The following is a 111,581-nucleotide window of genomic DNA, read 5'->3' as shown; positions in this document are numbered from 1 at the left end:
CCTTCACTTACTTTCATTATACGTTATTTAAAATGATATTTCATTTAACTAAAATGTAAATTTAATTAATATTTAATTAATGATACGATTCAGCAAAGTTATTCAAACAGATGTTTATCATTCTCAGGTTAGAAGTTTTATAATAAATAAAAAAACTAAAGGAGTATCATTATGAAAACTTTATTAAACACCCCTTATTCATTTAAAGGCCTGGAACTAAAAAACAGAATCGTTATGCCACCGATGTGTCAATATTCTGTAGAAAAAGAGGATGGAACACCTACTGAATGGCATTACGTACATTATGCATCACGTGCTGTTGGTCAAACAGGGCTTATTATTGTAGAAATGACAAATGTTGAACCAGAAGGTCGTATTACGAAAAACTGTCTCGGTTTATGGGATGATGCACAAATCCCAGCTTATAAACATATCGTAGAAGGTATTCATAATAATGGCGCAAAAGCTGCTATTCAAATTGCTCATGCCGGCCGAAAAGCACGCGATGTTGAAACACCGGTTTCATCATCTACAACGCCAGTTGAAGAACCTACAGATTTCGGTCCAATACGCCATCCTCGTGAACTTTCAAACGAAGAAGTTAAAGCGATGGTCGTTAAATATAAAGAAAGTGTACGTCGCGCAGTTGAAGCTGGGTTTGATGCAATTGAACTTCACGGAGCACACGGTTATTTAATTCATCAATTCCATTCCCCAGGTATCAATAAACGTGACGATGAATACGGCAAGGACCTTTCATTGTTTGGCGTTGAAGTAATTAAAGCTGCAAAATCAGTAATGCCGAAAGATATGCCTTTAATCTTTAGAATTTCTGCACGAGAATATATGGATGGTGGCTATGATATAGAACATGCTTTAGCCATATCAGAAAAATATTTAAATGCTGGTGTCGACATGTTTCATATTTCTACAGGAGGTGAAGCACCTGCTGGCATTGATAAACCAGGTAACTATCCTGGCTATCAAGTACCATTTGCAAAACGCTTCAAAGAAAAGTTTGATGTACCCGTAATTGCTGTAGGTATTTTAGACGCACCCGAAACAGCTGAAATGACACTTCGTAACGATGATGCAGATTTAATTGCAGTCGGTCGCGGAATGCTTAACGATCCATACTGGGCAATCCATGCTGTGAAAGCATTACGCGATGATATTGATGTGCCTATGCAATATGAACGAGGCATCCATTAATGTATCAACATATACTTTTTGATTTAGATGGCACGTTAACTGACCCTTATATGGGCATTACGAATAGCATTATCTATTCTCTGCAAAAATTAAATATTGAAGCCCCGGATAATGCAGCCCTTATTCCGTTTATCGGTCCACCACTGCATGAAAGTTATGAAACTTTCTATCAATTATCAGGCGACATTAATGCCGAAGCAATCAAACTGTACAGAGAATACTTCAGCGATAAAGGAATGTTTGAAAATGAAGTATATCCAGGCATTCCATTACTATTACAAGCATTAAAATCGATGGATAAAAAGTTGTATATCGCAACAAGTAAACCAACGTATTTTGCTGTACCGATTTTAGAACATTTTAATCTTGCACATTACTTCGAGTCTATTACCGGTAGTGAGTTAGATGGCACACGGACTAATAAAGCAGAAGTCATCCAGCATGTCATTGATACACACGGACTCAATAGAGATGAATGCATCATGATCGGTGATCGCAAACATGATATCATCGGTGGACAAAAAAATAATATCGATACAATCGGTGTACTCTATGGTTACGGAGATGCAGATGAGATTAGACAGGCACAACCAACCTATACTATTGCAACCGTCGATTATTTATTAGATGCTATTACAAATGACACTCAATATTTTGACTATATTTGACCTTAATGTTATGATAAATATATCAAATCAATAGGAGTGATGAACATGGATAATAAATATAGTATCTTTTCTCGCGGACAAAATGTATTTGATGTTGCAAACGACATGTTAACGAAATCAGTCAGTCAATTTGCAGATAATGCTTATAATCATAGTTTTAAGTTAGATATTAAAGAAACAAATAATGATTATACTGTTCATGTAGATCTACCAGGTATTAAACAGGAAGATATTCAATTAGACTATCAAAATGACGCATTAAGTATTACAGCGAAACGCCTTGAAGAATCGGTTGTTGAGAACAATGAACACAACTACATTAAACGTGAACGTTCATTCGGTTCAATGCATCGTTCTTTATACTTACCAGATGTTCAGGTGGAAGCAATTAAAGCTACCTATAAAAAAGATGGTACGCTAGATATCGTATTACCAAAGCTACATGTTACGGAAGCACCGAAACAATCTATTAAAATAGACAGTGAAATATAAATTTATAAAATGAGTAGCAGGAAAGTAATCTTTTCCCACTACTCATTTTTTATATTTCGTTTTATATTCTAAATTTTCTGATATAATTGAGATAATTTTATCGAAAGTGGTGATATTATGCTTCAACTTAAGAAACCAAAACGCCTTAATAAAGGAGACACGATTGCGCTTGTTTCATCATCTTCAGGTTTAGCAGGCGAGCCAACGATGAAACATCGTACAACGCTTGGCATTAAACGTATTGAAGAGATGGGCTACAAAGTAAAAGTTATGCCTAACGCGTTAAAAGGTCTCGCATTTAACTATGATCATCCGAAAGCACGTGCTGAAGAGTTAATGGCAGCATTTATTGATCCGGAAGTTAAGGCGATTATCTCTACGCTTGGTGGCGATGATAGCGTACGTTTGCTACCTTATCTGGATATTGAGATTATTAGTCAACATCCTAAAATCTTTATGGGTTACTCCGATTCAACGTTTACACATTTTATTTGTTTAAAAGCTGGATTTTCAAGTTTTTATGGTTTGTCACTACTTACGGATTTTGCAGAGAATAATGCTTTTCCAGAATATTCACGAAATCATTTTAACAAGACGATAACCCAGAATGAAATCATCGGTGACATTCCGACATCAGACTTTGTATACAAACACGGATTACGCTGGGATAAAGAAAATGAATTAATAGACCGTGAACAAATTGATAATACTGGATATGACGTAGTAAATGGAAAAGGACAGGCAAGCGGACCGTTAATTGGCGGTTGTCTGGAGTTAATGATCTCTTTACGTGGCACTGATGTCTATCCGGATGAAACAGATTTTGATGGTGCGATATTATTTTTAGAAACCTCTGAAGTATTGATGCCACAATGGTTGATGGAAGATTTTATGCGTAGTTTAGGTGCGTTAGGTACTTTAGACCGTATTAACGGTATTATATTTGGACGTCCTCAAAACGGTCATTTATATGATGAATATAAAGAAGTCGTTCAGAAGATCATGAAAGAATGGGGACATGAGGATAAACCGGTGTTGTTTAATGCATCATTTGGACATAACGAACCAAAATGTATTGTACCGTATGGACGAAATGCGGTAATTGATGCCGATAATAAAACATTTACTATTACTGAGAGTGCAGTAGAATAAAAATGAGTGGGCGGAAAACAATGTTATTCGCCCACTCATTTATTATTTTGAAATTAAAATGTGCTTGAGTGGGCGAATTATAGCTTATTTCGACCACTCACCCACTAAAAATTAAATCACCCAGTTACCATCTCTAAATACTGGTTCAACTGTCCCATCTTCTTTAATACCATCAATTGATAGATCACTGCCACCCATCATAAAGTCAACATGAATCATTGATTGATTTAACCCCTTATCCATCAATTCTTCTTTGGATAAAGATTTACCATCTTTAATCGCATTAGGGAACGAACGACCTAATGCAACGTGACAAGATGCATTCTCATCATATAACGTATTGTAATAAAGGATGCCAGAGTTAGAAATCGGAGAATCGTCTGGTACTAATGCAATTTCACCTAAACGACGTGCACCTTCATCATTGTTTAGCATATTCTTCAGAACGTCATAACCGACTCCTGCTTCAAAGTCAGTAACCACACCGTCTTTAAACGTTAATTTAAAGTCATCTATAATTGCGCCTTGATAAGCAAGCGGGCGTGTATTACCAATAACACCATTAACGCGACGATAGTCTGGTGAAGTAAATACTTCTTCAGTTGGCATATTAACCTGAATCTCTACGCCGTCAGAATTTATCGCACTCGCTCCTAACCACACATGTCCTTTCGTCAAACCAATTTCAACGTCTGTTGTAGATGATTTATAATGTAATTTATCATATGCTTTTTCATTCAACTGCTGTGCTTTTTTATTTAAGGTTTCATTATGTAATTTCCATGCAGCTACAGGATCATCCTGATCGACACGCACTGCTTTTATCATCGCTTCAAGTAACTTTAACTTTGCATCTTCTCCTTTGAATTCAGGGAATACAAGTTCACCCCATTTATCATTTGGAAATCCTACAATACACCATGAGAAGTCATAACGACCAACTGCTCTTGAGAAATCTTTATTCGCTTCACCTAATGCTTTTGCCTGTGCAGCAATCTTTTTTGGGTCTGCATCTTTCAATAACTCAGGCGTTTGTGAATAGACACGTAAATGTGCTACTTTATTCTGTACAAAATCATTCGTTTCATCAATTCTATATTGCGGAATATGTTCAAACACTTCAATTGGCGCATATTCAAATTTCAATTGAGATGATGGACCATCAGTTAGTTTCTGAATAACTTCTCTTGCACCTTTTTCGTAAGCCGCTTTTGTCACCTCACGCACAAAATCAATAGCATCAATATCAGCGGTTACTACAACCGTTTGATCTGGTTGTACATTTAAACCTACGCTTACAACAGTCTCGGCATATTTTTTTACAATTTCTTTATAGTTCAAATAATTTCCTCCTCAATCTCATTGTTGATACTATTATATCGGAAACCGAAGTAAATGAAAACAAAAAAAGACGAGGCATCAATATCGCCTCTTACTCTGCAAATATTTCTATTCTTTTTACCAAATCATTTCTTAATACAAATTTCATGCCGATATGATGTTCTTTATCCTTATAATGAAATTGTGTCTGCTGTTTCGGTAATAACGACTTTTTATAAGTATCTCCGTATGCATCGATAACATCTTGTTTCGTGCTATCGATAGTAATATCACGACTCGTTTTAACAGCAGGGTTCTTAAATAAAGAAACTGCTGTGATATGATTGTTTTTGTTATCTTTTCTTATGATCAATCCTCTATGTTTAACAGATCGATAAAATGTTCTACCTTCTAACTGAATACGCGAGTCTTTCACGAAATCTTTATGTTTTTCTTCATAATTTTCACCGATTTTAATATCTCCTAAGCGTTCTTCACTTAAATCATTGTCAGGTGTAGTACAATAGTTATATAACCATAATGCGATAATCACACTTAGTATGAGCACGATAATCATTGTTACGAATTTTTTCATACTTCACACACTTTCCTATTTTATCTCTACCAATATACCATAAAATTACAAATGATGAAAATAAAAAAAGATGGGTAGTTAAACTACCCATAGAGAAGACTTACATGTATGAAAAATTATTAGCTAAGGTAAGTGTATCACTTCACATCATGGTAAACATCCGTATATACCGTAATATTTTTGAATATTTGTTCATATAAATGGTGAAAATAATATCTTTTGTTTGATTATTCTGATATTGTTATAATACATTTATATTATTAAAGCTTACAGGAGGCACTTATGACGACTTTAATCGAATATTTTAATCAAGGCTTATCTTTAGAGCAATATATTAACCAAATGGAAGTAAATAAAGCAGAAATGCATAAAATCTATGAAACTTTTGAATTACCTGTAGATGACGCACGTTTACAAACTGTAAAAGACAAACATTTAAAAGCTATCGTCATTACTGAAGATTGGTGTGGTGACGCGATGATGAACTTACCTGTGCTGATGAAAATTGCGGAAGCGACAGATATGCCGTTAAGCATTAGTTTACGTGATTCAAACTTAGATTTAATGGATCAGTATTTAACGAATGGTGGACGTTCTATTCCAAAATTTATCTTCCTGGATGAATCGGGTAATGAATATACAAACTGGGGTCCACGCGCTGAGAAAGTTCAAAATTTTGTTATGGATTTACGTAAAGATTTACCTGCTAAAGATGATAAAGATTTTGAATCTAAACAAAAAGAAGTACACCATCAAATTCATGAAAAATATAAAAATACACCTGAATTCTGGAATGAAGTTTACGCATCAATTATGGAACAGCTGACAAAATAGTCAGCTGTTTTTTATTCAAATAAATTACTTAATCCTTCATCATCACCAAATTGTTTAATCGCACTATATAGCTGAGCTCTATGATGCGTTAAATGCGTCAAAATAACGAGCAACCAGTCTAAATAAGTTTGACGTGTCTGCCAATAGGTCATTTTCATATTAAGCATTTCATCTTCTTCCAGTTGATTATAAAAATCAAGCAGAATATTCATGCTGAGTTCGAGTCTCGCTTCAAATACTTCAATTGATGTTACTTCTTTTTGCCAGTAATGATAATAATCATCCATTTCAGACTTCCCTGCACCTTTGATGATCATTAGATCAGCTTCAGGTATTAATGCAATATGTGTTAGCAATTCAAAGCAAGTTCTACCACCCGGATAGATTTCCTGTTCTAACATAAATATATCTACTTTGTTTGCAAGCATTTTGATACTTTCTACCTGACATTCAATTTGCTTAAATATCGGTTCTATAATACTAATCATTGATATCACCTACTAAATAAAGATGACGTGTCGCTCTACTGGCGATTGTATATAACAGCAACTGGTCATGCTCCAGATCATATTGATTAAATCCGACAATAAATACATGCGAGAATTCAAATCCTTTAGCCATGTAATTCGGCATGATAACTTTTCCTTTAGTGAATGTATATTGATCGTGTGTTAATAAAGTACATCCCTTTAAAGTCTGGGCTATCTTATTAGCATGTTGAACGTCACGTGCGATAATGGCGACACTTTCAGATTGCAATGCTTCTACAGTATTAACAAACGCTTCGTAATCCAGTTCTATTACATCGTCTCCCTGAACACCTAAAGACTCTGTATCATCATTACCTATCAAACCTTTCGTAAATTCAGTAATTTGAACTGTTGAACGATAAGATTTTGTTAAATGAATGACATTGATGTCATCTGGTAATTCAAATGTCACTGCAGGATGTACAATTTGATTACTATCTCCGAGCATCGTCTTTCGTGCATTGGGATATATCGCACAAATTGCTGCTAATTGGACGACTGAATAATCCTGCACCTCATCAATAATGATGTGCTGCATCATACTTTCTCTGTGCAATCCCTTTATCTTAATTGATAAATAAAGCAAAGGCGCTATATCTTCATAATACATTTGTTTGTTTCTAAATTGATTGAGTGTTGCTTCGTATGCGTTCTGATCTATCGACTTTAATATATTGAGATAAATACGTTCAATATTGATAAACTGTATATCTTTAATATATTGTTTCAGCACTTTATATTGTTTTGTCTTTTCACGTTTAGCACGTATCTCAAGTTCTTCGTCTGTACCGATATATCGTGTTACTTTCTTTAATGCTTTCGTTCTGTCTTTTATCGCTTGTTGTAAGTGTTCCTCGTAGATCGGCTGTAATTCTACCTGAATTTTTTTAAGGCGTGCATCAAGCGGAGATTCACCAAATTTATCATAAAATAAATAAGATAGATGCTCTTTCGTTACAAAAGGCGTGCCTTCAATCGTTAATATATTAAATTTAATATTTTTCACTGCAATCGATGCAATCTTTTGATCCATCTTTTGTAACAGTAACTTGCTATTTTTAATTTTAAATAACGCTCGTGCGTAATCATCTGCATGACGCATGCGCTCGATATTTTGAAATAACGATTCGACATGAAAGTGACGACGATTCATTTTATCTTTTAACCTGAAAAAGCTCGTCGCATTAATCGGTGCTTCTCCTAACTCCGGTAATACATCAGATATATAATCACCGAACATCTCATTTGGTGTAATAAACAGCATATGTTCTGCTGTCATTTTATTTCTATGTAAATATAGAAGGTAAGCAATACGCTGCATTGCAATCGAAGTTTTACCAGATCCCGGGGGTCCTAATACTAAAATATCGTGGTTGGAAGTCATACGAATAATTGCATTCTGATCCTGCTGAATCGTTGTAACGATAGACTTCATCTTGTCTTTTGCACTATCAACGAGTAGATGTTGCAAAGCGTCATCACCAATATATATTTCTGAATCGAAGACATCTAACAGGCGCTCATGTTCAATTACAATCTGAATGCGTGACAATACATCTACGACTTGTGTACCGACAGTCGGTACATTATAGCTTACTTCCCCAAGTTGGTTCTCATAATAAGTACTGGCAATTGGTGTTCTCCAGTCATAGATAATGAGATCTCCTGTTGAAGGGTCCTTCAGACTATTTAATCCAATATAAAACTTTTCTGTTTCATGCGCATCATCTTTTAATGTAACAGCACCAAAATAAGGACGGTCTTTCATCTTATTAATCTGCTCGGTAATCTTGTTTCGGTTAACCTGAATTTCTTCCTGTAATTTTAAAGAAGGTAGTACTTGTGAATATTCTATCTGTGCATCATCAGAAATTTCTGTACCAAGCTCTTCAAACGCAAAGCGGCGTTCTTCGATGAGTTCACTCGTAGATTGTGTGAGCTCTCCGGTTAATTTATTCTGTATAATATCAATCAAAGCATGCACTGCTGTTAAATGTTTCGTTTCAATTTGTTTTAAGTTCAATCTATAACCTCCTCATGCATGATACGATTCAAGTGTGATCGTCTCAACCTTCTATGTTTAAGTAGCGCAGCAAATTCTCGCGGTGTCAAATAGGATAATCGTATATGAAAATAATTGATATATTCAACGATCGCAAAGCAAAGTAAAAAAGTACTTACCATTAAATATCGCTCACTTGTCATCAATGCATAGATAAATAGCATACTACAAATCATGATGAGTACAATAGATACACGCTTAAATAATATGAACAAATGCTGCTGTTTAATCGTCATATGCATCTTACCACGCTTCTTTACTACGTCATGCATCAGTTTCCAGAAGTACGCACCAATAGCAAGAATAAAACATAACGTTATGAGCGGAACAGCAATATGGAGGCTACATGCCATTTCCTGATATTCATGATTGAAACAACAGTACATCCAGATAAGAAAGAACATTACACTTGAAAAGCCTTCACCGGTGTATAAACTTTTTAATTCTTTGATCAATGAATTTTGCATTGTTTCTCCTTTTTATGTCATAAATATATGCTTTCAGGGTATAAGTAACTATCAAACTGTGAGGTGAACCGAATGAATAACAATAATAATCAAATTTATACAGAAGTAAAATCTTCAAGAGATGAATTACTCAGCCAAATTAAAAAATTAAGCGCGTCACAATTTAACTATAATTTCGGATCAAAGTTTAAAAGTATCAAATATAATTTACTTCAAATCGCTTATGCATATCATGAAGGCTTAGATCAACACAAAGACCAGATTGGTGATTATGAGCTATTTAAAGAAAAAGGTCATACATTAAATTTCTTTGATGTAGCAAATTATTTCGATAACATTGATTATGCAATCGAACAAAATCCAGTACATCCTAACGATGTGATGCCACTTATCTTCAATGAATATGAGTTACGTGGTAAAATTCGTTTCTTAATGACTTTCTTTGAAGTGCTTGATAACAATCTTGATCAGGAAATTCAAAATTTAAAAGTAACTAGACTTAAATAAAAAAGCTCATGATGAGCTTTTTTATTTTGTATTAATTGATATGACGATGACTTAAGAAGAAAGTTTGTTTTTCTAAAAATGATAATGGTACTAATTTTAACGCTTTGTTTCTTGCTTTAATAAGTGTTTTATTTTCAAGTTGTGCTGATTTACCGATTTGACGTGATCTTAAAATCACCTTTTTCGTGTGATTTACACTTAATTTATCATATGCTTTTAATGCTTCATCAATCGGATACTTTTTGAGTTGGTTCGCTAGACACACTGCATCTTCCATAGCGAGTGATGCGCCTTGTCCCATGTTAGGTGTTGTTGCATGTGCTGCATCCCCTAACAATACGACGCGGCCTTTATAAAATGTCTTCAATGGATTGATATCATAAATATCATGTTGAATAGGGTCTCCGACAGTCTTTTCAAGCGTTTCTAACACAGCATCAGGAAATGCTTTAAAGTATTGCAACAGTTTCTTCTTATTATAATTTCTAAATTCTGTATCTCTTTCTTCGGCATTCATACAGCAGAACCAGTACACCTGATTATCTTTCAGTGGTACGATACCAAACCTACCTGTTTCTCCCCAGTACTCAAGCGCAACTTTATGATCAACAGCTACATCTTTACTCGTTCCTCTAAAACACGTGTAACCTTGATAGATTGCTTCACTATCTTTAAACATCTGTCGTCTAATGTTAGAATGTACGCCATCAGCTGCGACAATTAAATCATACTGATATTTGGCACCATCTTGTAATATTAAAGTTGGATGATTAAAGTCTTTAATATGTACAACATCTTTTATTAAATGGATATCGGCGTCATTATGCTCCAATAAAATAGCATGGAGTTGCTCACGCTGAATCGTTATATTTTCTTCTTCTGATAATGATAATATCAGTGTATTTAATAACTCATCTTTATCTGTTCTAAACTGGCATTCAATTAACGGGTTTCCCGCTGCACGTATATCTTTGTCTATTCCATACTGTTTCAAAGCACGTATAGCATTACCGCCAACACCTAAACCGACACCGAGCTGTTTCAATACATGGCGCTTTTCTAATATGTCTACCTCATGCCCGGCAGACTTTAGAGCAATCGCAGCTGTTAAACCGCCAATACCTGCTCCGATAATACCTATGCGCATGTAACTCACCTCATCTTATAATTTCTTTTTTACAACTGCACGAATTGGACTGGCATCAGCTTCTATCTTTAGTGGCAACCCAATAAAATCATAATACCCTACTCTCACTTTATTTAATTCTAAATTTTCTATAATCAATATTTGATTTTCTAAACATGCTTTGTGTGCATCGAGGGTTTCATTATCTACTGTATCTATACTAGGCATATCCGTGCCAATCACTTCAACACCAAGGTGTCCCAGATAATGTATGGCAGCACTTTCAAAGGTCATGAAGTCTCCCAAAAATACACTTTGATCTTTACTGTATACTGATTTAAACAATACAATTGGCTTATCAATCACAAGGTCCTCTAATAATTTCTGAGTAACAATTTCCTCATCGATTAACTCGATCACCTGCGCTTCACCGATTAAGCGATTAATATCAATCTCATCAATCGTTACGCCTTCATGGTCATAGTGAAAAGGTGCATCTAAATGTGTACCAGTATGTAAGCTCATTTTAATACTGCCTACATTGGCACCAGTTTGACCTTCTAACTGACTATCCATCTGATACACATAAGGCTGATCCCCTGGCCATGTTGCAATACCTTGCTTTAATGTCTGAGAAATATCAATCCACATAAAAACCCCTCACCTTCAACTGTCTGCTTTACTTACATTATAACGTAGGCGCGGCCTTTTTACAGTTTTAAGGTGAGGGATGCTTTATTTAATATCACTAAATAGTTTATTAGAAATAAATTGCTGGAAGATTAACACAATTGCGCCAACCGACCAGTAAAGCGGTAACGCTGCTGGCGAGTGGAAACTGATAAATATAATCATCAATGGACTCATTATCGCCATCGGCCACATCTGTTTGCGGCTTTCTTCAGGCATGTATTGTATAGAAATCCATGACTGGAGAAAATATAGTCCACCTGCAATGAGCATCATCAACAGATCAGGCGTACCAAGGTTAAACCAGAGAAAGCTTTGTGCTGCAATTGATTTACTGTGTATGATCGCAAAGTATAAACCGGTCAATATCGGCATCTGAACGATAATTGGTAAGCAACCCATGTTCATTGGGTTAATATTATGTTCACCGTATATTTTCATAAGTTCCTGCGATAATACGCTCTTTTCTTCCGGGTCTTTTGCTAGTTTCATCTTATCTTGTATCTCTTTTATTTTTGGACCGGCAACTTTCATATTTGCCTGCATCTTCTTTTGTTGTTTAACAGTGCTCAGCATCATCGGCATCATCATAAAGCGTACACATAACGTTACTAGTACGATTCCCATACCGTAACTGCCAGCAAAGAAACCAGCAAAGAAAGTAATTAAATCCGTAAATGGTTGGACGATGCCGTTATGAAACAAACCGTCATCTTGTGCCCCGCAACCACTTAATATCAATGTTAATACGATAAGTACACTAAAAAATCTTTTCAAATATTTCTCCTCCTATATATTAATGTTTGATTAATATATAGGAACGGCCTCTATTTCATCGCTCATCTTAGATAAACACTTAATACGCCATCTCAGTACAGGTGAGAAAATAATAATTGTTTGTTCCAAAACATTCCCAACACATTCAGTTAAAGACCATTTCTGACCCACTTGTAACTGAAGCTTTAAATGTAATAATACGAATAAGAAGGCGGCAATGTATGGTACCAGATACAACAAACGAAATGTAATATATTTGAGCAATAATGCTTCACTCAATAAACTGAGTAACAGTTCCAACATAGCCACCTCCTTCTATTAGTAAACTTATTATAATGATAAGTGACGTTGTAAGCAAATGATAATCAGCTATTCTTTATGTCTTAGTAATCTTAAGCTGTTTAAAGTCACAAGTAATGTAGCACCCATATCAGCAAATATCGCAATCCATAACGTTAACCAGCCTGGGATAACGAGTAATATCGCGATTAATTTAAGTCCTAACGCAAATCCGATATTCTGTTTGATAATATTTAATGTACGCTTGCTGAGGCGAATCACTTTCGGTAAATCACTTAAATCATCTTTCATAAATGTAATATCAGCTGTCTCTATCGCAGTATCAGTTGCTGCACCACCCATTGAAAATCCTACGTCTGCCTGAGCGAGTGCCGGTGCATCATTGACACCATCTCCAACCATTGCAATGTGACTTCCCTTTTGTTGATAGTCTTTAATTAATTTCAACTTATCTTCAGGTAACAACTCTGAATGCACACGTGTGATGGATAACGTATTTCCAATTGCATCGGCTACTGCTTTATTATCACCAGTGAGCATCAGTGTCTCTATTCGTTCTTTGTTCAACATGCGCACGACATCTATTGATTCATCGCGAAGTGTATCCTGAATAAAGAAGACAGCGATTATACGATCTTCTGTACCGAACAATACTTTTGTTGCGCCGCTTCTATTTGTTTCAGCAAGTTTCTGTGCATCAGAATCATTTACATTAAAGAATTTCTGTTGTCCGATACGATATTTTTTATCTTTATAAATACCTTGTACCCCTTTAGCGGTAACGACTTCATAATCTGTTAAGTCGACTGTTTCACAATCCGTTAGACTGTTCACGATTGCTTTGCTTAATGGATGTCCGGCATCTTTTTCAAGGGTGTAGATAACATTTTTTTCGTCTTGCGTTAGTGCTGTGAAATCAACACGTTCTACAACAACAGGCTCTCCTTTAGTTAATGTACCTGTCTTATCAAAAGCTATCGTATCGATATGACCTGCGTTCTCTAAATGAATACCACCTTTTATTAAAATACCACGACGTGCAGCACTACCAATTGCGGTAACGATCGCAACCGGTGTTGAGACAACAAGCGCACACGGACAACCTACAACGAGTACCGATAAACCTTGGTAAAGATAATGTTTGAAGTCGCCACCAAATAATGGTGGGATTACGATTACAAGCAACGCAATTAACATAATGAGTGGTGTATAGTATTTCGCAAACTTATCTACAAATTTCTGTGTCGGTGCTTTCTCACTTTGCGCTTCTTCCACAAGATGAATCATCTTCGCAAGCTTAGTTTCATGGCTGCGTTTAGTAACTCGCACTTCTAACTGTCCAGATTCATTCAGTGTCCCTGAATAAACTTCATCAGCTTTACTTTTGGATACAGGGATACTTTCTCCTGTAATACTTGCCTGATTGACATTGCTCTGACCATTTATTACAACACCATCAATCGGTACTTTCTTACCAGGCAGTATGCGCACGACGTCACCAATGCTTAAATCTTCTACAGCAACTTCTGCATATTCATTACCAATTCGCTTTAATGCCACTTCAGGTGTGAGATCAATCAGACTCTGAATGCTGTCACGCGATTTCTCCATCGCGTATCCTTCAAGCGCTTCACTTATTGCAAATAACAGGACGACCATGGCACCTTCCTGTACTTCACCTATTAACATTGCACCAATAATTGCAACGGTCATTAAGACGTTCATATCAAAGTTTAATTTAAACAGTTGTTTTAAACCTTCAATAAATAATGAATAACCACCGATTGCAATCGCTGCGATAAAGATCACTTTCGTATACAGACTATCTTCACCAACATTATAACTTGTGATTAAACCCGCAAGAAACAGAATCAAAGCGATGGCAAACGGTAAATGCGCTTTATTCTTGTAAAACGGAACTTTCTTTGTGCGCTTTACATTTGCCGGACGTACTTTAATATGATCAAATTTCCCCGCTGCTTCTAACTGTTCGACAGTGACGTCACCTGTAACATTCAATTTCGCCGCCCCGAAATTTAAATCCACTGTATCTACGCCTGGAATCGCTTCAATATTTTTCACAAATTTAGAAGCACAATTTGTACAGCTTAAACCTTCCAGACGATATGTTTCTTCTTTACTCATCAGATTCACCCCCATGCGCTAAAGCTGTACGAATCAGTGTCTTAATATGATCATCCTTCAAACGATAGAATGCATTTTTTCCTTCTTTTCTAAAATCAAGCACTTTCGCCTGATTTAAATATCTGAGATGGTGACTCGTCGTAGCGACACTCGCATCGATTATATTGGCCAGATCACATACACACAATTCATCTTCGAGTAATAAACTAAAGCAAATCTTCAAGCGTTTCTCATCTGCTAAGGCTTTATAAATAACAAGCACTGGATTTAAATCAACTAAATCCTGTTGTGATTTCACACGCTTTACCTTCTCAACATCAAACAAATATAAATCACAAGTATCTTGAGCCATACATAACCCCTCTTCCAAACTTTATTTTATTCATTCAAACATTCATTTGAATAAAGTATACATCAAACCACACATTCAAACAATTATTTGAATGAAATGTTTATAAAATTTTACTAAGGGAATATCAATTAATGAATAAATAATAATTAAAAGGAGGCTTTTAATTTAAATGGATGCAGAAAGTAATTATTTAAACATTGAAATTCAATTAGACAACGGTGAAACAGTAAACCATCAGGAGTTCTTTACTACCGATGAGAAGATCGCATTTAATAACTTCATTAAGAAACTTGATTTAAATGAGACAGGCTTTTTACCGATTAACGATGAATCATCAACTTGCTCAATTAATATCGATAAAATCGTAAAAATTACACCAAAAGACGTTAAAAATATGGGCTAACCATTATAAATACTAAAAGAGAGCGGATAAAATATCCGCTCTCTTTCCTTTTAATAATCACTCTTTAATATTTTTTCAATATACGTCCTAACCAATTTACCATTCTTATTAATGACGACTGCAGCAAGCGCATCATGATTCCCCGCGCCGGCATCAATGTTTAACGTATTGTATTGTTTTAAATATATCGGTTTCCCAATTTCAGTTGGTGTATGTCCAATAACCTGCAACTTCTTCATCTTTTTTAGCTTACCACGGAAACGTAACACACTCCACATACTCTCTGTATGAAACTTTCTAAACCCTAAAAAGTTAACGCCCGCATGAGACACGTATAGCACATCATTCTCGTAAAATAATGGTAGATCACGCATCCAACGTGCATCACCTATATATTTTTCACGTAAGTCATAATCTTCTATCGTATTCCTATAGTTCTCTTTCATGTCTGACTTTGAAGTACCTTTAAAAATATACTGCGCCATTTGATACTCATGGTTGCCCTGAATACAAATCGTATTCGGATAATCCTGCTGAAGCTTGCGTACACAACGTACAACCTCTTTCGAATGTTTACCTTTATTGATATAATCTCCAACAAAGATCAGCTGCTCTTCTTTTGGATTCCAGTGCTTTAGTATCTTCTTCAATGTATTATAACAACCATGTATATCTCCAACTAAAAAATAGTTCATTATTAACATCCTTAACGTTTGAATTTATCTTAGTTGATTATATAAGAGTTTCAAAGAATACTAAAGTTAAGATTGTGTTAAAAAATATCAATATAAACTAATTAACATCAACCGTTAAATCACCCATATCTGTTTCAAGGTCAATGGTGTGTTCTCCTTTACCAACCATACCGCCTTTAGGAATAACATCATTTAATTCAACGTCACCCATATTACTGTCAGTAGTGACATTCACATTGTCCGGTTTTCCTTTATAATAGATTGAAGCATCTCCAACATTGACGTCACCTTTTATATTGGCATCTTTATCAACATTTCTTAACGTTAGTTCACCAACATCGACACTAAACTGAATATCATCAGCAATCATTTCTTCAATGTTTACTTCTCCGACATTCATATCAATTTTTGCAATTTTTGCATCTAATTTATCAATATTAATTTCCCCAACATTTGAATCGATTATAAATTCATTGTATTGTTTTTGAGGTAACTGAAGTATTACTTTCATATTGTTCTGTTCCTGATTGAATCCGAAGTTAAAGTCGACATCGATACCACTTGATTCGCCACCAGAAATAGATAGCGTGTCATCTTTTACTGTATACTTTATTTGACTTTCATTTTTAGCATGCTTGATATCAATATGCGTTTTATTATCATCAGACTGTTTCACATCTAACATCAATGTATTAACATCTATATCAACCTTCTGATATTCATCAGTAAGTACTTCATTATTATTATACTGTCCGTAACTACTGCCAAAACCAAACATCATACTACATACTCCCATCCCTATCATTCCGATAACCATCAAACTTATTGCGACAATTAAAAGTTTCTTCATGACGATTTACCTCCCTGAATGATATTTTTATTAAATTGAATATATTGAACGATGAAACGGTTCACAAACTGCATCACTTTAAATAAAATTATGCCAAATAATAAGCCTAATCCTACACAGAATACCGTCATAAATATTTCAAAGCCATTCACTGCGCTCGCACCATTAAAGATAAAGTCTAGTATTAAAAAGAACGGTGATATGATTAGCATCAGTGCTCCAAATGCAAACGACACCATAATACTAACGTAAATAACGAACGGAATGAGCAATATAAATAAATTTAAAAAGCTTAAACCTACAATCGAAAAGATCATCTGTGCTACATTTGACGTACTCGGATCTGTCTTTGCTTTCGTTACATGATACATCGCTCGCAGTTCTTTACCAACCTGAACCGGATCGCCTAGTTCATTAATGATTTCTGCATCACTTTTACCATCCATCGCACCATCTTCAAAATGTGATTCATATTCAAACATTAAAGATTCAAATTCACCTTGTGGTAAACCATTCAATTCTTTACTTAACGTATTTAAATATTGTTGTCTATTCATATGATTCTCCCCTTCTCTTAATGAGTGCATCTACCGCGTCAACCATACCGTACCATTCTGTTTTCAAATGTTGTAAATGAACCTTTCCTTCATCGGTAATCGTGTAATATTTTCTTGCCGGACCACCTGACGTCTTACCCATATAAGTATCCAGATAACCTTCAGATACTAAACGACGCAACATCGGATAAAGCGTGCCATCAGCGATGGAAAGATGTTGTGAAATACTTTGTGATAAATCATAACCGTATTGATCCTTTACCAATATCTCCTGTAAAACGACGAGCTCAAGTACGCCTTTCTTTAATTGAACATTCATAGTCCGCCTCCTCTCACTACTAGATAATACGATATAGTGATATAAAAAAATAAGTCGTGTTGTTTACCTGATCAGATAATATTAACTATCTCTTTTACAACTATATCGTAACATCCACTAGTGAATAATTCAATATAGTTGGATTGAATTAATATATTTATTTAAATCACTCAAAATTAAAAGATAACTGTCTTTTCAAAATACTAAAATTTGAATTGTATTTTCTGTAACTAACATGTACGCTATTGTTACTTAATCATTCAAAAATAGAGGATGTCAAATGGAGAAAAAAATAAATTAAGTACAAGAAATCCATATTTAGTTATTATCAGTTCATTTTTAGTCTTCCTTACGATCGGTACTTTATTACTTTATATGCCATTCTCTCAGAAACAACCTACATCATTTGTAGATTGTCTGTTTATTGCAACGAGCGCATTCAGTGTTACAGGACTCGCAACAATTGATATTACACAAAACTTTAACACTTTCGGCCATATTATCATTATGATTCTCGTACAGTCCGGTGGTCTCGGGATTATTACGTTAGCGATGATCGTGTTTATCATGCTTGGACGTAAAGTGGGACTTAAAAGTCGCTCACTCGCAACAGAGGCATTGAATCAGCAGAACTTAGGCGGCATACTCAGACTCGTATTGAAGCTATTAATGATCAGTTTAATTTTTGAAAGTATCGGAGCAATACTGCTTGCCCTTGAATGGGTGCCTTTACTTGGGTGGAAGCGCGGACTATTTAACAGTTTCTTCATCGCAGTCAGTGCATTTAATAACGCAGGATTCGCACTTCATAGTGACAATCTTGTACAATTTAAAACGAATCCGGTCATCAACTTTATCATTACAACATTAATCATCATGGATGGATTAGGATTTACAGTCATCCTTGATATATATCAGAAAAAGAAATTTACGCATTTAAGACTTCATACAAAAATTATGATATTCGGGACGGTGATCGTGAATACAATTGCGACACTGACAATTTACTTACTTGAGATGAACAATATGAAAACAATTGGTGGGCACAGTACATTTGATCAGTTTCAAATGTCTTACTTCCAGGCAATTACAACACGAACAGCAGGCTTTAATACGGTTGATATCGGAGCGATGAATACATCGACGATTCTACTTATGATGCTATTCATGTTTATCGGTGGTGGATCGACTTCTACAGCAGGTGGGATAAAGCTAACGACCGCTGTTGTAATATTCTTCGGTACGATAAGCTTTATAAAGCAACGCGAACAAATTAGTTTATTTAAGAAGGCAATAGATACGAAATATTTATTTAAGAGCTTTGCAATCGTTGTGTTAAGTTCAACATTTATCTTCTTAATCACATTAGCGCTTGTAATCGCAGAGCCGGACTTACCGTTTCTTGCTGTGATGTTTGAAGTCATTTCAGCATTCGGTACGGTAGGACTGACGATGGGCATTACAGCAAAGCTATCAGTCGTCGGAAAACTATTAATCATTTTGATGATGATGATCGGTAAGATTGGGGTATTAACGATTGTGCTTACGTTCTCAAAACCACAGAAAGCACTGTACGCTTACCCGAAAGAAGACGTGTTAACAGGTTAATCAAATTAGAAAGTGTCACACTCGTGAGTCTGAGTGTGACACTTTTATTAGTTTTGTCACGACCGGGAACGTGAGTGTGACAAAAATGAAGTACTCATTCGAGTCTGTTAACAAAAACACATTTATTAATTATCTCGTTGAACTCGCAAGTTGCTGGGCGATATTCATCGTAATTACAGGATTGTTCATGACAATTTACCGAAAATATTTAAAGTCTGGCGCATCAACAATCACACGTAAACAATCTGCAAGAGTGCATGCCGTTCTCGTTACTGTATTAAGCATACCACTCATCCTGTTAATATTACTCTTAACTAAGAAAAAATACGCAATATAGGAAACCCGCACGCTGAATATGCGTGCGGATCATTTTATTATTCAATATTTTGTTTAATTTTCTTTAAATCTTCTTCTGAAACTTTAAAAGCTACCTCCCCAGTTTCAAGATCAACCTCTGCCAATACTTCAGCCGTCCGAGGAAACAACCCTCTCGTCAGCTTTAACTTTAGTGGAATCGAGGCATTATTGGTCATCGTCTTAAATACTTTTTTCATTTTAAACTCCCCCTTTGAATATATATTACCAAATTTTTGATTATGGTAATATTAATTTAAAGGAGTGATTATATGAGCAAAGGATATAAATATTTTTTAACATTAGCAATCATACTCGCTATACTAAATATTATATTTATCTTAATTGATTACGAATGGCGTGGAGTTTTTAGCTGGGCATCCTTCAGTTTAATAATATTGTGTGCATTCATACTAATGGTAAGAAAGTTTATGAAAAATGAAGATCATCTTGGCTCATAAATATTAAACATGAGCCAAGATGAACCAATCCCTTCATAAAACAAGCATTCTTTCATTAATATCTTCATAATAAGCCTCGATTCTTAAAATGTTCATTCATGTGTAACTCCGGTAAACAACCATTCAGTAAATCTTGTTTATTAAATAACGAAGGATCAAATACTGAAAACCACAACAACCACAAATTTCGAAACTTCCAGTATAATCTTCATCGTAAGGCTCTTCTTCCAGAAAAGAAAAGCCACATACTAAACATTAACATTAGACAATCCTCTGTAATTACCAATGCTCATATAGGCATAATTTCAAAGTTATTTCACTCCTTTTAAATAATCAAGTACGACTGTACCAACTGCTTGTGCTGAAATGAGTAATGATTTTTCTGAGATGTTGAATTTCGGATGATGATGTGGATATATTTCTCCTTCTTCAGGTGCTGCACCTGTATATATAAATGCACTTGGTCGTTCTTTAGCATAATATGCGAAGTCTTCAGATGGTGGCTGAGGTTCGCACATCTCCACTTCGAAATCGAGTGATGCATCCTTTAAAGTTTGTGCAACATAGTTTGTAAATTCAGGATCATTGTATAATGCCGGATAATCGTCGTTGTATTCCAGTTCACAAGTAACACCGTACATTTCTTCTAATCCTTTACTTAATCGTTTAATCTCACGTTCAATTGTTGCTTTCGTATCATCTGTTAAACCACGTACGTCACCTTCGATTTCAATTGAATCTTTAATGACATTGAACTGACCTTTACCATCAAATGAACCGATTGTTACAACGCCCGTTTCAAATGGGTTTAATCGTCTTGATACGACTGTCTGTAATGCTGTTACAAAGTAACTTCCTGCTACGATTGCATCATTTGCCATATGTGGTGATGAACCGTGACCACCTTTACCGATAACTTTCAGTTTAAAAAATGCACGTCCTGTCTGAACATAACCTGGTTTATAGAACACTTTACCTACCGGCATCGTACTCATAACGTGTACACCAAGTACGTTATCAACCTCGTCTAATACGCCTGCTTCAATCATACCTTTCGCACCACCTGGTGGTACTTCCTCTGCTGGCTGATGGATAACAACGACTTTACCTGTAAACGTCTCTTTCATCTCTGCTAATGTTTCAGCTAACACAAGCATATATGCTGTATGTGCGTCGTGACCACATGCATGCATCACACATTTATTCACCGATGCAAATGGTAAGCCTGTATCTTCTGTAATCGGTAATGCATCAAAATCTGCACGAATTGCTAATGTCTTTCCTGTTTTACCAGAATCAATCGTCACTTTAATGCCGCGTTCACCAATATTCGTTTCTACTTTTACGTCTTTCCCTTTATAGAAATCCGCAATATATTGTGCTGTTTTCTCTTCCTGGAAAGAAAGTTCTGGATGTTGATGTAAGTAACGTCTAATCTCAATCATTTTGTCTTCTTTTGCTTTTAAAGTTTCAATTAATTGTTTATTCATGTTCTTCATCTCCTTATGTATATTATTTATTCCCTTTTATTATATATAAAACAAAAAAGAACAAATTATGAAACCATAGTTTGTTCTTCTTCACGCATACAATTATTCATCTTTCACATATTCAAACAAATCTCCAGGTTGACAGTCCAGCTCCTTACAAATAGCTTCAAGTGTTGAAAACCATATATTTAGATGAAGCTGTCGTTCTGCAAATGATTGAACAAGGCACTTATTTAGTTCCAACACTATTAGCACCCGTTTCAGTGTTAGAGTTCGCTGAAGAATTAGGAATGAGCATGGTTAAATATGGCATGTCTGAAATTGATGCAATTCGAGCATCGACAATTACAGCAGCAGAATGTCTTTGTCTAGATAATGTCGGACAAATTAAATCAGGCTATTTGGCAGATGTTATACTCGTTAAGGAAGATCCGCTTAAAGATATTAGTGTTCTTAAAGATACAGATAATATTAAAATTGTTATCAAGGATGGTGATATCGTAAAATCAATTTAAAATAAGACGCATGATAAAAAATACTTATCATAAATTATTAAAATATAAATAGATTAACAATATACATTTTTTGAAACCCCTTACATACACATTCAGTATTTTGATACAATATAATTGTATACAAAATTCAAAAATTTAAAGGGGGGTTTTTTATGAAAAATTTTATTAACAAAAAAGGCTATTTAACGCATTTCTCCGATTCTATACAACCATCTAAAGAAGTAGTGTCATACAATAAAGTTCAGCTTACCGGGCTTTTTCTTGGACCATTACTCTTTATATTATTCCAGTTTTTCATTCAGCCAGCTGGCATTGAAGGACCGGCACGATTTGTATTAGCTGCAACGCTATGGATTGCTACATGGTGGATTACAGAACCAATACCGATAGCAGTAACTTCATTATTACCACTCGTGTTATTTCCTATAGGTCAAATAATGGATGCAGGAAAAGTAGCAGCCAATTACGGCAATGATATTATCTTCCTATTTATGGGTGGATTTATTTTAGCGATAGCTATGGAGCAATGGAATTTACATACACGTATTGCACTCAATATCATCAATAAAGTCGGTACAACAACATCTAAAATTATACTAGGATTTATGATGGCTACAGGTGTAATGAGTATGTTTGTGTCAAACACCGCTGCCGTTATGATTATGATACCAATTGGACTTGCACTAATTGCCGAAGCGGAAGTGTTAAGTGCGAATCAGGTTAATGAAAATTTGAGAAAATTTGAAAAAACATTAGTCCTGGCTATAGGTTACGCCGGAACAATTGGTGGTATGGGGACATTGATTGGAACACCACCACTCATTCTATTAGCGGGTCAGATGAAAGAATTATTTGGATTTGAAATTGGATTTGGCCAATGGATGCTTGTTGGTGTACCGAGTGTAATTATTTTACTCTTAATTACATGGTTGTACTTACATAATTTTGCCTTTAAATCAGATATGACAGAGTTACCTGGAGGTAAAGAAGTAATAGAACGTGAATTAAATAAATTAGGTAAGACGACAAGAGAAGAAAAGATAATACTTGTTATATTTATACTAGCTGCAACACTTTGGATTGTTCGTGGATTCTTCTTTTCAAATATTCCTGCACTTAAACTGATTCAGGATGGCACAATCGCCATGTTCATTTCAATTCTACTGTTTATGATACCGACGAAACGTAAATCTGGTCGTTTACTTGATTGGTCCGTCGCAAAAGAAATCCCTTGGGGTGTACTCTTACTATTCGGTGGTGGCTTAGCATTAGCAAATGCCATTACGACAAGTAAACTAGATGCATGGTTAAGTGATCAGCTAATATTATTAAAAGGCATGCCAGTGTTATTGATTATTGCAGTAACTGCATTATTCGTATTATTCTTAACAGAAATTACATCAAATACTGCCACTGCAACGATGATTCTACCTATTCTAGCTGCACTTGCATTAGCAATTAATGTTCATCCATTAGCACTGATGATACCAGCAGCAATGGGTGCGAACTGTGCATTCATGTTACCAGTAGGTACGCCACCAAATGCAATTGTCTTTGGTACTGGCAAAATTAGTATTAGAGAAATGGCCACAACAGGATTCTGGCTCAACATAATCGCATGTGTGATTATCGTAATCGCTGTATATCTGATTGTACCTTATGTATTTGGTATAGATATATCACCTTTCCCAGCAGCATTGAAATAATACTACTATCCAGTTGCTTAGCAGCTGGATGTTTTATTTATAAAATTAATACAAAGCATATTTCAAATATTAATAGTTATCATTCAAATTTCAATTGTATTTCCTGTAAATATCATGTACGCTATTCTTACTTAAATCATTCATTAAAAGAGGATGTCACATGGATAAAAAAAATAAAAAAAGTGGGCGAAATCCTTATCTCGTTATCATTAGTGCTTTTTTAGCATTTCTAACTGTTGGAACAATACTACTATACATGCCATTCTCACAGAAACAACCGACATCATTTGTAGATTGCTTGTTTATTGCGACAAGCGCATTTACAGTAACTGGATTAGCAACAATTGATATTACAGCAAACTTTAATGTTATCGGCTATACCATTATCATGATACTTGTACAAGCTGGTGGTCTAGGGATTATTACTTTAGCCATTATCGTCTTTATGATGCTTGGGAGAAAGGTTGGCTTTAAAAGAAGAAGTTTAGCTACAGAAGCGTTGAATCAGCAAAATACCGGAGGAATCCTACGACTTGTACTCATACTTTTCTTCATCAGTTTAATATTTGAAAGTATAGGTGCTTTGTTGCTGTGCCTGGAATGGATTCCTCAATTAGGATTCAAAAGAGGACTGTTCCATAGTATCTTTACTGCAGTAAGCGCCTTTAATAACGCCGGATTTGCGTTGCATAGTGACAATCTCGTACAATACCGTACAAATCCAATCATTAATTTCATTATTACAAGTTTAATCATACTCGGCGGAATAGGATTTACGGTTATCCTTGACTTATATAAGACGAAAAACTTTAAGAAACTAAGAGTCCATACGAAAGTAATGCTTTTAGGGACATTTATCATCAACTTCTGTGCAACACTAATCATCTTTGTATTAGAATACGGAAATAAAGAAACGCTTGCAGGACATTCGACATTTGACCAGCTACAGATGGCTTATTTCCAGGCAATTACGACAAGAACAGCAGGATTTAATACTATAGACATCGGCGCAATGACTACGCCGACCATTCTTATTATGATGCTGCTGATGTTTATCGGGGGAGGTTCTACTTCCACTGCAGGTGGAATAAAGCTGACAACAACTGTTGTAATCCTATTTGGTACGTATAGTTTCATTAAACAAAGAGAACATTTAACACTCTTTAAACGCACCATTGACCCGAGATTTCTATTTAAAAGCCTGGCAGTCGCAGTACTCAGTTCCGGCTTCTGCTTTACCATCGTCTTCTGTCTCGTATTAGCAGAACCAGATTTACCGTTCTTACCGCTGATGTTTGAAGTCATATCAGCATTCGGTACAGTTGGTCTGACGATGGGCATTACCACTAAACTATCTGTCATTGGTAAACTACTCATTATATTAATGATGATGATCGGGAAAGTCGGTGTACTGACAATCGTCCTGACATTCTCTAGACCAAATAAACAACTTTATAGCTATCCAAAAGAAGATATCTTAACAGGATAAAAAATTGTAGCCATTAAAAGGCTACGAATTTTTTTTAATATATAGTTTGTTTCGGATCTTCTCCGTATTTATTTGGACCATGATTACCACGGATGAAGTTGCAAATAAATAAGAATAACCAAGGCAGTGATAAAAGAAGTGTCAACATCAGCATCGGTGCCAACCCACCCTTATCGGTGAAATCAATCGGTAAAATAGGATAAACGTGTGTGAAAATGAAGCTAAGAACTACATCAACCGTCATAATCACAATCGCGATTTTACCGTTAATATTAATATCCTGCAAGCGACGACTAGCCTGAGCCATTGCAGGAATCGTATTAATATATGGGAATAATGTCGTTACGAAAAATCGGTAATGTTCACTCAAATGTGCTTTATTGCTTGAAATTACATCGATAATCATAATTAACAATCCAATTACCAATTCAATGATGATTGTCGCTAATAAATTTAACCAGTATTCTCTACGTCGTGCACGTCCAGAAAATTGAAAACCTTTCGTCCAATAAGCAATGACCGCATCTTTCATCGACATATTATTTTGCATGACTTTCACCTCTTACCTTTACAGCGATATGCATATCTCCATCTTTTAACTGGTTCGCTATTTTCTCAAATTTATCACTCGATTGCTGGAATCTCAACGTATAATTTACATTATCCACTTGCTCTTCTGCTTTAATATCCGCAATACTATCCGTTTCATAAGTAAAACGTTCATACTTACCAGCAGTATATTTGTTGTCTTTCAAACTTACAGGGATAATTGTATATTCTTTAAAGATATCAATCTGATTTCTATAAACATAAAAGTTCATTTGTTTAGTTTGCATCACACCGATCAGTTTTCCGAAATCATCTTTTTTCACGGCATTCACCGCTTCTTTTTCAGTTGCATATGATTTCATCGCGTTTTGCATACCTATTTTACGCTTATCATTATCAAACCAAATACCATCTCTACCAACTGTGATGACACCTTCCTTCGGTGTTAAAGCTATGCTTAGACCATGTTTTCCATCGTCATCCATCATCTGTTTATCGTCATCAGAAACGTCGCCAAACTTCCCAACTTTAAAATCAAATGTCCCTGCCTTACTATTTACTTTCCAGGACTTCTGTTCGAATTTTTTATTGACTTCTATTAATTCTAGTTTGTTATCAGGATATGTTAATTCTGTTTCATTGGCATTTTTAATTTCAATCAATCCTGTATATAGATAGTCAGACTTTCTATAGAAACTTTCAAACATCTGCAGAATATAATAATGATTATTCGGCAATTTATAAATGCGAGAAGATCTGGATGCGACATCCATACCTGCTTCCGTTAAATTGTTTTCCATATCACTAATAGTATCACCATAACTCCCTAAAACACCCATATCACCGTACAGTTTTGTCTCATCAAACTTATTACCTAACACATAATCTTTCGTATCCAGTACAGCACCTAAGGCAAGTATCGCGATTAATATACCCAACAATATCTTTTTCATCATCCATCTCCTATAGGTATTTGTTATTTTTACCATTAATTCATATTAGTACTAAATGTCATAAAAAGTCAATAAATGTTAGTAATCATCTTTTATTCTATTTGAAAAACTGCTACAAAAACTAACATTATAAATCAAAAAAATGAGCGCAAAATACACTCATCTCTTATTATTTCTCTAAAAATGACTTTAATTTTTGTTTATCTTTACTTAAATCTTTAACATCCTTATTAAACTTTTTATTTATTTCATCAATGGTGTAATCATAATCTTTACCATCCGCATTAATTTGCATACGCTCCAGGTTACCCACTAATCCCATCGTTACTGCTGCTAGTTTCTCAAGTTGCTCAGGATCCATATCTTTAACGTTCTCATAGTTCACTTTCAAACCATACGGCTTTTTATCAGATTCAATCTTTATCTTATAATCACCAATATCTTTAGCACCAGCTTCACTTAATATGTTAATCACCTTGCTATTATCCCCGACATATTCCGTTTTGTGCTTCCAAAGACTATCTACATTATCAACTTTCTGCTGACCACAAGCGGATAATAAGAGAATTGTAATTGCAATTAATAATTTATTCACGGGAGGACCTCCTATTTTGATTGCTTTTGTTTAATCTCCTTAATTTCCTGTTTATCAGCTGACGCTTTAATAAATGAACCAATAATTGTTCCTAAAATAGTAAATGACATTCCATTTAATCCGGGAGAATGAATATCGTTCGCATTATAATATAGATGTAGTAATAAGCAACATATCGTGACAAAACCAATCATCATATATTCATATTTTCTTTGAGACACTCTTTTTTCAAGACCAGCTAGTCGGTTCGTATTTAATAGCTGTCTCAATCTTGTTTCTCTCGGGATAGCTAATAGTGTCCCAACCATTATTAAACAAATAAAAGCAACTAAAAACGGCTCTTTATACAGGTCAGAATTGGAAAAGCCCCAAATTAATATTCCGATTAGAATAACATAAAACAGATAATTCACCCAAAGTTTACTTGTCATATGGTTTCTCCTTTGTTTTTAATATTTTATTCAGTGAATTTATTACTGTATATATAGAAATAGAGTAATTTCATCCTCTACTTAAGTTGATCAATATCTTCAAAATCATAATCTTTATAAAGTTGATCGCGATCGGTCACTTTGTTCTTAGAATTTGCAAACCATGGGATGATGATAATGAATAAGATACCTATAGTACTCGTACTATGCATAATCACATTTGAATAGTAACTATAAGCATAAACTAGCGGGATTCCTATAAAACCTATCGCTAAATATACATTAGGAGACTTTCTTAAAAATCTGAATCGCTTAATTTCTGTTGATAAAGTTGTTAAGTAAATAAATAAGAATATAAAAATCATGAAGCTAAATCTTTTAAACTGATCAATCGCTTCCAAGCGTTCTGCTTCTTTCTGAGGTAAATCGTAATAAGGATAACCTATAAATAAATCCTTTAAGATATAAATAAGAAATAACAGAAAAAGCATAAAAGCACATATCGATGGTATAAGCATTAGTCTCTTATATAAATGAAATGGTAATTCACCTTTAAAATTAAATAAGTTCTTCACATAATACCGAAATGTTTTCTTGAAATCTTTATTGTCCATAATGCACCTCAAATACCATATTAATACTATTGTATTACAATTAATGTAAGATGGAAAGTTACACTTTGATTTAGCAAAGATAATGTAAAAAGCCCATACATAGCTCGAACAAGAACGACTTTACATCCCCTTCACTCGCATGTGTAAGTGTTTGAAGCAAAACATTCTGATCAATTTTTATTTTGTTTTTTCTTATTTGTTTTTTGAACTGTACCTTCTAACTCTTCAAATACCATCATACTCGCAGCGATATGCTTACAGTAATTATCGTTAAGGGCATAAGGACAATCACATATCATCGTCATATCATCTGTATCGATATTTTCTATCTCAACTTCATAGTCTTCTGTACCATATACTATTGTATTAATACTTGTCTTATCAATGTATGTTACTTCTACTAAGTCATCCTCACAATACATTTTGCCGCGTTCTAATATTATTGGTTTAAAATAGCTTCTCCAGTTCATTCAATTTCTCCTTTTAATTTATTTGTCTAACAACCAATCAAATGCATTCAGTCAGCAATTAATTCATCTTGAAATAACTTAAATAACGTAGATTTACCAGCCCTTCTGACACCAGACACAACTTTAATCACTTGTTTATCGCGATGTCTTCTTAAAAACTCAATATATTCCGATCGTTGTACAATTTTATCCAAAATTTTCACCTCAACTTTAAACTTTTATATAAATTGCACCCAAGTTTCACTTTAACTCTAAACTTCCGGATAAATCTCAACTTATATTTACAAGTAATTTGTTATATGCTCAACAAATCAGCTTTAGGAAGCAATTCAATGAAAAAGTATTTATCAGAACTGTTAGAAACATTTGTATTAGTATTCTTTGGGACAGGGACTGCTGTTATGGCATCACTTAACCCAGACAACAACATCGGTATATTCGGCATCGCATTTGCATTCGGTTTAACTGTAATCGCAGCAGCATACGCAATCGGCGATATCTCAGGTGGACACTTAAACCCTGCAATCTCATTCGCGATGTTTTTAGATAAAAGATTATCACTTAAAGACTTTGCTATCTATTCGGTATTCCAGACAATCGGTGCATTACTTGCAACAACATTAATTTGGGCGATTCTTAAATCATTCAAAACTGAGATTCCATTCTCTTACGGTGCAAACGCGCCTGGCGATTTAACAATCTGGGGTGCATTCTTAGTTGAAGCAATCCTTACGTTTGTATTCGTATTCGTTGTATTATCAGTAACGAAAACGAAGGTTATCGCACCAAGCTTAGCAGTACTTGTAATTGGATTTACATTAACGATGGTACATCTAATCGGTATTCCGTTAACTGGAACATCAGTAAACCCTGCAAGAAGTATCGCTCCAGCATTATTCACAGGTGGCGAAGCATTATCAACATTATGGATCTTCATCGTAGCTCCATTAGTAGGTGCAGCAGTAGCAGCAGTTACACATAACTATTTAGAATCATAAAAAATAATCCAGTACACGTGAATGTGTGCTGGATTTTTTAATTTGTTTGTATGAATGTTTATGGAGTCGTGACAATTTGGTTGGTTTTGTCATGACCTAGACTCAGCTTGTGACACTATCTACATTAACTTTCTGGTTGCATACTCGTTCATCCTAACGGTTAAACTCTTCATTCTTCTTATAGTACACAACTGTTGAATAGATGAGTACTGCAGCAATTGAGAACATTGCTAAATACTGATTTTCACCTGTAAGTGTTTGATATATCCCGAGCAACATGAGTATCCCTTTTTCTTACTCATAACTCATCTTCCTCAAATATAAATACATTCTCTACTGGTTCATTGAATATTCTTGCGATGCGTACTGCAGTTAAGATGGATGGCATAAAGTCTTCGCGTTCTATTAGAGAAATCGTTTGTCTTGAGACATGCGCAAGTTTGGCAAGCTGGGTTTGGTTGTATCCATCTCTTGCACGTAGCTCTTTTAACCTATTTTTCAATATGCGCAGCTCCTTTCAATTATTTACAGTTTTATTGTAATTTATTATAGTCATTTTGACAAGTATATTAGTCAAAATGACTATAATAAATCCCACATGACATTGTCATGCGGGATTATTTTGATCGTAATTTTTGTATTCATAAAGTGTGTATAATGAAATTGCACCAAGTACGATAGGTACAAAGCTGACATAGCTTAAGAAGATATTACTGTGATTTAATAAATGTACTGACGCTCCATCAATATGCATATAATCTATATATTCATTTGCAAAACCTAATATGTATTGCAGAATTACCATCGTTGAAATTACGATGATATTAATAATAAACATAATAATTGTAGTAAGAAGATAATATTGTTTTGTCATAGCGATTTCCCCTTTTGTTTTTTCTCCATTTCTCTAAACTGTTCTTCCAGCAATCCATCTTTTTCAGCAACAAGTTTCAAAGTCATCGGAAAGAATACAATCACCAATGCAAGTGCAACAATCATAAGGATTGTAAGTAATGGAACTGGTATATTGATCATCGGTGCAAGTAATATAATAATGAGTTCCAAAAACATCATTAATCCGTAAGATTTCGCCAGTCTTTTATTAGATATAAATTGTTTTTGCCCACATTGCGGACACGTTACTTCATTATTCATCGATGGCTTCCAACCGGCTTTCATACGTTCCTTGAAACTGAATTTATAATTACAGTGTACACACTTCATCATGCGGCCTCCTTAATTATATTTATAGATTTTTTATCATAATATAATCAATTTGTTTTTCATCCCCCATATAAAATGCATGTTGATCAACCTTTTCAAACCCCATCTTCTTATAAAATTCAATCGCGTTAATATTCTTCTCCCATACACCTAGCCAAATGCGTTTGCAGGACAATGATGCAGCTTTCGTAAGCGCATGCTGATATAACTGTTTTCCTAGCCCGTGCTTCTGGAATTGTTTTAGAATATAAATTCGTTCTATTTCCATATCGTCATCGTTGTACGCTTCTGTCTGAGAGCCTTTAATATTTAACTTTAAATAACCCGCAAGTTGCTGGCCAAAATATATAAAATAAAAGAACGATTCAGGATTTAAAAGTTCTCGTTCTATTTTTTCGTCTGTAAAAGCTGTTTTTAAATAATTGTCGATGTTCTCTTTTTTATTTTGTGCTCTGAACGTTTCATTGAAAGTCTGATAAGCGATTTCCTGTAAAGCTGACTTGTCATTTATTGTGCACGCTCTAATCATATCCCCACCCCTTTTTGAAAAATATACCATATATTCAGTGAAAATAGTTAACCATAGTATAATAAATAATAGTACTTAAAGTGTTTAAAGAGGAGGGAACGTGTGAGGGTTCAAAGGATAGAAGTGGAGAATAAGCCGTATCCATTATATCTATTCTAAAGCATGAAATAGTTTTACTTCAATTTTATGATTAGTTGTTTATTAACATTCTAATCTTAAAATCAATTACCTGTGTTCAACTTGAAAATTTATGGTAAAATATTTATTACTAAAAGTAAAAAATACTTTACTTTTAGTAATAAATATTTTACCATCATAGTATAAGAGGTGATTGAAGGTGCCATTAAATAACAATAGAAAAATTCAAAATAGAATTGTTGTATTAAGAGCTGAAAGAGGCTTATCACAACGAGAAGTCGCTGATAAATTAGATGTCAGTAGGCAGACCATTATATCCCTAGAAAAAAATAGATACAATCCATCCTTGAAGTTAGCATTCGATATTGCACTTCTATTTGGTGTAGATTTACACGATGTTTTTCAGTATGAAATAGAGGAGGAGAAATAAATATGGATATTTTCCTAGCCATCTTACGTGTTGTATATGTATTAATATTCTTTGTTGCAGTGTTTATTTCTTTAAAATTCGAAATGGGAGAAGAGAATAAAGATGAACGTGGACAAAGTATTTCAAATAAATCTTATGGTCTTGTTTTTCCGTTAATACCTCTTGGATGGTTTTTAATTGAATTATATGATCAGTTCATTAGTCATCTGGACTATGAAACATATAAATTAGCCATTTGGTTTTTAATTACAGGTTTAATGATTCTTCATGCTAGTATCCTAACGGTATTAAAAAGAAGATATTAACACAGATAAATGTGGAAAAGGTGAATCGCCAGCATTCATCCTAAATGATGCAATGTATGCAGAAGATTATAATGGCAATAAAATAGAAATAGTTCTTCTCACAAATGATTTGAACATTTGGCAACAGATTCTACTCAGTCATAATTTAAATTCCTTCGAGCCAAAATTACTTAGTGATGAAGCCTATCGTCAAAAAGTTCAAAAAGAACTTTCCTAATCGTAATTTTTACTGATGTGGTTTAACGTAAAGTTGCTTTCCCACATTGAATTTGATGATTTCAAGGGAATTTACGTTGGTTTAGGATATAAAATGAAAAGGAGTGATTTTAGTAATGAATACAAGTAAAAGTATTGTATTTATCATGATAATGACAGTTATTGGATTGTTGATATTTGATAATATAGGTGTTTCGGTGGCTTTTGGAATAGGAACGGGCAGTATATTTGGTATAGTGTTTTCAGGCAAAGAATCAAAGAAAGAAGGTTGTGGCAAAAACCGATAAATATTTTCACTAACGGGTGCTTTAGTTAAATAGCAATGAATAAAAATCAGCCTGTATCTTATGTTACTATTAAGTAATTTAAGATACAGGTTTTACTATTTTTGAAATAATTACCTTTCACTTCAAATACATGTATTCAAAGTGAAAGTATTGATTTAAATGATTCTTTTGTAATTTACTCTTGATAAGATCCTGAGGTTTGATTATATGATAGTATTGCTTACATAAAACCCTTCTATCTTCCTGTTAATATTTTATGAATACACATCGTTATTAATCCTATTTTACCTTTATCACTATTTAGATCATGAAAAATTTCATAAGTGTTCATCGCAACCTCTTGAAATTTCTCAGTATGCTGCAATGGTACTTTTGTCTCACTTATTTTAAAGACATCTTCTAAGTAAAGGTCATTGGTCAATACTTCTGACTTAATTACATGTTTTTCATCATTAGTATTTATTTCATAAACGAAACTCATCGCTGCATTAAATAACTTCTGTTTAATTACTGCAATTTCCTTATTCTGAACGATTATCTTTACTTTAGGATGTAGGAATCCTTTCACATAAGCTCGCAATATTTCATTTTGTTCTGCATCTATTAATACGTATTCACCTGGCACTAGTCCTTTATTACTAATAAAAGTTGTTATTATAAATGATTTAATTGTATTCAATGATTTACATCTACCTAAAAACTTACCGTCTTCACTATAGATTAATAATTGTTGATTGAAAGACACTTCACTTGTTATTACAAATTTTTTGTATTTTACAATATCATCCGTAACGATTGCTTTATGTTCAATCGTGGAATGCTTGTATTTTTTTATATAGATGATAGCAATAATCAAATATATAATGCTTGATAATCCTATAAATAAGGCATTTAACTTATGATTATAAACATACTCTAATACCGCCCATAATATAAACAGGAAAAATATTATGAACATAATTGTGATAATTTTTTTGAATTGTTGGTGTACCAAATACTCACCTACTTTACTATATCTTAACTTTTATTTCGCTTACATTAATGATACCATGACATTATTGGAATAAAATAGTAAAAAGGAGACGTACCATGAAAAAACTATGTTTAATGATGTTGTGCACTGTAATGCTTGCAGCTTGCGGGAATGCCAAAGAGAATGAAGCGCCTGACGCAACTGATAAAGATGTTAAGAAATATGATCTCGTATATGCTGAAGTATTGAACAATGGTAATGAAAGCAAGATGTCTATGGAAGTAGGATATAAGGATAATAAGAAGTTAAAGTCTGAACGATTTGATACAGAAAATGTTACAGAGCACATTCTTAAAGATGAAAGTGCTAAACCATATATATTAATTAAGAAAAATGATGTTCATATTTTCAGGCAGCCATATATCATCTTTGATAATGAAGGTGAATTTGATGCTAAAGTCGAGAAGAAATCTGTTGTGGAGTAGATCAATATGAAAACTTTAAAAATATGCGGAATATTATTATTGCTACTTATGATACCAGAAACAACTGATGCTGGCGGTACACAAAGTTCGTCAAGTTCGAGCTCATCAAGTACCAGTTCGAGTAGTTCAGCACGATCATCTACTACATCGAGTGCTGCAGTAAACGCATCACGTATCAATACTATGAGTCGAATGAATAATACGTCACGTATGAATTCATCACAAAACTTACAGCGTGCAAAAGCAAATGCGGTAACACTTACACCACCTGTACGCAACAAAATGACACATCCATTGAAGTACCAGACGGCACATAATCAGTTTGTAAACAATCAAATATTTTACGGTGCTATGTACGGACATTCTTCAAACGTGCAAAGACAGCAAGCTTTAATCAGACAACAACTCGGTAACCGTAAAGCATATACGATAAGCGTTAAGCGAAATGGAAGAGAACGATTATATGTCGTGTCGAAAGAAATATACGATCGCATCGAAAGTGGCGATACCGTGCATATTAAAAATGGCGTGGTGACAGTGAAGGAATAGTAATGTAGATTGGGAGTGTAGATGGCGGACTTTTTCATAGTTCGACACCTACAGCTATTATTGACCTCATCCACTTGGCCTAGGTGGCGGACTTTTTCATAGTTCGACACCTACAGCTATTATTGACCTCATCCACTTGACCTAGGTGGCGGACTTTTTCATAGTTCGACACCTTTATTTTATAAAAAGCCATTTCCATCTAAACAATCCAAAAAATATTGAAAATCAGAACTTTGAATATCTTCCGTCATCGCTTCAAAAGGAATGTAGCAAAGTAACAATTCACTTAATTTCTGAGCTTGTCCATAAACTTTAAAATTTGATACCTTTTTTCCATCTTTTGATTCTAATACGATAGATACCCCTCTGCCAGAATTATGTCTTCCGATGAGCGAACGATAAGAAAGTTCAGATTCTTTAGAGTATGTATCTTCTCCTTTATTTTTATATCCAGCATCTATGATTTTATTAAGTGCATGTTTATCGCTAATATGAAATAGTTTATAAATATACTGCGGGTCAACTTCTTCATCATTGCGATAATCATCTTGATGAATTGAACGAACTGGTATTTCATACGCCTTATATTGTTTCAGCAGTGCTTCAATATTGTCTCTATCATTAGATAACCGTCTCATCTTGTTATAACGTTTGAACATTTCTTCATAAGTCATGATGTCCCTCCGAAATATTTTATAAGTACTCTTCAATCAACTTGATCACTGCAGGTGCAATTTTTTCTTTTTCATTAATATCTATATACTTCACATCAGCAATTTCGCTATTCTTCTGAATCTCCCCAATATCATCAGCATAACGATAACAACGTAATTCCACTGTTTTATCTGTATCCGGATATGCTGGACCAATTACGGTATATAAGTACAGCATGTTTTCTTTATCAAGTTGTAAACTCAACTCTTCTCGCAACTCTCTTTCTAATGAAGTACGGTCATCTTCGCCTGTTTCAATTTTCCCTCCTGGTAAATAGTAATGCTCATTCTCTCTTACTTTAACGAGCAGCAACTTCCCGTCTTTCATATGTACTAAATTTGCGCATGTGTAATGCATCTTACTCGCCTCCTATTTTTTTAAAATTATATCATAATTGAAAAGTGGAAATAAAATTGTTTATATCAATAGTTGACATTATCAACTAATTATTTTATTCTTGATTCAGGAGGTTGATCTTATGAATAATCATCAGTTTAGAAAATTAAGTCGTGCGGTTAGCAGAGGATTAGTTGAGATAGAAAAAGACGGCATCAGCTGTTGTGGTTTACCCATCCTTCAGAGTCATATATTGATTGAACTCGGTGAAAACCCTAATCTTTCACTAAATGAAGTAGCTAAAAATCTTTCATCCGAGAAAGCTAGTATCAGTCGTGCAGTTCAGTCTCTTGTTGAAAAGGGACTGGTCGATAGACAAACCGAAACTCACGACAGACGCTCTGTAACATTATCATTAACAACTAATGGTCTCGATAACTTTAACGATATTAATAAAGAGATGAACGATTATGCAGAACAAATTTTATCGCATTTTACACCTGAAGAAACAGATTCATTGTTCTATTACATGAACAAACTTGATGAAACCATTCAACTTGTAAACAATAAACAATGCAATAAGGATGAATGTCAATGAACATAGAATTATTAAAAGACATTTTTGGATCATTCTTATCATTGTCTCTAAATTTACTTATATTATTCTTCATTATTTCGATTATCATCAGTTTCTTTGAACCGTTTATTCCATTTAGTAAGCTGGAGAAAGTTATGACTGATCGCAATATGTTATTGGGCAATTTTGCGGGTGCACTATTAGGATTTATCACCCCATTTTGTTCATGTTCTACGATACCATTGCTTGTGACGATGATTAATAGAAAAATTCCTTTTCAGATCGTTATGACATACTTGTTCTCTTCACCTTTACTTGATCCATGGATACTTGGTCTAATGTATTATATTTATGGTTTTAAAGTGACAGCAATTTACGGGATTGTGACATTTTTATTCTCGATGTTAATTGGATATGTATTGGACAAACTCAAATTTAGTAAATACGTAAAAAACGTAATTGTTGAAGGCGTTGAATTACATGAAGATGCCTCAAGACGTACGAATATTCCACTTAATATCAAAGTCGCATTTATTGACACGTTAAATTTAATGAAATCTGTATTCACATACATCATTGTTGGGGCTTTAATCGGTGCAATTATAAAAGAAGCTGTACCTACTTCACTTCTCACAGCTTTAGGTGACTATAACCAGTGGATTGTAATACCCATTGCGGCAATCATCGGTGTTCCTTTGTATATAAGGCTATCAACGATGCTTCCAATTACTAACGCACTATTAGCAGGAGGGTTTCCTCTATCTCCAATGATGGCATTATTAATTGGTGGTGCCGGTGCAAGTTTACCTGAAGTGATAATGCTAAAGAGCATATTTCATAATAGACTTGTCATTGCATTTGTTGTTTCTGTATTTATTATGGCTACTTTCTCAGGATATTTGTTTTTATTATTAAATTTTAAATAAGCGAGGTGACAGTTTTGAAGATTAAAGATTTATTTAAGAAGAAAGATAGTAAATGCTGTAATATAAAAGTTGTTAATTTAGACGATAAGAAAAATGAAAATCAAAAAGATAAAAAATAAAGCTATCCCCGTTTTTCGGGGATGCTTTATAATAGTCTTTCCATAAATTAATATTTTGATCTACACCATCAATAACACCGTGCTTCATAATAGATTATTGTCATTTATGATATTCCATCAACCTCTCACGGTCAATGATTTCTCTTAGTCGCTTTATACTAGGTTCTATCATTTCTTCATCGATATAAGAATATGAAAATCTTATTTTATCTTTATCTGAATTAGAATAGATTTCTCCTGGGTTAATCAAAATATTTTCATCTAAAGCGAGTTGAAATAGCTTCTTCATATTAATTTTCTTTCTAAACTTAAACCATATATAAAATGACCCTTGTGGTTCATCCCAGTATCCAATGTCAGAAAAGTGCTTATATAGTACTTCACACATTATATTTTTTCGTTTAAGTAGTGCCGTTTTCAAACTATCAATATGCGCTTCATGATATGACTCTAACCATCTAGCAGCTATAAATTGAGAAACAGAACTTGCACCATAATCATTCTGCATTTTCAAATCTGCTAAATGCTCAATTACATTTTCATTCCCGATAATCCATCCTATCCTTAATCCTGGACTGACTGTTTTAGACAGGCTGCCTATATAGATGACATTGTTATTCTTATCTAATTGTTTTAGAGATTTTGGAATGTCATTACCAAACCATAATTCGCTATATATATCATCTTCCACAATCGGAATCCCTTTTTCTTTGCTTTGTTCGAGTAATTTATTTTTCTCAATTACTGTATATGTATTCGATGTCGGGTTATGTAATGTCGGGTTACAGTACAAAATGCTGTTGGTATAATCTTCGTCTTCTTTAAATATTGCATTAATATTATTTTTTATATATTCAATTGGTAAGACAATTAGTTTCGACTGTATAGCATGCCACGTTCTAATCGAGTTAATATATGAAGGTGTTTCAACGAGTATTTTTGATTGTGGCGTCAATAAGCCATCTGATATTAGTTTCAACCCTTGTAATGCTCCAGACGTAACACATATTTCTTCAATATTACATTCAATACCACGTTTGCTCATAAATTCTTTAATTTGATTTCTCAAATGAATATTACCTTTAGGTTCTTCGTAATTTGTTGTTAAATGATTTCGATTATCTTCAGTAATAATATTTTTCAGAATTTCATTCGGGATTAGACGAGGTGATAGTTCTCCTGTACCAAGTCTCTGTATACCTTCAATAAACTCACAACGGTTGATTTCTTGAATATAATATTGATTATTTTTCGATGCGTTATTACCGATGTAACTTTGCCAGCTTATATTATTTTGAATATATGTATTCCATTGATTATCTGCTACATAGATTCCTTTTCTTTCTTTACTTTCTAGAATACCTTTACTCTTTAATATTTCTAGTACATGAATTATTGTTGTTCTATTGACTTCATACTTCTCTGCTAATACCCGTTGAGACGGTAATTTCATACCCGCTTCTAAGATGCCGTCATTGATTGACTTTATAAGATCATCAATAATTTCTTGATATTTCGGCTTTTTCATATTTAATTTCTCCTGGTTGACCTATTATTTTTATCTGGTGGATTTAAACGTATGACTTTTTCTTTATACTATCATAAAGGAGGAGATTCAATTGATACAATCGATTTTACACGGATTCTTACTCGCATTCGGATTAATATTGCCACTCGGGGCACAGAATGTGTTTGTCTTCAATCAAGGTGCAAACCATAAACGCTTTAAAAAAATCATACCTGTCATCGTTACAGCGGGGCTTTGTGATACTTTACTCATCTTACTTGCAGTCTTTGGTGTTTCATTATTATTAAATCAATATCCAACGCTTCAACTCATTATCTATGCTATAGGTTTCATATTCTTACTTTATATGGCATGGTCACTATGGCATGAATCACCAAGTACTAATGCTGATAGTCCACCCATGTCTGCAAAGAAACAAATTAGCTTTGCACTTTCAGTATCTTTATTAAATCCTCATGCCATCATGGATACGATAGGTGTGATTGGTACAAATGCTGCAATGTACGAACATGCTGAAAAAATAGCATTCACTCTAACAACCATCTCTGTTTCATGGATATGGTTTATATCGCTAGGTCTAATAGGAAAGCTTGTCGGAAACATCGATCAAGAAGGAAAATTCATCTTAATACTTAATAAAGTGTCGAGCATCATAATTATTGCTGTAGCAGTTCTGATAGCGAAAAATATTATCGAGATATCTTAATTAAAGATACACGAAATGATTAAGTGAAACTAAAAATAAGATTTACTTGGCTCATGTTTTTATTTTATGAGTCAACTTGATTAACTTTACTCTGATTTTAGGGGCATCTTGGCTCGTGTTTTTTATTTACAAGCCACTTCACATTAACACCTTCATCATCATCCAATACTTCACTCCACCAAAAAACACCATCCATCAATTCAAATGAATCGACGAATGGTGCTATAAAAGTTATTACATCATTCCTGGCATGCCGCCCATTCCCATGTCTGGTGCTGGGTTTTCTTCCGGCATTTCTGCTACTACTGCCTCAGTCGTTAAGAACATTGCTGCTACTGATGCTGCATTTTGTAATGCTGAACGTGTTACTTTAGTAGGGTCAACGATACCTACGTCAATCATGTTTACCCACTCATCCGTTGCCGCATTATATCCTACGCCTGTTTCTGCATGTTTAATTTTTTCTACAATTACAGATCCTTCAAGTCCTGCATTCTCAGCAATTTGACGAATTGGTGCTTCTAATGCTTTTAATACAATTTTAACACCTGTTGCAACATCACCTGTTACTTCAATTGCTGCGACTTTATTGTAGATTGATACAAGTGCTGTACCACCACCTGCAACGATACCTTCTTCAACTGCTGCACGTGTTGAGTTTAATGCATCTTCAATACGTAATTTACGTTCTTTTAATTCTGTTTCAGTTGCAGCACCAACTTTAATCACTGCAACGCCACCTGCTAATTTCGCTAAGCGTTCTTGTAATTTCTCTTTATCAAATTCAGATGTTGTTTCTTCGATTTGTGCTTTTAATTGTCCTACACGTGCGTCGATATTTGATGCATCGCCGCGTCCTTCAACGATTGTTGTATCGTCTTTAGTAACGTGAACTTTCGCTGCATTACCTAACATATCAACTGTTGCATCTTTTAAGTCTAATCCTAAGTCGTCAGTAATTACTTGACCACCTGTAAGGATTGCTAAATCTTCTAACATTGCTTTACGACGGTCACCAAATCCTGGTGCTTTCACAGCAACTGCAGTGAATGTACCACGTAATCTGTTTAATACGATGTTTGTTAATGCATCGCCATCAACGTCTTCAGCTACGATTAAGATTGGACGTGATGTTTGAACGATTTGTTCTAATAATGGTAAGATATCCTGGAATGAAGAAATCTTCTTATCTGTAATTAAGATGTATGGATTTTCTAAATCAGCGATCATCTTATCAGAATCTGTCACCATATAAGGAGAAGCATATCCACGATCGAATTGCATACCTTCTACTACTTCTAATTCTGTTTTGAATCCTTTAGATTCTTCGATTGTGATAACGCCGTCATTACCAACTTTCTCCATCGCTTCAGAGATGAATTGACCGATTTCTTCGTCAGCTGCTGAAATTGCTCCAACTTGTGCAATTTCTTCTTTGCTTGATACTTCTTTTGAAATTGCTGCTAATTCTTCTAACGCAACTGCTACCGCTTTATCAATACCTTGGCGGATTCCTACAGGGTTTGCACCACTTGTAACGTTCTTTAATCCTTCTTGAATCATTGCTTGTGCAAGTACTGTTGCTGTAGTAGTACCGTCACCAGCGATTTCGTTTGTTTTGTTAGCAACTTCAGCGACTAATTTTGCACCCATGTTTTCGTATGGGTCTTCTAATTCAATTTCTTTTGCGATTGTTACACCATCATTTGTAATTAAAGGTGCTACAAACTTTTTATCTAAAACTACGTTACGACCTTTTGGCCCTAAAGTAACTTTAACTGCGTCAGCTAATTTATCTACACCTGCAAGCATTGAGCGTCTTGCATCTTCAGAAAACTTAATTTCTTTAACCATTATCAAATTCCTCCATTGATTTTATATTATAGAATGTATTTATTATAATTTGATTATTCTTCGATAATCGCGATGATATCTTCTTCTTTTAATACGATGTACTTCTCGTCCCCAGCTTTCACTTCAGTACCACCGAATGGTTCATAAACTACACGGTCACCTACAGCTACCTGGATATCAATTTTTTCACCATTCTCAAGGATACGGCCTGTGCCAACTGCAATGACTGTACCTTCGTTTGACTTTTCTTTTGCAGAATCAGTTAAGACGATTCCACTTGCAGTAGTTTGTTCTCTTTCAGTTTTTTCGATTACAACACGATTTCCGTATGGTTTTATCACGATAATTTCCTCCTTGAAAAATAAATTCATATTTTCTAGCACTCTATATGCTTAAGTGCTAACATAATTTTATAATAATCAAAGAAGGTCAAGAATGCAAATATTTTAATTTGATTTTTTATATTATTTTTTATCAATTCGATTGAGTTTTTATTACTACCAATTTATTGTACAATGTATGAAGTATTCAAATTTGAAGGAGAATTAAAATTTACATGAAACGTATATGGATCAACGTGCTTACTGTCTTAATTTACATCGGCTCACAGTTTTTCGTCTTAATTCCTAATATTTATTTTATGAAACAAGGTTTAAGCGAGTCAGATGCATTCTTAAAATCTATACCTTATTATGTAGCTTCTTTTATTGTTGCTTCTATTTTAGTTATATTTATCAACACACGTATTAAAAATAAAACAAAGTTAGAACGTCTTCCAAAGTCTGATACATTGGCTACAATCGGCTGGATTGTCGGTGGATTCTTTATCTCACTGTTTGCTCAGATGATCTTCGGTATGATTAATACCTATATTTTACATCAGCCACTGGAAAGTCAGAATACTAAAAACATTATGGATATCGCTAAAGCTGCACCAGTATTTATTATATTGATTGCTATTGTTGGTCCAATTCTAGAGGAATTCGTCTTTAGAAAAGTCATTTTCGGTGAACTATATGAAGTGATTAAAGGTCCTCGCTGGCTTGCTTTTACCATTGCTTTATTAATTAGCGGATTTATCTTCTCAGCAGCCCACAATGACTTCGACCATACATTAATCTATATGGGGATGTCGTTAGTGTTCAGTAGTTTATATGTTTTAACGAATCGTATCATTGTACCGATTGCCGCGCATATGTCGATGAATGCTTTTGTTGTAATCATGCAGGTCGTGTTTGCAGACAAAGTACAGGAAGCACAGGAACAATTAAAGCAAACGACACAATTGATTACTCCAATTATAAAATCATATTTTAATCTATAAAGAAACACCGAGTGGTCGGATTACGTAATAATTCGACCACTCGGTGTTGTTTTTTATTTCAAAAAGTATGTGAGTGGTCGAAATATCTATTATTTCGACCACTCACTAAAACTATTATTACCACAATTTCTTAACGCCCCATAGACGCTCTTCACAAGCTGTTATAATTGTCTTCAGCGCTTTAATACGTGCTGCACGTTTATTATTCGCAGGTATAATTACCCATGGTGCATCGTCCGTTGATGTTTTATCAATCATATCCTTACTCGCTTCAAGATATAGATCCCACTTCTCACGATTGCGCCAGTCTTCATCGGTAATCTTCCACTGCTTCTCAGGTGTAACCTGACGTTCTTCAAAACGCTTTAACTGTTCATCTTTATCTAATACTAAGAAGAATTTAATAACGATTGATCCTTCAATTGTTAAAGCACGTTCAAATTTATTAATTTCATCATACGCACGTTGCCATTCATCAGTAGATGCAAATCCTTCAACACGCTCTACTAATACACGGCCATACCAGCTTCTATCAAATATTTCGATATGACCAGTTCGTGGTACGTCTGTTGCAAAGCGCCATAAATAATGATAACTCAGCTCCGTTTCAGTCGGTGCACTAATCGCGTTCACTTCATAACCTGTCGGATCAAGACTTTCACGTACGCGTTTAATATTACCGCCTTTACCTGCTGCATCCATACCTTCATATACAAGCATCATCGGTATTTTCTCTTGATATAATGCATATTGTAATTCACGAATTCTGTTCTGTAATTTCGGTAATAGTTCTTTATATTCCGCTTTTGACATATCATCTGAAGTATCGTCAAACATATCTGTTGAGAAGTCTTCAGTGAATGCTCCGTCTACTTTACGATGTTCTGTCTTTTTCTTTTTCTCTTTTAAAGCTTTCTCTAAACGTTTAATAATCGTTTCGTACATTTCATTCGCTGCTTTACCACGTTCTGTATAATCGATATGTGTCCAAGGTGAAATCTCCTCAGTCGCCTTCATTAAATCGATCATACCTTCCTGATAATCTTTCGTCGGAATGCCTGTTTCATATTCCTGTGCTTTCCATCGAGTTAAAGGATTTTTCTTTGTTTGCTGAATATGTTCAAGTCTCTTCTGCTCATTGACTGATAAATAGAATTTAATAATTTCATAGCCATCTTCTTTAAGCATCGATTCAAAGCCCACTATTTCCTGCATTAATAAATCATAGTCTTTAATAATGTCTTTTTTCAGTTCATGGATTTCATAATCTAACTTCTGTGCATACCAGCTTCTGAAGAATAATGTTACGCCACCTTTATTCGGAATATTCTTCCAGTAAGGATATAAGAACGGATAACGTAATAACTCACTGTCTGGGCGTTGCGTCGCATAGAAGTTAGTATACTTTGCATCAAGTGTTAATAATAATTCGTTAGATAATCTTGATTTCCCTGATGCCGGAATACCTTCAAAGACTACCATTACCGGGATTCCCGCTTCATGTGTCTGTCTTACAAGTTCTGCTGTTTTGAGTGCTAAAGCTTCATCTACCTTTGTCATATTCATCCCCCTAATCTCATACATTAATTATACCATCTGAACAATAATAAATATATTCCTTATTCTGTATGTTTAGAGTATTATAAGAATAGTAAGAAAAATTAGATAATACATAGATAAGGAGCATTTTAATGACTACTTTCAATGACTACAAATATGTGAGACCCGATTTAGCAGATGCAAAGAAACAATTTTTGCAGTTATACACTGACTTTGATCAGGCACAATCTGTAGAAGAACAGATTCAAGTGATTGATAAGATTAACGCTTTACGTAACAAGATTGATTCAATGTTTAATCTGGCTTATGTCCGTGCATCAATTAATACTAAAGATGAATTCTACGAAAAAGAACGTGATTTCTTCGATGATAACAACGGTGAAATCGTCTATTTCGAATCACTTTATTACAATGCTTTAAACAGAAGTCAGTTCAAAGAGGAATTGAAGTCTGTTTATGGGGAGCAACTTTTTGATTTAGCTGAACTTTATGTGAAACAGTTCGACGAATCTATTAAAGATCTATTAAATAAAGAAAATAAGATTGCTTCTGAATACTCTAAACTTGTGGCTTCAGCTGAAATTGAATATAAAGGTGAAACGTATACTTTTGCTCAAATGGGTAAATTCCTTGAGTCTAGCGACCGTGAAGAACGTAAGTCTGCGACACTTGCTGTGCAAAATTATCGTGCTGGGTTAATGAACCAATATGATGATATTTATGACCGCTTAGTTAAAGTGCGTCACGAAATCGCAGTGAAACTAGGTTTTGACAACTTCATCGAGCTTGGTTACGTGCGTATGCGTCGTGTAGATTATACACCTGATATGGTACAAAACTATCGCGAGCAAATTAAAACGCATGTTGTGCCACTTGCACAAAAATTATATCAGGCACAAGCTGAACGTATCGGCGTTGAGCGTTTAAAAGTTTATGATGAACCGATTTTATTTACAGATGGTAATGAGTCTCCAAAAGATGATGCTCAGACGATTTTAGAAAATGGTCGTAAGATGTATCGTGAATTAAGTCCTGAAACAGATGAGTTCTATCAGTTTATGATGGAGCGTGAACTCTTTGATGTGGAAGCGAAAAAAGGTAAACAGGCAGGTGGTTATTGTACATTTATCGATGATTACAAATCACCGTTCATTTTCTCTAACTTTAACGGCACAGACCATGATATCACGGTATTAACACATGAAGCTGGACATGCCTTCCAGGTATATCGCTCTCGCGAACTCAGTGTGCCTGATTATTTATGGCCAACACATGAATCATGTGAAATTCATTCAATGAGCATGGAGTTCTTCACTTACAAATGGATGGATTTATTCTTTAATAATGCGGATAAATTTAAATATAAACATATCGGAGATGCGATTCAGTTCCTTCCTTACGGTGTTGCAGTGGACGAGTTCCAGCATATCGTCTATGGCAATCCAGAAATGACACCGAAAGAACGACGAGAAGCATGGCAATCTCTAGAAACAAAATACTTACCACATAAAGATTATGATGGTATTGCGCCGCTTATCGATGGTGCATTATGGCATAGACAAGGACATATATTCGAATCTCCATTCTATTATATCGATTACACTTTAGCTCAAGTATGTGCCTTCCAATTCTTTAAACGCTCTAGTGAAGATTTTGAAAATGCGTGGAAAAACTATCTGCATATTTGTGATATTGGTGGATCTCTGCCATTCAATAAAATTGTAGAAGCTGCGCACTTAAAATCACCATTTAAAGATGGTACATTGAAAGATGTGATGATTTTCCTTGAGAACTATCTAGATCAGATTGATACTTCTAAATTTTAATACGTAAAAATACGCTTAGGCTATAAGCTTAAGCGTATTTTTTGTAATTATTTCTTTCTCACTAAAACTGAACCTGCTAATAGAAGTGCTGCGATATATCCAAATAAAGAAGTTACTTCACCTGTTTCAGGTAGGACTTTTATCTGGTCTTTTTCTTTTTTCGGCTGTTTCTCTTTGTCTGAATCTTTTTGTTTATCTTTAGTCGATTTTGTCTTTTTTGAAGTATTAGATTTAGTTGAAGCCTTCTTCTCTTTCTTATCTGTTGCATGTACATCTTCTGTCTGTGGTGCATCATCTATATCTTTAGACTTTTCAATCTTTGTCGTCACAAGTTCCCCAACATGTTTGTCTAGTGCTGTATAGTATGCTTCTCCTTTAGCTGGCGTGAATTTACCGGGTTTATCTGTGTGCTCATGTTTGTCTTCATCTTTATTCCCATCGACAGGTGGCTTTGGTGCTGGTGGTACTGGTTTATCGTCCCCGCCTCCTGTACTTGGTATCCCTGGATTTGATGGTGTACCCGGTGTTGAAGGGTTAGTTCCAATATTATTATGATCTGTTGGAACATTCGGTCTTTCAGTTGTCACAGGCTCTGTTGGTTTTGTAACAGGGGCTGGAGCTGGTACTTGTACAGGTTGCTCAGTAGTCGGCCTTTCAGTCGTAACTGGTGGCTTTACACTTGGTTTGACAGCCTGATTATTCGTAGCAGGATTTGTTGAAGTGCTCGTCGTCTTAGCTGGTTCTTTTGCCGGCTTTTCAGTTACTTTATCATTCGTTTGAGATGTAACAATCGTCTTTTCAGTAGACTTTTTCTCCGTTGTCGGTGTTTCAGTCGTTCTTGCTTCTGTCGTAGGACGCTCTATAGTTGGTGTATCATTCGTAGATTGATTCATTTCAGTTGATACGATTTCAACAGTACTTGCTGGTTTATGTGTGATTTCATTAGCTTCTGCTGAGTTAATGTCTAATGCATTTAGACTTAACGTTAGAGCAGCTGTCGTTATAGCAAACGAATGTAGCTTTAGTTTACGCATTATACATTCCTCCAAATTTCCAATTACGTTCATTATAAAGCACATATTTATTATTTTCTATTAAGTGAGCGTATTGTTACATATATTTAACATAGTATATATAACTGCAATAAATTTATAAAAGTTGATATAATAACATTAAATCATTTTATTTTATAACGTTATATGATATATTAATTATATCATATATATAAAATATACTTAGGAGTCTTTAAATTATGGAAGCAAAATATTTTTCGAACGACACGCATATCGGTGCAATTCATTTAAATGTAAATTTTATGGAGAACAGTTTAGTTTTCTACAACGAAATTTTAGGACTGAATGTTTTAGAGTCAACAGATCAATATGCAGTACTCGGCACTAGAAACCGTCCTTTAATTTATCTGTACCAGACCAATAAAGAAAGAGTAAAATCAGCTGGATTATTTCATTTTGCGCTGTTGGTACCATCTCGTGAAGCATTAGGTAATATCTTTTTCCATCTCATCAAAACGGGTTATCCGCTTTCTGGAGCTAGTAATCATGATGTATCTGAAGCGATCTATCTACAAGATCCAGAAGGTAATGGGATTGAAATTTATCGTGATGTGCCATCTTCAAAATGGGAATTTGAAGAAAACGGCAATATCGTGATGGGTACAACTGAAATGGATTTTAGCGGTGTACTTGCTGCGAATAATAACCATCCTTTTAAAGGTTTACATCCTGATACAATTATGGGACATATGCATCTATCTGTCATCGATCTCGATAAAAGTATTGCTTTCTATAAGGATTTCTTCGGCATGGATGTTATGACTAAATACGGAACGAGTGCTGCATTTCTATCAGCAGCTGGATATCACCATCATCTCGGCTTAAATACGTGGGATAAAGCGACTGAACAACCTGAACAAGATGCACCGGGTATACGTCGTTTCGATATTCAGATGCCAAATGATGAAGATGTTGCCCATTTCAAAAAGTTATTGAACGAAAAAGGATTAACAATGCATAAAGACGGGAATTCTGAAGTAATAAAAGATCCAAATGGTATAGGTATCAGATTAATGATACGTAGTAATTAATTTTAAATAAAAGGAGAAATGACAATGAGTTTATTTAAAAAAGATTTAGCAAAAAGTTTTGAAGAGGCAATCGAAAACAGACGTTCAATTTATCACATCGAACCAAAATCACCAATTTCTGACGAAGAAATCGAAAAAATTATTTCTGACACAGTAAAACATGTACCATCAGCATTCAACTCACAAAGTACACGTGTCGTTCTTTTATTAAATGATCAACATAAAAAATTATGGGATATTACTAAAGACAGCTTAAAAGAATTAATGGGTCCAGACCGTGATTTCAGTGAAACTGAACAAAAAATCAATAGCTTTAAAGCTGGTTACGGGACTGTATTATATTACATCGATACAAAAGTAACTGAAGGATTACAAGAAAAATTCGCTGCTTATGCTCCGAAATTCCCTGTATGGGCACAACAATCAAATGCAATGCACCAATTTGCAATCTGGACAGCGTTTGCCAATAAAGGATTAGGTGCATCATTACAACATTATGATGGCGTAATCGATGAAAAAGTAGCAAGTGAATTCGATATTCCTGCAACTTGGGAACTTGTTGCGCAAATGCCGTTCGGTTCAGTTGGTTCAGAAGCTGGTCCAAAAGACTTCCAACCTGTAGAAAACCGCTTTATCGTTAAAAAATAACCTTATAAAAAAGATCATTGAAAAAATATTTCAATGATCTTTTTTGAATTACTTAACATTATTGGGCGTCCTGAATATCTTCACGTGCATTGTTAACGTTTGTTAAACTTTTAATAACTACTTCACTTTGTATTGAACCAATTCTTAAATATACTGCATCAATAATAGCCAGTTGTACAAGACGAACCGTCATCGTCCCAACTTTAAAATCACTTTCTTCTTTCGCCATAGCAAGCGCGATATCTGCCATGCGTAAAGCAGGTGAAGGTACTTTTTGAGTAAGTAGGATAATCGTAATCTTTTGTTTCTTTGCATATTTAATTACTTCGATAATTTCTTTACTTCTACCTGATGAAGTTATCGCAAACAATACGTCGCCTGGTTCGAAGTTTGCAAGCATTGATACTGCGGTAAATGAATCATTTGCAAGATGTGCAAGTTTATCAATTTGCGCAAGCTTAAGTCGAAAGTCTTCTCCAACGACTTGAGCTATCCCTACTCCAAATATCATCATACGCTTTGCTTTAATAATTGCTTGTGCTGCATCATCAATTATTTTTGGCGATAATATTTTTTCTGTATTGTATAAAGCTTGAATTGAATTATTGAATACTTTTTCTTTTAACACTTCAACTGAATCTGTAAATTCTATCTTAGAAGGTTTTTTCTCAGTGTCAATCGTATGTAATTCTCTTGCAAGTTCTACTTTTACAACTTTGATTCCAGAGAGTCCTAGGCGCTTGCTGAACCGTACGATGGCAGCTTCACTGGTCCCTGCCGTTTTCGCTATCTCTTTAATTGGTAAATTCACAACTTTTACAGGTTGATCTATCATCAAATCTGCAATACGTTTTTCAACCGGTGTGAATGTGTCGTACATTTGTGTAATTTGGCCTAAAACGGAATACATAGCTAATAACCTCCAAACTTTTCATTAAAAATAAGACAATATTACAAAATATTAATTAGAATTAATACTTATATATATTATATACTATATGTTGGGAATAATTTAAATAAATATTTAAATTTTTGATAAAAAATAATGCTTTTTATTAAAAAAAACTACAATTTTAGGAAAATCGTAGTTTTAAATCATTTATATTTGGTAAACTTTCGATGGCACCTTTACCTGTCGTTGTGTATGCCCCAACTTGATTGGCAAATGCTAAAATATCGTAAGCATTTTCTTTTAGATAGCTAATTTGTTGTGTTTTATTTAACAATTGATAGATTACAGCACCAATAAAAGCATCTCCTGCGCCTGTCGTATCTTCTACCGTGACAACTTCTCCTGGTGCGTGAACGTTGTAATCTTTAAAATATACGGTTGCGCCTTTTGGACCTTCTGTATAGATGACCGCTTCTGTATGACCTTTAAACAGGCTTTGAACTGCCTCGTCTACATTACTAATACCTGTAATAAATTCTAGTTCTTCATCTGAAATTTTTAATATATGTGCTTTTGGCATGAAAGTCTGGACCGTTTCTTTTAGCAATGCTTTGTCCGGCCACAGTGGAAATCTTAAGTTCGGATCAAAGATGACTAAGCCACCTGCTTCATGGAACTTGTCTATCAATGTGATATGTGTATCTTTCATCGGTGACGGAATCAAGTCAACGGATGAGAAATGCATAATGTCTTCCGGTTGAATCTGTTCCGGCAAATTTTCTGCTGTTCTTAACATATCTGCTGAAGGATTTCGGTAGAATGAAAAATCACGTTCACCTTCGAGCGTTAAGCTTACAAATGCAAGAGCAGTATTTGCTTCGTTTGAGCGTGTAATATAAGTTGTATTAACACCTGTATCTTCCAATGTATCGATGATTAAATCTCCGAATGCATCAACACCCAGTTGTGAAATTAAATAAGACTTTCCTCCTAACTTAGCGACACTTGCTGCAACGTTTGCAGGAGCTCCTCCTACTTTCGTTTCAAAAGATTTAACCTCTTTTAACTTCACACCTTTTGTCTGAGGAATAAAGTCAATCAATGCTTCACCGATTGCGAATAATGCGCTCATTCGTTTGCCTCCTTAAGGTCATATTTTGTAAATTTAAAGTACACCTGACCTGATTCAGTCGATGTGCGAATACCTTTAGCATCTTGTGATGTAAAGATACGTGTCGTCATTACCTTCTCTCCGTCATTGATAAAGATTTCTATAGACGAAGTATCTACGAATATCTGTAATTGATTTAAATCTTCATCTAATACAACTGAACGGCTATATCCATCAACGCCTTCTGGTAACTGTCCGCTATCAAATCGATCCAGCGTGATGCGTTTTTCTGCTTTATTATAAGTAATCATCGTACTTTCCTTCTTAGAGACGCGTAACTCTATATAAAATTCAGTCGAATCATTGTCAAGCACATCGACGATCAATTCATAATGCGTCCCTTCATAAGGATGAAGTTTTACATTCTTTTTCGTAGCATAACCTTCTGCCGTTTCTACGTTACCACGTAATGATTTAAGTGATTCCACCGGACGTTGACGTAACTTGTTATCTTCTATCGTTAATACGCGTGGAATTGTTAAACAGTGCGCCCATCCTTCTTTATCGGTTGGATAGCCTGTATCAGGTAATCCCATCCATCCAATTAATACTCTGTTTCCATCTTTATCGAGTGTTGTTTGAGGTGCATAAAAATCAAATCCATGGTCCAGTTCTATAAATTCACCGTGTGTCATCTCGAATGTCTCTTTATCGAGTTTACCGAGCACATAACCAGACTGATAAATGTTCCAGAACTGATCTTCATATTTATCAATGCCTTGTGGACAGAATAATAATACATCCGTATTATTCAATTCAAAATAATCCGGACACTCCCACATATATCCGAAGTCTGTGTAGTCAGTTTTTAACTCAGAGATAAACGTCCAGTGCTTTAAATCAATAGATTGATATACAACAACAGTACCTGTCTCATCTGTTCTTTGAGCACCAATCACGGCATAATAGTAACCATTTTCAAACCAAACTTTCGGGTCGCGGAAATGATCTGTATAACCAGGTTGTGGACCACTGATAATCGGTGTTTCATCTTTTGTAATTGTACCGTCTTTATGCATCGTTGCAATCATCTGATAAGGAATGCGTTCCCATGCATCTGTACGATGATTGCCTGTATAGATTAGTTTCAGCGTTTCATCTACAACTAGTCCCGAGCCTGAATAAGCACCATGACTATCAAACTGAGTATCCGGACGGAGTGCAATTCCTGCATTTTTAAAAGTTGCAAGATTATCACTTACGGTATGATACCAGTATTTCAAACCATGTACCGGTCCTAACGGAAACCATTGATAGAATAAATGATACTGACCGTTAAAATAAGCAAATCCATTTGGATCGTTCAGTAATCCCGTGGGTGGCTGAATATGAAATAACTGTCTGTGAGGAGATTGTTTCGTCTGTTCTATTAATTTTAAATATTGGTCTTCTGGTAATGCTTCTAATGTTTGATATCGTTCTTCTCGTGTCCATTCAATCATATATATACTCCTTTTTTGGTACCGGTTCCATTCTATTTAGTGTCATTTTATGCTTGTACTGCTTTTTTGTCAACGCTTTCTTTTTCTTCTAATTCAAACGACATTTCCTGAAGTAACGGCACCTCTTTTTCGTCAATTAAATCGAGCATTGATTTAGCTGCTAACTCACCTGTCTCAAAATACGGAAATTTAATCGTCGTGATCATCGGTGTCACAATAGATGTCGTTTCATAACCCCCAAATCCAGTGATCGATAGTTGCTCAGGTACTTTTACTTTTTGTTGTTGGGCTGCTTTCAATACGCCAAGTGCGATATTATCTGTCGCACAAATAAGTGCATCATATTTTTCTACTAACTGCTTTGCAGCTTCTGTTGCGTCTTGAAGTTTAAAGGTCGTTTCATATAATGGGATGGTTTGCCCAAACCCTTTGATTACACCTTGTTTTCTTTTTTGGCCAACTGCAATATCCGTTTCAGGCACACCAAGATAAGCGATATTTTGATATTCGAGATTTTTAAAATATTTACCGATCTTTATGCCTGCTGCATAATCATTCTGAATAATTGAGTGAATATGTGCATCTTGCTGACCGATAAGCAGAAAAGGTTTATCTAAAGATTCGATGTGTTCAATATGTACCTCTGTTAAAGTCGTAGCTAGCAGAATGATGCCATCAACTTTACTCGTATGAAAAGTCTTAATCGCATTTAACTCTAAATCAATAGACAAATCTGTATTAGCAATTAAAGTTTGATAGTTTTGACGGCGTAGTGTCGTTTCAATACCGAGTAACGTTTCATTAGAAGCAAATGAGTTTAGACGGGGTACGATAACACCTATCATATTCGTGCGCTTCGCTTTTAAACTTTGTGCAAACTGGTTAGGCTTGAAACCCGTTTCCTGTACAATTTTATCAATTTTCTGTCTCGTCTTCTCACTTACTGAACCACCGTTTAAATATCTTGAGACGGTGCTTTTTGAAACGCCAGCGAGATTCGCAATATCTAATATATTATTCATGCTGCCACCCCTTACATATTGACTTTATTTTAGCATGTTTTAGAAATTCGTGATATAAAGAGAGTGTATTGATCATTGAATATCTAACAGGAGACTTTATGATTATCAAAACAAGACAACCTTCCTCTTCTTTGCTTCAGTTACACCACCTCAAAGGACGCAGTAATCTCGATTTATCCGATTATGAATTAGAATTAAAAGGCTATTACGGCGAGCAACTGCTTGATCGTATTGTTAGTCGTGTAAATTTCGGAAATGCATTAGTCATTCAGGATTTAAGATTGTTAGATGGTAAGATTGAACGACAGTTCGATACAATCGTTATCGTGAATCAAAGTGCATATATATTAGACGCGAAATACTATACGAGGGATTCTCGTTATCAAGATGGCAAATTCTATCACGGTTATAAAGAGATTGAAAATCCTGATTTACAGATCAGCAGATCTGAAACTTTTTTAAGGAATTATATATGGAAGCATTTCGGCGTGAACTTTACAGTTGTGGGGTTTTTTGTATTTGTAAATAATGATGTGACGTTTAAAAATGACGGTAGACATCCACGCTTGTTACACGCAAACGAATTGCAGTCATCATTTCATGAATTAAAGATGCACCCTATAATGGAAGTGGACTATGATATTGCAGAATTGCTTGTGAAAGCACATCGATCAGAATCAATCCATAGTGTTGAACTGGATATTACAGAAGCTGTGTTTTTTAAAGGTCTGAAATGTCCGAAATGTGCTGTTGTGCAAGACGTAGAATTTTCTAATCTGATAAAGATGCCATGCTGTCATGAAATTTATAGTTTTAATGATGTGATGCACTATGCACTGAAAGAATATTGTGCAATTCATAAAGTGGGCAGTGTGAAAGTTGGTAAATTTACGAAGTTTATTACGGGAAGTGATGGGAGAAACTACAAAATCGAGCGTTTTATCAGGAAAAATTTAAAACGTACAGATAAAGAGGGTACATATCAAATTTGAGTTGGATATTAATGGGTATAGATGCACACTTCTGATTTGATGTGGGCATTTGTTTGAAGTTTTTTCCTGTTCATGCACACTTCTGATTTGATGTGGGCATTTGTTTGAAGTTTTTTCCTGTTCGTGCACACTTCTGATTCCAAGTGGGCACTTGTTTGAAGTTTTTTCCACTAAACATCAAAAAACTAACCACTCTCCAGAGTGGTTAGTCCATTAGTTCTTCTTCAATTAAACGTTGTTCACCTTTTAAAAATTGACGATACCCAATCTTACTGATTTGTATGCTCACTTCGTATAATAACAACATTGGAAATGAGAACATCAAATATGAAATTAAATCCGGCGGTGAAATTAATGCAGTAATCACAAATAAAGCAAAATACGCGTATTTTCGATTTTTCTTTAAGAACATCGGTGTTACAATACCAAGTCTTGTTAAAAACAACAACAGTATCGGTAACTGGAACAAGAATCCGAATGGAATCGTAAATCTCAGCATTTCGTTGAAATACTCCCTAACACCGATCATCTGATTTACACCCATCTCACTCGCAAGTCCAATCGTGAACTGAATCAAATAAGGAAATACATAAAAATAACTAAAACTAAGTCCTGCTAGAAATAAAATTAAACTGATTGGAATGTATGATAATGTTGCACGGCGTTCTTTTGGATGTAATCCCGGAGAGATAAATGCCCATAACTGATATAAAATGACTGGAGATATAATGATCAGTGCAATAATCATAATCACTGTAATATAAATTGTTAACGGATCACTAACTTTAAAATAGTGCAACTCAATACCTTTAGGAACATCATCTTTTGTTAAGAATTTCGTAACAGGTTTACCAAAGTAAAATCCTACTGCCGTCCCAGCTACTAAACAATAGAGCACGACCATAATGCGTTTACGCAATTCATCCAAATGCTCAACAACGGTTAAATCATCTTTATTCATCAAAGGAATGGACCTCCTCATAAAAAAACGGCAAACACTGTCGCCGTTTTGAAATTCTAAATTATTTTACGTCTTTGTTATCTTTATCGTCATGATCTTTCATAATACCATCTGTTGCATCTTTAAATTCTTTTAAAGATGTACCCATCGCACGACCGAATTCTGGTAATTTCTTAGGTCCGAAAATAATTAACGCGATAATCCCTAAGAAAATAGCAATTGCAGGTGATATCATACCAACTGTATTTACAAATAACATCTATTTTACCCCCTAATGATTTTTCATAAAGAATATTAGCGACTGTAATTCAACACCTAAATCGATGTGATGCACGTGCACCCCATTTGGTACTGTTAAACGTTCTGGTGTAAAGTTTAATATACCTTTTATTTGTGCTTTTGTCACTCTATTTGCCACGTCTTGTGCAACCGCACCTGGTACTGTTAATATTACAACTTGAATGCCTGTTTCTTCAACAATTTTTTCGAAATCCTTCATATCTTCGACAGTAATCTTCCCAATCGTCTTTCCGATAGAAGTTGAGCTTGTATCAAAGGCTGCTGTAATCTTCATGCGATCATTGATCGAGAAATTATAATTAACAAGTGCAGTTCCCAGATTCCCTACTCCGATAATTGCAACTTTTGTAATCATGTCCTGCTGCAAAGTTGTCTTAAAAAAGTTTAATAAAAAGTTAACGTTGTAGCCATATCCTTTTTTTCCTAGCTCACCAAAATAAGAAAAATCTCTTCGTATTGTTGCCGAATCAATTTGTAAGCCTTCACTTAGCTCCTTACTACTGACTCTTTCCACATTTGAATTATATAACGTATTCACAAAACGATAATATAAAGGAAGTCTCTTTAGTGTGGCTTTAGGAATCTTTATTTCGTCCTTTGACATCCTACTCACCTGTTTCAAGTAAATTTGTGATAGATTTCACATCACTTTTGATTATAACACTTAACATATTAATTGACTATGTGAAATTTCACAAAACTGATTAAAACATTCCCACCTCATCGTCCTTCATGTACAATGAAAGTGAGGTGAAATAACTTGATATTATTACAAGCAAGCAATTTAACTAAATCCTACTCAGGTGAAAATATATTTTCGAATGTGAAATTCGAAGTTAAATCTAACGACCGTATCGCTATTGTCGGAAGAAATGGTGCTGGTAAAACCACTTTAATGAAGATTCTAGCTGGCACTGAAGATTACGATACTGGTAATCTTTCAATGGCTAAAAATATCAGACTAGGCTATCTTACTCAGCAAATGACTTTGAATGCAGAAGGAACCGTCTACGAAGCGATGAAAAAGCCGTTCCTTCATCTGGAAAAAATGCAGCAGGAATTAGACAAAATCGCTTTGTATTTAAGCGAAGAAAGTCATAATGCACACACGGATGCATATCAGGAAAAATTAACGAGTTATGAGAAATTACAGCAACAATTTGAAGCTCAGGATGGCTATCTTTATGAAACAAAAATAAAGACAGTGCTCACAGGTCTCAACTTCAAACCTGAAGACTTTGACCAGAAAATCGATACATTTTCAGGTGGACAAAAGACACGTCTTGCTCTTGCTGAAATGCTACTTCATAATCCTGACTTACTGCTTCTCGATGAGCCTACTAACCATCTCGACATGGATACAACTGCCTGGCTCGAAAATTATTTAACGACGTATGATGGTGCCATCGTAATTATTTCACACGACCGTTACTTTTTAGATAAAGTTGTTAATACAGTATATGATGTTGCACTAGGACAAGTTCAGAAATATATAGGTAACTATTCAAAATTCATTGAACAACGTGATCAATTTTACGAAAAGATGCAGGCACAGTATGAGCGACAACAGGCTGAGATTAAACGTTTGGAAACCTTTGTCCAAAAAAATATTACACGTGCGTCAACGAGTGGTATGGCGAAATCACGTCGTAAAGTACTTGAGAAGATGACAAAGATTGATATTCCGAAACAAGACGATCATTCTATGAATTTAAGATTTAATATTCAGAAAGAAACAGGAAATGACGTATTACGTATCGATGACCTTGCTATCGGCTATGATACGCCACTTGCTGAACATTTAAACTTAGATATAAAAAAACAGGATGCTGTCGCATTTATTGGGCCAAACGGTATCGGTAAAACAACGCTTATTAAAACCATCGCCAAACAGTTAACTGCACTACACGGTGACATTAAGTATGGTGCTAATCTTTCAATCGGCTATTACGATCAAAAGCAAGCAGAATTTTCTTCAAATAATACTGTACTAGAAGAATTATGGCAGTACTATCCAACAATGCCTGAAAAAGATATTCGTACTGTACTGGGACGCTTTCTATTCGTTCAGGATGATGTGAAAAAGATCATCAATGACTTATCAGGTGGAGAAAAAGCGAGATTACAACTTGCTAAACTTAGTCTTGAAGAAAACAATGTGTTAATTCTTGATGAGCCGACTAACCACCTCGATATCGATGCAAAAGAAGTGCTGGAGGATGCACTTATCCATTATCCAGGAACCTTGTTATTTGTCAGCCATGATCGTTATTTCATCAATAAAATAGCGACAAAGATATTCCAGATGACAGATAAGGGTGGAAAGCTATTCCTCGGCGACTATTCATATTTTATCGAAAAAGAAGAAGAACGATTAGCGCATGAAAGCTTAATCGAACAGGAGTCAAAGCAAATTACTAAAGAAACGACTAACGATGACTTTAAAGCGAACCAAAAAGAAAGACGTAAACTAGAACGTCAATTAGAAAATACAGAAAAAGATATTCAGCACCTGGAAAGTCAAATTAGTAGTATAGAGGAACGACTTACGCAACCAGAAGTATTTAACGACCATGAAAAATCTCATGCTTTAAATGAAGAACTTATTGCATTAAATCAAACACTCGAACAAAAAGTCGAACAGTGGACAGAATTAGAATTGACATTAGAAAATTAACCGGCATAGCCGGTTATTTTTGTACACAAAGTTATACACAATAAAAATCCTTTTATTACACTAATCCACAGAGTTATCCTAGTTATCCACAGAAAAAGGGTGTTATATTATGATTAATTTTGTGTAATACTCCCTATTGACATTAAGTTATACACATTTTGTGCACAACTTGTGTACAAGTACATTTGTTCGCGTGGATAATTTTTGAATAACTTTATAAATACTGTCACATCAACGTTTATAAAAGTTTTTATACAATGGATTTATGTTCGATATTTCCGCGTTTTATCGGTTATAATCGGTTATAATCGCCTAAACTGTCGGAACATTGTCGGAACGTAATAATAAAATGGAATAAACACGTCATAGTATGTGGATAAACTGTCGGAAGTTTAGGGAGACTTGGAAGTACATAACAATATCATTCCGACATTCGTCTAAATAACCAAATTATCAATATTTCGGCTATTTAGCCAAAAAAATAACCCTACCTATCAAATGATAAGTAGGGTTTCAACTATCTATAAAGTGGTCTTATGAATTTCATATCATATTCATATTTATGATTTCTTATCGTCGCTGGTTCTGTCATAGTCCAACCACCACCAAGCCAATTTTGTTCTAACACCGTAATAGTATTTAAATCAGCTTCTAATACGATTGCTACATGTCCCCAACCTTTTCCATATTTATCAATACCGAAACGTTTTGACCAAATACATAAATCCCCAGGCATCGCTAAAAATTCTGGCGTGTTATTGTATATAACCGCTTCACCTGTAAAATCGTTAGCGGTTGGAATATCTTTTGCAGCAATACCATCTAATTTATGTTGGTACATTGCATGCCAATACACATTTGCTAAATCAAAACATTGCGCACCTGCATATTTATCGTAGTCATAAATATTACCTTCTAGCAATTTAACGAATTGAACTGCTTGCGATTTGGTTAATTTATTTTTAGGGTTGTTTATTTTTAAAGGCGCTTTCTGCTTGATAGTAGATTGCGCCTTTTTTTCTTTCTTTATTTTTAATTTTTGTTTTTCGAATATTAAATTCGATTTTAACCCATTTAGCTTTTTTAATTCATCTATAGTCAGTTTGTATTCCGTTGCTATTTTCCATAAGCTATCTCCTTCTTTGACAATATAGATATCTTCAACTTTTTTAGGTTTTGTGGTAACTTTCTTTTTAACTGGTGTTTTCTTTGGAGCTTTTTTAACAACTTTACTATCAGACGCTTCACCAATCATTTTAACTTTAGTACTATCTCCATCATATAATGCATCAACATATTCTTTTAGTTTGTTATAAATCTGTGACCAGGTTATTTCTTTTCCTAATAACTTTTTAGAACGTTCTTTTATATAAGGCATTGGGTCAACATGATCAGTATGGCCACGGAATTTAGATACTGCGTGATGTGTAAATACTGTTCCATTACCATCATCTGTAGCATCATATACTTCAATATCATACCAATACATCTGATAAGCAAAATAAAATATCCATCGATCGATGGATAATAAAAATCTTTCTTTGGTATGCTCATGTACTAACTCACCTTGTATCGCGTAAGGATTGATACCTGGCCCTCCACCCCAGCACAAGAAATCAGTATTAGCAGTTTCAATTATTTTATCAGCATTAATCCAACCATGCACAAACGCATTTTTCCAGTTACGCGACATATAACTTACTTCACCTTCAATGGTACTTGAATCGTTTCCAGTATCATGCATTACGATGCAATCAGGTTTACCATTCTTTGTGTTGTATCTATACTGTGGTAATCCTTTGACATGCTGAGTTTCAATTTTATATTTCATTTTAGCCTTTTTTGTCATTTGAATACATCTCCATCCCATATTTAGAGTTCATTGCTTTTATTTCTTCCGGCTCAACCTTAACTTTTACTTCCACTTCACCTCCAGGTAAATCAGGTGAATTTTTAGTGCTAAACTCTTCTTTAATGTCAGTAGTTATTGAACGTTTACCATTAGCTAATATTGCTAATTTTTCTGCTAGAAATTCAGGAACTGGCACTCCTAATATCACAAGGTTCTCCACTATACTTAATCCTTCATTTCCTATATAGTAAAGAATCGTCGCAATCGACAATACTCCGTTTAACTCAAGTATTTGATCCATTAGATTAGCCATAATAACTATTCCGAAAATTAATAGTTTTCTTGAATAACCAAACATAGATTTCCTACTCCATAAATTATGCTGTTGCCACGCTTTAAAAATTCCTGTCATAATATCGAAACTCATAAACGCTAATAGAATGTAAACCATCCTTAAATCTGTGCCTAATAAATAAAATTTTAATATCGATAAGTGTTCAAAACTTATACCGTCTGCTTCTATATGCATTCCATCACTCCTGTAATTTAAATTTTTATATAATAAAAACCCCTCACGTTATGTGAGAGGTTGGATATTATTTAGCTATTTATTGATTCTGTTGTTGTACGATTATTTCTCTGATGAATTGTTTACGTTCTTCTAAGTATTTTTCTCTATCCTTTTGTTCAGTTAACTTTTCTATTAATGGGGTTTTAATATTAAATCCTTTATTAACTACAAAATCGAATGAACTACGTTGATTATTAGAAATTTTAAACATTATTAAACACCCTTTCTATTTAAATATTCTAAATTTAATTCACTTTTAAAATAATGTTTCCTTTTTATCCATATTGGGCCTTCCCCTTTTGAAACCATCAAAATATCTACCGGACCACCAACTGTTTCAATATTTTGCGAATACTTTCTTTTGAAAGAGGTTAGATTAATTAGCGTTTCAGCCATTGAAGGTAATTCTTCTAATGGAAGATTAACGATAGTTTGTAAAAACGGATGTACAAATTGCGTCTTTTGAAATCCATCAATTTCATTTATTATATTAATCTTTTCTTGTTCAGGTATGCTTGATCCATTTATACAATTTATCATATTCTGATTTACTTCTGGATGTATCCCTTTTATAACAGTTTCAATCATATCATCTTGGGCGAAAGGTTTAATATCAGCTAAGAAATTTTCTCTAATACTAATACTTGATGAATAATTAAAACGATGTTTTATCACTCCATTAAAACTACCATATAGTTCTAACTCAATCATCGATGGTAGTACATCCTCTTTTCCGTATCCAGCAAAAACAATAGAACTTTTACTTAAAACTTCATAATTTGTCTGAAGTGCTTTTTTAACTAAGGTTATAAAAAGTGTGATTATTTCATCAGTAATATACGCTGGTGCAAAATGTTCCCAAATTCTTTCTTCTACTAATTTATTATAATTAATTTCAAAATAATTATCGTCAAAAGTTAATATAGAGTCGAAGTGTTGGTCTAATATCTGATAAACATCATTAATATTACGTGTAATAATTTTTTGAACGGAGTCAACTTGTACTGTTGATTCTGTTGACAAAACTTCATTAATCATCAGTTCTGATCTTCTATTCACTTCATTTATCAGATTATATATATATAGATTAATAAGTTCTATTTCAGCAGTGCTAGTTTTTGATTCTTTAAACGTATTAAGAAACTCCAAAAATTTAGAGGCATAAATATTAACGGTATTATACTTCTCTTCAGGTAATTGTTTTTTAAATTCTTTAATAACAATATCTAATGAAAGTTTATTAAATGTAAGATTGCCATTTATCATAATTCCTATGTCGTGTTTATCCATACTGAATATTTTATTTACTGTATCATATGTTTTTGCAGATCCACTTCCACTGATTGTAACTGCACTATCAGCAGCTAATACTGCACCTAAACTATTCATTATACAAATTTCTGATGTCATGTTACCATCCCCTTTTAAATAATATACTCTATCCAAAAGAATATGATAAGAGAATGTGTGTTCTAAAATTAAATTAGACACCTCATAATGAGGTGTCATAAATTTATGAGGACCATGTTGCTGTACTTGTAGATCCTGGATTTAACCATACCTTATAAGTAGTTGTTGAATTTTTACCGCCGTTTGCGCGATGGAATACAAATGATGATGTAGCATTACCATAAGTCACACCGTTAAAGTCATAACCAAATTTACCAGCTGAATCAGTAGTAAATGTAATGTCCACTACTTTAGGGTTTGGCCAGATGTAATTTGCATCAGTTGTTGAAATCATTGTTACTAAGTCTGATGCATTCGCGATAGTATCAGAACCTTTAACTCGAATAGTATATTGAGTATTAGGTTGTAATGTGAAGAATCCATATTTACTTGTACCTGCTTTAGAAGCAAATGTAATCGTATCTCCGCTACCTGACATGTCTAATGCTTGAGCTTCGTTATTAGATACAGTGAACACTGAATTGACTGTTAACTTACTGCCACTACCTCCGGCTTGAGGTATCGTTTTACCAGTGAAATCAAATGATGTTGTCGGCCATAAGTTACCACCAGTACCCGTTTGTACTGCTTGAACTGTTACTGTCGTAGCATTAGAAGTATTGTTTGCTGCATCTTTAGCAGTTACGTTGATACTCATTCCGGCGGTTAAAGTTACTGCACCTGGTTTCGTAACTGTCCAGTTACCGCTACCATTTGTTGTAGCAGTAGTGGCGTTACCACCATTGAATAATACTGTAATTGTACTATTCGCTTCTGCCGTACCTGTAATAGTAGTAGAATCTGTGTAAACAGTATTTACGGTTGGTGCATTTGGTGGCGTTGTATCTGCTGGTGGTGTTGGCGTAGTTCCGTTACCTAACATGTATTCCATCGCTCTTGTGTAATCGTAGACATCCATTGCCTCATTTGAAATAACTGCTGTTTTATATTTCTTAGTACCTGATGCAAAATCAAATTTATTTGAAGTTAATCTTAAGTTTTCAAAATTCGATTGTGTATCTCCACTTCCTAAATCAAGTGTAATGTTAGATGATTTTCTGTTGATCATAACGCAATCTTTCATGTTAGCGTTCCAGATAATCAATTTATTTACTACAGTATCTGACGGATAGTTCATCACGACATTTAAGAAATTGAAACGTCTAATTGTTCTAAGTGTGAATAATACGTTATCCATAACTAATCCAGTAAATGAAATATTATGAAGTCCATATTGACCTGTTGGAATTTCGTTGTAAGTCGTATTACCGTCTGTGTTTACCCACGGCTCAATATTTGCCCAACGACCCCCGACAACCTCACTCCATACGTTTGCAGGTTGTCCTGTGATTACACCTGTTGATTCTGATACATATCCAGCACCATAGAATACTACGCGCGATAATTTGCCATCTGCTAATTTACCATCAATATCACAGTCGATAAATTTACAGTTCTGTAATGATGCCTGAATTAATAGATGATCACCAGTTCTACCTTTAGGTGGTCTAACAGTCGCTCTTTGAAGTACTACAGTACGTGTCAATAAAGTTGAAGTACATGCTATTTGAGTGCCTGAATTATATCTAATACGTGCATTCTCGATAACAAAGTTACCGTTCCAGTCCTCTACAGTGTAAGACGGTGGTGTGTTGTTATCTGTTGAAACAGGACTGTGATGTGGTTCGAAGTCAAAACCACCAGCAGGACTTGAACTGATATACATTCCATCCGCATTCTTGTTCATACCGTTATATTCGGAAATAAAGTTAGTGATATGCCCATTACACGCACCTAATCCAGAAATACCTAAACGCCCATTACCATTTGTAGTTACGTTGGTAATACTCACGTTTGATGATTGAGTGACTTCCATCTTAGTATAATCTGCAGAGAAACCCATCGCGATGCCGTCTACAACCTGGTTAATTGCTGAAATGTTTTTGAAAGCGATATTTGTTGAACCGCTTAAAATAATACCGTGCCCTCTACCTTCTGCTAAAGGAAGATTATCCGCTGACCATTTAGCGTTTTCGCCCTCTTTAGAAGTGAATCCAGCTTCAAATTTTAGTTTGTAGTTCTCCCCATCAATATGAAGATTATCTCCTAAAACTGATTGAACCTTTTCAAAATTAAATAATGTGATTGGTTCCTCTTTCGCATAATGCCATCCACCACTAGTATATGCTTTGGTTTTTGTGAAACCATTCATAGGCATATTGATAAATAACGCACCATTTGTGATAAGGTGAACCATACGACCTTCCCATACCATATGCGTCGGTGAACCTGATGCATAACTCCCCTCAATATTTGCGATAGTTACATATCTATCAACACGATATTTAGCGCGTTGGCCATTATACTGTCCGTCGAATTCAAGTTTAACTTCTGGATTTAATTTGTTAAACGCGATCATATCTTTAAAAGCCTGATAGTTATCCGTCACTCCATCGCCGACAAACCCGAATTTAGTATTTACATTAACTTTGTTTTTGTCATCGACAACTGTCGTTCCACCTGTAGAAGTACTACCGATAGGTGCATAATAGCTATCTGCCTGTGCTTTAGTGAGTTTTCCGTCTAATGCATTTTGCAGTCCAGTAACATCCGTAATAACATGAGTATGCGAGGTTGGTGCATATCCAGAGTGCGTGTGATTAGTTAATGCATATTTACTGTCCGATTCCGTTTTTGTGTATGCGTTAACGTTTAATAATTGCCATGAACCCCATGTACCAGATGTTCTAGTTTTTAGATATACAACGTCAGAATTATATGGAGAGTAATACAATTTCGCATGATTTGAACCTAATTTTATATACTCAGCAAATCCATATTGATTAGTTCCAAGCGGAATGTTAGTTGAACCGTTAATATAATACAAACCAGATTTGAGAAGTGTTGCGCTCGGGTTGTTAAAATCTACTGAATTTATTGGTATTGCATTTCCGTCATCAGCGAAAACTTTATAAATTTGACCATCCGCTATTTTTATATACGTCAAATCATGATTATGTCCTGCTAAAGCTTTACTATTTAACTGTGTTTCCAATCCATCAACTTGCGACATAGAAATTGGTTCTGTATAAGGATATTTTTGTTTTATCTGTGCAGGTGACATTGTTGCTAATGCATCATATTCAGATTGAGGTATTTCATATATTCTCAAATTATCATAAGTATTTATTGCGGTGTCATATTTCAAGAAAACAACTTCAGCGACACCAGTGCCAGATGTTGAAGTTTTAAAAGAAGTATATGCTATTTTTTCTATATTCTTATAATCAAACCTTGCCGATATTGAGGTAGTCCCATAAACTTGAACTTTTTCTGCCAATTGCCTGTCACTAGTTTGATTACTTGAGACATCCATCACAGCAATATAGAAAGTATTATCTTTTAAATTTGAAGTAGCAGGACTTTTGAAATAAAAACTTGCACTATTTGAACTAAAAGTCTGTTGTCCATTTGACCATGTTGCTAGTCCATTATTCGTCCCTGTTTTTATACTCCCATCTGCTAGTCCGTCACCATCACTATCTTTGTGAAAACCACCATAATTTCCTAACAAGTTTTTAAGTTGCATAACTCTAGCAGTTTCAGTAGATACGTCAGCTTTCCAACTCTGCTTAACCCCGTCAATATACCAGTAGCCGTCACTGCCAATGGTTACTTTAGAACCGTCTAATCCTTTAATATTCGGTCCTTGTGTCCACGTACTCGAACCAGCTTGTCTAAAATACAGTACCGTACCAACTAGATATGTGAGTTTAGTTGTTCCAGTTGGTAACTGGTCTACTGATGTTGCGACCCCATCGATTTGTAGACCATCTCCTTTAAGGCTTAATAAATATTCATTTACTGTTTTTCCTGCATTGCCAGGCTGTGCTAACCATACTTGATAGGCTGAAAGTCCAGGGTCTCCTTTGTCACCTTTTACTTTTAATGCATTTAATTGCTCAACAGTAAAATCGGAGAATGTAAATGGTTCTCCTTTCTGTCCTTGAATACCCTGGTCACCCTTATCACCTTTTAGTGCATTTAATTGAGCATAAGTGAAGTCAGAATAAGTAAAAGCATCCCCTTTTTCACCTTTAAATAAACTTGCATTTGCACTCATATAGTTAGTGATAATTGGACTCACGTACGATTTAACATCTGATGTAATCTGACTGATAACCTGTTCTTTTGTCCCTTGCTGGATTATATTCAGTTCAGCCATGTCATGCGTTGGTGCAACTTGAATAGTGAACTCACCGTCAGATGGAAATTTACGTCCGCCAATAGTTATCTCCAAATTGTGTGGATTTGCTTTTAAGTGTTGAGTAACAACAAATGAGATTGCCCCACCTGTGACGTTTGCATCAATTGATGCTCTAACTTCACGATCAACGTTATCTAACAAAGTTACTTTTGCAGTTCCACTTAATGAACTCATTACTTTACCATCGTTACCACATAGATACAGTTCTATTGGACTTGTATTATCTTTTTGTTTAAGGGTTATATGTTTATGCTGTTTTACTTTCGTTTTGATACTATTAATATCCAAATAATTTCCCCTCCTTTAATAAGAAAAGCCATATCTCTATTGAGATACAGCTTCATCTTTTTTATTTAGTTGTTGCAGTTCGTTTTGTAAATCATCAACTTGTGCTTTAAGTGATACATTCTCAGCTTTAAGTTGCATGTATTCTACTTGATAGATACCTAATTCTTTTTCAAAGTTACGTTGTGGTTGTTCCATTTATTTGAGCCTCCAGTTTATCTACTTTATTTATTAATTCTTGAATTGCTTTAGTGTTCCAAAATACAACTTCATTTTGATTATATCCGTCACCATTACGCCATTCGATAGGGAATTGATCGTTACTTACATTTTCACGTATCACAATACCATGTTGATACATAGCATTACCTTTCTCAATCTCTGCATTGATTTTATATTTATATAACTTTAGTTCATCTCTATAAATATCAAGAACATTAAAATCCCATGCGCTAATATCACTTTTATATTTTTCGTGTGACATTGCATAACCCTTAGCATAACGAATATCTTTATATACAGGACTTCCGCCATTATATCCAGCAGGTGAGGTAATACGCGCTTCATCATTTGTCATAACATAAACGTTACCAACATCATTTTTTAAAGCTCCTATAAAATTTGACGCTTTAATTGGTGTGTTACACTGAATAACATCGCTAGCTGTCAAGGTTAATGGTCCTTCAGAATACAAATCTACCTTTTTTCCCTGTAAATTCAATAACCCTTGATATGCTTGAATATTTACTGGTCCAGCATAACTCGTCAAAGATGGTCCTGTACCACTTTCACCTGGATAACTTGCATTAAATTGTAATGTGCTGTTAGCACTTAATGGGCTAGTAAAATTTGTTGTCATTCCATTTTGATGAATGTATATAGAACGGTTTTTTGCATCATTTCTGATTCTTAACATACCATTTTTTAGTTCCGTATATCCTTTAACTTCTTCTTGATATCCACTTTCATTTGTAGAAACATATTTACCGTACTGTCTAATATAATCAGATGACATAATAATATAGTTATCAGCATCGTACGTTCCTCTAACGGTTGCCCTATTCAAATCAATGTCAGTTGTCTTAATCTTTTCTGAAACAATATTTGATGCCATGATATTTCTTATAAACGCATCATTTGCTACTAATTTGTCCGTGAAAGTTTGATCAGCAGCTATTTTATTAATCATTGCTGCATCAACTACGATAGCGTCACCACGAATTACATTCGTTCCTGTATTGATTCTGTTTACTACATCATTTTTAATCGATTCACCGTTAGTAGTAATCGTGTTGTTGATGATAGTTCCTAATTCACCTTGTTTGAAATCTGATAATTTCGTGTTCATTATATCAGGTATAGATAATTTAAAAGGCTCAAATGAATCTCTTTTGAATTGTTCAACTCTCTGTCTTGCTAAATCGTCAGCACTTTTAACAGCATCACTTTCAGCTGTGTCAATTTCTTCTCTGATTTCTTTTACTGTTTCATTAATGATTGGTGTGACTTGTTCATTTATGATTGTAGGCACAGACTCATTAATAATATTTAAAGTATTAATATCTGATACATCTAAAATTCCTAAATCTTTATCACCGATGCGGCAAGATTTATTTTGAGGATGAATTACATCAAATGAAGTACCTACCACTCTTAAATCTTCATCAATACTGTAACGAGGTAATATTGTATGATAGAAATTTCCACGTTCAAAGTCATCAGGATCTAATCCAATCGTAAACAAATCTAACAACTGAATTTCAGTTGTCATCTTTGCATACTTCTTCATAATTTCTATCTTCTCTTTCATCCCTCTATCGTATAGAGTATCTGGCGTATATTCATCATCAAAAACAGATACGCCGGTTTGTATACCATATAGTGCTATTAACTCAGGTATATCTATATAATTTTTTCCGCCACTACGTGGGTCTTCAACAATCTCTAATCGTTTACTGCCTTCCCAAGCAGTTGGCTCTGATGACCCTAATGGAATTAATCTTGTAATTACTTCAGTTGGATCAATCTGTCGCTGGAATGACTTCATGTTCTTTCCAACTTTTAATTCAGTTGATTTCTTGCTACCTATCTTATCAACCCAATCAATGTAGTTTCCATCAGCTTCATATCTTAATACGATTTCCCCACCATATACGCCTAAAATCAATTCTCTGATATGAGTGAGTATTGATTTTTCAGGATCTAATATAAAATATGCTGTATCATCATATTCAACAGTTTCAGACTCTGGCATCTTAGGTGTTACCGATACATTACCAATGTTAATTCTCTTATAAGTATCGGCACCTAACAAGCTATTATGAATATTAATTAATTCTCTGAATCGTTGTTGTGGTGTTAAATCAGTCAGCATATTATAAGATGGAATAAAATCATCAAGATACGCCATTGCACCCTCTGATGTATAAGAAGTATTATATGTTCCATCTTCGTTCATCTGTGTTGTTGGTGTCATTATACGACCACGAAACGCTACATTGTTTTTCACTTCATTTTTTACTTCGACAAAAGATAGAAATGATTTCAATTTAATATCATTATCAATCAATTCAAAATTAAACTGGTCTACAGCTTCTAACTCTTTATCTAAAGTACTGCTTTTCATTTGATTGTCTGATTTACGATAATCCCAAATATATGTTGGATCTTCATTCATGTTCCAAACTTTCACTGTATACATCTACAACACCTCTTTTTCTTGCATGATGTCATAAGCAAAAGGTTTAGCTTCAAACTGTAATTTGAATGATAGTCTTCTCATGTTGTAATCAGGTTCTTCAAAGCTTATACTTTCAAGTTTTGCAGTATATTCTCTGTTTTCCTGGTGGTCAAAGGTCAACTTTATAAAAGGTGTACCATATAACCAGTTGATTATTTCATTTTCTGTCTGTGCCATGTTCTGATTATGATCACATAAAATAAAACAATCGACATCAATTTGCCGATTGTTATATTTAGGTGCACCATACATAAATGTAAAATCATAATCTCCATTCATATGAGGAACGCTATCAGTTATTTTCTTTATTTCTGGAGGAAGTGTAAGCACACCACTAAGCCTAATATCAAACTCACTACTGTGCTTATCGTTGAAATAAAATCCAGCCCTTATGTTATTACTCATTAAGCTTTCCTCCTAACTGCTGTTTTAGGTTTAGGTGTTACTGTTTTTCTTGCTGTAGTCCTAGCTTTTGTCACAATATTCTTTTCAACAGTCTTACTTACTTTCTGACCGTCTAAAATAACATCTGTACTCTTATTAAGTATTTGTGCAAGTAACATTACAGCTTCATCTAACCTATCCAACTTTTTGGTATTAGCATTCATAGCTTTAAGCTCTTTTTCAAGCTTAGCTACAAGTGCATCATCTTTCTTAGTTGCAGTCTTCTTAATCTCAGCTAATTCTTTCTTTAATTCAGCAGCATATTTATCGTTCTTACCAACCACATTCAATTTCTTAGCAGTATTAACGATTAATTTAGTTGATTCGTCTTCACGTTTCTTCTTAGCTGCTTCAAGATTAACGACTTTCTGAGATTTTGTTGCCCCTGGCACTTTTAAAGTCTGATTAGGGTGAATAAGATTAGATTTTAACCCGTTTAACTTTTTAAGGTTATCAACCGTAGTCTTATACTTATTAGCAATTAGCCATAAACTATCTCCTGCTTTAACTTTATATTTACCTGATGTTACAGTTGTAGTAGTTTTCTTAGTTGTTGTTTTCTTAGGTAATGGTTTAGCTTGATACTTATATTTAGAAGTTTTATTTTCTAAATCTGTGTACGATTTCATACTGATGACTTTATCTTTACCACTTCTAAATTTATCAAGTCTTGCTTCATTATCTTTCATAGCTTTAGTAACTACGTCTTGACGGCGTTTATTACTTGCTAATTCATCTGCAAACAGACTAGTTGATTGCTCAGTACTGATTGATTTAACTACTCCATCAATTTCTTTTTGAAGTGAGTTAATCTGACTGATATATCCGCCGCCACCTTTAACTAAAGCTTCAACTTTAGGTATAGCGTTCTCAATACCACCTGCTAACATTTCTCTTATAAGCTTAGGATCTAATCCCATACCTTTAAGCTTTTGAACATTAGAAGCAAATGTACGCATTTTGCCTAATCTGTAACGCATCCAGCTTACAAAGTCACGTGCAGTATGTCCTCTTGCACTACCAAAACCAGCATATGATTGTAAGTTCTCGCTAATACTATCAGCAAATCCTTGTTTTTCTTCTTTTAATGATGTTTCTTTTTTCTTCAGTGCTTCCATCATTTTCACAAGTTGCTCACGTCTTGCAGCAATCTTTTTAAGTACATCAGATTTAAGTATTTCAGCACCTTTAATTTTATTTAGAGTTGCTGACTGTTTAGCATATAATGCATTTTCTGATTTTAGATTTTTAATCAATGTATTATTCTTACCAATGTTATTTGTAGAAGTATTGATTAATTTATCTAATGCTGATGCTGAACGACCTGTTACATATTTCTTTTCTGTTTTGTACTTAAGCTTTAAAGCGTCAGCACGTTGCGCTTCATACTTCTTAATATTAGCTACTTCTTTATCACGTTGCTTTTGTTCATCAGCAATACGTTTTTTAGTACTCGCTAATAACTTTGCATTATTTTCTTTTTCTTTTTTAGTCTTTAAAGTAGCACGTTTCTTAAGAAGATTATCTTCATAAGCATGTAATGTTTTTAAATCCTTTTCATGTGCTGCTTTATTCAACTTAGACTTAGCAAGATTTCTATCAATCAATGTAGTATCTCTTGCTGCAATACGAGTTTTAACAGTGATCGTACCTTTTTTACCGTTCAATGCTTTCTCAGCTTTATAGTTATCAATCTTTAATTGTTCATCAAAGTTTTTAACTGTTGCTGATTTAATTTTAGTGTTATTAGTTTTGATTAATTTTTCGTTTTTCTTATCAATTTCAGTTAGTTTTTTCTTGATGTCAGATATGTTTGTCATGACCGTTTTGATATTACTAGAGTTTAATCCTTTTAGTTTAGACTCTAAGAATTTACCGAACGATAAATCAGTTTTCGATGTCTTTAAATCTTTAAATATTGTACCTGTACGAATTAATCCATCTGCAAACTTACTTACTACACCAGTGATTGATGTCATTTGAACTTTAGGTTTAACTGTAGCTGGCTTTTTAGTGATTGATTGTTTGATTGCTGTAGCATGTTCTTTGATTGCCCCAACTAATTTATAAGCACCAGTATTTAATTTAAGAATTTGCTTAGGAAAAATAAGATTTGACTTCAGATTGTTTAGTTGTTTTAACATACTCACGGTCATTTTATTTGCCTGTGAAATTCCCCATAATGTATCACCAGATTTAACGGTATGAGTTTTTGGTGGTTCTTTTACATAATTACGATTACCAAGATGTTTATTTAATACATTGGTTGCATATGCTAATAATGGTTGTGCCTGTTTTATTTTATTCTTTGAAGTAGGGATAATAACTTCTTCTCCTGCTTCACCTACTAAACCGAAATGTGGTTTATTAATGATGCCGCCATCAGCATATTTTCTAGCACCATTTGGACTCCAACCACTTCTACCAGCAGGATTATTTGCACGCCAATTTTTATTATTAAAGAATGCTAACAGTTGATCATAACCACTATTAATGTTGGTATGTCCCTTAACCATATAGTTTGCAAATGTAGTAGGTACATACTGCAGCAATCCTCTTGCTGGTGTTCCGTTTCTATTATTAATATCACCAATGTTTCCTTGAACAATCGTCTGATTACCACCAGATTCTCGATGAATCTGAGCAATGATAGCATTAACATCAGCATTAGTAATTTTTTCTTTCATTTGCGCAGCTGCTCTTCTAATTGCTGGTGCCCATGAAGAAGCATTTCCACTTACTCCGGATGGACCACTACCTTTTCCGTAACCAACCTGACTTAAGAAGGTTGCAGGGTTCATGGTGTTAGTATTCCAACCGCCTGGTCCATTTCTTCTCACTTGGTAGTGTAAATGAGGGCCAGTTGACCAAATTCCTGAGTTACGTAATCCTCTTGCTCCTCCGGTCTTACCTAAGAACTCGCCTTTTTTAATAGGTCCAGATTTTCTTAAACTTTCCATATGCATGAAAAATTGAGTATAAATTTTATCAGTTAATAAACCGACTAAACCACCATGCGTATCAAATGTTTGAGAAAGCATACCGCTTGTTGGTGCTGTAATTGGATGACCTTGCGGAGTACCATAGTCAATACCATAGTGAAATGCTGGATAAGGATAACCTGGTGGTCTAGCGTTAGGACTATAAATAGTATTAACAGGGAATGATGTGAATGAACTTCCGTCGGCATCTCCGCCACCACCAAATTCACTAAACCATCCTTCGACTGTTTTAACCAATTTAGATTTAATGTTATTGAAGGCTCCTAATGCAATTTCCCCAGTTGCACCACCAATACCAACAAATTTGCTTTTTAATGGTCCTACAACTAAATCAACCAGTTTACCTGGATTATCCATATACTCAAAGATTTCTTCACCGAAATCTTTGACTTTATCTCCCACCTCAGAAGTCTTTTTAACTACTTTTAATGTATTATCAGAGTCGAATAAACTTGTTGCATTGTTGATTGTGGTACCTGCCATTTTACCTAAAAATTTACCTGCAACTTCTGCTGCACTCGGTTTCTTTTTCTTCTCAGCAGATTTTCCCAATTTAGTAGAACCTACACCAGTACTATATCTTGGAATTTCGCCATTCTGCATCATATTGTATGTGGTACGACCATTGATAACTTCGTCTTCTTTACCTAAATATACTAATGTATCTTTAGCAGGTGTTAAATGCATTGATCCATCTTTACGTTTGATAATTTCTCTAGTAAATCCACCTGGACCATTACCGGGACCTTTATCACCAACGATTGCAAGGGTATCTTCCTTAACACCGCCACCAGTAGATTTTTTAACAACATCAGGGATTTTAGAAATTAAATTGCCTTTACCTGTAATACCTTTAGCAATTGAGTTGATTCCACTAATCATGGCATTTAACCCACCAATTGCTGCATTAGCAACACCTTTACCTAAATCGCTAGCCTTATCTGAAATACCCTTCTTAGCACCACTAATAAAAGTACCGATCTTATTAACCCATTCAGTGGATTTTTTGTACATTTGCTCAAATTTATCCACTGCAACCTTACGAACACCCTCAGCTAATGAAGTGGTATTTTTCTTGATAGAACCCCACTTACTAGACATTTGAGTGGATGCTACACCTAGCCATTTTACAGTTCCTGATTTTAAATCTTCATACTTTTTTACTGTTGTCTTTCGAATCGATTCTGTTACACCTAAAGTAGATTTCTTTATGCCATTCCAGCGTTTTAAAGTATCTGATGCAGTTTGACCAATCCATTTCGCAACACCTTTTTTGGCATCTTCATATGATTTGACAGTAGCAACTTTTATACCAGTTAGAATTGGTCCAGTTTGACGTTTTAATTTTTGCCACTTACTTAATACATGTCCTGTTTGTGAGTCTATCTCACGTTTAACGCCTTTATTTTGTCTTGCCGCTTCATCAACAACTTTTTTGTGCTGTTCTTTCGCATTTTTTACCGAACCTTTATACTGTCTCTCTGCATCTTTGATGATTTTATCAGCTTGATCTTTAGATATTTTTTTCGTAACATCTCTTTGATAAATTGCTTCATCAATGATACCTTTTTTCTTTTTCTTAGCATCTGAAATTGTTTTGTCTCGCTCTTTTGCTGACGCTTTGATAACTTCTGAAGCTGCTTGAATTGATAATGCTTTTTTGTTATCTCTCAATCTTCCTAAGATAATTCTTTGTTCTTTTTCGCTCTTACTTAATGAAGATACAACTTTCTGGTCCATTCTTTGTTGTAAAACAACCAATTTACTTTCTTCTATGTTTGTAAGAGCGCGTTTCTCTTTGTGTGCTTTTGTATAAATAGCACTAATTTGTTTTTGAATAGATTTTACTGCTTGGACTTCTTTATTATTACCTGCTTGAGCTTCCGTTAAGATTTTGTTCTCTTCAGACGCTTTCAAACCTTTAGTTTCAGAGAAAAGTTTTCGTAGTCCACTCATTTCTCTTGATCTACGTTGCTCTATTTTTGTTAAAGCAGTATTTGTCATTTTGTCATATAGACTAACCATTTCTTGATACTGCTTATCACCTATAGTTTTATGAGACGCTCTTAATTTTTCTAACTGTAATCTAGCTTTCATAGATAAATCAGTGTAACCCTTAAGCGCTTTCTCGGCACCTCTGCTGACACCTTTACCGTAAATATCTACCTTATCAGTAGCTTTTGATACTGCATCATTGATGACTCCGAAACCCATTTTAATCATTTGAGTCCCTGGTGCCATTTCCACACCTTTTTTAATAACATCACCAAGACTACCAACTAACCCTCTTGCATATCCTGCGCCAATCTTGAATGTGGTACCCATATCTTTAGCCCATTGAAAATTAATTGATCCAGCTACTTCTTTAAGTAATTTGCCAGTATTATCTACACCAGTTTTAAACCAGTCTACATGTTTATATGCTAGTTTAAATCCACCATATAAAGCAGTAACTGCAGTAAGTGCAATTCCAACAGGACCGGTTAATAATCTCAAACCACTAGTTAGTAATCCACCCGCTCTCGCTAATAAACCAGTTGAAGTTGCTGCTCCTCCTGATGCCTTACCGAACTTGGTAAATAGACCTGTTACTCCGCCTAATAATTTTCCTTGTTTGCCGATAGTAGTACCTGTGGCTATGTTTGCTGCAGCATTTGTTTCAGCTGCTAAGGTATTTGCTGCCATCTTTCCAGTTAATTTTGAAACCATTTCAGCTGAAGTTCCTGCTGCTTTGGCAACCATTCCAAATCCTAATATCACCGGACCAGTAGCAGCTGCACCAATAGCTAATGAAGTCGCTAACATACGTACTGGTTTAGGAGAAGCACTGATTGTCTGTACTAGCGCGTCTCCTGCTTTTACAATCCCGCGTAGTGCAGGAGTGAAATCATCGTATACTTTCGAAGCAAATGTTTCTAATCCACCAGTAAAATTGTCCCAATCACCCGACAAATTATCGCGCATAGTTTTAGCAAAATCTTTTGCATAACCATTCGAAGACTCTAAAGATTTTGTGAAGTTATCAACTTTTTCAGGTGATTGATTTAATAATTTTAACCATGCACTTTGAGCATCCATACCCACAAGTCTAGTAATATATGCAGCTCTCTCAGATTTAGTCATCTTTTCTGTTCCTTCTTGGAGAGATTTTATTAAATCTCCCATTGACAACATCTGACCATTACTATCATGTAAGTTAATACCTAATTCCTTCATAGACTTTGCTACTTTAGGTATAGGTGCATTTAATTTACTTAACCCCATTCGAAGAGAAGTTCCAGCCATTGATCCTTTAATTCCATAGTTAGATAAAATACCGATAGCTCCTGCTGTATCCTCAAGACTTAAACCTAAATCATTAGCTACTGGTCCAACATATTTCATTGCTTCACCCATATCACCTAGTGAAGCATTTGTCTCTGCTCCTGCTTTAGTAAGAACATCTGTCGCATGACCAGCTTTACTAGCTTCAATTTGGAAGGAGTTTAATGAAGAGACAACAATATCTGCACTATCAGCAAGACTCATTTTAGAAGCTGCAGCTAAATCTAATAATCCAGGCATTGCATCAATAATCTGATTGGTTTTAAAACCAGCTTGACCTAATACTGCCATTCCATCTGCTGCTTCTTTACCACTAAATGCCGTACTTTCACCTAATTCAATAGCATATTGCTTTAGTCTTTCAAAATCTTTGCCTGTAGCATTAGTTAATGCTTGTACTTCAGACATAGAAGTTTCAAATTCCATTGATTTTTTAATTGCAAATCCCATCCCTAAAGCAACTGGTGCTGTAACACTCATCGTCATATTCTGACCGATATTAGTCATCTTATCTCCAATAGCATTCATTTTGTCGCTATAGGCTTGTAGTTCTTTCGACCTTTGTGTCCATGGACTGTTATTCAATTGTTCAGCACGTTTTAATTCATTGAGCTCTTTTGTAACATTGGTAATGTCATTTTTCATATCTTTGAAGATACCGATTTGCTCTTTTAGCTTTATATTTGCCTGAACAACACGTTCATCAGTATCTCCATATGTTGATGATAGTTTTCTTAATTCCTGTGCATGCTCAATAACAATTTTCTTTTGAATATCATATTTTTTATTAAGTCCATCAAGATTAACTTTTGCTTTATCAACCGCTTTATATACGTTACCTAATGATGTAACATTGTTTTTCCATTCTTGATCAGCAAGTTTTAATTTAGATGTCATACTCGCCTGCTGTTTTTCTAGCATTTGAGATTGCTTAATCATCTTTTCTTGCTGACCGGTAACAATACGCTGTTGAATACTGCTCTCTTTTAATTTCGCATTATTTTCAGCTATTTCATTGTTCATTTCATTAATTGAACGTTTTAAATTGCCATAAATACCTTCTTGCTTTTTAAGGTTCGCCGTTGCATTCAAAACTTTGGTGCTGTTAGCACCGTATTCTTTAGTTAATTTTGAAACATTAACCTTATGTGCCTCTACAATTTGTTCTTGCACCCTTAGTTTGTCAGACATCCCTTTTATACTTGTAGATAATTTTTCGAAGGATCTGTCTGATTGTTTAAATGTTGATAAAGACGATTTCCACGTAGCATCGGCCACTTTCATCTGAGCATTTAAGTTAGTAATTCCTTGCTTAATTTCAGAGTAATCCATTCCGACCCGAACTACTGTTTTTCCTACTACTTCATCCATTTTTCACTCTCCTTTCCACAAAAAAATAGCCTGTTCGGCATATTAAAAATTAAAATGCGTCGAACAGGCTATCTACTTTGTTAGGTTTCTGATGATGCTTATTTTCTTCATACTCATCTTCATTTGCTAAGTTATATTGATGAATATAGAAATGATAATCACCTTCCCAAATTTCCATTGGGCTAATGTTAAAATATTTTGCTATCAATCCTATATTTTTATCTACAGTCCTTAGAATTTCATCATGAGTCAGTTCTACTTCATCTTCATCATCATTATCATTTACTTTTTCTTCACTTCTACGGTAGGGTTTCCCAACGCACTATTATAAGCATGATCTAAAGTTTCTTGATATTTACGTGCATCTAATCCATTACGTAATTCTTCGACTGTAAATTGATTGTTGAAATATTCAACTAAGAACTCTTCTTGTAATTCTAATAATCCTAATTCACTTTCTTCTGTTGCTTCTAACGGAATATAATGTCCTTTTTCATCTTTTTCATACTTACCTTTACCATCGTTTTTGTACATACGTTGACGTGTTTGATATTGTAATGAAATAGCTTTTCTGTATACTCGTCCTGGTACAATATTTGGCGCGTATACAGTACGTGTTACTCCTGCATCATTTGCAAGTTCGATTTCTTTAAGAAAATCAAATTCAATTTCTTCCTCATTTGATTCTTCAACTAATACTTCTGCTTCTTTTAATAATTCTTCAGTCATTTTAAATTCCTCTTTTCACTAATTTGTATTTTTTAATTTTGGCCAAAATTAAAAAGGGGACGATGCCCCTTTAAATTATTTTTTTATCCTGCTGGTACACCAGATGGTACAGCCCATCCTTTTGGTAAACTTGTTGCTGGAGCAGCTTTACCGAATACTTTAGTAAATAATTTATCTAGTGCTGCTTTGTCATCTTTTGCGATAACTTCACGGTATTCTTTAATATTATCTGACAAACGAGATGAGAACTCACCGTTGATTGAAGCACTACCGAAGTCTGTTTTTTCTTCAGCTGTTTTAGCATCGTCACCTTCAACTGCAAACACACCACGAGTTAATGCGATCGCTTCAATATCTTTATTTGCTTTTTCTTTGTAGAAAATGCATCCTACGTTAGGGGGATTTAATGTTCCACCACGTTGAATAACAGTTCCATCTTCATCTACTTCTAATCCAGCTAACCATGCACGAATTGCTAACGGAATTGCGAACGCTTGTAAATCTACTTTAGTTTTACCTTGAGATACAGCTGATTCCTGAATTTCTCCATCTCCCCAGTTTTCAATAGTATCTTGATCTTTATCTACCTTAATTTGTTGAGCTCCTCGAATATGACGAATTTCATCATATACTGGCGCCTTACCCATTTCATCTGTTGTTAATTCTGCTACATGGAATCCACTAATATTTACGAATGAACCTACTTTTTCTTCAATAGCTTTATATGCCATAATTTAATTCCTCCAATAATATTGTTTTTTTGTATAAAAAATAGACATCCAATTGAATGTCTTTAGTAAATATCTTTTTCATCTAATTCATAGGCGTAATAATAACGTCTAGCATCTCTATATAGAGATACATAATCAGTAATTCTTTCGGTGTGTGGTTCTAAAGAATCTACAAAGTTAATTCCATTTGCTTTTAATAAACGTTTAATAATATTACCGGTAGTCATCAATCCATTTTGTTGCCATATATCAATTTGAAAATGTATACCTGATGCGTGTATTTCACCATCACCAAATTCTACATCTGGCGTACCGATTACCGAAATCCTTATATATGGCGGTTTAGTTTTTAACTCTTCTGGAATAACTAAATTTTTAATATTGCTAGCAGGTACTAGTTTCGTGACGTCTGGTGATTTAATAAGAATATCTCTTATAAATTTATACGGATCATCAATCATATTTTCAAACTCCTTTTTATCTCTTCTTTCATCGCTTTTAACTTTTTATTTTGCGACATTCTCAGAGCATTTGTAATTTTGAGTTGTGGTGGCTGATGAACCGTACCCCATTCTACGAAATGAACTCTATAAGCAACCTTACTTTCTTCAGTCCATCCAATTAAAACGTATCCACCATTGCTATCACGTTTAAATTCTCCAATTGTTAATGTGTCACGAGATTTACCACTACCTACAGATAAATTATTCTTGATTTCTTCAAAGTCTACTTTAGCTCCAGCATTAACAATACGTTTTTCGGCACCTTCAATATTGCGAACCATCTTCAGAAGATTTTTACTTATATCATTAATTCCTTCAATTTCAACGGACATTACTCATCACGCTCCATCACAAGATACATATATGGTTGTCGTGAATCTTTGCCGAGTATCTCAGTTATTGTAAATCTTTCTGAATTAAGTACGACATGCATGTCTGTTACAATGCTTTTTTGATAACGTATTCTCAATTTTTTTACTGTTTTGTTACCCAACTGAATTTCATTTAGACTATCTGATGACTTATCATTGATGATTTCTGCCCAAACCTTCATAAGAAGTTCTTCACTAGGCGTTGACCAGCCATCATCAGATGCATCCGAAACGCTATATATTTCAATACGTTTGTCTAAATGGCTAATGTTGTCATTAACATATTTATTCCTTTTAAACCTCATGATCCAACACTCGCTTTCAGTTTAAGTACAAGCGAAGTTAAAGTCTTATCTTCAACATCTTCCATACCTCTTGACTCAAAGTCACGCGTAATAATATACTTTAAAGCTTTACGATAAAGAGGATAAGCAGGATCTGTTTCTTCGACATTTGGCACACCAGACAATAACAATTCTGATTGTGCTTCAGATATTAAATCTAAAATTTCATCATCAAAATCTGGGCCATCTATTTTAAGCCAGGTTTTAACTTTTTCTAATTCAATAACAAATTCAGACATAGGCTTTCACCTACTCTTTATCTGTTTCTGATTTAGCAGCGCTCTTTGTAGTTTCTTCAGGTAATCTTTCTAATACTTCACCATAATCCGGATGTGAACCGTCAATGTTGTGTTGAATTTCTTCAGCACGTTTTACAGTCATTTCAACAACTTCACCAACTTTATCAAACACACGACCTTCACGTGTACCTTCAAAAGGTTTTTTTACTCTAAACTTAGCCATTAATTATGCCTCCTAATTTATAAAATACATTACCTGTAGACTAGCCAGCAGGTAATGTTGAAACATTTACGATACGGAACGCAGCATCTAAAGTACGCACTTGGTCATACCATGCAGTAAGTACAAATAAATACTCACCTTTTTTAACGTCTTTATCTGTATCGAATGTTGTATTTTCATAGTTGATTCCAAAATAGTTAAAGTCGCCGACAATTGGATTAACTGCTGAATCAGAGAATACAATTTCTTTACCAAAAATAGTCTCTGGTGCAGTATTAAAGAATGAAGTTGTACCGTTAGATAAAGTTAATAACATAGATTGATAGTCAGCATATCGCATAACAATTTTCGCATTTTCACGGTAATCTTCATGTAGATCTGCTAATGCAGCCATAATTCCTGTGAATACATCTTTTCCAGATACAGATTTAATTTTACCCGCTTCATAGAAAGACATATGCTCTAAACCAGATTTAGGTGAAGTTGCAAATGCATCTTTACGTTCTTTAGCAGCTAAACCACTACGTAGTGCATTTTCAACCCAGTTTACTAAATCTAAATCAGAACCATGTAGAACTGTGTCAGAAATTGCAGCATATACTTTAAATTTATTTTGACCAAATTTAACTGAATCACCTTTTAACTGCATTTCGTGAGCTGTTTCAGTGTCTAATATGAAATCATCGTTATCTAATGTGTAAGATAAACGAGGTAATTCTAATCCTTTGATATTTGTCATACGAGCAATATCACGTAATGGATTTTTTGCAAATGGTTCAGTGATAATTTCTTTACTAACTGTTGTTGGTAATAATTTATCACCACCAGTTTCATTTCCTGCAGGAATCGCGTGTAAAAGAATACGTTGTGCATCTTCAGATGGTTTAGAGAACTCGTTTGGCATTAGAGCATGACGATAGAATTCTGCTTTTGCTTTAACTACTTGGTCTTCTTTAGATAACTCAGCAAATCCTGCACCTTGTTGAGCATCAAGGTTTTGTTTTTCCTTCATTTCATTTTCCATTTTATCTAATTGAGACTTTGAAATATTGAAACGTTTTTCTAAACTTGTAATTTCCGTTTCAACTTTCAAAATATCTTCATCTTTTGATGTTGGATCTGATACTAATTTATTTAATTCTTCTTGCTTTGCTTTTAACTTTTCACCATTCATTGTGGCAGTTTGTCTTAAATCGAATAATGTTGGCATTGTATGCCCTCCTTTAAAATTTGTTTTGAGAAATTAAAAAATCCTCGACTTCTGCTTTTATCGTTTTGCAGCGTTCGAGAATTAGTTTTCTATCAACTTCAGTTGATTTATTTATTTTTTCTTGTGAATCAGGTACTATTTCTTCAATTACAGAAGTGTCTACTACTTTTTCTACATCCTTCGCAACTGCTTCAGGCACTTTAGAATACTGTTTTAATTGTTCCTCAGTGATACTTGCAGCCATTTGATTAGCTCCAATAATTTCATCTGCAAATCCGAGTTCATACGCTTCCTGGGCTGTCATCCAGTAATCTTCTTTAAGCATCTCTTCAAGTTGATCTTGAGAAACTTTAGAATTCTTATTGAGATATGCAGTATTACTTGATTTGTCCATTTTTTCCATTAAATCAGCTGTCTCACGTAGTTCTTTAGCGTTTCCTGCTGTTACAATCCACGAATTATGAATCATCATCATGCTATTTTCATGCATAAAAATAGCGTCACCACTCATCGCGATAACACTTGCAATTGACGCTGCTAAAGCATCAACATATACATTAATTTTTGCTTTATGTGATTTAAGCATGTTGTAAATAGCATGCCCACCAAATACACTTCCGCCACCTGAATTAATATGAAGGTTAATGACCTCAACATCTCCAAGTGCTTTTAATTCTTCTTTAAAATCTGAGGCAGTGACATCAGAATCTTCCCATTTTGAGTTAGTAATAGGTCCATAAATATAGATTTCCGCTTCATTTTGAGCTTTTTTCTGCATTTGGAAGAAATCACTCGTCTTTTTTGTCATTGTTATCACCTCCTTTAGCGGGATTGCGTTCTGCAGGTGATAAAGTGATCGGATATAAATCTCCACTTACCATTGCTACATCTCCACCTTCAATTGGTGGCATGTCTTCAAATCCACGAATTTCATTAACCGTGTACCATCCTGTTCTACCAGCTTTGAAATATGCTTCTGCTTGGGTAGCAACATCAGCTCTTAATAAAGCCTTAGTATTAAATTTGAAATAAAACCCTTCGTTTTTTTGGTTTTCATTTAATAATTTCTTATTAAATTCGTCTTCATATTGTTTTATGATTGGAAGCAATGTGTGAGTTAAATAAAATCTATTTAACTCCTCAACAGATTTCATCGAATTAACATCGGCATTCAATAATGCTGTTGGAATACCAAAAGCATTAGCCACTCGTTGACGTGTTAAATTTTCAGCATTAACAACATCTTCTGAAACATATTTTCGGTCAAGCTTTTCAATTTCCACACCTTGTTCTTGGAATAAAACACCACCATTTTCAGAGAAAAATTGCTTAAAGTTTTCAATCACTCGTCTTTTTTGTTCTTCACTTACTGTGGTAGCATAATTAATGATAAATGCATCCATTTTCTGCATTTCATCCAAGTTGAATTTCCTTAATGCATTATCAAATTCTGTTGTATTTTTCAGCACACTTATTGGGCTGATGCCTACTTCAGAATTCATTGCAGATATGTGTTTAAAATGAAGTATTTCAGCATTATGAAATATTAATTTGTTTCCGCCATTTCTCACAACATAATATAATTCATTACTTTTCCCATCTATTGCTGGCGTAACATTATCACTATTCAATAAATACAGTGCCTCTGGTTGTAATAATCTATCACGAGATATAACGACATATGCATTACCCTTCTCGTTCCTAATCGTTTCAATACGCCTTATCAACTCGAAAGGTGTCATATTAACATTAGGACTTCTTGTAAGTAATCTTGCTGTATCCGTATCTTGCTTCTCATAATTTTTATACAATTTTATAGGTAAACTTGCCATAGAATTAGACAATCTACTTATCGAAGCGAATATTGTTTCATTCGTCTCTAATGTCGCTTGTTCTATTCCCCAGAAATATTTGTTGTGCCATCCTGAAAAGTCAGAAACGACAGTATTATTATGCTGAATGATAGTATTTTCTAAAGGACCTGTGATAATTCTCTTAATCCTATCCATTATTCCTACATGCTGTTTCGACACATCCTTATCGCTCCTTTCTTTTAGGATTGCTATTTCACGAATAGTTTCGAGTGTAATACCAACACCATGAGATAAATTAGATCACAATCCTTTCTGGATATAGACTATAAATTATCCATTACATCAATTTTCCTTTGTCGAAAGAGAGATTAATGTAAAAATAAATAAACCTTTTATAAAGGTCATGCTCAGGACCATGCATTATCTAAAACTTACAAATTCAATTTCACCGCTTCCAGCCGGATTGACCATCATCTCCATGACAAGTACATGTGCATTTAAGAAAGCAGCAAAACCATCAATTTTTCTGTTTTTGCCTTGTTTTGTTGGCATCCAGTTCCCATTACGATCCATAACAAGTTTTACATTATTGATATACCATCTAAACAACTTATTTTTGTTATATTTCACTTTGCCATCAATAAATATTTCTTTTAAATTTTTCATTGGTGCATTTAAAGTTTTATGACCCTGGATAATCTTAACCATTTCAAAACCTTTTGCTTCTAAAGATTTATTTAATCTAAAGGCATTGTAATTATCAAATGCGATTTTTTGAATAGAGTATTTTTTACTCATTTCTATAAACCAATCTTCTACAATATCCTCTTCTACATAATCCTTTTCACAAATAGTCAGTAATCCCATTCGTTCATATTCTTCATATGGAATAGAATCATCTTCCCTTGATTTTTTACGTGGGATCCATGAATGACTAATTACCGCAACACTTCCATCATCCATCGGAAATTCAAGACATGCACTGGTGAAGTCTTCTGTATTAGACAAGTCATAACCACCAATACATTGTTTACCGATTAAATCTTCTGGATTGAATTCACCGTCATTTCTTATCAATGTGTCATAATCCAAGAATGATAATTCATCATTATCCGCAAAAATATTAAATTGTTTTGTTATCCAGTCAGCATGTTGACCAGGATTTAATTTATCAGTGTTATAGTCTTTAACTAAAGAAGGCAAATCACTTGTCACACCTATATTCGGATTAGCTTTCACCCACAATTCAGGATTTTCTATCTCTTTAATGTTGTCCATTGAATACATCAAATAAAATTGTGAATCCTGGTCTACTACACCACGCACTACATCTTTTCCTAATTCAACAAAATCAACTAATGGTCCATCTAGCTCATATCCTGCAGTAGTTATGTATACTAGCAATGGTTGTTTACGTGCTGACCAAGATCTTTTGATAACGTTGATTAATTTATAGTTCGTAAATTCATGTATCTCATCAAAAACTGCAAAAGATGTATTTAAACCATCTAATTTCTTAGAGTCAGATGCACGTGGTTCAATCTTAGATTTACTTTCAGGATGAGTAATTGCTATACCTGTTTCTTTCATTCGCTTTTTTAAGGAGGGTGAAGCTTGTACCATCGCACGTGCTTCATCATATAACTCTCTCGCTTGTTGCTTTGCATTTGCCAATACATAAACCCTAGCACCACGCTCACCATCCTTAGAAACAGCATAAGTAGTTAAACCTGAGATCGTTGTCGTTTTCCCCGCCTTACGAGGTACAAATATCAATCCTTCTTTAAACCTTCTTAGTCCTGTATCTTTATGAACCCAGCCATACAATGAACCCAAAGCAAAATGTTGCCAGGGCTGAAGAATAATATTAAAGAAGTCACCTTTTGAAGGCTTACAAAACTTTTCAATAAATCTTATTGGTCTATGTGCTTTTTCTTTATCAAAAATATATGGAAAATCTTCTGTCCCGGCGCGTTCTAAATCCTTCTTATGTCTTTTACACGCCCAAACAACATCTTCACATGCATGTATTGCACCGGAAATAATTTGATCAGCGTACCAATCTGTTAATAAAACATCTGAAACTGAATCAAGAATGTTACCCGCTTTGATTTGCTGTGCTCTCCAAATCAGATACCATTCTTTAATCTCAGTTGGTTTAGAATGAATCGAAACCGTCGTCATCAGATGCACCTTCTTCAATAATAGAAGATAGTTTTTGTCGTTGAGCAACAGTAAGTCCTAAACTTTTTAACAGACCATTTAATAATTGAACGTATTTAGGAATTTCAATTAGAAGTGGATTCTTGGTCATATTTGTAGCCCCAGCTTTATTTGTATGTGGCATCATAAAGTCTTGTGACCTCAATTCCTGACGCATTTTTCGGTAAATTTGATGGTTTTCAACATACAAATCGATTAAATAATCATCAGATTCCTGATATTGATCACCCAAAAATTCTATTATTTTCTTCTTAGTTGGAACTGCCATAATCCCTCACCACCTTTACATTTTTCTACATTTTTAAATCTAAAAACATTAAATCTGAAAATAATAAATTTTGTCGAATTTACCCCCTTTAAGTAAAAAATCCAACTTTTTCACACAGGATCCTGCGTCGCCGTTGTCACGGCGTATTAAAAAAATTTATTAAGGTAGGGGGGATTTTATTTTTAAGAATTTACATTATTTCTCCAAGTGCTTTAATTCCTTTTTCATTATTGCAACTTCTACATGCAAGCTTTACATTTTCCCAAGCATGAATGCCACCTTTTGCTATAGGTATGACGTGTTCAATAGTTGGATATTTATCTTCGTTATAATGTAATGTTTTATCTGTGTCATTTCCACATATATAACATTTACAACCATCTCTTTTAATCAATCTTTCAATTGATATACTTGTATCGTATGAACCATTCAGCATTATCCTTTTTCTTCTTTTGATTTCTTTTTGTCTATTTTGATATCTTTTACTACATTGAACACTACAATATCTTGACGCTTGATATGAATGTGAATAATGTTTACCACATTCTTTGCATTTTTTAGAATATACTATTCTAACTGCGCTTTTCTTTCTACATTTTTCGCTACAGAATTGCTTTCTTATGTTACTTGTAAAATAAATGTTGCATTGATTACATCTTTTAATAAAAACACTTGAATGTTGTCCTATTAAAGAACATGACATGCCAACAAGATGTTTCGTCTTGTTGTTGTATGTACACTCTTTGCAAATAGCTTTGTAGCCTTTCTTTTTAGGTACTTCGAATACTTTATTACATTGTTTACATTCACATGTATTGCTAATATCATTTTCTTTATAGTATCTTGTATTCCATTTCGCTTTACATCGCGTGCTACAAAACTTATTGTTATATCTGATTGATTCAAACGTTTCATTACATTCCTTGCATTGATTGTAATATGTTCTTCTATGTAATTCGATACCATTAGATAAGCAATACTTCCGGATTACTTTTTTATCCACTTTTAACCTCAGTGCTATCTTCGTAATACCTAGCTTCTTATTATTCATTTCAATTATTGTGTCATGTTGTGCAAACACTTCGTGAACTCTACTCTTCATTGTTCATCCTCCTCTTTATCTCCTTACTAAAGAAAATATCAGGTAAGACTGATACACCGTTATCAAAATAGAAGAGAAAGTTTTTATCAAAAACCTACAGTACATGTATTGCAAATCTTTTTTATACTTTAACTATATTTACTTTCTTGCTATCAATCATCTTTTGTCGTTTACTTTTAACACTTTTACGTTTCTCATCTTCGCCATGAATTTTATTGTGACAATGGTGACACAAAGATACTAAGTTATCTATGTCTAATGCTTTTTGAATATCATGTTCGACATATACGATATGATGAACAACATCTGCCGGTGTCATCTCATCGTACTTTTCTAAACAGTGTTGACATAAGTGATCATCACGTTCTAATGCAACAAGCCTTATCTTTTTCCACGCCGGCTTCTTATAGAACCAATCAAATTTCTGTTTCTTTCTGATATTACTCATATAAATCACCTCACAAAAAAAGAGGTCACAGCAATTAAGCTATGACCTCTTGTTACATCATTCCTTATATAAAGATTAACACGTTATAGTCAAAATTTTGACCGTTTTTTGTTCGCCAAAAGTTCGTGAAAAGTTCGCCAAAAGTTCGCGAAATCACACTCCTATAATACCATGCGTGCAAAATTTAAATATACATCTTCAAAGTGTTCTTTCAAATCTTCATCTTTAATCACTTTGATAGCATCCAGAGATAAAGGTTTAAACAAACTATCATCTTTACCATTTAATTGTGTGATAGTATATATATCGACTAATCTATCTGATATGTTCACTCTTAACGCTATTACTTCTTCTCCATCTACTCCACCAGGTACAATTGAAAGCACTTTAGAGTTTAAAAACTTTATTAAATAGTTTTCATGTCTCTCTTCCTTTATATCTACTATTTCTTTGTTTACTGATAAAGCTTCTTTCATTTCTTCAAAGATAGGATGCACTCTATTAAATAATTCTTCAGCATCATTTATATTTCGTTGGATTTGATTGCTATAATCCTGTCGTTCTTTCATAACTATATTATTTAAGTCTTTAAATACATTCATGTATTTCACCTCCCTAATTGTATTTGAGTTATTCATATCTAATATTGTGTATAACTCATGAATTCATTATAACCCTAGTCATATCAATGTTTCTATAAGTTTTCAGAAAACAAGTTATACATTGCTTATTTATGAATAACTCTTTAACTTAATAAAGTACTTATAACAATTATCTATTTAATTTAAGTCTAATAAAATGGACCTGAATATGATTCAGATCCATTTATCAATATACAAATTTAAAGTTAGTCATTGCTTCATCTATGCTATCCTGTGTGATTCCTATGTACTTTAATGTTATTGCTTCACTACTATGATTGAATATCTTCTGTAGTGTCGCCACATCTTTTGTACCTTTATAATAATGATAGCCGAATGTCTTACGCATTGAATGCGTACCGATTGATTCCAGGTCAAAGTAATCAGTTAGTTCTCTTAATATCTTATACGCCATATCGCGTGATATTGGTTTATTAAATCCCTGTCTTGATTTGATGATGAACTCTTCTGGAGGTTTATCCTTTATATATTCTTGAAGCGGTCCTTTAAGGTTCTTATGTATCTGTATCTTACGCTGCTTACCTGTCTTCTGTTCCCTTAATCTTATTGTGTTACCTTGCACAGAAGATACTCTTAATTGAAGTATATCTGATATTCTCAGGCCACAGTATATCCCAATTAAGAATAATATATAGTTGCGTTCGCTCTTCTGTTTAAGATGTCTCTCGATTGCCACGATCATATCTGGGTTACGAATAGGTTCTACAAAGTTCATTCTGCATCATCCTCCATATATTCATCTATGCCAAGATAAAAAGCTAAACGGATAATAGCATCATTCTTTACTTCATAGTATTTTGTTTTGCCGATACCTAAATCTGTATAGATTTCAAAGTCTATACCTCTTTCATCCTGAAGATATTTATTGACGATAATATACTTCTCATCGGGCTTTAAATTATCAACCGCTTCATGCACTCTTTTCAATAATACTTCTCTTTCTTTTAACATCTGTTCACGTTTAATATTCTTATCTGCACTAACCTCAATCTTATTAAGTCCTGATACTGTTGAAGGTGGAATGAAACTGAATGATTGCGTTACAGATGGCATACTTCTTAAAGGTAATAAGTTTAATAGTTTGTTATAGCGTTTGAATATACGGTAAACATTTCTTCTTGTTTTAATAAAGTCCAGGTTTTTCATCTCAGTTAATAATGATGTCATTAGCACCCTCCACATTTCATGTTATAATATATATGTCGTATATATAAAACATGCATCGCGTGAAGCGGTGCTTTTTTTATTTATGCTTCTTATTTCTGTGATGCTTGTAACGCTTCTAATTCTTTTATTTTTAATATGATTACCTCATATGCATGTATTTCATCTTTATAGTGTTGCTGATCATTCATACAATCCTCATATCTACCTTTCAGAAATTCTTTTAATTCATTAATGACATTAATAGAATCTTTCTTTTTATCATATCTAACATTCTGTTTTATGATTTTATCTTCAATGCTTTTACTTATCTTCATGCTATCTAATGCAATTGATTTAATTGGTTGGTTGCATAATATTTCACTTTGAATCGCTAATACTTCATCCAGCTTATTAATTACTCTATCCGCTTCTGTTTGTATTGGTTTAATAATCTTATTAACTTCAACTTCATCAAATTTTATATTGATTGTATTATTATTTATCTCTGCCATTTAAATATCCTCCTCTGTTCCTCTTAATAATTTTAATGACTCCCCAATAAAAGGTATCTCTTCGTGTGGTGCTAATAAGTTTATTACTTCATCGATTCTCTTCTTAGTGATCCTGTTGCATTGCAAATCGTCTAAAGATTTTTCAAATCCATAATCAAGTAACTCTTCTACCGATAAGTTAGACTCTATAAATGGTTGACCATATTTATTAATACCTTTCATATCTCGTTGATTCAATGTATCAATAATTTCATCATGAATACCATTAACATCTTTAACTGCTGGTTGAGCTTGTGGTGTTGGATCATTAACTTCATCAACTACTGGTTTAATCTCAGAATTAATATCATGTGGCATTGTGAATTCTTTTTTTATCTCTTCTGCTATAATCGTTTGACGTGGCACTAAATCAAATACTTTTCCACCTAAATTAATTGTGTTCATTTTTATTCTCTCCTTTTAATTCTTTTATTTTTGTTGTAGCGATTAATGTTGCTTGACGTGTTTCTTCTAAAGTCATACCAAAACAACTAGGTGATATTACGATATGAGGGAAGTCTATGCCCCAGAACATCATTCCTTGTTTCAAATGGTCCATTAGTATCATTATTTCATCTCTGTTAATATCTTTATCCTTATAAGCGTGTAGCACTGTAATCAAATCATCTATACTTCTTATATCTAATCCATCTAATAAGATTATCCCCTCAGACATTATGACACTCCCTAGTCGACATATTTTGGTTTAGGTATTGCAGGAATCCACATATGTGGATTGTAGTTAATTTCATATCTATATTTACTAACGTTTTTTACATTCATATCTTCGACAACATATGAAACATTATCAGATAAACCGATAATATGTTTTTGATATTGTCCTTTATCATTTTCAACAACCACTTCTAATTGCTTATCTTTTCTATCTGCTTTAATCGACATCCGACCTGACATCTGAAAGATGATGTCATTCTTGATTGCATTGATCACAGTTACTTTTCTTACTGTATTAAAATTATCAGACTCCTGTGATAAGTTCTCTGTTACCCTGTCCGCTTCTGTGCCACAAGCTGTTAGGAATAAGGTTATAGCTAATAATGTCGTTCCTAATATGTTCTTCATTACTCAATCCCCCTACCATAATCGTATATTTTTTATTACTACGTTTATAACATCTTTATTTTTATATTTTATTACGTCATATCTATAAGGTGGTTCATACCCGTTTGGTCTTAATTCTTTTCGTAATATTTTTCGCAATTTTCTATTTGCTGAATACCTATTGAATGCTCTTGTCCAATACAACTGATGAAAACCTTTGTCATTTAAGTATCCGTTAATCGTTGCAAAGTATAATTTCAATATTAATCTCTCCTTTTAATATCCCTGTTGTTGCCTATCATGATTTTCTTTATTCTTAATATCATATGCCGCTTCAATTTCTTCTAAACTGAAAGCGTAGTAATCTAATATGATCAATAATATTGCATAACACTCTAGGTAATCTTCTAATGTTTTAAGCTGATACATTTTATTCATAATGTATCTTAAATCCTTAATCTTTACTGATTTCTTTTTATCCTTATCCCAGTACTCTTCTTTTGTTCTGACTAAAGGCATATTTGTTTCTATTCTCTTATTGATGTATGTTACTAACGTCTCTTTACCAGCTGAATGTTTGTTGATAATTAAATGTAGGAAGTGGATAATATCTACACCTTCAGCAATAATCTTTCGTGGTTCAACGCTCTTTGTTTTCCAGTACTTCCACTGATCAAAACATTCATTCTGAAATTCAGCAATTTCATTTTTTAATGCTAGTACATGGTTTTGTTGTAAATCTTCTAACCATTCATCTGCACTTATGTTATGCTGTTTTCTAATGTTACTGTCTAACTCTTCTTGTTTCTTTGCTAATTTTTCGAATAACTTTAATGTTATCTGTATCATTTTGTTCGCTCCTTTTTATAAAACATTGCATCAATTAAAATTGTATTCATATTAATTTCAGGCTTATTACCAGTCTTGATGCTTTCGATATACTTTGCTATTTTATAAGACTCAATCATATTCCCGACACCACTCAATAAGTTATCGAGAGATTTAAATAATGATTTGATTAATAGATACATACTTCTAAGCCTTGTCATTTTTTGTCCTCCATATTATTATGCGTTTAGCTTACAAATCTTTTTTCTATCGGTGTTGTGGCAAATTCAAATACAGCTTCCATTAATGGTGTTCGCACTACCTTATACATTAGATAGCATCTTTCATTAATAATCAGGTTGTACTCTTTTTCCATGTCGATATATAGATATGCTGCTTTATTGAATTCATCGTACCGTTTCAGCCTGGACACTTCATGTTTGTTCAGCACATAGAGATTATCAAACGCTTCAACTACAACGAACGGGTTGTCTAAATTACCACTAGATGTACAATCTTCCACTGCTACGATAAACTCTTGTTTAGTCATTCGCATCTACCTCTTTTTATTATTTCTATTACTAGTAATCCATCCTTAACCTTTAATTCAAACTGATCATTGCTTTCTATATCTTGTAATACAAATTTATCTACAAGTACTTTTCCAGGCATGGGATTTATATATTCTATTGCAGCACCATCTATTACTGTTTCTATGTGTTGTGAATAAGTTTTAATCTCTGATACTCTTAATCTTTCTAATGCATTATCAGCTACAGTTTTTTCAGTTTTTACGGTTTTCGTTTTCAAATTGTTCCCACGCTTTCATGAATGCAGTATCTATTAGATCACTGTTTATTTTTGTTGGATTAATTGATTTATAATGTCCAATTAATTTTTCTAAAGTCATTCTGTATATCTTTTCTTTAAAATACATCCGATATGTTCTATAACCGTATGCAACAAAGAATACATTAGTAAATATCAAAATGATTATAATGAAAGTTTTCAATTCCATTTAATTTCCTCCATAACATCCTCTTCATATCCACAACTATTACATCTAACAATGAATTGAATTAACTGTCCCTCAATGAAATATTTCGTTTCACTTACTTCATTGCTTTTGCATCTTTTGCAATATCGTTGAAGCGGTCGATAATTACTGTATGACCATCTACCTTTGTTCATGTGTTATCTCCTTATTTCCACTTTCTTTAATTAAATTTCGCTGTAAGTTTCATTAACCCGGTTATTTCAACTCTATTTGATGTCTTGTTACACTTGATCCGTATTCTTCATATAATTCAAAATATCTGTCCTGAGCCTTCATCGTGTTTTCGTATGCTTCATAAGGATAACCATTAAAATTAATAACCCATATATTTTTCATATGCACTTCACCTACATAAAGATTTTATTCAATTAGACTAATTGTGATTATGTGTTTAGTAGATCTGGACTTTCGTGTATGTTGCCGATGATTTCAATCCCGTCATCAACTCTAATGCTATTGCCGTGTAAGTTCCAAAATTGTTCATTTTGCCAAGCTGGATATAATATATACATTGGCGCTCCTTCGTTTCTCCATTTAACTTGGAATGTGCCACAATAGCCTTCACTCCACGCTTTTACAATATCCCCCTCGAAAATCTCCTTACCGTTTTTGTCAGTAAGTCCTGTGGATTGCATTAAAATTGTGCCATCTAACGGTGCAAAAAGGTTCTTACCATCTTCGTTCCATGTTTCGTAAACACGCTTTAGTTTCATATTGATAGCAATAACATTAAACATTTCTTTTTTCTTTTTATCCCACGCTCTAAACTTTAATATCATTCGTCATCCTCCTTTTCTTCTGGAATCCATACTAATTTTCCATGACCTTCCCAAGATGATGATTTTTTCTTATTTTTTATAAACCATTCAGCAGTTGCATTCAACACATCATCAGTAGCAATTCTTCTGTTTTTATTATCCATAATTCCTTTATCTGATATTCTTGCCATATAAATTTCTCCTGTCATAAAAGCCACAACTAATTTCACTTTTTCATATGCCATTATTCATTCTCCTTTTCGAGTTGTTCATTGACGTAAATACAATGAATAAATGCTTTGATTTTTAAATCATCTTCTTCATGCAAGAAATACTCTGCTATAAAACCAAATTCTCTTACTTCTTTATAATTCACATATTCGCTAGGTGCTATCAGCCATTCTTTCGCACTGTCGTATGTAGGGAATGTATCTTCAGTTACCCAAGCATCAACTAAACTTCCATCTTCATATTTCATAAAGTGGACAATATATACTTCCACAATCCTCGCTCCTTTCGATTAGTTTTCTTTCGGATAAAACTTAATTTCCATTTTATTTCCGTCTTTATCTACTACAACCAACTCAATATAATCATTATGTGTAACATATTTTTGAGTTTTTACATTATTCAACATTTGGTGCATTGCTAGATGTTGTTCTGGTGTCATTCTCATTTCCTCCTCAACTATTCGGAATTTCCTAATAGTTCGATTTCTAGTACGCTTTCTAGTAGGTTTCTAGTAACTTCGGCTAATGTGGAATTGTACTCCAGATTAGCCGAATGTTTAGGTTACTCTAGGTTATTGTTTAGGTTATTACATCGCCCGAATGAACGGACGTTATTTCATAAATACAAGCCAATGCGTTTTCGCTCTCTTATTCCCAAAGAGTGGTTTGTATTCCGTTGTGGCCAAAACATCATTTATTTTCACTTGTTCTTCATTCCATTTGAAAATTAAAGTTCCATTAGGTTTTAACACTCGCATACATTCATCAAAACCTTGCTTTAAGTCCTGCATCCAATTATCTTTATCAAGTCGGCCATACTTTTTAACTAGCCAACTATTTTCCCCACCTCGTATTAAATGTGGCGGATCAAAAACAACCATGTAAAAAGATTCATCATCATATGGCATATTTCTAAAGTCAGCTAACGTGTCAGGTTTGATTACTAAATTACGACCATCACATAAAGTCGTTTCTAATTCTCGAATATCCATAAATTCAACGTCATTATTTTTTTATCAAACCAAAACATTCTACTTCCACAACATGCGTCTAGGATTCTTTTCACTCGCCATCCTCCTCTAAGCCTTCCATCAGTTCCAACACGTAATTGTGTACTGTATGCGCAATAACATCTCCTTCACCAAACGCTTCTTTTTCATCGTGTTCCATTCGTTCCTTCAACTCACGCCACCTTTTTTCAGCTCGATCAGCACGTTGTTTTTGTTGTTCGTACAGTTGTTTGTAGTCTACAACCCTACTATCATATAAACCATCAAACAAAACACCGTGGTCTATATTTTCAAAATAAATCATATATTTATCGTTAGACGTTGGTAAAATTTCTTCCACTCTGTCAATTTTGTTATTGAATTTAATGTAATCCCCAACCTTAATCATCCCTGTACCTCTTTAAAAGTATTGTAAAATTCGCCAATCGGAACTGCTCCTTTCACACAATTGCCCCATTCGTCAGTTCCAGATATATAAACGTAACGTTTAGACTTGCCTGTAATTGTATAAAAACCTCCATATTTAATATCCTCATACATAATTTGTTACCTACATTTCATCTAACCGCTTCACAACTTCATCAACAGACACAAATCCAATAGGTTCATCTATCAGCTCAAAGTGTTCATCTTTTAAATAAACAATTTTGCACATTTCCCATAGCCCTTCTTTATAACCGTATGATCCAATATTTCTAACTACCGAATAACCATCATCATCTTTTCTGAATAAATACTGACTATGATCCATACTTGATTCACGGATATGTTTATAAAATGTTTTGTGATTAGTGAATTCTTGATGATTACCAACTAATCTAATCTTGTTCATATTCTCAGAAACACCTCTAATAATTTCTGAAAAGAACTCAATACCTTTTGTTTTAAGATGTTCAATTAATACAATTGTTTTTTGTTCACTTGTTGTATACTTCTTTCTCTTCTTTCCTTGTTCAGCCCACTTGATAGCTCTATGTCGTCTTGTTCTCATTAAAATACCTCCATATTTTTTCTTCCTGCATTTAAATAATCAAAGAAATATCCATACTTCCATTTAGGTATCGCTGTTTTATTTTCTTTAAAGTATGTATATGGAATGCTTTTACGATTTAATGTATTCATCAGATCGATAAACTCTTCAATTTCTATCCTGTATAATTCATCCATATTCCTGAAAAAGATTAATATGAATGCTATACCATTCATTGCATTTACTTTCATAAGATATTCGAGTTGATGTGATTTTACTGATGAAAATGAAAAGTTAGTTTTCTGACACTCTTTTGTATCAAAAGCGATAAATTTTCCGTCATCTAATATCCCTGTAAAATCTACTGTTGATTTATGAACATATTTTGCTCCTATTAATTCCTCGCCTTTTCGCACTACCTGGGTAGGTGTTGGTATCTTATTAATCAAGGCTATCTTTCTGTGTTCATACATTTTATTTGTATTTTCTATAACTTGTTCTAACCATCTACCTCTGAAACCTTGCCTGTTATAATGCGCTACCACTATTTACATCACCTCTTTATTAAATGGTTAAAGCGGTGTATTACCGCTTTAACCGATTTCTTAATTTAATGAACATTAATGATTTTCTAACTGTTGTCCTAAAACTGAGTTTGTAATCATTTGACTTTATTGATGATTTCATATTGCGCTTTCCTTTCAGTGAAATATGGATCATCTTCGTAGTATTCAATTTCATCTGGAATAGTAGCTGTAATCCAGTATTCAACGAGTTTTAATATCAAATTTAAAACAACTAAAGATATACCTGCGAATACGAAAAATCTATCTAAGCGAGTCATCAATAATCCACCTTTCTCTTGAAAACAATGGGTCAATAAATAACTTTTTAAAATATGGCTGTCTCATAAATCCAGCCATATCATAAGCAATTGCATTCCATGTATTTCCTATAAATGTCTTTTTTCGACCGTTTCTAAAATAAACTGAAATTGTCTTTTCAATCCTTCCTTCTTCTTTTTCTATCTCACAGTTTGAAAAGTTTATAAACTGAGTGATAATCGTTGATGCGTATCTATCCATATTCCACCTCTTAAGTAGCTGTTATCCGATAACAACTACTCTTCTACTTTCAATTTCATTTGCTAAGTTATCGTTTAAGTATTGTTTGATTGTTTCTCTAGCGATGTTCTTCCAAACCCCACCATCCGCTTCAAACAATGCTGCAACAACTTCTCCGCGATTATCTTGTTTTAATCTGAAAACAAATTCTGATTCAGGTTGAATTACATCTGTAAATGTTCTGAAAGGTTTAAGTGTTACCGGATTTGGAACAACTTCTTCACCAACTGTTGCTACACCCTGTCTTACTTGTACTAATTGACTGACACCATCATCACTTTGTGTCTTGATAGCTTCCGTCTTAAGATTTCCTACTAGTTTCAATAAATTAGATCGTGTTTCAGACTCGATATATACTGATTGAAGTTGAATAATGAAATCTTCCGTACTCATAAATTCGTTAAAAGTAATTCTAGGTAATTCAGCCTCAACCTTAATTACTTCTTCTCTTTCTTGGTTTACATTCAATTTAGTTAATAGTTCAATTTCGTTGTAATTTTTAACAACAATCATATAGTTCGAGTCTTTATCATCAAAATTGCTTTGTATAAAATCAATCAATCCAGATAATGTGGCAATCTTAATCGTATTTCGTCTTGGTTGTTTGATTTTAAAAAGTTGTTTATTAGAATAAGTTTCACCATTTACCATTAATTCTCTAGCGTCTGAAGTTTCCTCTTTAATCCATTGCAATGCTTCTTTTAACATGTTTTTCATTCTCCTTTTTATTTAAATAATTGTTTTTTAGTAATTTCGGTAACTTTGTTGCTTTCTACTGGTTTTCCGTCATCTTCTCTTACAGTTCCTGTCTCATCAAAATATGTCTGGTCTTTTGCACCCGACTTTAATTCTTTTGCTTCAGGATTTCCTTTGCCGTCAATACCTGTCATCATTGTTACTGCAATAGGTGTTCTAGATTGAAGAGACGTTTTGGCTGATACATCCATAAAAAGTAGCTCTCTATTCTCTTCAGATGAAATCTTTACTTCAAGTGTCAGTTTTCTTGTTTTCTTTGGATCAGTATTTAAATCATGGATGTTATCCAGGACTTTGTTAAAAGCATCTTCAAATCTTTCTTGTACTGCACCATCTGCAATTGTTGATAAATCAATTTTTGTCATAATATTTATCCTCCTAATCGAAAAAATCGAATAATGTTGGTTGTTTCAATTCATCTATGAAATATAACTTGTTATCATTCTTAAATTTCTTGAATGTCTTTTCATCCATGCCACAAGTTCTTATATTTGGATTTTCAGATATTTTTACAATCTGATACATCGTTTCTTTCAGTGGCAATACATTGCACTGTTTTACACCTTCTCGATTAAATAACATTCCTACTTTTCTTATCATTCTTGCTTCAGCCATTTGCATTCATCCTTTGAAGTTCATCTTTATAAAATAACTTATTCATTCTTTTGAATCGCTTTGTTTCATGTTCATTCATTCCACATGCCCATATCTTTCTGCCTTTTGAAAATTTAATTATTTGAAACATGTTGTTTTTAATTCGTAATATTTCACAAATAATATCTTCGTTTTTGTCGTATAAAATACCAGGTTTTAAGTACATTTCTTAACCTCCAAATCAGAATGGCAAATCATCATCACTTATATCTATAGGTCCATCAGCATTTGCGAATGGATTTGTTGCTGGTGTCGATTGTTGCGCCTTTTTATTCTGTTGGTGGTAATCGTTTGGTGTCTTATTTTGTGTATATTCTTCATACTGACTACCATCATTTCTTGTTCCTTTTGGTTCTAGGAATTGAACTGAGTCACAAATCACTTCAGTAACGAATATTCTTCTACCTTCTTGATTGTCATAGCTACGTGACTGTAATCTGCCATCGACACCAGCAAGAGAACCTTTACTTAAAAAGTTATTGACGTTTTCAGCTTGTTTCTTGAATGTCACACAATTAATGAAATCTGCTTGTCTTTCACCCTGTGCATTAGTGAATGTTCTGTTGATTGCTAATGTGAATGTCGTTACTGATACACCAGATGGCGTTACTCTATATTCAGGATCCTTTGTTAATCTTCCGACTAATACAACTCTATTCAGCATTTGTTTCACTCCAATTAATTACTAGGTATTTATGATTAAATATGTTGAGTTCTTCTATATAAACGTTTTCAGTGCTTAACTGATATACATCTCTTACAAGTTGAGAAAATTCATCTGGTTTCAACCTTAAAACTTTTTGAATGCAATTAATGGTTGAGTGTAATTCATGATGATGTGCATTCAATGTTCCTGTTGTTGGTATACCAATTTTTGAATGGCCTTTATTGACCGCTTCAAGTATTGCTTTTTCTAGCTGTTTCATCGCACTAGGTAGATACTTTTCATAAATTTCTGTTTGCTTTGATTTGGTATAATCAATTAAATTAAAACTTTTAAATTGATTGGACATTTGAAGTTCTCCTCACTGTTCGGTAATTTATAATTTCGACAATATTCTTTGGATATTTACTGCTTAGCTTTTTAATAGCTTCATCAATGCCTTTTGCATAAATTGTGAATAAGCCATCTTCGGTAACAACGTCATTCCCTTTGTATAAATTGAATGAGATATCATAGTAATTGCATTCAGCTTTGATTTGCTTGCTAAAAAGATATATCTTGCCATTTTTAGATTTGTGCTTTATTTCTTTTCCTGCATTAAGTGCATCTATTTCTTCCTCAGTTAAAATAAATCCGTCATAAAATTTCTCACGCATGTTGTTTGTCATCCTCCCACAAAGATGACAACTCTTCTTTTACTTGCTTTCTATATGCTTCAAGTTCTTCAGGTGTCATATCATCTTCTTTTTTATCATGTTTTTGTTTTTCGTTTTTTATCCATTCAGGTGTCATTTCTTTAGGTTGATGGTTGTTGTAGTTATTTTTCTTTTGACTAGCTTTAAATTCTGCCTGTTCCCTAGTCGTTACATTTTCTGCTTCGCATCTTCTTAACACTCCCTGGATGTAACCATAATGTGTTTTGTTATTAAGCAATGCTTGTTCCATAGCATACATAACTAAATCAAATCCAAATTTCTCTAGATCATCAGATATAAAGTTCGTAACTTTAATCGCTTGATGCATGTTTATGTTTGTTTCAAAGAAGTTATATAAATTTTTGAATTGTTCATTCTCCACCACCGCCACCTTCGAGGTGTTACTTGTAGTGGTGTTATTCTTATTACTGTTATTCTTAAGACTGTTATTCTTAAGACTGTTATTCTTAGTCCCTACGTTTTGTTCCGATACAATTTGTTTGCCTACGTTTTGTTCCGGTACGATTTGTTCCGGTACATTTTGACCCGATAACACTTTCTTATCGGTATCATTTGTTACAGTAACGTTTTGACCCGATACGGATTGATGATTTATTGTGTATACATTATTACTAAATCCATTAGTAGTTCTATGTCTTTTAATTGTTAAGTAACCAGCATCTTCTAATTGTTTTCTATATTTCTTAAATCGTTTTTCGCTTATATTTAACTGGCCACATATTAGTTCAACACTTGGGTATGCTGATTCTGATGATCCAGCATAAGAAGAAAGAAATGCATAAAGTCCCTTCGCTTCAATATCAATACTTTTATCAGTCATTACGTTTTTAAAAACCAACCCATAACCGCTTATATCTGATTTGATAATATTTTTATTATTCATCTTGAACACTCCATAATCTCTTTCTATTTTCGGTACATATATCTTCAAATAGTTCTTCTAACGTTTTGTACCTATGACCAAATATGTTAGTTACTAAGCCGGTACGTGCATTTCCAAAATCAGAAATACAAACTTCCCAATCATCTCTATTCATCCATATAAACGTGTAATATGGACCCTGGACCTTATACCATTGAATGTTGAAAGCATGATTTTCTTTGAAACCATGCTTTTCAATTAGTTGTAAGTCTGTATTTTTAACGATTGGCATATGCGTCACCTCTTAGATCAGCTTCAATTTGATAAACAACTTCACTCTGTAACTGCCATGTTTCAATAAATCTGATAGCATCTTTATATTTGCCACGTGGTATACTTTGATAGTTTGGTACGCTAAATGCTGTATAAAGACTTCTGTAAAGGGCTGAATATACCTTTCTACTTATCTTGCTGATAGGTATGCCATTAAATTGGTTTTTCATTACTTCAGTAGCTTTACGTTTAATTGTTTGATGAATATGTTTTGATTCACCTGGAAAGACTGGTATTGATGTTTCTATTGCTTCAACACGTTCAACTAATTCATTGTTACCTTGTGCAATTAGTTGAATTTGTTCCTGTGTTGTTAATGGTTTTGTCTGATAGACACCTGTCCTTCTCAGTGTAGGAAGCACATCGTCAAAAACCCATTCTTCAAATTGATTAGCTGATTCTAATTTTGAATTGCTGATCAATCTATATAAATTACCTTCACTGATATACTTCTTTTCTTGTTTTCTGCCTAATGTATCGATGACGTCGTGAAACACGACCCCATGTTCTTTTACGTGACGTTTGATGGCATCACGTGGATTTGAATATCCTAATTTAAGTGCTACATCTGTTGCTGGGAAAAATACTTTTCCATCTTTCTCTAAAACTTGTAATGATCCGAATTGTTCATTATCAAATATTTTTAATTCGCTCATGCTATCGCTCCTTTATTTGTTATAATTTTCTTAATCTTATTAAGAAAGGTGGTGAATAATATGAAAATGTCAGACTCACAGTTTCAAAAGTTATTCAAAGAAATTACAGACAAAAACTTCAAAATGGCTATTAAGGAAATTGAAGAAAATTTTGATGTATTAATTAATTCTGAAGTTGCTAAGTCATTAAATCTAAGCAAAGAGCAAAAACAATTCTTTTTACATTTAACTTTAGTGTCTGCAAAAACAACTAATGAAACTGCAGCTTATTCAGCTTTGCAAATACTTGAAAAACTTACTAATCAAGCTGATACAAATTAAATCTATCTGATTTAATTAACTTTTCGACAAAAGATTGATCTACTGAAATTTTGTTGACTATTTCATTTTCTTTAGCAGCTCTCTTAATCTCTTCCGCCAAGAGGTAGATTAAGAGGGCTATTTTTAGATATTTAATCATTTATTTTCACCGCCCTTCGTGATACAATATATGTATCAAATATTTTTAATTCGCTCATGCCGCTTCTATTTCTATAGATGCGGCTTTTTATTTGATGTAATACTCGATATAAAACTTATCTGTTTCTTCACAAAAATAAGAATCAACATAGATCAACTTGTTATTTGATTTACATTTAATGACCTCTGCCATCCAAATGCCTTTCTCATACCAGTCAAATACATCTTTCTGTAGTTTCTTCTCAGGCTTAATTAATTTGATGATTTCTTTTAGCACGTTTCTTTCCCACCTCGTAATTTGCATACAAACTTAAGTTACTGATACCAGCAACGATACATGCTAAAAATGTTGTGCTTCCTTCATCCATTTGTGTAAAAGATGAATATATTAACGCAAATGATAGTGACGATAATGTAATTACTATTCCTACAATAATCGTTATAATTAATCTCATTGTTCATTCTCCTTTTTAAATATTGCTTCCAAGTCTCCCGTCTTAAAAACCATATTCTTTCATAATTGCTATACATATTTTTTCAGCCTCTTTAGTAAGCCACCAAGACTTCCGTTTAGATTTTGAAATCTCAATGGCTTTCATTCGAGGATCATTTGCTATTTTTTCATAAAAGAAATCTTTGCTTATACAAAGGCGTTCCTGGATTTCCTTTGCATCAATTGTCCAATCTCCTCTAGGCAATCACCACACCTCCAAATACCAAAACGTTCAAATTATTGAACTTTAGGTTTAAAAAAATATTGATGTATTTCACGCTTTGGTATAGATAATAGTTCAATTGCTTTGAACATATCAGCATCTCGCCAACTTACTTTATTGTTTAACTTTAATGATAGGCTACGTTCAGACATCTTCATAGCAACTGCAAAATTAAATTGTGTACCATACTTCTCAACTATACGACCATTTAACATAGAATAATCAAACTCCAAAACTACACCTCCATTCGTTCAAATATTTGAACTACATTCATAGTACACAATAATTTAAATCAAGTCAATTAAAATAGTTAAAAATTTTGAACATTGTTATTGAACTTTTATTCAAGACGTTGTATCATAAATTATATGATACTTCAGGAGGAAAATAATATGACATTAACATCTGAAAGATTAAAAGAAATTATGAGAGAGCGTAATTTAAAACAGATAGATATTTTAAATAAAAGTGAAAAATATCAAAAATCGCTTGGAATTAAAATGTCTAAAAGTCATCTTTCTCAATATGTTAACGGTAAATCTTCACCAGATCAGCACAAGTTATTTTTGTTAAGTAAAACATTAGGTGTATCAGAAGCTTGGTTAATGGGTTATGATGTTCCGAAACATAATAATCAAAATGATACAACGGATAAGACAAATGAAAATAGATCTACTAAGTCAAATATAGAAACTATTGCTGCACATATTGATGATGATGTTACTGAAGAACAAATGAAAGATATTATAAAATATATTGAGTTCATTAAATCTAATAAATTTTAATAAGCGATTAGCGTAAGGGGGTTGATAACAATCAATGCTTATGAAAATTTATGCAGATTAGCACCGAAATGCAGAATAATAGAGAGAGATGACATGCCATATGGTTTATCTGGTCTATATTTAGGAAATCCAAATGTAATTTTGATAAAGAAAAAACTACCCTATAAAAAAAGTGTAGAGGTATTATCAGAAGAGATAGGTCATTATTTTACTAGTGCTGGTGATATTACTGATTATAAGAAGAATGCAAAACAAGAGGCCCAGGCAAGAAGAAAAGGATATGAACTTATAGTAAATTTCGATTCATTAATAGAAGCTTGGAAGTTTGGAATACATAATTTATATGGAATGGCTGAATACTTTGAAGTTAGTCAAGATTTTATTATGAAATCTATTGACCATTTAAAACAAAAATATGGTTTAGTTGTTATGCATAACAATTATCGAATTTTACTAGATCCACTCAATATCACTCAGTTCCATGAGGTATATTAATTGAATTTTACTAACCAATTATAATCGACTAACGAATTATTCCAAAGTCATTATTATAAAAAATACAAAGGGGAAATTATTTTATGGCAAAAAAAGAGGAAGTTTATTATGATGCACAAGGAAATCCGGTTGTTTTTAAAAAGAAAAAAAATCCATTTTTATTCGGTTGTTTAGGATTAGTTTTATTGATGTTTTTAATTGGCGCTTGTTCTGCTATATTTTTGCCTACTAGTAATGAACTCACCGAAGAAGATAAAGAAGTAGTAGAGGATATTGTTCCTTCAGAGGATGACACTACTGAAAGTGATGATACAACTGCTGATGAAGATACTGCTTTTGAGGAAGATGGAGCTAACGAAGAAGATATGACAGTTGAAGAAGATATAACTACTGAAGAAATTACAGCTAAAGATTCAAATTCAGAAAAAATATCTACAAAAGATGATACTAATATAACTAGAGAACACGTTGCGGCATTAGCTGCTGCTCAAAACTATATAGATATAATGCCATTTTCAAAAGCTGGATTATATGATCAGTTAACTTCCGATGCAGGTAATGCTTTTCCACCAGAAGCAGCTCAATACGCAATTGATAATGTAGAAGCAGATTTTAAAGAGGAAGCTGTAGAAGCTGCAAATAGTTATAATGAAACATTACCAATGTCTGATCAAGAATTACTGCAACAACTAACATCCGAAGCAGGAAGTAAGTTCACGCAAGAAGAAGCTCAATACGCTTTACAACATATGGATAAATAACTATTTAAAAAGGCATAATGCCTTTTTATTTCATCTAATAACGGAACGTATGTTCTAAAGGAGGATAAAATGAAACATATTACAAAATGGGAAATAGAAGAATTTAGCTCACCGAGTCTTTATTTACATACAGATGAAAAAACTATCTCTTTAGTTAAACCACACAACAACGGAACATTTGATGTGATGGCATCATTAGAATACGAATACAAAGATAATGGAACATTAATTATCAATTCAAGTGATGTTTACCTCTGGAAGTTAGATGCTGATATTGAGAGAGAAGTCCTGACGTTGGATTTAAAAAATCCTGAATTGAATAAATTATGGAAATAGAAAACACATAGCATTTTAGCTATGTGCTGTGGAGGAATATATGTTTAAAAATCCTAAGAATTCAAGTAATTCGAAAACAAAAAATAATCATAGAAATTTACCACCGGGTAAAGACCCATTAAATGAAAATATCGAAAAAAGACATGATCCATACAGAGACTATAACAATCAACGTAATAGGAATCACGAATTAAAACAACCAGATAAAGATGACTTTCAATTTTTATTTGGTGATGGAGATTGATTTTCATTTAATCTTGTTACCTTTAATATCATATCGTTTTTGCTTGAATAATAAGTAAGCGTTGAATCAATCCTGTCACTAACACCTGGTTTTTCTTTTTTTAAGTTTACTGATTCTATTAATACATTTACATTATTTTCTTTGTCTATCTCGTAATTTTTCAATAAACCTTTTTCAATAAGTGTATGGTCTTCATTAGATTTAAACAATTCAACATAGTTAATAAATTTATTATTATCTAGGACTGTATCTATCAACAGTTCATCAACAATTTTAGACTTACCTAAAACATTACGATCATAATTTGTAGATTTTCTAAACATTTTTATTGATAGTGGATATATAAAATTATTTAGAAACCATACTAAAATTATCGTCCAAAAAAGGGAAATTAATATCGAGAAAATATTAATATTTTTAAAAAGTTTAGTTAAATTATACTCATGATTATAAATGCTAAAAATTAATACAAATAATAACATTGTAATTACACTAAACATTGAAAGATATAATTTTTTAGTTTCTTCATTTTCATTACCTAAAAGGGATAATCTGCTTAAATTAATATATGTGTACAATCCCATTATACCAGAAGATAGTAAGAATATTAAAATTGACAATACACACACTCCCATTCTTGGCGAAAAGCCATTTTTAATTTAATTATATCAGAACATATGTTTCGTTTAAAGGAGGTGATATTGACTGACCGACTTCCAAGTCTCCCGCTTATTAAGGAGGTTATTATGTCAGTAAAATATATAAAATCAAAAAAATATGATGACGTGTACAGTTATACAACGTCATCAGGTAAAAAATTATATTGTTTCCGCTTCAAATATTATCGTAACGGAAAACGAAAAGAATTACAACGCAGTGGTTTTATTACTGAGAAATCAGCATATAAAGAAATGTTATTAAGAAAGTTTGAATTAGAATCATCTGACTTTTCAAAGTTAGATTCGGATAAAATTCCTTTTGCTAAAGCTGCTGAATTATATTATCAAAATAAACTATCATATTGGTCCGAAAATACCAGGAAGAGAAATAGAGGAACATTAGATAATCATTTACTACCTATATTAGGTCATATTAAATTGAATGATATTACCTCAGATTTAGTTCAAAATAGTCTAATTAACGTAAAATTAGCTGAATTATCACCAAAAACGGTACAGAATTTATATGAAACTTTATCAGCAATAATTAATTATTCAGTGCGAAATGATTTGTTAATTAAAAACAGATTATCTCACAATATTTTTATACCTACAGATGATAAGCAAGTAATTTTTTATGATCAGAAAACATTAAAAAGTATTTTAGATAAATCTGAGGAATTAAATATTACTTATGAACTTATCATCAAAACATTAGCATACACTGGAATGCGTATAAGTGAATTGTTAGGGTTAAGATGGACTGATGTAAACTTTAATGAGCATACTATTTCAATATTACGGACTAGAAAAAATATCGACACTGAAAAGAAAACTAAAACTAAAAATTCTGTTCGTACAATTTATGTAGACCCTATGATCACCGATTTATTAAAAGAATATTATCTTTACGTATATGACAAAGCCTTTGAAAAAGATATAAAGATAGATATTAATGGCTATATCTTCTTAGGAATCAATACATTACAACCAATCAGTAAGACAGTAATCACTAATATGATGAATGCAGTTGGTAAAGATTTAAAAATAAAGATACATCCACATGCTTTCAGACATACGCATGCTACTCTCTTATTAAACGCAGGAGAAACATATCATTATATTGCTGAACGATTAGGTAATACCCCTAGAATGATTGAAGAAACTTATGGTCACCATGTTAATCCAGGTAAACGAAAAGTTGCAAATGCATTCTCAGATATAATGAAAAACGAAGTGTCGGAAGAAGTGTCGGAAGTAATTCAATTTAACGCTAAGACATCTTGATACTACTATGGTTTACCCATAAAGTTGCATACTTTGTGTACAAGTACATGTGTTCGCGTGGATAAAATACAGACAAATTGATAAAAATAAATGCTTAATTTTATATGTAAGTGGTATATATATTTTAGAAATTTTATTCAATCAGACACCATCATATTTTAAGGGGTATATATATGTATCGTTTTCCACGTAGTTGTTTAGGAAGTATTATTCTATCGGTTATTCTTTCAATCATTTTAACTGTACTATTAAATGGTTGCGTCGCTATAATGCATTAAAAAGAGGACAAAGTTTTCACTTTGTCCTTTATTTTAATTCAATATTTGATCTTCCATTTAAATTCATTCCAGCAAACTCAGATTTAATATACTGATAATATGCTGCTGCACCAATCATCGCTGCGTTATCTGTACATAATTCAAAGCGAGGTATCATCAATTTAATATTCTTTTCTGCACATAGCTGCGTCATACGTTCACGTAATCCTTTATTTGCCGCTACACCACCACAAATCAGTAATTGTTTAATATTATATTCAGCTAATGCATCAAATGTTTTCTCTGATAACACATCAATGACACTCGCCTGAAAGCTTGCTGCCACATCTTCTGCTTTATAGCTTTCACCTTTTTGATTCTTATTATGCAATGTATTAATTACGGCACTTTTTAAACCGCTGAAACTAAAATCATAGCCTTCTAAAATTGGACGTGGTAATTTTAAATTATCCTCACCAATGGCGGCTAATCTATCAACATGAGGTCCTCCCGGATAAGGTAGATTAATAGTTCTAGCTACTTTATCGTACGCTTCACCGACAGCATCATCACGTGTCTGTCCAATCATTTCAAAGTCCATATGGTCTTTCATAACAACCAGTTCTGTATGACCTCCTGACACCACTAAAGCTAATAACGGAAAAGCTAATCGTTCTTCAATATGATTCGCATAAACATGCCCTGCGATATGATGTACAGGTATTAACGGTTTGTTATGCGCTAGCGCTAATGCTTTTGCTGCGTTGATGCCTACAAGCAATGCACCGATTAGACCTGGTCCTTCTGTCACTGCAACGGCATCAATGTCATTCCAACTAAGATTCGCTTCATCAATTGCTTCTTCAATAACGATTGTAATATTTTCTACATGATGTCTGCTTGCTACTTCTGGTACAACGCCACCAAATCGTTTATGAGATTCTATTTGACTGTTAACGACGTTGCTCAGCACCTCATATCCATTTCTTACAATACTCACTGCAGTTTCATCACAACTTGTTTCTATTGCTAATATTGTTACATCGCTCATTTTAATTTCACCCACATAACTTTCGCATCCTGATTCGGACCATAATAGTCACGTCTAACTCCACCATATGTAAAACCGAATGATTCATACAAACGACGAGCCGTTAAGTTCTCTTCTCTCACTTCCAGACTCATCATTTCACAAGTAAGACGTGCATAATTCATAACATACTCTAATAATAACTTACCATATCCTTTGCCACGCATTGCTTCATCTATTGCAACCGTAGTAATTTGTGCCTGATCAATAACTATCCACATACCGAGATATCCTATTACTTTATTATCCTGCAACATCGTAAAATAATGCGCAAACTCATTTTTTTCGAGTTCATGATAAAAAGCATCTAAATTCCATGAACCTGATGGAAACGCTTTTTGTTCTATCTCATATATTGCCGGAACATCTTCAAGCAACATCTTTCTAATTGTTAAGCCTGATTGTTCTGCCAATTACGCTCAGCCTCTGATATTCTCAAATACGTAGGTTCAAACGTATGTGCATTGACTAAATACGATTCATTAATGAGTCTTCTCATTTCAGCACTGCGAGGAATACAATAGTAAGATGGACCTTTTAACTGTTCTGCCAGTTTCTCAGCATCCATTCCAATAAATAGATACGGTAAATGTTGTTCTTTTAATTTTTGATTTAATTCATCAATTGATATATACGTATCATCTTCAACAAGTTCTAATTTAACACCCTTGTATCGATATATGCCCGCATATACGTGGTTACGTCGGGCATCAATAACAGGTATCAATAAAAATTCATGCATTCTCACAGTTGCAGCAATGGCAGCTAAACTAGATACTGCATATAAGGGAATATTTAAAGTATAAGCAAGTGTCTTTGCAGCTGTAACACCTATACGTAACCCTGTATATGAACCTGGTCCTTTTGCCACTACAATGCCTTCAATATCTTTCATTTCAAGTTTTGTATATTCTAAAAGAGATTCAATCTGAGACATCATTGTAATTGAATGGTTGATTCTCATGCCACTATTAAATTCTGCTAACACTTCATTACCTTCAGTAATAGCAACAGATAACGGTTGATTACTCGTATCGATATGTAGTAGTCTCATACTCAATTTGCTCCTTTAAATTTGCTGAACGATTACCATGTGACGAAAGTTTAAATAAACGTCTCGTATCATCAATACGCTCTATTTCAATTTGCAGATAATCATCAGGCAGAAAGTCAGCAATCATTTGTGGCCACTCTACTAAAGTAACACCATCACCATAAAAATAATCATCAAATCCTAAATCATCTTCCGCACCTACTAAACGGTAACAATCCATATGATGAAACGGGATGCGCGCTTCATAAGATTTAATGATATTAAACGTTGGAGAACTGATAACAGATGCTACACCTAACGCCTGTCCAAAATATTGACTAAATGTTGTTTTACCCACTCCAAGATCACCTTTTAACAAAATAACTGTTTGTGGCTTTGAAAATTGGGCAATTGTTGTAGCAAGTTTTTGCGTTTCTTCTATTGAATTAATTAGTAATTCCATTTTCTTCACCTATTTTTCAAATATATATTATTGTATCATGAAATGTTTGTATTAATGTAATTGATTGATGGATAATAATACTTCTTTTGTTTGATGAGTTGGCTGCATTGTTGTGTTGCAGCCAACTCACTTTAAATACTATGATTAGAAATCGTGCGAGTGGGCGAAATAGTTATTATTTCGCCCACTCATATAAACATATGATTAAATATATAAACAAAAAAGAGACCCCGAAGGATCTCTTATGAATTGCCCGGCAACGTCCTACTCTCGCGGATCGTAAGACCAACTACCATCGGCGCTAGAGAGCTTAACTTCTGTGTTCGGTATGGGAACAGGTGTGACC

The 111,581-nt window shown here is 33.9% G+C and carries 145 protein-coding genes, 1 rRNA gene and 2 pseudogenes; 35 read left to right on the top strand and 113 right to left on the bottom strand.

Annotated features, from left to right (window positions below; genetic code table 11):
• Nucleotides 1-171: 171 nt before the first annotated feature.
• The 4 genes from BHU61_RS07205 (at nt 172) to BHU61_RS07190 (ending at nt 3,524) form a co-directional block, all read left to right on the top strand.
• Entirely contained in the window at nt 172-1,212 is a 1,041-nt protein-coding gene (locus tag BHU61_RS07205) for an NADH:flavin oxidoreductase/NADH oxidase (RefSeq protein WP_111715751.1), read from the top strand.
• On the top strand, nt 1,212-1,880 hold the full coding sequence (locus tag BHU61_RS07200; RefSeq protein WP_111715749.1) for an HAD family hydrolase: 669 nt from the start codon (nt 1,212-1,214) through the stop codon (nt 1,878-1,880). Before BHU61_RS07205 ends, BHU61_RS07200 begins: the two co-directional genes overlap by 1 nt.
• 45 nt (nt 1,881-1,925) lie before the next feature.
• A complete protein-coding gene (locus BHU61_RS07195) occupies nt 1,926-2,372 on the top strand; it encodes an Hsp20/alpha crystallin family protein (protein ID WP_170122497.1) in 447 nt (148 codons plus the stop codon).
• A 117-nt stretch (nt 2,373-2,489) separates the two neighbouring features.
• Nucleotides 2,490-3,524: a S66 family peptidase gene (locus BHU61_RS07190; protein WP_111715746.1), complete on the top strand. Its 1,035-nt coding sequence runs from the start codon at nt 2,490-2,492 to the stop codon at nt 3,522-3,524.
• 111 nt (nt 3,525-3,635) lie between these two features.
• Here BHU61_RS07190 and BHU61_RS07185 read toward each other — a convergent pair whose 3' ends face one another.
• Together BHU61_RS07185 and BHU61_RS07180 are read right to left on the bottom strand one after the other, a co-directional pair.
• Nucleotides 3,636-4,865, bottom strand: coding sequence for an aminopeptidase (locus BHU61_RS07185; RefSeq protein ID WP_111715744.1), 1,230 nt, complete (start codon nt 4,863-4,865; stop codon nt 3,636-3,638).
• A gap of 91 nt (nt 4,866-4,956) precedes the next feature.
• Complete coding sequence (locus BHU61_RS07180) at nt 4,957-5,439, bottom strand: hypothetical protein (RefSeq protein ID WP_111715742.1); 483 nt, start codon at nt 5,437-5,439, stop codon at nt 4,957-4,959.
• Between the two features lie 282 nt (nt 5,440-5,721).
• On the opposite strand from BHU61_RS07180, the gene BHU61_RS07175 reads away from it, so the two are divergent.
• Entirely contained in the window at nt 5,722-6,273 is a 552-nt protein-coding gene (locus BHU61_RS07175) for a thioredoxin family protein (protein WP_111715741.1), read from the top strand.
• An 11-nt stretch (nt 6,274-6,284) separates the two neighbouring features.
• Here BHU61_RS07175 and BHU61_RS07170 read toward each other — a convergent pair whose 3' ends face one another.
• Genes BHU61_RS07170 through BHU61_RS07160 form a run of 3 tightly spaced genes read right to left on the bottom strand, consistent with a single transcriptional unit; the run spans nt 6,285 to nt 9,332 of the window.
• Nucleotides 6,285-6,761: a DinB family protein gene (locus tag BHU61_RS07170; protein ID WP_111715739.1), complete on the bottom strand. Its 477-nt coding sequence runs from the start codon at nt 6,759-6,761 to the stop codon at nt 6,285-6,287.
• Nucleotides 6,754-8,826 carry a HelD family protein gene (locus BHU61_RS07165; protein ID WP_111715737.1) on the bottom strand — a complete coding sequence of 691 codons (2,073 nt, stop codon included), beginning with the start codon at nt 8,824-8,826 and terminating at the stop codon, nt 6,754-6,756. Before BHU61_RS07165 ends, BHU61_RS07170 begins: the two co-directional genes overlap by 8 nt.
• Nucleotides 8,823-9,332 carry a hypothetical protein gene (locus BHU61_RS07160; protein ID WP_111715736.1) on the bottom strand — a complete coding sequence of 170 codons (510 nt, stop codon included), beginning with the start codon at nt 9,330-9,332 and terminating at the stop codon, nt 8,823-8,825. Before BHU61_RS07160 ends, BHU61_RS07165 begins: the two co-directional genes overlap by 4 nt.
• Before the next feature lie 72 nt (nt 9,333-9,404).
• Between BHU61_RS07160 and BHU61_RS07155 the strand changes: the two genes are divergently transcribed.
• Complete coding sequence (locus BHU61_RS07155) at nt 9,405-9,839, top strand: DinB family protein (RefSeq protein ID WP_111715734.1); 435 nt, start codon at nt 9,405-9,407, stop codon at nt 9,837-9,839.
• Nucleotides 9,840-9,870: 31 nt separating this feature from the next.
• Here the strand turns inward: BHU61_RS07155 and BHU61_RS07150 are convergent, their stop codons facing one another.
• The 6 genes from BHU61_RS07150 to BHU61_RS07125 form a co-directional block, all read right to left on the bottom strand.
• Nucleotides 9,871-10,986, bottom strand: coding sequence for an FAD-dependent monooxygenase (locus BHU61_RS07150; RefSeq protein WP_111715732.1), 1,116 nt, complete (start codon nt 10,984-10,986; stop codon nt 9,871-9,873).
• 15 nt (nt 10,987-11,001) lie between these two features.
• The gene (locus BHU61_RS07145; RefSeq protein ID WP_111715730.1) at nt 11,002-11,616 is read right to left on the bottom strand and encodes a cyclase family protein; all 615 of its coding nucleotides are present in this window, start codon (nt 11,614-11,616) and stop codon (nt 11,002-11,004) included.
• 84 nt (nt 11,617-11,700) lie between these two features.
• On the bottom strand, nt 11,701-12,432 hold the full coding sequence (gene yidC, locus BHU61_RS07140; RefSeq protein WP_111715729.1) for a membrane protein insertase YidC: 732 nt from the start codon (nt 12,430-12,432) through the stop codon (nt 11,701-11,703).
• A gap of 30 nt (nt 12,433-12,462) precedes the next feature.
• On the bottom strand, nt 12,463-12,732 hold the full coding sequence (locus BHU61_RS07135; protein WP_170122496.1) for a hypothetical protein: 270 nt from the start codon (nt 12,730-12,732) through the stop codon (nt 12,463-12,465).
• Nucleotides 12,733-12,801: 69 nt separating this feature from the next.
• The gene (locus BHU61_RS07130; protein WP_111715725.1) at nt 12,802-14,877 is read right to left on the bottom strand and encodes a heavy metal translocating P-type ATPase; all 2,076 of its coding nucleotides are present in this window, start codon (nt 14,875-14,877) and stop codon (nt 12,802-12,804) included.
• Entirely contained in the window at nt 14,870-15,229 is a 360-nt protein-coding gene (locus BHU61_RS07125; RefSeq protein WP_111715724.1) for an ArsR/SmtB family transcription factor, read from the bottom strand. Before BHU61_RS07125 ends, BHU61_RS07130 begins: the two co-directional genes overlap by 8 nt.
• 169 nt (nt 15,230-15,398) lie before the next feature.
• Between BHU61_RS07125 and BHU61_RS07120 the strand changes: the two genes are divergently transcribed.
• Nucleotides 15,399-15,632, top strand: coding sequence for a hypothetical protein (locus BHU61_RS07120; RefSeq protein ID WP_111715722.1), 234 nt, complete (start codon nt 15,399-15,401; stop codon nt 15,630-15,632).
• Between the two features lie 50 nt (nt 15,633-15,682).
• Here the strand turns inward: BHU61_RS07120 and BHU61_RS07115 are convergent, their stop codons facing one another.
• The 4 genes from BHU61_RS07115 to BHU61_RS07100 form a co-directional block, all read right to left on the bottom strand.
• Nucleotides 15,683-16,327, bottom strand: coding sequence for a metallophosphoesterase family protein (locus BHU61_RS07115; protein WP_170122495.1), 645 nt, complete (start codon nt 16,325-16,327; stop codon nt 15,683-15,685).
• A 97-nt stretch (nt 16,328-16,424) separates the two neighbouring features.
• Nucleotides 16,425-17,177 carry a DUF4097 family beta strand repeat-containing protein gene (locus tag BHU61_RS07110; RefSeq protein WP_111715719.1) on the bottom strand — a complete coding sequence of 251 codons (753 nt, stop codon included), beginning with the start codon at nt 17,175-17,177 and terminating at the stop codon, nt 16,425-16,427.
• Entirely contained in the window at nt 17,174-17,734 is a 561-nt protein-coding gene (locus tag BHU61_RS07105; RefSeq protein WP_170122494.1) for an HAAS signaling domain-containing protein, read from the bottom strand. Before BHU61_RS07105 ends, BHU61_RS07110 begins: the two co-directional genes overlap by 4 nt.
• Nucleotides 17,727-18,053 (bottom strand): PadR family transcriptional regulator, encoded by a 327-nt coding sequence (locus tag BHU61_RS07100; RefSeq protein ID WP_111715716.1) that lies wholly within the window; start codon nt 18,051-18,053, stop codon nt 17,727-17,729. Before BHU61_RS07100 ends, BHU61_RS07105 begins: the two co-directional genes overlap by 8 nt.
• Nucleotides 18,054-18,326: 273 nt before the next feature.
• On the opposite strand from BHU61_RS07100, the gene BHU61_RS07095 reads away from it, so the two are divergent.
• Both BHU61_RS07095 and BHU61_RS13305 read left to right on the top strand, forming a co-directional pair.
• A complete protein-coding gene (locus BHU61_RS07095; protein WP_111715714.1) occupies nt 18,327-19,661 on the top strand; it encodes a TrkH family potassium uptake protein in 1,335 nt (444 codons plus the stop codon).
• An 85-nt stretch (nt 19,662-19,746) separates the two neighbouring features.
• Nucleotides 19,747-19,998, top strand: a complete 252-nt coding sequence (locus tag BHU61_RS13305) for a hypothetical protein (protein WP_146608863.1) — start codon at nt 19,747-19,749, stop codon at nt 19,996-19,998.
• A gap of 37 nt (nt 19,999-20,035) precedes the next feature.
• Here BHU61_RS13305 and BHU61_RS07090 read toward each other — a convergent pair whose 3' ends face one another.
• A complete protein-coding gene (locus tag BHU61_RS07090) occupies nt 20,036-20,215 on the bottom strand; it encodes a hypothetical protein (protein WP_099580893.1) in 180 nt (59 codons plus the stop codon).
• A 72-nt stretch (nt 20,216-20,287) separates the two neighbouring features.
• Between BHU61_RS07090 and BHU61_RS07085 the strand changes: the two genes are divergently transcribed.
• Nucleotides 20,288-20,476, top strand: coding sequence for a hypothetical protein (locus BHU61_RS07085; RefSeq protein ID WP_099580891.1), 189 nt, complete (start codon nt 20,288-20,290; stop codon nt 20,474-20,476).
• A 311-nt stretch (nt 20,477-20,787) separates the two neighbouring features.
• Here the strand turns inward: BHU61_RS07085 and BHU61_RS07080 are convergent, their stop codons facing one another.
• Nucleotides 20,788-21,966, bottom strand: coding sequence for a M20 family metallopeptidase (locus BHU61_RS07080; RefSeq protein ID WP_111715713.1), 1,179 nt, complete (start codon nt 21,964-21,966; stop codon nt 20,788-20,790).
• Nucleotides 21,967-22,068: 102 nt separating this feature from the next.
• Nucleotides 22,069-22,149: pseudogene (locus BHU61_RS13575) on the bottom strand (helix-turn-helix domain-containing protein); the annotation flags it as partial.
• Between BHU61_RS13575 and BHU61_RS13570 the strand changes: the two are divergent.
• From BHU61_RS13570 to BHU61_RS07060, 3 genes are all read left to right on the top strand, one after another.
• On the top strand, nt 22,149-22,481 hold the full coding sequence (locus BHU61_RS13570; RefSeq protein WP_379883813.1) for an amidohydrolase family protein: 333 nt from the start codon (nt 22,149-22,151) through the stop codon (nt 22,479-22,481). The pseudogene BHU61_RS13575 and the gene BHU61_RS13570 overlap by 1 nt on opposite strands.
• A gap of 152 nt (nt 22,482-22,633) precedes the next feature.
• The gene (locus BHU61_RS07065; protein ID WP_111715710.1) at nt 22,634-24,187 is read left to right on the top strand and encodes an SLC13 family permease; all 1,554 of its coding nucleotides are present in this window, start codon (nt 22,634-22,636) and stop codon (nt 24,185-24,187) included.
• Nucleotides 24,188-24,347: 160 nt separating this feature from the next.
• Nucleotides 24,348-25,676: a TrkH family potassium uptake protein gene (locus BHU61_RS07060; protein WP_111715708.1), complete on the top strand. Its 1,329-nt coding sequence runs from the start codon at nt 24,348-24,350 to the stop codon at nt 25,674-25,676.
• 34 nt (nt 25,677-25,710) lie between these two features.
• Here BHU61_RS07060 and BHU61_RS07055 read toward each other — a convergent pair whose 3' ends face one another.
• From BHU61_RS07055 to BHU61_RS07025, 7 genes are all read right to left on the bottom strand, one after another.
• Nucleotides 25,711-26,226 carry a DUF805 domain-containing protein gene (locus BHU61_RS07055; RefSeq protein ID WP_111715706.1) on the bottom strand — a complete coding sequence of 172 codons (516 nt, stop codon included), beginning with the start codon at nt 26,224-26,226 and terminating at the stop codon, nt 25,711-25,713.
• Entirely contained in the window at nt 26,216-27,178 is a 963-nt protein-coding gene (locus tag BHU61_RS07050; protein WP_111715705.1) for a hypothetical protein, read from the bottom strand. The genes BHU61_RS07055 and BHU61_RS07050 overlap by 11 nt, the downstream gene beginning before the upstream one ends.
• 169 nt (nt 27,179-27,347) lie before the next feature.
• Nucleotides 27,348-27,773: a DUF4825 domain-containing protein gene (locus BHU61_RS07045; protein ID WP_170122493.1), complete on the bottom strand. Its 426-nt coding sequence runs from the start codon at nt 27,771-27,773 to the stop codon at nt 27,348-27,350.
• Between the two features lie 11 nt (nt 27,774-27,784).
• Nucleotides 27,785-28,204 (bottom strand): hypothetical protein, encoded by a 420-nt coding sequence (locus tag BHU61_RS07040; protein ID WP_111715702.1) that lies wholly within the window; start codon nt 28,202-28,204, stop codon nt 27,785-27,787.
• A 77-nt stretch (nt 28,205-28,281) separates the two neighbouring features.
• Nucleotides 28,282-28,818 carry a hypothetical protein gene (locus BHU61_RS07035; RefSeq protein ID WP_111715700.1) on the bottom strand — a complete coding sequence of 179 codons (537 nt, stop codon included), beginning with the start codon at nt 28,816-28,818 and terminating at the stop codon, nt 28,282-28,284.
• A gap of 170 nt (nt 28,819-28,988) precedes the next feature.
• A complete protein-coding gene (locus BHU61_RS07030; RefSeq protein WP_111715698.1) occupies nt 28,989-29,288 on the bottom strand; it encodes an SWIM zinc finger family protein in 300 nt (99 codons plus the stop codon).
• A gap of 47 nt (nt 29,289-29,335) precedes the next feature.
• Nucleotides 29,336-29,482, bottom strand: a complete 147-nt coding sequence (locus BHU61_RS07025) for a hypothetical protein (protein ID WP_199798215.1) — start codon at nt 29,480-29,482, stop codon at nt 29,336-29,338.
• A 138-nt stretch (nt 29,483-29,620) separates the two neighbouring features.
• Between BHU61_RS07025 and BHU61_RS07020 the strand changes: the two genes are divergently transcribed.
• On the top strand, nt 29,621-30,286 hold the full coding sequence (locus tag BHU61_RS07020) for an MIP/aquaporin family protein (RefSeq protein ID WP_111715697.1): 666 nt from the start codon (nt 29,621-29,623) through the stop codon (nt 30,284-30,286).
• 153 nt (nt 30,287-30,439) lie between these two features.
• Here BHU61_RS07020 and BHU61_RS13675 read toward each other — a convergent pair whose 3' ends face one another.
• From BHU61_RS13675 to BHU61_RS07000, 5 genes are all read right to left on the bottom strand, one after another.
• The gene (locus BHU61_RS13675) at nt 30,440-30,565 is read right to left on the bottom strand and encodes a hypothetical protein (protein WP_275439899.1); all 126 of its coding nucleotides are present in this window, start codon (nt 30,563-30,565) and stop codon (nt 30,440-30,442) included.
• Nucleotides 30,566-30,584: 19 nt separating this feature from the next.
• Nucleotides 30,585-30,788 (bottom strand): helix-turn-helix transcriptional regulator, encoded by a 204-nt coding sequence (locus BHU61_RS07015; RefSeq protein ID WP_111715695.1) that lies wholly within the window; start codon nt 30,786-30,788, stop codon nt 30,585-30,587.
• A gap of 105 nt (nt 30,789-30,893) precedes the next feature.
• Nucleotides 30,894-31,160 (bottom strand): hypothetical protein, encoded by a 267-nt coding sequence (locus tag BHU61_RS07010; protein ID WP_111715694.1) that lies wholly within the window; start codon nt 31,158-31,160, stop codon nt 30,894-30,896.
• Nucleotides 31,157-31,510: a TIGR04104 family putative zinc finger protein gene (locus BHU61_RS07005; protein ID WP_170122492.1), complete on the bottom strand. Its 354-nt coding sequence runs from the start codon at nt 31,508-31,510 to the stop codon at nt 31,157-31,159. The genes BHU61_RS07010 and BHU61_RS07005 overlap by 4 nt, the downstream gene beginning before the upstream one ends.
• A 22-nt stretch (nt 31,511-31,532) precedes the next feature.
• Nucleotides 31,533-32,039: a GNAT family N-acetyltransferase gene (locus tag BHU61_RS07000; protein ID WP_111715691.1), complete on the bottom strand. Its 507-nt coding sequence runs from the start codon at nt 32,037-32,039 to the stop codon at nt 31,533-31,535.
• A 337-nt stretch (nt 32,040-32,376) separates the two neighbouring features.
• On the opposite strand from BHU61_RS07000, the gene BHU61_RS06995 reads away from it, so the two are divergent.
• From BHU61_RS06995 to BHU61_RS13395, 3 genes are all read left to right on the top strand, one after another.
• Nucleotides 32,377-32,607, top strand: a complete 231-nt coding sequence (locus BHU61_RS06995; protein ID WP_379883808.1) for a helix-turn-helix transcriptional regulator — start codon at nt 32,377-32,379, stop codon at nt 32,605-32,607.
• 2 nt (nt 32,608-32,609) lie between these two features.
• On the top strand, nt 32,610-32,912 hold the full coding sequence (locus BHU61_RS06990) for a hypothetical protein (protein WP_111715687.1): 303 nt from the start codon (nt 32,610-32,612) through the stop codon (nt 32,910-32,912).
• A 332-nt stretch (nt 32,913-33,244) separates the two neighbouring features.
• On the top strand, nt 33,245-33,415 hold the full coding sequence (locus BHU61_RS13395) for a hypothetical protein (RefSeq protein WP_170122491.1): 171 nt from the start codon (nt 33,245-33,247) through the stop codon (nt 33,413-33,415).
• Nucleotides 33,416-33,650: 235 nt separating this feature from the next.
• Here BHU61_RS13395 and BHU61_RS06985 read toward each other — a convergent pair whose 3' ends face one another.
• Nucleotides 33,651-34,409 (bottom strand): hypothetical protein, encoded by a 759-nt coding sequence (locus BHU61_RS06985; protein WP_111715686.1) that lies wholly within the window; start codon nt 34,407-34,409, stop codon nt 33,651-33,653.
• 95 nt (nt 34,410-34,504) lie between these two features.
• Between BHU61_RS06985 and BHU61_RS06980 the strand changes: the two genes are divergently transcribed.
• Entirely contained in the window at nt 34,505-34,873 is a 369-nt protein-coding gene (locus BHU61_RS06980) for a hypothetical protein (protein ID WP_111715684.1), read from the top strand.
• 6 nt (nt 34,874-34,879) lie between these two features.
• Nucleotides 34,880-35,422 (top strand): hypothetical protein, encoded by a 543-nt coding sequence (locus tag BHU61_RS06975; protein WP_111715682.1) that lies wholly within the window; start codon nt 34,880-34,882, stop codon nt 35,420-35,422.
• Between the two features lie 179 nt (nt 35,423-35,601).
• On the opposite strand, the gene BHU61_RS06970 is transcribed toward BHU61_RS06975, so the two are convergent.
• Nucleotides 35,602-36,096: a hypothetical protein gene (locus BHU61_RS06970; protein WP_111715681.1), complete on the bottom strand. Its 495-nt coding sequence runs from the start codon at nt 36,094-36,096 to the stop codon at nt 35,602-35,604.
• 19 nt (nt 36,097-36,115) lie between these two features.
• Nucleotides 36,116-36,493 carry an NUDIX hydrolase gene (locus BHU61_RS06965; RefSeq protein WP_111715679.1) on the bottom strand — a complete coding sequence of 126 codons (378 nt, stop codon included), beginning with the start codon at nt 36,491-36,493 and terminating at the stop codon, nt 36,116-36,118.
• A 121-nt stretch (nt 36,494-36,614) separates the two neighbouring features.
• Here BHU61_RS06965 and BHU61_RS06960 point away from each other — a divergent pair, with 121 nt between their 5' ends.
• Together BHU61_RS06960 and BHU61_RS06955 are read left to right on the top strand one after the other, a co-directional pair.
• Nucleotides 36,615-37,070, top strand: coding sequence for a MarR family winged helix-turn-helix transcriptional regulator (locus BHU61_RS06960; protein WP_111715677.1), 456 nt, complete (start codon nt 36,615-36,617; stop codon nt 37,068-37,070).
• Nucleotides 37,067-37,975, top strand: a complete 909-nt coding sequence (locus tag BHU61_RS06955; protein ID WP_111715676.1) for a permease — start codon at nt 37,067-37,069, stop codon at nt 37,973-37,975. Before BHU61_RS06960 ends, BHU61_RS06955 begins: the two co-directional genes overlap by 4 nt.
• A 219-nt stretch (nt 37,976-38,194) precedes the next feature.
• Here the strand turns inward: BHU61_RS06955 and BHU61_RS06950 are convergent, their stop codons facing one another.
• The gene (locus BHU61_RS06950; RefSeq protein WP_111715674.1) at nt 38,195-39,622 is read right to left on the bottom strand and encodes an aminotransferase-like domain-containing protein; all 1,428 of its coding nucleotides are present in this window, start codon (nt 39,620-39,622) and stop codon (nt 38,195-38,197) included.
• A gap of 91 nt (nt 39,623-39,713) precedes the next feature.
• Between BHU61_RS06950 and BHU61_RS06945 the strand changes: the two genes are divergently transcribed.
• The gene (locus tag BHU61_RS06945) at nt 39,714-40,328 is read left to right on the top strand and encodes a LysE/ArgO family amino acid transporter (RefSeq protein WP_111715673.1); all 615 of its coding nucleotides are present in this window, start codon (nt 39,714-39,716) and stop codon (nt 40,326-40,328) included.
• 234 nt (nt 40,329-40,562) lie between these two features.
• On the opposite strand, the gene groL is transcribed toward BHU61_RS06945, so the two are convergent.
• The gene (gene groL / locus BHU61_RS06940) at nt 40,563-42,182 is read right to left on the bottom strand and encodes a chaperonin GroEL (protein WP_111715671.1); all 1,620 of its coding nucleotides are present in this window, start codon (nt 42,180-42,182) and stop codon (nt 40,563-40,565) included.
• Between the two features lie 53 nt (nt 42,183-42,235).
• On the bottom strand, nt 42,236-42,523 hold the full coding sequence (gene groES / locus BHU61_RS06935) for a co-chaperone GroES (RefSeq protein ID WP_111715670.1): 288 nt from the start codon (nt 42,521-42,523) through the stop codon (nt 42,236-42,238).
• Nucleotides 42,524-42,738: 215 nt separating this feature from the next.
• On the opposite strand from groES, the gene mroQ reads away from it, so the two are divergent.
• Nucleotides 42,739-43,506 (top strand): intramembrane glutamic endopeptidase MroQ, encoded by a 768-nt coding sequence (mroQ, locus tag BHU61_RS06930; protein WP_111715668.1) that lies wholly within the window; start codon nt 42,739-42,741, stop codon nt 43,504-43,506.
• Nucleotides 43,507-43,623: 117 nt separating this feature from the next.
• Here the strand turns inward: mroQ and BHU61_RS06925 are convergent, their stop codons facing one another.
• Nucleotides 43,624-45,066, bottom strand: a complete 1,443-nt coding sequence (locus BHU61_RS06925; RefSeq protein WP_111715667.1) for a phosphate--AMP phosphotransferase — start codon at nt 45,064-45,066, stop codon at nt 43,624-43,626.
• Nucleotides 45,067-45,197: 131 nt separating this feature from the next.
• Between BHU61_RS06925 and BHU61_RS06920 the strand changes: the two genes are divergently transcribed.
• Nucleotides 45,198-46,892, top strand: a complete 1,695-nt coding sequence (locus BHU61_RS06920; protein WP_111715665.1) for a M3 family oligoendopeptidase — start codon at nt 45,198-45,200, stop codon at nt 46,890-46,892.
• A gap of 47 nt (nt 46,893-46,939) precedes the next feature.
• Here BHU61_RS06920 and BHU61_RS06915 read toward each other — a convergent pair whose 3' ends face one another.
• Entirely contained in the window at nt 46,940-47,926 is a 987-nt protein-coding gene (locus BHU61_RS06915) for an LPXTG cell wall anchor domain-containing protein (protein WP_170122490.1), read from the bottom strand.
• Between the two features lie 218 nt (nt 47,927-48,144).
• Here BHU61_RS06915 and BHU61_RS06910 point away from each other — a divergent pair, with 218 nt between their 5' ends.
• Together BHU61_RS06910 and BHU61_RS06905 are read left to right on the top strand one after the other, a co-directional pair.
• Nucleotides 48,145-48,996, top strand: a complete 852-nt coding sequence (locus BHU61_RS06910; RefSeq protein WP_111715662.1) for a VOC family protein — start codon at nt 48,145-48,147, stop codon at nt 48,994-48,996.
• 24 nt (nt 48,997-49,020) lie between these two features.
• The gene (locus BHU61_RS06905; RefSeq protein ID WP_099576915.1) at nt 49,021-49,644 is read left to right on the top strand and encodes a nitroreductase family protein; all 624 of its coding nucleotides are present in this window, start codon (nt 49,021-49,023) and stop codon (nt 49,642-49,644) included.
• Between the two features lie 58 nt (nt 49,645-49,702).
• Here BHU61_RS06905 and BHU61_RS06900 read toward each other — a convergent pair whose 3' ends face one another.
• The 4 genes from BHU61_RS06900 to BHU61_RS06885 form a co-directional block, all read right to left on the bottom strand.
• Nucleotides 49,703-50,554 carry a MurR/RpiR family transcriptional regulator gene (locus tag BHU61_RS06900; RefSeq protein WP_111715660.1) on the bottom strand — a complete coding sequence of 284 codons (852 nt, stop codon included), beginning with the start codon at nt 50,552-50,554 and terminating at the stop codon, nt 49,703-49,705.
• Nucleotides 50,555-50,717: 163 nt separating this feature from the next.
• Nucleotides 50,718-51,668, bottom strand: coding sequence for a carbohydrate kinase family protein (locus BHU61_RS06895; protein ID WP_111715659.1), 951 nt, complete (start codon nt 51,666-51,668; stop codon nt 50,718-50,720).
• On the bottom strand, nt 51,665-53,149 hold the full coding sequence (locus BHU61_RS06890; RefSeq protein WP_111715657.1) for a glycoside hydrolase family 32 protein: 1,485 nt from the start codon (nt 53,147-53,149) through the stop codon (nt 51,665-51,667). The genes BHU61_RS06895 and BHU61_RS06890 overlap by 4 nt, the downstream gene beginning before the upstream one ends.
• Nucleotides 53,150-53,196: 47 nt before the next feature.
• Nucleotides 53,197-54,171, bottom strand: coding sequence for a LacI family DNA-binding transcriptional regulator (locus tag BHU61_RS06885; protein WP_111715655.1), 975 nt, complete (start codon nt 54,169-54,171; stop codon nt 53,197-53,199).
• 98 nt (nt 54,172-54,269) lie between these two features.
• Between BHU61_RS06885 and BHU61_RS06880 the strand changes: the two genes are divergently transcribed.
• Nucleotides 54,270-55,163, top strand: coding sequence for a nuclease-related domain-containing protein (locus tag BHU61_RS06880; protein WP_111715654.1), 894 nt, complete (start codon nt 54,270-54,272; stop codon nt 55,161-55,163).
• Nucleotides 55,164-55,368: 205 nt separating this feature from the next.
• On the opposite strand, the gene tatC is transcribed toward BHU61_RS06880, so the two are convergent.
• From tatC to BHU61_RS06865, 3 genes are all read right to left on the bottom strand, one after another.
• Nucleotides 55,369-56,124, bottom strand: coding sequence for a twin-arginine translocase subunit TatC (gene tatC, locus BHU61_RS06875; RefSeq protein WP_099576903.1), 756 nt, complete (start codon nt 56,122-56,124; stop codon nt 55,369-55,371).
• 61 nt (nt 56,125-56,185) lie between these two features.
• Entirely contained in the window at nt 56,186-56,383 is a 198-nt protein-coding gene (gene tatA / locus BHU61_RS06870) for a twin-arginine translocase TatA/TatE family subunit (protein WP_275439900.1), read from the bottom strand.
• Between the two features lie 12 nt (nt 56,384-56,395).
• Nucleotides 56,396-57,028 (bottom strand): redox-sensing transcriptional repressor Rex, encoded by a 633-nt coding sequence (locus BHU61_RS06865; protein WP_111715652.1) that lies wholly within the window; start codon nt 57,026-57,028, stop codon nt 56,396-56,398.
• A gap of 156 nt (nt 57,029-57,184) precedes the next feature.
• Here BHU61_RS06865 and BHU61_RS06860 point away from each other — a divergent pair, with 156 nt between their 5' ends.
• Nucleotides 57,185-59,101 (top strand): ABC-F family ATP-binding cassette domain-containing protein, encoded by a 1,917-nt coding sequence (locus tag BHU61_RS06860; protein ID WP_111715651.1) that lies wholly within the window; start codon nt 57,185-57,187, stop codon nt 59,099-59,101.
• 517 nt (nt 59,102-59,618) lie between these two features.
• On the opposite strand, the gene BHU61_RS13670 is transcribed toward BHU61_RS06860, so the two are convergent.
• The 58 genes and pseudogenes from BHU61_RS13670 to BHU61_RS13370 form a co-directional block, all read right to left on the bottom strand.
• Complete coding sequence (locus BHU61_RS13670; protein WP_170122489.1) at nt 59,619-60,950, bottom strand: LysM peptidoglycan-binding domain-containing protein; 1,332 nt, start codon at nt 60,948-60,950, stop codon at nt 59,619-59,621.
• Complete coding sequence (locus tag BHU61_RS06850; RefSeq protein ID WP_111715647.1) at nt 60,934-61,482, bottom strand: phage holin family protein; 549 nt, start codon at nt 61,480-61,482, stop codon at nt 60,934-60,936. Before BHU61_RS06850 ends, BHU61_RS13670 begins: the two co-directional genes overlap by 17 nt.
• Before the next feature lie 79 nt (nt 61,483-61,561).
• The gene (locus tag BHU61_RS13390; protein WP_157819811.1) at nt 61,562-61,735 is read right to left on the bottom strand and encodes a hypothetical protein; all 174 of its coding nucleotides are present in this window, start codon (nt 61,733-61,735) and stop codon (nt 61,562-61,564) included.
• Nucleotides 61,736-61,737: 2 nt separating this feature from the next.
• Nucleotides 61,738-62,934: a hypothetical protein gene (locus tag BHU61_RS06845; protein WP_111715646.1), complete on the bottom strand. Its 1,197-nt coding sequence runs from the start codon at nt 62,932-62,934 to the stop codon at nt 61,738-61,740.
• A gap of 103 nt (nt 62,935-63,037) precedes the next feature.
• Nucleotides 63,038-67,528: an Ig-like domain-containing protein gene (locus BHU61_RS06840; RefSeq protein WP_111715644.1), complete on the bottom strand. Its 4,491-nt coding sequence runs from the start codon at nt 67,526-67,528 to the stop codon at nt 63,038-63,040.
• Nucleotides 67,529-67,564: 36 nt separating this feature from the next.
• A complete protein-coding gene (locus tag BHU61_RS13385; RefSeq protein WP_170122488.1) occupies nt 67,565-67,723 on the bottom strand; it encodes a hypothetical protein in 159 nt (52 codons plus the stop codon).
• Entirely contained in the window at nt 67,704-70,226 is a 2,523-nt protein-coding gene (locus BHU61_RS06835; RefSeq protein ID WP_111715642.1) for a phage tail spike protein, read from the bottom strand. Before BHU61_RS06835 ends, BHU61_RS13385 begins: the two co-directional genes overlap by 20 nt.
• Entirely contained in the window at nt 70,227-70,670 is a 444-nt protein-coding gene (locus tag BHU61_RS06830; RefSeq protein WP_111715640.1) for a phage tail domain-containing protein, read from the bottom strand.
• Nucleotides 70,670-78,406 (bottom strand): phage tail tape measure protein, encoded by a 7,737-nt coding sequence (locus BHU61_RS06825; RefSeq protein ID WP_111715639.1) that lies wholly within the window; start codon nt 78,404-78,406, stop codon nt 70,670-70,672. Before BHU61_RS06825 ends, BHU61_RS06830 begins: the two co-directional genes overlap by 1 nt.
• A gap of 49 nt (nt 78,407-78,455) precedes the next feature.
• Nucleotides 78,456-78,584: a hypothetical protein gene (locus tag BHU61_RS13665; protein ID WP_275542452.1), complete on the bottom strand. Its 129-nt coding sequence runs from the start codon at nt 78,582-78,584 to the stop codon at nt 78,456-78,458.
• Between the two features lie 104 nt (nt 78,585-78,688).
• Nucleotides 78,689-79,135: a phage tail assembly chaperone G gene (gene gpG, locus BHU61_RS06820; protein ID WP_111715637.1), complete on the bottom strand. Its 447-nt coding sequence runs from the start codon at nt 79,133-79,135 to the stop codon at nt 78,689-78,691.
• 83 nt (nt 79,136-79,218) lie between these two features.
• Complete coding sequence (locus tag BHU61_RS06815; RefSeq protein WP_111715636.1) at nt 79,219-79,866, bottom strand: major tail protein; 648 nt, start codon at nt 79,864-79,866, stop codon at nt 79,219-79,221.
• 62 nt (nt 79,867-79,928) lie between these two features.
• Nucleotides 79,929-80,327, bottom strand: a complete 399-nt coding sequence (locus tag BHU61_RS06810) for a DUF3168 domain-containing protein (protein ID WP_111715634.1) — start codon at nt 80,325-80,327, stop codon at nt 79,929-79,931.
• Nucleotides 80,324-80,701, bottom strand: a complete 378-nt coding sequence (locus tag BHU61_RS06805; protein ID WP_111715632.1) for an HK97-gp10 family putative phage morphogenesis protein — start codon at nt 80,699-80,701, stop codon at nt 80,324-80,326. Before BHU61_RS06805 ends, BHU61_RS06810 begins: the two co-directional genes overlap by 4 nt.
• Nucleotides 80,701-81,045 carry a phage head completion protein gene (locus tag BHU61_RS06800; RefSeq protein WP_111715630.1) on the bottom strand — a complete coding sequence of 115 codons (345 nt, stop codon included), beginning with the start codon at nt 81,043-81,045 and terminating at the stop codon, nt 80,701-80,703. The genes BHU61_RS06805 and BHU61_RS06800 overlap by 1 nt, the downstream gene beginning before the upstream one ends.
• A complete protein-coding gene (locus tag BHU61_RS06795) occupies nt 81,042-81,308 on the bottom strand; it encodes a head-tail connector protein (RefSeq protein ID WP_111715907.1) in 267 nt (88 codons plus the stop codon). The genes BHU61_RS06800 and BHU61_RS06795 overlap by 4 nt, the downstream gene beginning before the upstream one ends.
• A gap of 25 nt (nt 81,309-81,333) precedes the next feature.
• A complete protein-coding gene (locus BHU61_RS06790; RefSeq protein WP_111715629.1) occupies nt 81,334-81,546 on the bottom strand; it encodes a hypothetical protein in 213 nt (70 codons plus the stop codon).
• A gap of 40 nt (nt 81,547-81,586) precedes the next feature.
• A complete protein-coding gene (locus tag BHU61_RS06785; RefSeq protein ID WP_111715627.1) occupies nt 81,587-82,756 on the bottom strand; it encodes a phage major capsid protein in 1,170 nt (389 codons plus the stop codon).
• A gap of 13 nt (nt 82,757-82,769) precedes the next feature.
• The gene (locus BHU61_RS06780) at nt 82,770-83,564 is read right to left on the bottom strand and encodes a head maturation protease, ClpP-related (protein ID WP_111715626.1); all 795 of its coding nucleotides are present in this window, start codon (nt 83,562-83,564) and stop codon (nt 82,770-82,772) included.
• Nucleotides 83,545-84,765, bottom strand: a complete 1,221-nt coding sequence (locus tag BHU61_RS06775) for a phage portal protein (RefSeq protein ID WP_111715905.1) — start codon at nt 84,763-84,765, stop codon at nt 83,545-83,547. Before BHU61_RS06775 ends, BHU61_RS06780 begins: the two co-directional genes overlap by 20 nt.
• A 225-nt stretch (nt 84,766-84,990) precedes the next feature.
• On the bottom strand, nt 84,991-86,754 hold the full coding sequence (locus BHU61_RS06770) for a terminase large subunit (RefSeq protein WP_111715624.1): 1,764 nt from the start codon (nt 86,752-86,754) through the stop codon (nt 84,991-84,993).
• The gene (locus BHU61_RS06765; protein WP_111715622.1) at nt 86,729-87,061 is read right to left on the bottom strand and encodes a P27 family phage terminase small subunit; all 333 of its coding nucleotides are present in this window, start codon (nt 87,059-87,061) and stop codon (nt 86,729-86,731) included. Before BHU61_RS06765 ends, BHU61_RS06770 begins: the two co-directional genes overlap by 26 nt.
• Nucleotides 87,062-87,251: 190 nt before the next feature.
• Nucleotides 87,252-88,163, bottom strand: coding sequence for an HNH endonuclease (locus BHU61_RS06760; RefSeq protein WP_111715621.1), 912 nt, complete (start codon nt 88,161-88,163; stop codon nt 87,252-87,254).
• A 121-nt stretch (nt 88,164-88,284) separates the two neighbouring features.
• Complete coding sequence (locus BHU61_RS06755) at nt 88,285-88,611, bottom strand: HNH endonuclease (RefSeq protein ID WP_111715619.1); 327 nt, start codon at nt 88,609-88,611, stop codon at nt 88,285-88,287.
• A 161-nt stretch (nt 88,612-88,772) separates the two neighbouring features.
• On the bottom strand, nt 88,773-89,213 hold the full coding sequence (locus BHU61_RS06750; RefSeq protein ID WP_111715617.1) for a hypothetical protein: 441 nt from the start codon (nt 89,211-89,213) through the stop codon (nt 88,773-88,775).
• Between the two features lie 226 nt (nt 89,214-89,439).
• A complete protein-coding gene (locus BHU61_RS06745; RefSeq protein WP_111715616.1) occupies nt 89,440-89,988 on the bottom strand; it encodes a site-specific integrase in 549 nt (182 codons plus the stop codon).
• A complete protein-coding gene (locus tag BHU61_RS06740) occupies nt 89,985-90,440 on the bottom strand; it encodes an ArpU family phage packaging/lysis transcriptional regulator (RefSeq protein ID WP_170122487.1) in 456 nt (151 codons plus the stop codon). The genes BHU61_RS06745 and BHU61_RS06740 overlap by 4 nt, the downstream gene beginning before the upstream one ends.
• 89 nt (nt 90,441-90,529) lie before the next feature.
• Nucleotides 90,530-90,931, bottom strand: coding sequence for a hypothetical protein (locus tag BHU61_RS06735; RefSeq protein WP_111715612.1), 402 nt, complete (start codon nt 90,929-90,931; stop codon nt 90,530-90,532).
• Nucleotides 90,932-91,375: a hypothetical protein gene (locus BHU61_RS06730; RefSeq protein ID WP_111715611.1), complete on the bottom strand. Its 444-nt coding sequence runs from the start codon at nt 91,373-91,375 to the stop codon at nt 90,932-90,934.
• A complete protein-coding gene (locus BHU61_RS06725; RefSeq protein ID WP_111715609.1) occupies nt 91,362-91,646 on the bottom strand; it encodes a hypothetical protein in 285 nt (94 codons plus the stop codon). Before BHU61_RS06725 ends, BHU61_RS06730 begins: the two co-directional genes overlap by 14 nt.
• Nucleotides 91,647-91,657: 11 nt before the next feature.
• Nucleotides 91,658-92,053 carry a beta-sandwich lipoprotein gene (locus tag BHU61_RS06720; RefSeq protein ID WP_111715608.1) on the bottom strand — a complete coding sequence of 132 codons (396 nt, stop codon included), beginning with the start codon at nt 92,051-92,053 and terminating at the stop codon, nt 91,658-91,660.
• A gap of 255 nt (nt 92,054-92,308) precedes the next feature.
• Nucleotides 92,309-92,881 (bottom strand): dUTP diphosphatase, encoded by a 573-nt coding sequence (locus tag BHU61_RS06710; RefSeq protein WP_111715605.1) that lies wholly within the window; start codon nt 92,879-92,881, stop codon nt 92,309-92,311.
• Nucleotides 92,878-93,081 carry a hypothetical protein gene (locus BHU61_RS06705; RefSeq protein ID WP_111715603.1) on the bottom strand — a complete coding sequence of 68 codons (204 nt, stop codon included), beginning with the start codon at nt 93,079-93,081 and terminating at the stop codon, nt 92,878-92,880. The genes BHU61_RS06710 and BHU61_RS06705 overlap by 4 nt, the downstream gene beginning before the upstream one ends.
• A 26-nt stretch (nt 93,082-93,107) precedes the next feature.
• On the bottom strand, nt 93,108-93,410 hold the full coding sequence (locus BHU61_RS06700) for a hypothetical protein (protein WP_111715601.1): 303 nt from the start codon (nt 93,408-93,410) through the stop codon (nt 93,108-93,110).
• Entirely contained in the window at nt 93,407-93,670 is a 264-nt protein-coding gene (locus BHU61_RS06695; protein WP_111715600.1) for a hypothetical protein, read from the bottom strand. The genes BHU61_RS06700 and BHU61_RS06695 overlap by 4 nt, the downstream gene beginning before the upstream one ends.
• Complete coding sequence (locus BHU61_RS06690) at nt 93,645-93,878, bottom strand: hypothetical protein (RefSeq protein WP_111715598.1); 234 nt, start codon at nt 93,876-93,878, stop codon at nt 93,645-93,647. The genes BHU61_RS06695 and BHU61_RS06690 overlap by 26 nt, the downstream gene beginning before the upstream one ends.
• Nucleotides 93,869-94,051 (bottom strand): hypothetical protein, encoded by a 183-nt coding sequence (locus tag BHU61_RS06685; RefSeq protein WP_111715597.1) that lies wholly within the window; start codon nt 94,049-94,051, stop codon nt 93,869-93,871. Before BHU61_RS06685 ends, BHU61_RS06690 begins: the two co-directional genes overlap by 10 nt.
• Before the next feature lie 61 nt (nt 94,052-94,112).
• Nucleotides 94,113-94,253, bottom strand: coding sequence for a hypothetical protein (locus tag BHU61_RS13380; protein WP_170122486.1), 141 nt, complete (start codon nt 94,251-94,253; stop codon nt 94,113-94,115).
• A gap of 47 nt (nt 94,254-94,300) precedes the next feature.
• A complete protein-coding gene (locus BHU61_RS06680) occupies nt 94,301-94,696 on the bottom strand; it encodes a YopX family protein (RefSeq protein WP_111715595.1) in 396 nt (131 codons plus the stop codon).
• Complete coding sequence (locus BHU61_RS06675; protein ID WP_111715593.1) at nt 94,693-94,920, bottom strand: DUF7446 family protein; 228 nt, start codon at nt 94,918-94,920, stop codon at nt 94,693-94,695. Before BHU61_RS06675 ends, BHU61_RS06680 begins: the two co-directional genes overlap by 4 nt.
• Nucleotides 94,920-95,177: a hypothetical protein gene (locus BHU61_RS06670; protein ID WP_111715592.1), complete on the bottom strand. Its 258-nt coding sequence runs from the start codon at nt 95,175-95,177 to the stop codon at nt 94,920-94,922. Before BHU61_RS06670 ends, BHU61_RS06675 begins: the two co-directional genes overlap by 1 nt.
• 18 nt (nt 95,178-95,195) lie before the next feature.
• Nucleotides 95,196-95,345 carry a hypothetical protein gene (locus BHU61_RS13375; protein WP_170122485.1) on the bottom strand — a complete coding sequence of 50 codons (150 nt, stop codon included), beginning with the start codon at nt 95,343-95,345 and terminating at the stop codon, nt 95,196-95,198.
• Nucleotides 95,346-95,516: 171 nt separating this feature from the next.
• Nucleotides 95,517-95,935, bottom strand: a pseudogene (locus BHU61_RS06665) (SAM-dependent methyltransferase).
• A gap of 32 nt (nt 95,936-95,967) precedes the next feature.
• The gene (locus tag BHU61_RS06660) at nt 95,968-96,303 is read right to left on the bottom strand and encodes a hypothetical protein (protein ID WP_111715590.1); all 336 of its coding nucleotides are present in this window, start codon (nt 96,301-96,303) and stop codon (nt 95,968-95,970) included.
• A 162-nt stretch (nt 96,304-96,465) separates the two neighbouring features.
• Nucleotides 96,466-96,906: a hypothetical protein gene (locus tag BHU61_RS06655; RefSeq protein WP_111715589.1), complete on the bottom strand. Its 441-nt coding sequence runs from the start codon at nt 96,904-96,906 to the stop codon at nt 96,466-96,468.
• Nucleotides 96,906-97,430, bottom strand: a complete 525-nt coding sequence (locus BHU61_RS06650; protein ID WP_111715587.1) for a Holliday junction resolvase RecU — start codon at nt 97,428-97,430, stop codon at nt 96,906-96,908. Before BHU61_RS06650 ends, BHU61_RS06655 begins: the two co-directional genes overlap by 1 nt.
• Before the next feature lie 116 nt (nt 97,431-97,546).
• Nucleotides 97,547-97,729, bottom strand: a complete 183-nt coding sequence (locus BHU61_RS06645; protein ID WP_111715586.1) for a hypothetical protein — start codon at nt 97,727-97,729, stop codon at nt 97,547-97,549.
• Nucleotides 97,713-97,970 carry a hypothetical protein gene (locus BHU61_RS06640; protein WP_111715584.1) on the bottom strand — a complete coding sequence of 86 codons (258 nt, stop codon included), beginning with the start codon at nt 97,968-97,970 and terminating at the stop codon, nt 97,713-97,715. The genes BHU61_RS06645 and BHU61_RS06640 overlap by 17 nt, the downstream gene beginning before the upstream one ends.
• 21 nt (nt 97,971-97,991) lie before the next feature.
• Complete coding sequence (locus BHU61_RS06635) at nt 97,992-98,717, bottom strand: hypothetical protein (protein ID WP_111715583.1); 726 nt, start codon at nt 98,715-98,717, stop codon at nt 97,992-97,994.
• Nucleotides 98,718-98,734: 17 nt separating this feature from the next.
• Nucleotides 98,735-99,130, bottom strand: a complete 396-nt coding sequence (locus tag BHU61_RS06630; protein WP_111715581.1) for a hypothetical protein — start codon at nt 99,128-99,130, stop codon at nt 98,735-98,737.
• Between the two features lie 13 nt (nt 99,131-99,143).
• A complete protein-coding gene (locus tag BHU61_RS06625; protein WP_111715579.1) occupies nt 99,144-99,380 on the bottom strand; it encodes a hypothetical protein in 237 nt (78 codons plus the stop codon).
• Nucleotides 99,373-99,585 (bottom strand): hypothetical protein, encoded by a 213-nt coding sequence (locus BHU61_RS06620; RefSeq protein WP_111715578.1) that lies wholly within the window; start codon nt 99,583-99,585, stop codon nt 99,373-99,375. Before BHU61_RS06620 ends, BHU61_RS06625 begins: the two co-directional genes overlap by 8 nt.
• A gap of 15 nt (nt 99,586-99,600) precedes the next feature.
• Nucleotides 99,601-100,083 carry a single-stranded DNA-binding protein gene (ssb, locus tag BHU61_RS06615; RefSeq protein WP_111715576.1) on the bottom strand — a complete coding sequence of 161 codons (483 nt, stop codon included), beginning with the start codon at nt 100,081-100,083 and terminating at the stop codon, nt 99,601-99,603.
• The gene (locus BHU61_RS06610) at nt 100,073-100,432 is read right to left on the bottom strand and encodes a hypothetical protein (protein ID WP_111715575.1); all 360 of its coding nucleotides are present in this window, start codon (nt 100,430-100,432) and stop codon (nt 100,073-100,075) included. Before BHU61_RS06610 ends, ssb begins: the two co-directional genes overlap by 11 nt.
• A complete protein-coding gene (locus BHU61_RS06605) occupies nt 100,416-100,739 on the bottom strand; it encodes a hypothetical protein (RefSeq protein ID WP_111715573.1) in 324 nt (107 codons plus the stop codon). The genes BHU61_RS06610 and BHU61_RS06605 overlap by 17 nt, the downstream gene beginning before the upstream one ends.
• Nucleotides 100,732-101,682, bottom strand: a complete 951-nt coding sequence (locus BHU61_RS06600; protein ID WP_111715572.1) for a DnaD domain protein — start codon at nt 101,680-101,682, stop codon at nt 100,732-100,734. Before BHU61_RS06600 ends, BHU61_RS06605 begins: the two co-directional genes overlap by 8 nt.
• Nucleotides 101,675-101,953, bottom strand: coding sequence for a hypothetical protein (locus tag BHU61_RS06595; protein WP_111715570.1), 279 nt, complete (start codon nt 101,951-101,953; stop codon nt 101,675-101,677). The genes BHU61_RS06600 and BHU61_RS06595 overlap by 8 nt, the downstream gene beginning before the upstream one ends.
• A complete protein-coding gene (locus tag BHU61_RS13370) occupies nt 101,940-102,650 on the bottom strand; it encodes a BRO family protein (RefSeq protein WP_170122484.1) in 711 nt (236 codons plus the stop codon). Before BHU61_RS13370 ends, BHU61_RS06595 begins: the two co-directional genes overlap by 14 nt.
• 60 nt (nt 102,651-102,710) lie before the next feature.
• Between BHU61_RS13370 and BHU61_RS06585 the strand changes: the two genes are divergently transcribed.
• The gene (locus BHU61_RS06585; protein ID WP_111715569.1) at nt 102,711-102,971 is read left to right on the top strand and encodes a hypothetical protein; all 261 of its coding nucleotides are present in this window, start codon (nt 102,711-102,713) and stop codon (nt 102,969-102,971) included.
• 226 nt (nt 102,972-103,197) lie between these two features.
• On the opposite strand, the gene BHU61_RS06580 is transcribed toward BHU61_RS06585, so the two are convergent.
• The 4 genes from BHU61_RS06580 to BHU61_RS06565 are packed head-to-tail and all read right to left on the bottom strand — an operon-like array spanning nt 103,198 to nt 104,058.
• A complete protein-coding gene (locus BHU61_RS06580) occupies nt 103,198-103,386 on the bottom strand; it encodes a hypothetical protein (RefSeq protein ID WP_111715567.1) in 189 nt (62 codons plus the stop codon).
• The gene (locus BHU61_RS06575) at nt 103,358-103,564 is read right to left on the bottom strand and encodes a hypothetical protein (RefSeq protein ID WP_111715565.1); all 207 of its coding nucleotides are present in this window, start codon (nt 103,562-103,564) and stop codon (nt 103,358-103,360) included. Before BHU61_RS06575 ends, BHU61_RS06580 begins: the two co-directional genes overlap by 29 nt.
• Before the next feature lie 42 nt (nt 103,565-103,606).
• Entirely contained in the window at nt 103,607-103,807 is a 201-nt protein-coding gene (locus tag BHU61_RS06570; RefSeq protein ID WP_111715563.1) for a hypothetical protein, read from the bottom strand.
• Between the two features lie 32 nt (nt 103,808-103,839).
• Complete coding sequence (locus BHU61_RS06565) at nt 103,840-104,058, bottom strand: DUF739 family protein (RefSeq protein ID WP_111715562.1); 219 nt, start codon at nt 104,056-104,058, stop codon at nt 103,840-103,842.
• Nucleotides 104,059-104,217: 159 nt separating this feature from the next.
• On the opposite strand from BHU61_RS06565, the gene BHU61_RS06560 reads away from it, so the two are divergent.
• The 5 genes from BHU61_RS06560 (at nt 104,218) to BHU61_RS06540 (ending at nt 106,446) form a co-directional block, all read left to right on the top strand.
• A complete protein-coding gene (locus BHU61_RS06560) occupies nt 104,218-104,610 on the top strand; it encodes a helix-turn-helix domain-containing protein (RefSeq protein WP_111715560.1) in 393 nt (130 codons plus the stop codon).
• 21 nt (nt 104,611-104,631) lie between these two features.
• Nucleotides 104,632-105,105 carry an ImmA/IrrE family metallo-endopeptidase gene (locus tag BHU61_RS06555; protein ID WP_338066917.1) on the top strand — a complete coding sequence of 158 codons (474 nt, stop codon included), beginning with the start codon at nt 104,632-104,634 and terminating at the stop codon, nt 105,103-105,105.
• Nucleotides 105,106-105,188: 83 nt separating this feature from the next.
• The gene (locus BHU61_RS13550) at nt 105,189-105,866 is read left to right on the top strand and encodes an Ltp family lipoprotein (RefSeq protein ID WP_242444228.1); all 678 of its coding nucleotides are present in this window, start codon (nt 105,189-105,191) and stop codon (nt 105,864-105,866) included.
• A 69-nt stretch (nt 105,867-105,935) separates the two neighbouring features.
• The gene (locus BHU61_RS06545; RefSeq protein ID WP_111715557.1) at nt 105,936-106,202 is read left to right on the top strand and encodes a hypothetical protein; all 267 of its coding nucleotides are present in this window, start codon (nt 105,936-105,938) and stop codon (nt 106,200-106,202) included.
• Between the two features lie 40 nt (nt 106,203-106,242).
• Nucleotides 106,243-106,446 (top strand): hypothetical protein, encoded by a 204-nt coding sequence (locus tag BHU61_RS06540; RefSeq protein WP_111715555.1) that lies wholly within the window; start codon nt 106,243-106,245, stop codon nt 106,444-106,446.
• Here BHU61_RS06540 and BHU61_RS06535 read toward each other — a convergent pair.
• On the bottom strand, nt 106,419-107,066 hold the full coding sequence (locus BHU61_RS06535) for a hypothetical protein (RefSeq protein ID WP_111715554.1): 648 nt from the start codon (nt 107,064-107,066) through the stop codon (nt 106,419-106,421). The genes BHU61_RS06540 and BHU61_RS06535 overlap by 28 nt on opposite strands.
• Nucleotides 107,067-107,192: 126 nt before the next feature.
• On the opposite strand from BHU61_RS06535, the gene BHU61_RS06530 reads away from it, so the two are divergent.
• Nucleotides 107,193-108,392, top strand: coding sequence for a tyrosine-type recombinase/integrase (locus BHU61_RS06530; RefSeq protein WP_170122483.1), 1,200 nt, complete (start codon nt 107,193-107,195; stop codon nt 108,390-108,392).
• A gap of 306 nt (nt 108,393-108,698) precedes the next feature.
• Here BHU61_RS06530 and tsaD read toward each other — a convergent pair whose 3' ends face one another.
• The 5 genes from tsaD to rrf all read right to left on the bottom strand — a co-directional run.
• Complete coding sequence (tsaD, locus tag BHU61_RS06525; protein ID WP_111715551.1) at nt 108,699-109,700, bottom strand: tRNA (adenosine(37)-N6)-threonylcarbamoyltransferase complex transferase subunit TsaD; 1,002 nt, start codon at nt 109,698-109,700, stop codon at nt 108,699-108,701.
• Complete coding sequence (rimI, locus tag BHU61_RS06520) at nt 109,697-110,119, bottom strand: ribosomal protein S18-alanine N-acetyltransferase (RefSeq protein WP_170122502.1); 423 nt, start codon at nt 110,117-110,119, stop codon at nt 109,697-109,699. Before rimI ends, tsaD begins: the two co-directional genes overlap by 4 nt.
• Before the next feature lie 11 nt (nt 110,120-110,130).
• Nucleotides 110,131-110,793 carry a tRNA (adenosine(37)-N6)-threonylcarbamoyltransferase complex dimerization subunit type 1 TsaB gene (tsaB, locus tag BHU61_RS06515; RefSeq protein ID WP_111715549.1) on the bottom strand — a complete coding sequence of 221 codons (663 nt, stop codon included), beginning with the start codon at nt 110,791-110,793 and terminating at the stop codon, nt 110,131-110,133.
• Nucleotides 110,765-111,235: a tRNA (adenosine(37)-N6)-threonylcarbamoyltransferase complex ATPase subunit type 1 TsaE gene (tsaE, locus tag BHU61_RS06510; protein ID WP_111715548.1), complete on the bottom strand. Its 471-nt coding sequence runs from the start codon at nt 111,233-111,235 to the stop codon at nt 110,765-110,767. The genes tsaB and tsaE overlap by 29 nt, the downstream gene beginning before the upstream one ends.
• Before the next feature lie 251 nt (nt 111,236-111,486).
• A 5S ribosomal RNA gene (gene rrf, locus BHU61_RS06505) occupies nt 111,487-111,581 on the bottom strand; the annotation flags it as partial.

This window comes from Macrococcus epidermidis (assembly GCF_003259695.1).
Lineage (GTDB): Bacteria > Bacillota > Bacilli > Staphylococcales > Staphylococcaceae > Macrococcoides > Macrococcoides epidermidis.
This window is presented reverse-complemented; position numbering and strand designations above follow the sequence as displayed.

Excerpts from the sequence above, each read along its gene's own strand:
- BHU61_RS07120 (WP_111715722.1), top strand. The coding sequence starts at position 15,399 with ATGGATGCAGAAAGTAATTATTTAAACATTGAAATTCAATTAGACAAC.
- BHU61_RS06595 (WP_111715570.1), bottom strand. The coding sequence starts at position 101,953 with ATGCCAATCGTTAAAAATACAGACTTACAACTAATTGAAAAGCATGGT.
- BHU61_RS06705 (WP_111715603.1), bottom strand. The coding sequence starts at position 93,081 with ATGACAAGGCTTAGAAGTATGTATCTATTAATCAAATCATTATTTAAA.
- tsaB (WP_111715549.1), bottom strand. The coding sequence starts at position 110,793 with ATGAGACTACTACATATCGATACGAGTAATCAACCGTTATCTGTTGCT.
- BHU61_RS06910 (WP_111715662.1), top strand. The coding sequence starts at position 48,145 with ATGGAAGCAAAATATTTTTCGAACGACACGCATATCGGTGCAATTCAT.
- BHU61_RS06885 (WP_111715655.1), bottom strand. The coding sequence starts at position 54,171 with ATGAATAATATATTAGATATTGCGAATCTCGCTGGCGTTTCAAAAAGC.
- tatA (WP_275439900.1), bottom strand. The coding sequence starts at position 56,383 with ATGTTATTTGTAAATACAGTTGGTATGATATCACCTGCAATTGCTATT.
- BHU61_RS06530 (WP_170122483.1), top strand. The coding sequence starts at position 107,193 with ATGTCAGTAAAATATATAAAATCAAAAAAATATGATGACGTGTACAGT.
- BHU61_RS06850 (WP_111715647.1), bottom strand. The coding sequence starts at position 61,482 with ATGCATATAGAAGCAGACGGTATAAGTTTTGAACACTTATCGATATTA.
- BHU61_RS06575 (WP_111715565.1), bottom strand. The coding sequence starts at position 103,564 with ATGAGATTAATTATAACGATTATTGTAGGAATAGTAATTACATTATCG.
- BHU61_RS07110 (WP_111715719.1), bottom strand. The coding sequence starts at position 17,177 with ATGAAGAAACTTTTAATTGTCGCAATAAGTTTGATGGTTATCGGAATG.
- BHU61_RS07200 (WP_111715749.1), top strand. The coding sequence starts at position 1,212 with ATGTATCAACATATACTTTTTGATTTAGATGGCACGTTAACTGACCCT.
- BHU61_RS06675 (WP_111715593.1), bottom strand. The coding sequence starts at position 94,920 with ATGGCATATGAAAAAGTGAAATTAGTTGTGGCTTTTATGACAGGAGAA.
- BHU61_RS07030 (WP_111715698.1), bottom strand. The coding sequence starts at position 29,288 with ATGAACTGGAGAAGCTATTTTAAACCAATAATATTAGAACGCGGCAAA.
- BHU61_RS06645 (WP_111715586.1), bottom strand. The coding sequence starts at position 97,729 with ATGACTCGCTTAGATAGATTTTTCGTATTCGCAGGTATATCTTTAGTT.
- BHU61_RS06625 (WP_111715579.1), bottom strand. The coding sequence starts at position 99,380 with ATGGCTGAAGCAAGAATGATAAGAAAAGTAGGAATGTTATTTAATCGA.
- BHU61_RS06810 (WP_111715634.1), bottom strand. The coding sequence starts at position 80,327 with ATGATTGATGATCCGTATAAATTTATAAGAGATATTCTTATTAAATCA.
- BHU61_RS06905 (WP_099576915.1), top strand. The coding sequence starts at position 49,021 with ATGAGTTTATTTAAAAAAGATTTAGCAAAAAGTTTTGAAGAGGCAATC.
- BHU61_RS07090 (WP_099580893.1), bottom strand. The coding sequence starts at position 20,215 with ATGAAAAAAGTATTTAAGACGATGACCAATAATGCCTCGATTCCACTA.
- BHU61_RS07190 (WP_111715746.1), top strand. The coding sequence starts at position 2,490 with ATGCTTCAACTTAAGAAACCAAAACGCCTTAATAAAGGAGACACGATT.
- BHU61_RS06835 (WP_111715642.1), bottom strand. The coding sequence starts at position 70,226 with ATGTATACAGTGAAAGTTTGGAACATGAATGAAGATCCAACATATATT.
- BHU61_RS06745 (WP_111715616.1), bottom strand. The coding sequence starts at position 89,988 with ATGAACTTTGTAGAACCTATTCGTAACCCAGATATGATCGTGGCAATC.
- BHU61_RS06925 (WP_111715667.1), bottom strand. The coding sequence starts at position 45,066 with ATGACAAAGGTAGATGAAGCTTTAGCACTCAAAACAGCAGAACTTGTA.
- BHU61_RS07040 (WP_111715702.1), bottom strand. The coding sequence starts at position 28,204 with ATGACAAGTAAACTTTGGGTGAATTATCTGTTTTATGTTATTCTAATC.
- BHU61_RS06540 (WP_111715555.1), top strand. The coding sequence starts at position 106,243 with ATGTTTAAAAATCCTAAGAATTCAAGTAATTCGAAAACAAAAAATAAT.
- BHU61_RS06720 (WP_111715608.1), bottom strand. The coding sequence starts at position 92,053 with ATGAAGAACATATTAGGAACGACATTATTAGCTATAACCTTATTCCTA.
- BHU61_RS06775 (WP_111715905.1), bottom strand. The coding sequence starts at position 84,765 with ATGGATAGGATTAAGAGAATTATCACAGGTCCTTTAGAAAATACTATC.
- BHU61_RS07150 (WP_111715732.1), bottom strand. The coding sequence starts at position 10,986 with ATGCGCATAGGTATTATCGGAGCAGGTATTGGCGGTTTAACAGCTGCG.
- BHU61_RS07125 (WP_111715724.1), bottom strand. The coding sequence starts at position 15,229 with ATGGCTCAAGATACTTGTGATTTATATTTGTTTGATGTTGAGAAGGTA.
- BHU61_RS06600 (WP_111715572.1), bottom strand. The coding sequence starts at position 101,682 with ATGAATAATAAAAATATTATCAAATCAGATATAAGCGGTTATGGGTTG.
- BHU61_RS06880 (WP_111715654.1), top strand. The coding sequence starts at position 54,270 with ATGATTATCAAAACAAGACAACCTTCCTCTTCTTTGCTTCAGTTACAC.
- BHU61_RS06920 (WP_111715665.1), top strand. The coding sequence starts at position 45,198 with ATGACTACTTTCAATGACTACAAATATGTGAGACCCGATTTAGCAGAT.
- BHU61_RS06900 (WP_111715660.1), bottom strand. The coding sequence starts at position 50,554 with ATGTATTCCGTTTTAGGCCAAATTACACAAATGTACGACACATTCACA.
- BHU61_RS13380 (WP_170122486.1), bottom strand. The coding sequence starts at position 94,253 with ATGAAAAATATATGGGTTATTAATTTTAATGGTTATCCTTATGAAGCA.
- BHU61_RS06950 (WP_111715674.1), bottom strand. The coding sequence starts at position 39,622 with ATGAAAAAGCCGAAATATCAAGAAATTATTGATGATCTTATAAAGTCA.
- BHU61_RS13675 (WP_275439899.1), bottom strand. The coding sequence starts at position 30,565 with ATGTTGCTCGGGATATATCAAACACTTACAGGTGAAAATCAGTATTTA.
- BHU61_RS06790 (WP_111715629.1), bottom strand. The coding sequence starts at position 81,546 with ATGGCTAAGTTTAGAGTAAAAAAACCTTTTGAAGGTACACGTGAAGGT.
- BHU61_RS06730 (WP_111715611.1), bottom strand. The coding sequence starts at position 91,375 with ATGAACACAATTAATTTAGGTGGAAAAGTATTTGATTTAGTGCCACGT.
- BHU61_RS06990 (WP_111715687.1), top strand. The coding sequence starts at position 32,610 with ATGGATATTTTCCTAGCCATCTTACGTGTTGTATATGTATTAATATTC.
- BHU61_RS07105 (WP_170122494.1), bottom strand. The coding sequence starts at position 17,734 with ATGAATAGACAACAATATTTAAATACGTTAAGTAAAGAATTGAATGGT.
- BHU61_RS06750 (WP_111715617.1), bottom strand. The coding sequence starts at position 89,213 with ATGAATGTATTTAAAGACTTAAATAATATAGTTATGAAAGAACGACAG.
- BHU61_RS06605 (WP_111715573.1), bottom strand. The coding sequence starts at position 100,739 with ATGCGTGAGAAATTTTATGACGGATTTATTTTAACTGAGGAAGAAATA.
- BHU61_RS07115 (WP_170122495.1), bottom strand. The coding sequence starts at position 16,327 with ATGAACTATTTTTTAGTTGGAGATATACATGGTTGTTATAATACATTG.
- BHU61_RS06545 (WP_111715557.1), top strand. The coding sequence starts at position 105,936 with ATGAAACATATTACAAAATGGGAAATAGAAGAATTTAGCTCACCGAGT.
- BHU61_RS07005 (WP_170122492.1), bottom strand. The coding sequence starts at position 31,510 with ATGAAGTGTGTACACTGTAATTATAAATTCAGTTTCAAGGAACGTATG.
- BHU61_RS06700 (WP_111715601.1), bottom strand. The coding sequence starts at position 93,410 with ATGACTAAACAAGAGTTTATCGTAGCAGTGGAAGATTGTACATCTAGT.
- rimI (WP_170122502.1), bottom strand. The coding sequence starts at position 110,119 with ATGTTGCTTGAAGATGTTCCGGCAATATATGAGATAGAACAAAAAGCG.
- BHU61_RS06735 (WP_111715612.1), bottom strand. The coding sequence starts at position 90,931 with ATGGCAGAGATAAATAATAATACAATCAATATAAAATTTGATGAAGTT.
- BHU61_RS06780 (WP_111715626.1), bottom strand. The coding sequence starts at position 83,564 with ATGACAAAAAAGACGAGTGATTTCTTCCAAATGCAGAAAAAAGCTCAA.
- BHU61_RS07050 (WP_111715705.1), bottom strand. The coding sequence starts at position 27,178 with ATGAAAAAGATATTGTTGGGTATATTAATCGCGATACTTGCCTTAGGT.
- BHU61_RS06685 (WP_111715597.1), bottom strand. The coding sequence starts at position 94,051 with ATGAACAAAGGTAGATGGTCATACAGTAATTATCGACCGCTTCAACGA.
- BHU61_RS13375 (WP_170122485.1), bottom strand. The coding sequence starts at position 95,345 with ATGACACCAGAACAACATCTAGCAATGCACCAAATGTTGAATAATGTA.
- BHU61_RS13385 (WP_170122488.1), bottom strand. The coding sequence starts at position 67,723 with ATGGAACAACCACAACGTAACTTTGAAAAAGAATTAGGTATCTATCAA.
- BHU61_RS06915 (WP_170122490.1), bottom strand. The coding sequence starts at position 47,926 with ATGCGTAAACTAAAGCTACATTCGTTTGCTATAACGACAGCTGCTCTA.
- BHU61_RS06785 (WP_111715627.1), bottom strand. The coding sequence starts at position 82,756 with ATGCCAACATTATTCGATTTAAGACAAACTGCCACAATGAATGGTGAA.
- BHU61_RS07170 (WP_111715739.1), bottom strand. The coding sequence starts at position 6,761 with ATGATTAGTATTATAGAACCGATATTTAAGCAAATTGAATGTCAGGTA.
- BHU61_RS06760 (WP_111715621.1), bottom strand. The coding sequence starts at position 88,163 with ATGAAGAGTAGAGTTCACGAAGTGTTTGCACAACATGACACAATAATT.
- BHU61_RS06770 (WP_111715624.1), bottom strand. The coding sequence starts at position 86,754 with ATGACGACGGTTTCGATTCATTCTAAACCAACTGAGATTAAAGAATGG.
- BHU61_RS06630 (WP_111715581.1), bottom strand. The coding sequence starts at position 99,130 with ATGACAAAAATTGATTTATCAACAATTGCAGATGGTGCAGTACAAGAA.
- BHU61_RS06640 (WP_111715584.1), bottom strand. The coding sequence starts at position 97,970 with ATGGATAGATACGCATCAACGATTATCACTCAGTTTATAAACTTTTCA.
- BHU61_RS07205 (WP_111715751.1), top strand. The coding sequence starts at position 172 with ATGAAAACTTTATTAAACACCCCTTATTCATTTAAAGGCCTGGAACTA.
- BHU61_RS06765 (WP_111715622.1), bottom strand. The coding sequence starts at position 87,061 with ATGGCAGTTCCAACTAAGAAGAAAATAATAGAATTTTTGGGTGATCAA.
- BHU61_RS06585 (WP_111715569.1), top strand. The coding sequence starts at position 102,711 with ATGAAAATGTCAGACTCACAGTTTCAAAAGTTATTCAAAGAAATTACA.
- BHU61_RS07160 (WP_111715736.1), bottom strand. The coding sequence starts at position 9,332 with ATGCAAAATTCATTGATCAAAGAATTAAAAAGTTTATACACCGGTGAA.
- BHU61_RS06740 (WP_170122487.1), bottom strand. The coding sequence starts at position 90,440 with ATGACATCATTATTAACTGAGATGAAAAACCTGGACTTTATTAAAACA.
- BHU61_RS06620 (WP_111715578.1), bottom strand. The coding sequence starts at position 99,585 with ATGTACTTAAAACCTGGTATTTTATACGACAAAAACGAAGATATTATT.
- BHU61_RS06710 (WP_111715605.1), bottom strand. The coding sequence starts at position 92,881 with ATGATACAGATAACATTAAAGTTATTCGAAAAATTAGCAAAGAAACAA.
- BHU61_RS07085 (WP_099580891.1), top strand. The coding sequence starts at position 20,288 with ATGAGCAAAGGATATAAATATTTTTTAACATTAGCAATCATACTCGCT.
- BHU61_RS06865 (WP_111715652.1), bottom strand. The coding sequence starts at position 57,028 with ATGTCAAAGGACGAAATAAAGATTCCTAAAGCCACACTAAAGAGACTT.
- mroQ (WP_111715668.1), top strand. The coding sequence starts at position 42,739 with ATGAAACGTATATGGATCAACGTGCTTACTGTCTTAATTTACATCGGC.
- BHU61_RS06610 (WP_111715575.1), bottom strand. The coding sequence starts at position 100,432 with ATGTCCAATCAATTTAAAAGTTTTAATTTAATTGATTATACCAAATCA.
- gpG (WP_111715637.1), bottom strand. The coding sequence starts at position 79,135 with ATGACTGAAGAATTATTAAAAGAAGCAGAAGTATTAGTTGAAGAATCA.
- BHU61_RS07060 (WP_111715708.1), top strand. The coding sequence starts at position 24,348 with ATGGATAAAAAAAATAAAAAAAGTGGGCGAAATCCTTATCTCGTTATC.
- BHU61_RS13390 (WP_157819811.1), bottom strand. The coding sequence starts at position 61,735 with ATGTTTAAAATTTCTAATAATCAACGTAGTTCATTCGATTTTGTAGTT.
- BHU61_RS13395 (WP_170122491.1), top strand. The coding sequence starts at position 33,245 with ATGAATACAAGTAAAAGTATTGTATTTATCATGATAATGACAGTTATT.
- groL (WP_111715671.1), bottom strand. The coding sequence starts at position 42,182 with ATGGTTAAAGAAATTAAGTTTTCTGAAGATGCAAGACGCTCAATGCTT.
- BHU61_RS06895 (WP_111715659.1), bottom strand. The coding sequence starts at position 51,668 with ATGAGCGCATTATTCGCAATCGGTGAAGCATTGATTGACTTTATTCCT.
- BHU61_RS07055 (WP_111715706.1), bottom strand. The coding sequence starts at position 26,226 with ATGCAAAATAATATGTCGATGAAAGATGCGGTCATTGCTTATTGGACG.
- tsaE (WP_111715548.1), bottom strand. The coding sequence starts at position 111,235 with ATGGAATTACTAATTAATTCAATAGAAGAAACGCAAAAACTTGCTACA.
- BHU61_RS13670 (WP_170122489.1), bottom strand. The coding sequence starts at position 60,950 with ATGACAAAAAAGGCTAAAATGAAATATAAAATTGAAACTCAGCATGTC.
- BHU61_RS07100 (WP_111715716.1), bottom strand. The coding sequence starts at position 18,053 with ATGAATGTTCAATTAAAGAAAGGCGTACTTGAGCTCGTCGTTTTACAG.
- BHU61_RS06805 (WP_111715632.1), bottom strand. The coding sequence starts at position 80,701 with ATGTCCGTTGAAATTGAAGGAATTAATGATATAAGTAAAAATCTTCTG.
- BHU61_RS06890 (WP_111715657.1), bottom strand. The coding sequence starts at position 53,149 with ATGATTGAATGGACACGAGAAGAACGATATCAAACATTAGAAGCATTA.
- BHU61_RS07000 (WP_111715691.1), bottom strand. The coding sequence starts at position 32,039 with ATGATTAGAGCGTGCACAATAAATGACAAGTCAGCTTTACAGGAAATC.
- BHU61_RS07155 (WP_111715734.1), top strand. The coding sequence starts at position 9,405 with ATGAATAACAATAATAATCAAATTTATACAGAAGTAAAATCTTCAAGA.
- BHU61_RS06660 (WP_111715590.1), bottom strand. The coding sequence starts at position 96,303 with ATGATTAAGGTTGGGGATTACATTAAATTCAATAACAAAATTGACAGA.
- BHU61_RS06975 (WP_111715682.1), top strand. The coding sequence starts at position 34,880 with ATGAAAACTTTAAAAATATGCGGAATATTATTATTGCTACTTATGATA.
- BHU61_RS06690 (WP_111715598.1), bottom strand. The coding sequence starts at position 93,878 with ATGGAATTGAAAACTTTCATTATAATCATTTTGATATTTACTAATGTA.
- BHU61_RS07035 (WP_111715700.1), bottom strand. The coding sequence starts at position 28,818 with ATGGACAATAAAGATTTCAAGAAAACATTTCGGTATTATGTGAAGAAC.
- BHU61_RS06815 (WP_111715636.1), bottom strand. The coding sequence starts at position 79,866 with ATGGCATATAAAGCTATTGAAGAAAAAGTAGGTTCATTCGTAAATATT.
- BHU61_RS06970 (WP_111715681.1), bottom strand. The coding sequence starts at position 36,096 with ATGACTTATGAAGAAATGTTCAAACGTTATAACAAGATGAGACGGTTA.
- BHU61_RS06800 (WP_111715630.1), bottom strand. The coding sequence starts at position 81,045 with ATGAGGTTTAAAAGGAATAAATATGTTAATGACAACATTAGCCATTTA.
- BHU61_RS06830 (WP_111715640.1), bottom strand. The coding sequence starts at position 70,670 with ATGAGTAATAACATAAGGGCTGGATTTTATTTCAACGATAAGCACAGT.
- ssb (WP_111715576.1), bottom strand. The coding sequence starts at position 100,083 with ATGCTGAATAGAGTTGTATTAGTCGGAAGATTAACAAAGGATCCTGAA.
- BHU61_RS13550 (WP_242444228.1), top strand. The coding sequence starts at position 105,189 with ATGGCAAAAAAAGAGGAAGTTTATTATGATGCACAAGGAAATCCGGTT.
- BHU61_RS07095 (WP_111715714.1), top strand. The coding sequence starts at position 18,327 with ATGTCAAATGGAGAAAAAAATAAATTAAGTACAAGAAATCCATATTTA.
- tsaD (WP_111715551.1), bottom strand. The coding sequence starts at position 109,700 with ATGAGCGATGTAACAATATTAGCAATAGAAACAAGTTGTGATGAAACT.
- BHU61_RS07180 (WP_111715742.1), bottom strand. The coding sequence starts at position 5,439 with ATGAAAAAATTCGTAACAATGATTATCGTGCTCATACTAAGTGTGATT.
- BHU61_RS07020 (WP_111715697.1), top strand. The coding sequence starts at position 29,621 with ATGAAAAAGTATTTATCAGAACTGTTAGAAACATTTGTATTAGTATTC.
- BHU61_RS07195 (WP_170122497.1), top strand. The coding sequence starts at position 1,926 with ATGGATAATAAATATAGTATCTTTTCTCGCGGACAAAATGTATTTGAT.
- BHU61_RS07080 (WP_111715713.1), bottom strand. The coding sequence starts at position 21,966 with ATGAATAAACAATTAATTGAAACTTTAAAAGCAAAAGAAGACAAAATG.
- BHU61_RS06825 (WP_111715639.1), bottom strand. The coding sequence starts at position 78,406 with ATGGATGAAGTAGTAGGAAAAACAGTAGTTCGGGTCGGAATGGATTAC.
- BHU61_RS06680 (WP_111715595.1), bottom strand. The coding sequence starts at position 94,696 with ATGATATTAAAGTTTAGAGCGTGGGATAAAAAGAAAAAAGAAATGTTT.
- BHU61_RS06725 (WP_111715609.1), bottom strand. The coding sequence starts at position 91,646 with ATGTCTGAGGGGATAATCTTATTAGATGGATTAGATATAAGAAGTATA.
- BHU61_RS06955 (WP_111715676.1), top strand. The coding sequence starts at position 37,067 with ATGAACATAGAATTATTAAAAGACATTTTTGGATCATTCTTATCATTG.
- BHU61_RS06755 (WP_111715619.1), bottom strand. The coding sequence starts at position 88,611 with ATGAGTAATATCAGAAAGAAACAGAAATTTGATTGGTTCTATAAGAAG.
- BHU61_RS06560 (WP_111715560.1), top strand. The coding sequence starts at position 104,218 with ATGACATTAACATCTGAAAGATTAAAAGAAATTATGAGAGAGCGTAAT.
- BHU61_RS07010 (WP_111715694.1), bottom strand. The coding sequence starts at position 31,160 with ATGACAAAACAATATTATCTTCTTACTACAATTATTATGTTTATTATT.
- BHU61_RS06960 (WP_111715677.1), top strand. The coding sequence starts at position 36,615 with ATGAATAATCATCAGTTTAGAAAATTAAGTCGTGCGGTTAGCAGAGGA.
- BHU61_RS06980 (WP_111715684.1), top strand. The coding sequence starts at position 34,505 with ATGAAAAAACTATGTTTAATGATGTTGTGCACTGTAATGCTTGCAGCT.
- BHU61_RS06635 (WP_111715583.1), bottom strand. The coding sequence starts at position 98,717 with ATGTTAAAAGAAGCATTGCAATGGATTAAAGAGGAAACTTCAGACGCT.
- tatC (WP_099576903.1), bottom strand. The coding sequence starts at position 56,124 with ATGAATAAAGATGATTTAACCGTTGTTGAGCATTTGGATGAATTGCGT.
- BHU61_RS07145 (WP_111715730.1), bottom strand. The coding sequence starts at position 11,616 with ATGTGGATTGATATTTCTCAGACATTAAAGCAAGGTATTGCAACATGG.
- BHU61_RS06965 (WP_111715679.1), bottom strand. The coding sequence starts at position 36,493 with ATGCATTACACATGCGCAAATTTAGTACATATGAAAGACGGGAAGTTG.
- BHU61_RS06655 (WP_111715589.1), bottom strand. The coding sequence starts at position 96,906 with ATGAGAACAAGACGACATAGAGCTATCAAGTGGGCTGAACAAGGAAAG.
- BHU61_RS07175 (WP_111715741.1), top strand. The coding sequence starts at position 5,722 with ATGACGACTTTAATCGAATATTTTAATCAAGGCTTATCTTTAGAGCAA.
- BHU61_RS06845 (WP_111715646.1), bottom strand. The coding sequence starts at position 62,934 with ATGACATCAGAAATTTGTATAATGAATAGTTTAGGTGCAGTATTAGCT.
- BHU61_RS13665 (WP_275542452.1), bottom strand. The coding sequence starts at position 78,584 with ATGGAAATTTGGGAAGGTGATTATCATTTCTATATTCATCAATATAAC.
- BHU61_RS07065 (WP_111715710.1), top strand. The coding sequence starts at position 22,634 with ATGAAAAATTTTATTAACAAAAAAGGCTATTTAACGCATTTCTCCGAT.
- BHU61_RS13305 (WP_146608863.1), top strand. The coding sequence starts at position 19,747 with ATGAAGTACTCATTCGAGTCTGTTAACAAAAACACATTTATTAATTAT.
- BHU61_RS07130 (WP_111715725.1), bottom strand. The coding sequence starts at position 14,877 with ATGAGTAAAGAAGAAACATATCGTCTGGAAGGTTTAAGCTGTACAAAT.
- BHU61_RS13370 (WP_170122484.1), bottom strand. The coding sequence starts at position 102,650 with ATGAGCGAATTAAAAATATTTGATAATGAACAATTCGGATCATTACAA.